Source organism: Kocuria sp. GQ42, assembly GCF_059758435.1.
In genome coordinates this window covers 56,767-162,514 of sequence record NZ_JCAXEN010000009.1, presented here as the reverse complement: position 1 = coordinate 162,514, position 105,748 = coordinate 56,767, and the positions used below count along the sequence as shown (strand labels likewise).

General features: G+C 72.6%; 94 protein-coding genes (1 of these 94 cut by a window edge). 59 read left to right on the top strand and 35 right to left on the bottom strand.

Annotation, left to right across the window (positions count from 1 at the left end):
• Positions 1-142: 142 nt before the first annotated feature.
• Positions 143-1,054: a phosphotransferase gene (locus AC6CH6_RS17265; RefSeq protein WP_498256054.1), complete on the top strand. Its 912-nt coding sequence runs from the start codon at positions 143-145 to the stop codon at positions 1,052-1,054.
• Positions 1,055-1,116: 62 nt separating this feature from the next.
• Here AC6CH6_RS17265 and AC6CH6_RS17260 read toward each other — a convergent pair whose 3' ends face one another.
• Positions 1,117-1,617 carry a DUF3237 domain-containing protein gene (locus AC6CH6_RS17260; RefSeq protein WP_498256053.1) on the bottom strand — a complete coding sequence of 167 codons (501 nt, stop codon included), beginning with the start codon at positions 1,615-1,617 and terminating at the stop codon, positions 1,117-1,119.
• A 206-nt stretch (positions 1,618-1,823) separates the two neighbouring features.
• Here AC6CH6_RS17260 and AC6CH6_RS17255 point away from each other — a divergent pair, with 206 nt between their 5' ends.
• Together AC6CH6_RS17255 and AC6CH6_RS17250 are read left to right on the top strand one after the other, a co-directional pair.
• On the top strand, positions 1,824-3,185 hold the full coding sequence (locus AC6CH6_RS17255; RefSeq protein ID WP_498256052.1) for an MFS transporter: 1,362 nt from the start codon (positions 1,824-1,826) through the stop codon (positions 3,183-3,185).
• 30 nt (positions 3,186-3,215) lie between these two features.
• The gene (locus tag AC6CH6_RS17250) at positions 3,216-4,148 is read left to right on the top strand and encodes a LysR substrate-binding domain-containing protein (RefSeq protein ID WP_165979664.1); all 933 of its coding nucleotides are present in this window, start codon (positions 3,216-3,218) and stop codon (positions 4,146-4,148) included.
• 19 nt (positions 4,149-4,167) lie between these two features.
• Here AC6CH6_RS17250 and AC6CH6_RS17245 read toward each other — a convergent pair whose 3' ends face one another.
• From AC6CH6_RS17245 to AC6CH6_RS17235, 3 genes are read right to left on the bottom strand one after another with little or no spacing between them, the layout of a single operon-like run.
• The gene (locus tag AC6CH6_RS17245) at positions 4,168-4,536 is read right to left on the bottom strand and encodes an Asp23/Gls24 family envelope stress response protein (protein ID WP_498256051.1); all 369 of its coding nucleotides are present in this window, start codon (positions 4,534-4,536) and stop codon (positions 4,168-4,170) included.
• Complete coding sequence (locus AC6CH6_RS17240) at positions 4,529-5,131, bottom strand: Asp23/Gls24 family envelope stress response protein (protein ID WP_133409786.1); 603 nt, start codon at positions 5,129-5,131, stop codon at positions 4,529-4,531. The genes AC6CH6_RS17245 and AC6CH6_RS17240 overlap by 8 nt, the downstream gene beginning before the upstream one ends.
• The gene (locus AC6CH6_RS17235; RefSeq protein ID WP_498256050.1) at positions 5,122-5,721 is read right to left on the bottom strand and encodes an RNA polymerase sigma factor; all 600 of its coding nucleotides are present in this window, start codon (positions 5,719-5,721) and stop codon (positions 5,122-5,124) included. Before AC6CH6_RS17235 ends, AC6CH6_RS17240 begins: the two co-directional genes overlap by 10 nt.
• Before the next feature lie 405 nt (positions 5,722-6,126).
• Between AC6CH6_RS17235 and AC6CH6_RS17230 the strand changes: the two genes are divergently transcribed.
• From AC6CH6_RS17230 to AC6CH6_RS17195, 8 genes are all read left to right on the top strand, one after another.
• Positions 6,127-6,684: an Asp23/Gls24 family envelope stress response protein gene (locus AC6CH6_RS17230; RefSeq protein WP_368795419.1), complete on the top strand. Its 558-nt coding sequence runs from the start codon at positions 6,127-6,129 to the stop codon at positions 6,682-6,684.
• A gap of 212 nt (positions 6,685-6,896) precedes the next feature.
• Positions 6,897-7,073 carry a hypothetical protein gene (locus tag AC6CH6_RS17225; RefSeq protein WP_017834465.1) on the top strand — a complete coding sequence of 59 codons (177 nt, stop codon included), beginning with the start codon at positions 6,897-6,899 and terminating at the stop codon, positions 7,071-7,073.
• A 3-nt stretch (positions 7,074-7,076) separates the two neighbouring features.
• Positions 7,077-7,520: an Asp23/Gls24 family envelope stress response protein gene (locus tag AC6CH6_RS17220; protein ID WP_498256049.1), complete on the top strand. Its 444-nt coding sequence runs from the start codon at positions 7,077-7,079 to the stop codon at positions 7,518-7,520.
• Entirely contained in the window at positions 7,517-8,083 is a 567-nt protein-coding gene (locus AC6CH6_RS17215) for a DUF6286 domain-containing protein (protein WP_498256048.1), read from the top strand. The genes AC6CH6_RS17220 and AC6CH6_RS17215 overlap by 4 nt, the downstream gene beginning before the upstream one ends.
• A 3-nt stretch (positions 8,084-8,086) precedes the next feature.
• A complete protein-coding gene (locus AC6CH6_RS17210) occupies positions 8,087-8,725 on the top strand; it encodes a hypothetical protein (protein WP_498256047.1) in 639 nt (212 codons plus the stop codon).
• A gap of 253 nt (positions 8,726-8,978) precedes the next feature.
• Positions 8,979-9,494 (top strand): excalibur calcium-binding domain-containing protein, encoded by a 516-nt coding sequence (locus AC6CH6_RS17205; RefSeq protein ID WP_498256046.1) that lies wholly within the window; start codon positions 8,979-8,981, stop codon positions 9,492-9,494.
• A gap of 28 nt (positions 9,495-9,522) precedes the next feature.
• Positions 9,523-10,209, top strand: coding sequence for a class F sortase (locus tag AC6CH6_RS17200; RefSeq protein WP_498256045.1), 687 nt, complete (start codon positions 9,523-9,525; stop codon positions 10,207-10,209).
• A gap of 194 nt (positions 10,210-10,403) precedes the next feature.
• Positions 10,404-10,973 (top strand): hypothetical protein, encoded by a 570-nt coding sequence (locus tag AC6CH6_RS17195; RefSeq protein ID WP_498256044.1) that lies wholly within the window; start codon positions 10,404-10,406, stop codon positions 10,971-10,973.
• A 100-nt stretch (positions 10,974-11,073) separates the two neighbouring features.
• Here AC6CH6_RS17195 and AC6CH6_RS17190 read toward each other — a convergent pair whose 3' ends face one another.
• Positions 11,074-12,279, bottom strand: coding sequence for an MFS transporter (locus AC6CH6_RS17190; protein WP_498256043.1), 1,206 nt, complete (start codon positions 12,277-12,279; stop codon positions 11,074-11,076).
• A 120-nt stretch (positions 12,280-12,399) separates the two neighbouring features.
• A complete protein-coding gene (locus tag AC6CH6_RS17185) occupies positions 12,400-13,902 on the bottom strand; it encodes a GntP family permease (protein ID WP_136341132.1) in 1,503 nt (500 codons plus the stop codon).
• 188 nt (positions 13,903-14,090) lie between these two features.
• Here AC6CH6_RS17185 and AC6CH6_RS17180 point away from each other — a divergent pair, with 188 nt between their 5' ends.
• Positions 14,091-14,852 (top strand): FadR/GntR family transcriptional regulator, encoded by a 762-nt coding sequence (locus AC6CH6_RS17180; RefSeq protein ID WP_498256042.1) that lies wholly within the window; start codon positions 14,091-14,093, stop codon positions 14,850-14,852.
• Between the two features lies 1 nt (position 14,853).
• Positions 14,854-15,630, top strand: coding sequence for an SDR family NAD(P)-dependent oxidoreductase (locus tag AC6CH6_RS17175; protein WP_136341134.1), 777 nt, complete (start codon positions 14,854-14,856; stop codon positions 15,628-15,630).
• A 69-nt stretch (positions 15,631-15,699) separates the two neighbouring features.
• On the opposite strand, the gene AC6CH6_RS17170 is transcribed toward AC6CH6_RS17175, so the two are convergent.
• The 3 genes from AC6CH6_RS17170 to AC6CH6_RS17160 all read right to left on the bottom strand — a co-directional run bounded on the left by AC6CH6_RS17170 (position 15,700) and on the right by AC6CH6_RS17160 (position 18,798).
• A complete protein-coding gene (locus AC6CH6_RS17170) occupies positions 15,700-17,115 on the bottom strand; it encodes an alpha/beta hydrolase family protein (protein WP_498256041.1) in 1,416 nt (471 codons plus the stop codon).
• Positions 17,116-17,225: 110 nt separating this feature from the next.
• Complete coding sequence (locus tag AC6CH6_RS17165; protein WP_498256040.1) at positions 17,226-17,702, bottom strand: MarR family winged helix-turn-helix transcriptional regulator; 477 nt, start codon at positions 17,700-17,702, stop codon at positions 17,226-17,228.
• Positions 17,703-17,814: 112 nt separating this feature from the next.
• Entirely contained in the window at positions 17,815-18,798 is a 984-nt protein-coding gene (locus AC6CH6_RS17160; RefSeq protein ID WP_498256039.1) for an aldo/keto reductase, read from the bottom strand.
• Between the two features lie 190 nt (positions 18,799-18,988).
• Between AC6CH6_RS17160 and AC6CH6_RS17155 the strand changes: the two genes are divergently transcribed.
• The 8 genes from AC6CH6_RS17155 (at position 18,989) to AC6CH6_RS17120 (ending at position 29,294) form a co-directional block, all read left to right on the top strand.
• Complete coding sequence (locus tag AC6CH6_RS17155; RefSeq protein WP_498256038.1) at positions 18,989-20,029, top strand: LacI family DNA-binding transcriptional regulator; 1,041 nt, start codon at positions 18,989-18,991, stop codon at positions 20,027-20,029.
• Positions 20,030-20,199: 170 nt separating this feature from the next.
• On the top strand, positions 20,200-21,888 hold the full coding sequence (gene araB / locus AC6CH6_RS17150) for a ribulokinase (RefSeq protein WP_109221455.1): 1,689 nt from the start codon (positions 20,200-20,202) through the stop codon (positions 21,886-21,888).
• Positions 21,885-22,637, top strand: coding sequence for an L-ribulose-5-phosphate 4-epimerase (locus tag AC6CH6_RS17145; protein ID WP_498256037.1), 753 nt, complete (start codon positions 21,885-21,887; stop codon positions 22,635-22,637). Before araB ends, AC6CH6_RS17145 begins: the two co-directional genes overlap by 4 nt.
• Positions 22,612-24,126, top strand: coding sequence for an L-arabinose isomerase (gene araA / locus AC6CH6_RS17140; protein ID WP_498256036.1), 1,515 nt, complete (start codon positions 22,612-22,614; stop codon positions 24,124-24,126). Before AC6CH6_RS17145 ends, araA begins: the two co-directional genes overlap by 26 nt.
• Before the next feature lie 137 nt (positions 24,127-24,263).
• Positions 24,264-25,382: a multiple monosaccharide ABC transporter substrate-binding protein gene (gene chvE / locus AC6CH6_RS17135; protein ID WP_498256035.1), complete on the top strand. Its 1,119-nt coding sequence runs from the start codon at positions 24,264-24,266 to the stop codon at positions 25,380-25,382.
• Between the two features lie 82 nt (positions 25,383-25,464).
• Positions 25,465-26,994: a multiple monosaccharide ABC transporter ATP-binding protein gene (gene mmsA / locus AC6CH6_RS17130; RefSeq protein ID WP_498256034.1), complete on the top strand. Its 1,530-nt coding sequence runs from the start codon at positions 25,465-25,467 to the stop codon at positions 26,992-26,994.
• 93 nt (positions 26,995-27,087) lie between these two features.
• Complete coding sequence (gene mmsB / locus AC6CH6_RS17125) at positions 27,088-28,251, top strand: multiple monosaccharide ABC transporter permease (RefSeq protein WP_031283073.1); 1,164 nt, start codon at positions 27,088-27,090, stop codon at positions 28,249-28,251.
• Complete coding sequence (locus tag AC6CH6_RS17120) at positions 28,248-29,294, top strand: aldose epimerase family protein (RefSeq protein ID WP_498256033.1); 1,047 nt, start codon at positions 28,248-28,250, stop codon at positions 29,292-29,294. Before mmsB ends, AC6CH6_RS17120 begins: the two co-directional genes overlap by 4 nt.
• A 212-nt stretch (positions 29,295-29,506) precedes the next feature.
• Here the strand turns inward: AC6CH6_RS17120 and AC6CH6_RS17115 are convergent, their stop codons facing one another.
• The 4 genes from AC6CH6_RS17115 to AC6CH6_RS17100 all read right to left on the bottom strand — a co-directional run bounded on the left by AC6CH6_RS17115 (position 29,507) and on the right by AC6CH6_RS17100 (position 33,859).
• Positions 29,507-30,355: a formate/nitrite transporter family protein gene (locus AC6CH6_RS17115; protein ID WP_133409804.1), complete on the bottom strand. Its 849-nt coding sequence runs from the start codon at positions 30,353-30,355 to the stop codon at positions 29,507-29,509.
• Positions 30,356-30,534: 179 nt separating this feature from the next.
• A complete protein-coding gene (locus AC6CH6_RS17110) occupies positions 30,535-31,476 on the bottom strand; it encodes a sugar phosphate isomerase/epimerase family protein (RefSeq protein ID WP_498256032.1) in 942 nt (313 codons plus the stop codon).
• Positions 31,477-31,565: 89 nt separating this feature from the next.
• Positions 31,566-32,342, bottom strand: a complete 777-nt coding sequence (locus tag AC6CH6_RS17105) for an SDR family NAD(P)-dependent oxidoreductase (protein WP_498256031.1) — start codon at positions 32,340-32,342, stop codon at positions 31,566-31,568.
• 92 nt (positions 32,343-32,434) lie between these two features.
• On the bottom strand, positions 32,435-33,859 hold the full coding sequence (locus AC6CH6_RS17100; protein WP_419967359.1) for a GntT/GntP/DsdX family permease: 1,425 nt from the start codon (positions 33,857-33,859) through the stop codon (positions 32,435-32,437).
• 206 nt (positions 33,860-34,065) lie between these two features.
• On the opposite strand from AC6CH6_RS17100, the gene AC6CH6_RS17095 reads away from it, so the two are divergent.
• From AC6CH6_RS17095 to AC6CH6_RS17075, 5 genes are all read left to right on the top strand, one after another.
• Positions 34,066-34,779, top strand: a complete 714-nt coding sequence (locus AC6CH6_RS17095; protein ID WP_017833597.1) for a GntR family transcriptional regulator — start codon at positions 34,066-34,068, stop codon at positions 34,777-34,779.
• A 177-nt stretch (positions 34,780-34,956) separates the two neighbouring features.
• On the top strand, positions 34,957-35,952 hold the full coding sequence (locus AC6CH6_RS17090) for a 3-hydroxyacyl-CoA dehydrogenase family protein (RefSeq protein ID WP_368812242.1): 996 nt from the start codon (positions 34,957-34,959) through the stop codon (positions 35,950-35,952).
• A gap of 94 nt (positions 35,953-36,046) precedes the next feature.
• A complete protein-coding gene (locus tag AC6CH6_RS17085) occupies positions 36,047-37,798 on the top strand; it encodes a dihydroxyacetone kinase family protein (protein ID WP_498256030.1) in 1,752 nt (583 codons plus the stop codon).
• Positions 37,799-37,807: 9 nt separating this feature from the next.
• On the top strand, positions 37,808-38,557 hold the full coding sequence (locus tag AC6CH6_RS17080; protein ID WP_498256029.1) for a triose-phosphate isomerase: 750 nt from the start codon (positions 37,808-37,810) through the stop codon (positions 38,555-38,557).
• A 57-nt stretch (positions 38,558-38,614) separates the two neighbouring features.
• The gene (locus AC6CH6_RS17075; RefSeq protein ID WP_368812245.1) at positions 38,615-39,079 is read left to right on the top strand and encodes a ribose-5-phosphate isomerase; all 465 of its coding nucleotides are present in this window, start codon (positions 38,615-38,617) and stop codon (positions 39,077-39,079) included.
• Positions 39,080-39,161: 82 nt separating this feature from the next.
• Here AC6CH6_RS17075 and AC6CH6_RS17070 read toward each other — a convergent pair whose 3' ends face one another.
• The gene (locus tag AC6CH6_RS17070) at positions 39,162-40,028 is read right to left on the bottom strand and encodes an alpha/beta fold hydrolase (RefSeq protein ID WP_498256028.1); all 867 of its coding nucleotides are present in this window, start codon (positions 40,026-40,028) and stop codon (positions 39,162-39,164) included.
• 134 nt (positions 40,029-40,162) lie between these two features.
• Here AC6CH6_RS17070 and rocD point away from each other — a divergent pair, with 134 nt between their 5' ends.
• On the top strand, positions 40,163-41,428 hold the full coding sequence (gene rocD / locus AC6CH6_RS17065) for an ornithine--oxo-acid transaminase (protein WP_498256027.1): 1,266 nt from the start codon (positions 40,163-40,165) through the stop codon (positions 41,426-41,428).
• A 6-nt stretch (positions 41,429-41,434) separates the two neighbouring features.
• On the opposite strand, the gene AC6CH6_RS17060 is transcribed toward rocD, so the two are convergent.
• Both AC6CH6_RS17060 and AC6CH6_RS17055 read right to left on the bottom strand, forming a co-directional pair.
• Positions 41,435-41,956 (bottom strand): glutathione peroxidase, encoded by a 522-nt coding sequence (locus AC6CH6_RS17060; protein ID WP_368812248.1) that lies wholly within the window; start codon positions 41,954-41,956, stop codon positions 41,435-41,437.
• A 166-nt stretch (positions 41,957-42,122) separates the two neighbouring features.
• Entirely contained in the window at positions 42,123-42,845 is a 723-nt protein-coding gene (locus tag AC6CH6_RS17055) for a UTRA domain-containing protein (protein ID WP_419967352.1), read from the bottom strand.
• A gap of 148 nt (positions 42,846-42,993) precedes the next feature.
• Here AC6CH6_RS17055 and AC6CH6_RS17050 point away from each other — a divergent pair, with 148 nt between their 5' ends.
• The 12 genes from AC6CH6_RS17050 (at position 42,994) to AC6CH6_RS16995 (ending at position 55,828) form a co-directional block, all read left to right on the top strand.
• On the top strand, positions 42,994-44,328 hold the full coding sequence (locus tag AC6CH6_RS17050; protein ID WP_498256026.1) for an ABC transporter substrate-binding protein: 1,335 nt from the start codon (positions 42,994-42,996) through the stop codon (positions 44,326-44,328).
• Positions 44,329-44,382: 54 nt separating this feature from the next.
• Positions 44,383-45,360 (top strand): carbohydrate ABC transporter permease, encoded by a 978-nt coding sequence (locus tag AC6CH6_RS17045; protein ID WP_498256025.1) that lies wholly within the window; start codon positions 44,383-44,385, stop codon positions 45,358-45,360.
• A gap of 1 nt (position 45,361) precedes the next feature.
• Complete coding sequence (locus tag AC6CH6_RS17040) at positions 45,362-46,216, top strand: carbohydrate ABC transporter permease (RefSeq protein ID WP_035923527.1); 855 nt, start codon at positions 45,362-45,364, stop codon at positions 46,214-46,216.
• 52 nt (positions 46,217-46,268) lie between these two features.
• Positions 46,269-47,057 carry a glucosamine-6-phosphate deaminase gene (nagB, locus tag AC6CH6_RS17035; protein WP_498256024.1) on the top strand — a complete coding sequence of 263 codons (789 nt, stop codon included), beginning with the start codon at positions 46,269-46,271 and terminating at the stop codon, positions 47,055-47,057.
• Positions 47,054-48,040 carry a family 43 glycosylhydrolase gene (locus tag AC6CH6_RS17030; protein WP_498256023.1) on the top strand — a complete coding sequence of 329 codons (987 nt, stop codon included), beginning with the start codon at positions 47,054-47,056 and terminating at the stop codon, positions 48,038-48,040. Before nagB ends, AC6CH6_RS17030 begins: the two co-directional genes overlap by 4 nt.
• Positions 48,037-48,924: an endonuclease/exonuclease/phosphatase family protein gene (locus AC6CH6_RS17025; protein WP_498256022.1), complete on the top strand. Its 888-nt coding sequence runs from the start codon at positions 48,037-48,039 to the stop codon at positions 48,922-48,924. Before AC6CH6_RS17030 ends, AC6CH6_RS17025 begins: the two co-directional genes overlap by 4 nt.
• Positions 48,925-48,971: 47 nt before the next feature.
• Positions 48,972-50,201, top strand: a complete 1,230-nt coding sequence (gene nagA / locus AC6CH6_RS17020) for an N-acetylglucosamine-6-phosphate deacetylase (RefSeq protein ID WP_498256021.1) — start codon at positions 48,972-48,974, stop codon at positions 50,199-50,201.
• Positions 50,202-50,328: 127 nt separating this feature from the next.
• Positions 50,329-51,114: a VOC family protein gene (locus tag AC6CH6_RS17015; RefSeq protein ID WP_095650207.1), complete on the top strand. Its 786-nt coding sequence runs from the start codon at positions 50,329-50,331 to the stop codon at positions 51,112-51,114.
• Positions 51,115-51,249: 135 nt separating this feature from the next.
• Positions 51,250-52,956 carry a carbon starvation CstA family protein gene (locus AC6CH6_RS17010; protein ID WP_498256020.1) on the top strand — a complete coding sequence of 569 codons (1,707 nt, stop codon included), beginning with the start codon at positions 51,250-51,252 and terminating at the stop codon, positions 52,954-52,956.
• Positions 52,957-52,960: 4 nt separating this feature from the next.
• Positions 52,961-53,236, top strand: a complete 276-nt coding sequence (locus tag AC6CH6_RS17005) for a cory-CC-star protein (protein WP_052132674.1) — start codon at positions 52,961-52,963, stop codon at positions 53,234-53,236.
• Positions 53,227-54,252 (top strand): ArsA family ATPase, encoded by a 1,026-nt coding sequence (locus AC6CH6_RS17000; protein WP_498256019.1) that lies wholly within the window; start codon positions 53,227-53,229, stop codon positions 54,250-54,252. Before AC6CH6_RS17005 ends, AC6CH6_RS17000 begins: the two co-directional genes overlap by 10 nt.
• A 13-nt stretch (positions 54,253-54,265) precedes the next feature.
• Positions 54,266-55,828: a molybdopterin-dependent oxidoreductase gene (locus AC6CH6_RS16995; RefSeq protein WP_498256018.1), complete on the top strand. Its 1,563-nt coding sequence runs from the start codon at positions 54,266-54,268 to the stop codon at positions 55,826-55,828.
• A 147-nt stretch (positions 55,829-55,975) separates the two neighbouring features.
• Here the strand turns inward: AC6CH6_RS16995 and AC6CH6_RS16990 are convergent, their stop codons facing one another.
• The 3 genes from AC6CH6_RS16990 to AC6CH6_RS16980 form a co-directional block, all read right to left on the bottom strand.
• A complete protein-coding gene (locus tag AC6CH6_RS16990; RefSeq protein ID WP_498256017.1) occupies positions 55,976-57,802 on the bottom strand; it encodes a glycoside hydrolase family 13 protein in 1,827 nt (608 codons plus the stop codon).
• 166 nt (positions 57,803-57,968) lie between these two features.
• Complete coding sequence (locus AC6CH6_RS16985) at positions 57,969-59,018, bottom strand: LacI family DNA-binding transcriptional regulator (protein WP_498256016.1); 1,050 nt, start codon at positions 59,016-59,018, stop codon at positions 57,969-57,971.
• Complete coding sequence (locus AC6CH6_RS16980) at positions 58,979-60,706, bottom strand: glycoside hydrolase family 13 protein (RefSeq protein WP_498256015.1); 1,728 nt, start codon at positions 60,704-60,706, stop codon at positions 58,979-58,981. Before AC6CH6_RS16980 ends, AC6CH6_RS16985 begins: the two co-directional genes overlap by 40 nt.
• A gap of 237 nt (positions 60,707-60,943) precedes the next feature.
• Here AC6CH6_RS16980 and AC6CH6_RS16975 point away from each other — a divergent pair, with 237 nt between their 5' ends.
• The 4 genes from AC6CH6_RS16975 to AC6CH6_RS16960 all read left to right on the top strand — a co-directional run bounded on the left by AC6CH6_RS16975 (position 60,944) and on the right by AC6CH6_RS16960 (position 65,949).
• Entirely contained in the window at positions 60,944-62,176 is a 1,233-nt protein-coding gene (locus AC6CH6_RS16975; RefSeq protein ID WP_368795382.1) for a sugar ABC transporter substrate-binding protein, read from the top strand.
• A complete protein-coding gene (locus AC6CH6_RS16970) occupies positions 62,173-63,804 on the top strand; it encodes an ABC transporter permease subunit (protein ID WP_498256014.1) in 1,632 nt (543 codons plus the stop codon). Before AC6CH6_RS16975 ends, AC6CH6_RS16970 begins: the two co-directional genes overlap by 4 nt.
• A gap of 1 nt (position 63,805) precedes the next feature.
• Complete coding sequence (locus AC6CH6_RS16965; protein WP_498256013.1) at positions 63,806-64,828, top strand: sugar ABC transporter permease; 1,023 nt, start codon at positions 63,806-63,808, stop codon at positions 64,826-64,828.
• Between the two features lie 104 nt (positions 64,829-64,932).
• The gene (locus tag AC6CH6_RS16960) at positions 64,933-65,949 is read left to right on the top strand and encodes a magnesium and cobalt transport protein CorA (RefSeq protein ID WP_368795379.1); all 1,017 of its coding nucleotides are present in this window, start codon (positions 64,933-64,935) and stop codon (positions 65,947-65,949) included.
• Between the two features lie 55 nt (positions 65,950-66,004).
• On the opposite strand, the gene AC6CH6_RS16955 is transcribed toward AC6CH6_RS16960, so the two are convergent.
• A complete protein-coding gene (locus tag AC6CH6_RS16955; RefSeq protein ID WP_207307577.1) occupies positions 66,005-66,814 on the bottom strand; it encodes an ABC transporter permease in 810 nt (269 codons plus the stop codon).
• Entirely contained in the window at positions 66,811-67,860 is a 1,050-nt protein-coding gene (locus AC6CH6_RS16950) for an ABC transporter ATP-binding protein (protein WP_498256012.1), read from the bottom strand. Before AC6CH6_RS16950 ends, AC6CH6_RS16955 begins: the two co-directional genes overlap by 4 nt.
• A 62-nt stretch (positions 67,861-67,922) precedes the next feature.
• Here AC6CH6_RS16950 and AC6CH6_RS16945 point away from each other — a divergent pair, with 62 nt between their 5' ends.
• Complete coding sequence (locus AC6CH6_RS16945; RefSeq protein ID WP_498256011.1) at positions 67,923-68,939, top strand: helix-turn-helix transcriptional regulator; 1,017 nt, start codon at positions 67,923-67,925, stop codon at positions 68,937-68,939.
• A 10-nt stretch (positions 68,940-68,949) separates the two neighbouring features.
• A complete protein-coding gene (locus tag AC6CH6_RS16940) occupies positions 68,950-70,263 on the top strand; it encodes an MFS transporter (protein ID WP_498256010.1) in 1,314 nt (437 codons plus the stop codon).
• 146 nt (positions 70,264-70,409) lie between these two features.
• On the opposite strand, the gene AC6CH6_RS16935 is transcribed toward AC6CH6_RS16940, so the two are convergent.
• The gene (locus tag AC6CH6_RS16935) at positions 70,410-71,852 is read right to left on the bottom strand and encodes a YfcC family protein (RefSeq protein WP_498256009.1); all 1,443 of its coding nucleotides are present in this window, start codon (positions 71,850-71,852) and stop codon (positions 70,410-70,412) included.
• A gap of 316 nt (positions 71,853-72,168) precedes the next feature.
• On the opposite strand from AC6CH6_RS16935, the gene AC6CH6_RS16930 reads away from it, so the two are divergent.
• The 3 genes from AC6CH6_RS16930 (at position 72,169) to AC6CH6_RS16920 (ending at position 76,019) form a co-directional block, all read left to right on the top strand.
• On the top strand, positions 72,169-73,803 hold the full coding sequence (locus AC6CH6_RS16930) for an ATP-binding cassette domain-containing protein (protein WP_498256008.1): 1,635 nt from the start codon (positions 72,169-72,171) through the stop codon (positions 73,801-73,803).
• 205 nt (positions 73,804-74,008) lie between these two features.
• Positions 74,009-74,704 carry a ferritin family protein gene (locus AC6CH6_RS16925; RefSeq protein WP_498256007.1) on the top strand — a complete coding sequence of 232 codons (696 nt, stop codon included), beginning with the start codon at positions 74,009-74,011 and terminating at the stop codon, positions 74,702-74,704.
• A gap of 199 nt (positions 74,705-74,903) precedes the next feature.
• A complete protein-coding gene (locus tag AC6CH6_RS16920) occupies positions 74,904-76,019 on the top strand; it encodes an NAD(P)-dependent alcohol dehydrogenase (protein ID WP_498256006.1) in 1,116 nt (371 codons plus the stop codon).
• Between the two features lie 49 nt (positions 76,020-76,068).
• Here the strand turns inward: AC6CH6_RS16920 and AC6CH6_RS16915 are convergent, their stop codons facing one another.
• Positions 76,069-76,743: an SDR family NAD(P)-dependent oxidoreductase gene (locus AC6CH6_RS16915; protein WP_498256005.1), complete on the bottom strand. Its 675-nt coding sequence runs from the start codon at positions 76,741-76,743 to the stop codon at positions 76,069-76,071.
• Between the two features lie 220 nt (positions 76,744-76,963).
• On the opposite strand from AC6CH6_RS16915, the gene AC6CH6_RS16910 reads away from it, so the two are divergent.
• Positions 76,964-77,890 carry a hypothetical protein gene (locus tag AC6CH6_RS16910; protein ID WP_498256004.1) on the top strand — a complete coding sequence of 309 codons (927 nt, stop codon included), beginning with the start codon at positions 76,964-76,966 and terminating at the stop codon, positions 77,888-77,890.
• A 150-nt stretch (positions 77,891-78,040) separates the two neighbouring features.
• Here AC6CH6_RS16910 and AC6CH6_RS16905 read toward each other — a convergent pair whose 3' ends face one another.
• The 5 genes from AC6CH6_RS16905 to AC6CH6_RS16885 form a co-directional block, all read right to left on the bottom strand.
• The gene (locus tag AC6CH6_RS16905; RefSeq protein ID WP_498256003.1) at positions 78,041-79,672 is read right to left on the bottom strand and encodes an AMP-binding protein; all 1,632 of its coding nucleotides are present in this window, start codon (positions 79,670-79,672) and stop codon (positions 78,041-78,043) included.
• A gap of 96 nt (positions 79,673-79,768) precedes the next feature.
• A complete protein-coding gene (locus tag AC6CH6_RS16900; protein ID WP_498256057.1) occupies positions 79,769-80,614 on the bottom strand; it encodes an IclR family transcriptional regulator in 846 nt (281 codons plus the stop codon).
• Positions 80,615-80,750: 136 nt separating this feature from the next.
• On the bottom strand, positions 80,751-82,700 hold the full coding sequence (locus AC6CH6_RS16895) for a BCCT family transporter (protein ID WP_498256002.1): 1,950 nt from the start codon (positions 82,698-82,700) through the stop codon (positions 80,751-80,753).
• Positions 82,690-83,889 carry an aromatic ring-hydroxylating oxygenase subunit alpha gene (locus tag AC6CH6_RS16890; RefSeq protein ID WP_498256001.1) on the bottom strand — a complete coding sequence of 400 codons (1,200 nt, stop codon included), beginning with the start codon at positions 83,887-83,889 and terminating at the stop codon, positions 82,690-82,692. The genes AC6CH6_RS16895 and AC6CH6_RS16890 overlap by 11 nt, the downstream gene beginning before the upstream one ends.
• Positions 83,890-83,966: 77 nt before the next feature.
• Complete coding sequence (locus AC6CH6_RS16885; RefSeq protein ID WP_498256000.1) at positions 83,967-85,157, bottom strand: NAD(P)/FAD-dependent oxidoreductase; 1,191 nt, start codon at positions 85,155-85,157, stop codon at positions 83,967-83,969.
• A 351-nt stretch (positions 85,158-85,508) separates the two neighbouring features.
• Between AC6CH6_RS16885 and AC6CH6_RS16880 the strand changes: the two genes are divergently transcribed.
• From AC6CH6_RS16880 to AC6CH6_RS16865, 4 genes are all read left to right on the top strand, one after another.
• Positions 85,509-85,871, top strand: coding sequence for a bifunctional 3-phenylpropionate/cinnamic acid dioxygenase ferredoxin subunit (locus AC6CH6_RS16880; RefSeq protein WP_498255999.1), 363 nt, complete (start codon positions 85,509-85,511; stop codon positions 85,869-85,871).
• Positions 85,872-85,919: 48 nt separating this feature from the next.
• Positions 85,920-88,388: a GcvT family protein gene (locus AC6CH6_RS16875; protein WP_498255998.1), complete on the top strand. Its 2,469-nt coding sequence runs from the start codon at positions 85,920-85,922 to the stop codon at positions 88,386-88,388.
• A 132-nt stretch (positions 88,389-88,520) separates the two neighbouring features.
• A complete protein-coding gene (locus AC6CH6_RS16870) occupies positions 88,521-89,684 on the top strand; it encodes an S-(hydroxymethyl)mycothiol dehydrogenase (protein ID WP_498255997.1) in 1,164 nt (387 codons plus the stop codon).
• On the top strand, positions 89,681-90,361 hold the full coding sequence (locus tag AC6CH6_RS16865) for an MBL fold metallo-hydrolase (RefSeq protein WP_498255996.1): 681 nt from the start codon (positions 89,681-89,683) through the stop codon (positions 90,359-90,361). Before AC6CH6_RS16870 ends, AC6CH6_RS16865 begins: the two co-directional genes overlap by 4 nt.
• Positions 90,362-90,455: 94 nt before the next feature.
• Here the strand turns inward: AC6CH6_RS16865 and purU are convergent, their stop codons facing one another.
• The 7 genes from purU to glyA are packed head-to-tail and all read right to left on the bottom strand — an operon-like array spanning position 90,456 to position 99,165.
• The gene (purU, locus tag AC6CH6_RS16860; RefSeq protein ID WP_368797632.1) at positions 90,456-91,328 is read right to left on the bottom strand and encodes a formyltetrahydrofolate deformylase; all 873 of its coding nucleotides are present in this window, start codon (positions 91,326-91,328) and stop codon (positions 90,456-90,458) included.
• Positions 91,329-91,350: 22 nt separating this feature from the next.
• Positions 91,351-92,754 carry an L-serine ammonia-lyase gene (locus AC6CH6_RS16855; protein ID WP_498255995.1) on the bottom strand — a complete coding sequence of 468 codons (1,404 nt, stop codon included), beginning with the start codon at positions 92,752-92,754 and terminating at the stop codon, positions 91,351-91,353.
• On the bottom strand, positions 92,754-93,431 hold the full coding sequence (locus AC6CH6_RS16850; RefSeq protein WP_498255994.1) for a sarcosine oxidase subunit gamma: 678 nt from the start codon (positions 93,429-93,431) through the stop codon (positions 92,754-92,756). Before AC6CH6_RS16850 ends, AC6CH6_RS16855 begins: the two co-directional genes overlap by 1 nt.
• Positions 93,424-96,339 carry a sarcosine oxidase subunit alpha family protein gene (locus AC6CH6_RS16845; RefSeq protein ID WP_498255993.1) on the bottom strand — a complete coding sequence of 972 codons (2,916 nt, stop codon included), beginning with the start codon at positions 96,337-96,339 and terminating at the stop codon, positions 93,424-93,426. Before AC6CH6_RS16845 ends, AC6CH6_RS16850 begins: the two co-directional genes overlap by 8 nt.
• The gene (locus AC6CH6_RS16840; protein ID WP_017833539.1) at positions 96,336-96,623 is read right to left on the bottom strand and encodes a sarcosine oxidase subunit delta; all 288 of its coding nucleotides are present in this window, start codon (positions 96,621-96,623) and stop codon (positions 96,336-96,338) included. The genes AC6CH6_RS16845 and AC6CH6_RS16840 overlap by 4 nt, the downstream gene beginning before the upstream one ends.
• Positions 96,624-96,637: 14 nt before the next feature.
• Complete coding sequence (locus tag AC6CH6_RS16835) at positions 96,638-97,855, bottom strand: sarcosine oxidase subunit beta family protein (protein ID WP_498255992.1); 1,218 nt, start codon at positions 97,853-97,855, stop codon at positions 96,638-96,640.
• A complete protein-coding gene (gene glyA, locus AC6CH6_RS16830; protein ID WP_498255991.1) occupies positions 97,855-99,165 on the bottom strand; it encodes a serine hydroxymethyltransferase in 1,311 nt (436 codons plus the stop codon). Before glyA ends, AC6CH6_RS16835 begins: the two co-directional genes overlap by 1 nt.
• A 151-nt stretch (positions 99,166-99,316) precedes the next feature.
• Here glyA and AC6CH6_RS16825 point away from each other — a divergent pair, with 151 nt between their 5' ends.
• From AC6CH6_RS16825 to AC6CH6_RS16800, 6 genes are all read left to right on the top strand, one after another.
• A complete protein-coding gene (locus tag AC6CH6_RS16825; RefSeq protein ID WP_109221424.1) occupies positions 99,317-99,976 on the top strand; it encodes a GntR family transcriptional regulator in 660 nt (219 codons plus the stop codon).
• Between the two features lie 199 nt (positions 99,977-100,175).
• Positions 100,176-101,513, top strand: coding sequence for an MFS transporter (locus AC6CH6_RS16820; protein WP_498255990.1), 1,338 nt, complete (start codon positions 100,176-100,178; stop codon positions 101,511-101,513).
• An 88-nt stretch (positions 101,514-101,601) separates the two neighbouring features.
• The gene (locus AC6CH6_RS16815; protein WP_498255989.1) at positions 101,602-102,861 is read left to right on the top strand and encodes a M24 family metallopeptidase; all 1,260 of its coding nucleotides are present in this window, start codon (positions 101,602-101,604) and stop codon (positions 102,859-102,861) included.
• 118 nt (positions 102,862-102,979) lie between these two features.
• Positions 102,980-103,756 carry a creatininase gene (locus AC6CH6_RS16810; protein WP_126346647.1) on the top strand — a complete coding sequence of 259 codons (777 nt, stop codon included), beginning with the start codon at positions 102,980-102,982 and terminating at the stop codon, positions 103,754-103,756.
• Positions 103,757-103,763: 7 nt separating this feature from the next.
• Entirely contained in the window at positions 103,764-105,509 is a 1,746-nt protein-coding gene (locus AC6CH6_RS16805) for a BCCT family transporter (protein WP_498255988.1), read from the top strand.
• A 168-nt stretch (positions 105,510-105,677) separates the two neighbouring features.
• Positions 105,678-105,748: the start of an IclR family transcriptional regulator gene (locus tag AC6CH6_RS16800; protein WP_133409862.1), read on the top strand. 760 nt of this gene lie beyond the right edge of the window; only the first 71 of its 831 coding nucleotides appear in the window; its start codon is at positions 105,678-105,680; its stop codon lies beyond the right edge, outside the window.

The window sequence follows — 105,748 nt, the reverse complement described above, 5'->3', positions numbered from 1 at the left end:
TCCCGGCGTCGACCTGACATCGCCACCCGGCTCCGGCCGGGTGGCGATGTCTTTTTCTGCCGGACCCCCGCACCGGGTCCCGGGGCCGGCAGTCCGGATCGGGGTGCGCCCGAGCCGACGCAGCCGGGAGGAGGGGCGGACGATGCCCGAGGTCGAGGTGCAGCCGACGGCCGCCCAGGTGCGCCGCCTGCTGGAGGCGCAGCTGCCGCGGGAGCTCCGCGGACTCCTGGACCTGACGCCGACCCCGGTGGCGCAGGGCTGGGACAACGTGCTGTTCCGGCTCGGTCCCGCCCACGCGGTGCGCCTGCCGGTGCGCCGCGCCGCCGTCCCGTGCCTCCTCCACGAGGTGCGGTGGACGGCCGTGGCCGGCGCACCGCTGGCCGCGCTGGGGATCGCCGTGCCCCGGCCGGTGTTCCGCGGCGGCCCCGGCGCCGGGTACCCGTGGCCCTGGGCGGTGGTCCGGTGGATCGAGGGCGAGGCCGTCGCGACCCTGCCGGTCGCCCGGCGCGGGCGGCTCGCGGAGGACCTGGCCCGGGCCCTGTCCTCGCTGCACCGGCCGGCACCAGGGGAGGCCCCGCGCAATCCCTTCCGGGGCGTCCCGCTCGACGCGCGGCTCCGCGCGGCGCCCCCGTCCTGGCCGGCCGCGGCCGCGGTGCTCGGGGCGCGGCGCACCGAGCGGCTCCGCGGCGTCGTCGACGACGGCCTGCGCGCCGCCCCGTGGTCACGGCCGGCGGTCTGGCTGCACGGGGATCCGCACCCCTGGAACCTCGTGCACCGGGACGGGCGGCTGGCCGGTCTCGTCGACTTCGGGGACGTCTGCGCCGGGGACCCCGCGTCCGACCTCGCAGGCGCGTGGCTGGCCTTCGACGCGGACCAGCGCTCCGGGTTCCGCGCCGTCGTCGACAGCACCGGCCGGTACGACGACGACGTGTGGCGCCGCGCCGCCGCCTGGGCCGCCCTGTACGTCGCGGCGCTGGCGGCGAACCCCGGCGCCGGCCCGGACTTCGGTCCCGTGCTCCGGCACGCGGCCGCGCAGCTGGAACCGGTCTCCTGAAACTCATCGGATCGGCCGGAAGGGCGTGCGGCCGCGATGGGCCCCGACCTCCGGGACGAGGTTCACTCCAGCACGAAGATGTCGAGCTCCACCCGGTCCGGGTGGCGCCGCCCGGTGCCCACGAGGATGCGCCCGGCCAGCCACGACCAGGTGGGCCCGGACGAGATCATCCGGGGGCTGCACCGGAAGTAGACCCGCTCCGGCTCCACCGGCTCGCCGCGGACCAGCCGCGCGATGTCCTCGGCGGACCCGGCGCGGATCCCGAAGTTCGTGACGTAGACGTGCTCGCCCTCGTCGGTCGTGATCGCGTACTTGGCCTCCAGCTCGGTGACCGTCTCGGAGACCAGCAGCTGGTAGTCCGCGCCCACGGGCTCCACCCGGCCGCGCAGCTGCGGTCCGTCCACCCGTCCGCCCGTGATCGGGATGATCCGGCGCACCCCCTGCGGAGTGGGGCCGATCTCCGTGGGAGCCCCCACGGTCACCGAGATCGTGGCCAGGAAGGTCATGGCGGGAGCGGCTGCCGGGGTCGTGCCGGGGGCTGCGGTCGCGGAGGGTGAGCTCATGGGGACGACCCTACGGGTGAAGCCGGTCGCTGGGGATGGCTGATTTTCCGCCATGGCAGGCCGGAAAAAACGTGTTGACCGTCACATCCGACGGCTCGAAGGATGGGGAGCGGTCGAGCTGCCCATCCCTCCGTCCGTGAGCGAGGACCCGGCGCCGAGACCGCCCTGGTCGGTTCGCCGGCCGTCGTCGCCGAGATGGAGGAGCCATGTCCTATTCCGCCGGGCAGAGCACCGATGCCGTGCCCACCACCGTGCCCGCCCGCACGACCCCCACCCGCACGGTCCCCGCTGCGCCGCCGGACGCCCGACGGCGCCGCAAGGACCTGGTCGCGGTGAACCTGGGCAATGCGCTGGAGTGGTTCGACTGGAACATCTACGCGATCTTCGCGCCGTTCTTCGCCGCCCAGTTCTTCCGCAGCGACAACCCGGTCTCGGCGCTGCTGGCCACGCTGGCCGTGTTCGCGGTCGGGTTCCTGATGCGCCCGGTGGGCGGATGGGTGTTCGGCCGGCTCGCCGACCGCAGGGGGCGCCGGTTCAGCCTGGTCCTGGCCATCCTGCTGGCGGCCCTCGGCAGCCTGGTCATCGCGGTCACGCCGACCTTCGACACGCTCGGAGTGTTCGCCTCCGTGATCCTCCTGCTCGCACGGCTGGTGCAGGGTCTCTCCCACGGCGGGGAGACCGGCAGCGCGTTCACCTACCTCGGGGAGATCGCCCCGGCGGACCGCCGGGGACTGTGGACGAGCAGCCCGTGGATCGGCGTGGGTGTGGGGACGATGCTCGCCACCGGGCTCGGCGCCGTGCTGACCGCCGTGATCAGCGAGGAGGACATGTACGCCTGGGGCTGGCGCATTCCCTTCGCCGTCGGCGCGGTACTGGGCGTCTACGCGCTCTACATCCGCCGCACCATGACGGAGTCCGACGTCTACGAGCAGGAGAACGAGGCCGGCCCGACCCACGCGGCCTCGCTCCGGCAGGTCCTCCGGGAGCTCGCCGCCGAGCGCGGGAGCGCACTGCGGATCGTGGGACTGACCATCAGCGGCGTGGTCGCCTTCTACACGTGGTTCATCTTCGCCCCCGGCTACGCCATCCGGGAGTACGGGATGTCGCCGTCCGCGGCGCTCGCCACCGGTCTGGCGGGCCAGGCCGTGTTCCTGCTCGCCGTCCCGCTCATGGGCCGGGCCTCGGACCGGTGGGGACGCCGCCCGGTGCTGCTGGTCTTCAGCGTGGGGTTCGCCGTCCTGGCCTTCCCGATGGAGGCGATCCTGGGCGCCCGGCCGCTGACGCTGTTCGTCACCATGGCCCTGGGCTCGCTCCTGCTGGCGGCCAACTGCGCCCCCCTGGGCGCGGTGTTCACCGAGCTGGTGCCCACCCGCCTGCGGGCGACCATCATCGGGATGGCCTACGCGACCTCGGGCGCGATCTTCGGCGGCACCGCCCCCTACCTCAACACCTGGCTTGCCACCCAGGGGCGGCACGACCTCTTCGTGGGCTACATGATCCTGCTGTGCCTCATCAGCACCGTGGTCATCGTCCGGATGCCCGAGACCCGCGGCATCCCCCTGCGCTGAGCACGGCTCCCGTGGTCCATGATGGGCAGCATGGCCTCCATCACCCTGCGACAGCTGCAGTACTTCTGCGCGGTGGCCGCCCAGGGCAGCATCAGCGCGGCGGCCCAGCAGGAGCTCGTCTCGCGCTCCGCGATCTCCTCCGCCCTGGACGAGCTCGAGCGCTCCCTGCAGGCGACCCTGTGCACCCGCACCAAGGCCCAGGGCATCGAGCTCACCGCCGCGGGGCGGTACGTCTTCGACCGGGCGCTGTCCGTGCTGCACGAGGTGGAGGAGCTCCAGGGCTCCGCGGACCGCACCGAGCTGGCCGGCGGCCTGGCGGTGGGGTGCTTCCCCTCCCTGGCGCCCACGCTCCTGCCGGCCCTGATCGAGCACTTCAGCGAGCACCATCCCAAGGTGCGGCTGGAACTGGTGACCGCGGACCGCGAGAGCATGGTCGCCCAGGCCCTGGCGGGGGACCTCGACCTGCTGCTCGCCTACAACCTGCACCATGACCGGCGCCTGCGCACGGTGACGCTCTACGACACGGTGATGTACCTGGTGCTCTCCCCGGACCACCGCCTGGCCGGCCGCCCGGTGGTCGACGCGCAGGACCTGGAGGGCGAGCCGATGATCCTCCTGGACGTGGCCCCGAGCGTCGACGACATCCTCGGGTACTTCACCCGGCAGGGCATCACACCGGACATCGTCCTGCGCACTGCCCACTACGAGCTGATCCGTTCGCTGGTGGCGCGGGGGGTGGGGTGCTCTGTGTTCATCCAGCATCCCCGCAACAACCTCAGCTACGAGGGGCGCCCCCTGGTGGCGCGTCCGCTCTCGCCGAGGCCGCACTCCCAGCGGGCGGTCGCGGCATGGCCCGCGGGCCGGGCGCTCTCCGCCCGCGCCCGGCGTTTCGTCGAGGTGGCGCAGGAAGGCGCGGCGGTCAGTGCTCCGCCGCAGCTGTACCCGCCGGGTCCCGAGTCCTGAGGCCGTTCCGGGTGGGGGCTCAGTCGCCGATCGTGAGCACGGAGACCGTCACCGAGGTGCAGGTGAGGCCCAGGGCGGACAGGGTCGCGGCCACGGCGCGCTGCACGTCCTCGGCCACGGAGCGCAGGCGGTGGCTCGGGGCGGTGGCGATGTCCACGGACACGGCCGCCGTGGTCCCGGCCAGGTCCAGCTCCAGGCCCTGACCGCCGAGCAGGGCGTCGCGTCCCAGCAGGGCGCCGCCCCACTGGCCCACGCGGCCGAGCAGCGACGGCTCGAGCCGGACCACGCCCGGCACGGCGAGCACGGCCTGGGTGAGGGCGGCGGTGACGGCCTCGGCGTCCGGGTCCGCCCCGGTGGGCAGGGTGTGCGGGCTGTCGATGTCAGGCATCGTAGACGTCCTCCACAACGATGTTCACGGCCCCGGGGTCCACGGACACGTGACGGCTCAGGACCGCGATGACGCGATCGCGGATGTCGGCGCTGACCCGCGGCACCGTGACGGTGTGCGAGATGGCGATGCGGCACGTCACGGCGTCGAGGACGGGCGCCTCGGGGTCGTAGCCCAGCTGGCCGTCGAGCCGCCGTCGCGGGGTGATGTCGATGCGCCGGGCGCGGACGCCCGGCACGGAGTCGGCCGCGAGCCGGACCAGGCTCACGAGCGCCTGCTCGCTGACGAGCACGGGGCCGATCTCGGTGACGGTGGCAGGAATGCGCCGGCCGCGGCGCACCTCCGCGCGCGCCACGGCGAGGACGTTCTCCCGCACCCGGGCACGGGGCCTGAGGCTCTCGTCCGGGTCCGTGCCCGCCGTCTCCTCCAGGGAGCGGTGGCGGGCGGTGACCGAGCGCAGGGTCTGCAGGCTCGCGCGGGCGGCCCGGCACTGGTCGCACGTGAGCTCGTGGGCGTCCGGCGGGCGGTCGATGTTCTGCCACACCTCGTCGATGCTGCGCCCGCACCCCAGGCGGGGGTGCTCGTCTATCGCCATGACATCATCCCCTTCGCCAGTTCTGCTCGTGCTCGGGCCAGGCGCCCCCGGACCGTCGACTCGGAGATGGACAGCGCCTGGGCGATCTCGCGGTAGGGGCGCTCCTGGATCTCCCGCATCAACCAGCAGGCGCGCAACGAGGGTGGCAGCTGGTGCACCAGCTGGGTGAGCTCGTCGAGCTGGTGCTGGGTCTCGGTCACGGCGGCCGGGTCGGAGGGCGACCGTGGACCCACTGTGTCATGCACGGCCGTGGATTCGGGGATTTCCTGGGGCGCCCACGGGTCCGTTTCGCGGCTGCCGGCGCGCTGCAGCAGGTCCAGGCAGCGGCGCGAGGCGATGCGGTACAGCCATCCGCCGAACGCCCCGTTGGTGGTCAGCGTGGGCAGGGCCCGCCAGGCCCGGATCAGGGTGTCCTGGACGATGTCCTCGGCGTCCTGCCGGTTGCCCACCATGTTGTAGGCGTACCGGTAGAGCCTGCCCTCGTAGCTGACGACCAGCTGCTCGAACGCGTCGACGTCCCCGTCCTGTGCCCGGGCGACGAGGGTGTCCTCGTCCAGCGCCACCGCTCCGTGCGGTTGCCCCGGGTCCACGTCGTCCACCTGCAGGTCTGCCTCTCGTCGTCGGTGCCGCCCGCGTGCCGCTCCTCGGGCGGGGTCGCCCGGTCGTGCGGCCACCCTGCGCGGTGCCGTCGGAGGACTGCACCCGGGCACGCCGTCCCGAAGTGCGGAAGCGTGCCCGGACCAGCATGCACGTCTTCGCAGAATTTAGCTAGACGATCTAGCGACAATGGGATTGGATGAGGGGCGGTCGTGGCCGGCATCCGTCGATCCGACCACTGGGTGTGATGCAGATCACGGCGAACGGGCGTGACGAACGGCGAGGACGGCCGGTCTTACCTGTACCGGCACCGATGACCGCCCCCGCACCGGGGGACGTCGGCAGGCCGACCCGAGCACGACCAGTCCACCCGTCTTCCACGACCGAGGAGAAGCACCATGGCCCAGAACACCTCCGTTCCCCGTCCCGGCGAGAACACCTCGACCCAGTCCGGGACGAGCATCCCCCGCACCGGCGAGGAGCGCGCCCGCGACGAGGCCCGGGAGGCCCCGACCACGCTGGAGCCCCGCCGTCCGGTGGGCCCACTGCAGTCGGACCGCGGCAACACGACCCTGGAGGACACCGTCGTGGCCAAGATCGCCGGCATGGCCGCCCGCGAGGTCCCCGGCGTCTACGCCATGGGCAACGCCGCCCGCCGGGCGTTCAACGCGATCAGCGACCGCATCCCCAACTCCCAGACCAACGTCTCCGGCGGCATCAGCGTGGAGAAGGGCGAGCGGCAGACGGCCATCGACGTGACCGTGGTCGTCGACTACGGCGCCTCCGTGGTGGAGGTCGGCAACGGCATCCGCCGCAACGTGATCCAGGCGGTCGAGCAGACCACCGGGCTCGAGGTCGTCGAGGTCAACGTCAACGTCTCCGACGTCCACCTCCCCGAGGAGGACGGCGCCGGTCGCGGCGTCCCCGCCGGCTCCTCGGCCGGCGAGCTGGAGTAGCGTCCCCGCCCGCGCGCCCCGGTGCCCGGACCGTCCGGTCCCGGGCCGGGGCGCGCGGGCCCACCGACTCCCGTCCGTCGTCCGCCGCCCCTCGGCGGGCGGCGGACGGGGCCACACAGGGGCTGCCCCGGACGAGCACCGCGTGCCGCCGGACCCGCCGCTCCCCGCCCGCGGCACCTCCCTTCCCCGATGTCCCGTGAAAGGACCTCATCGTGTCTGTTTCCCGTACCGCCCTCTTCGTGGGCCTGCTGCTGGGACTGGTCGTCGCCTTCGGCACCTTCACCCAGTTCCTGCTCGTGGTGCTCTTCGGCGCCGCCGGGCTCCTGATCGGCCGTGTGCTCGAGGGCAAGCTCGACCTGTCCGAGCTCGTCGGCCGCGGCCGGAGGTGACCGGTGACCACCATCGTCCGTTCTGACGCCCCGGCGGCACGGTCCGCGGGCGGCGCCGCCGAGCGCGTCCCGGCGCAGGGCCCGGCCCTCGCCGAGCGCGGCACCCTGACCGTGCCCTCGTCCGTGGTCGCCAAGATCGCGGCGCAGGCCGCCTGGGAGCTGGACGCCGTCGGCGCCGCCTCCGGTGGTGTGCTCGGCCTCGGCGCGCGCCGCGACTTCGAGCGGCGGCCCACGGCCGACGCCCGCATCTACGGCCGGGCCGCCGTGATCGAGCTCGACCTCGGGGTCGCCTACCCCACCCCGCTGCGGCGGACCGCGGACCGGATCCGAGCGCACGTCACCGCCCGAGTCCGCGACCTGACCGGTCTGGACGTGGAGCAGGTGGACGTGAAGATCTCCTGGCTGCACCCGGCCGGAGCCGGCGGTACGAGAGGAGCACTGCTGTGAGCACCCCGTCCTTCCCGCCCCTGCGCCGACGCCCGGCCCGGGTCGTCCCCTCCGTGCTGGTGGGCCTGCTCGGGCTGACCGCCGCGGGCCTGCTCGCCTGGGCCGCGGTCCTGCGCTTCACCCAGGGCTCCTGGCCCGAGCCGGTCGCCACCGGCGCCCCGGCCGTCCTCGAGACCCCGGTCACCGATCCGGGGGTGCTCGCCGCCGGCATCGTCCTCACCGTGCTGGGTCTCGTCCTGCTGCTGTGCGGGCTCGTCCCCGGCCGGTACCGCGCCGCCCGGGTGCAGGTGCCCCCGCAGCTCTACGGCGGCTCCGAGGAGACGGTGCTCACCCACCGCGGTCTCGGCCGGCTGCTGGAGGCCCGCACCGCCCGGGTCGACGGCGTGGGCCGCGTCCGGGCCGAGGTGGGCGAGCGCCGCGTCCGCCTGCACGTGGACACCCCGCTGCGCGAGACCGGGGCCCTGGCGCCCCGGGTGCGCACGGTCGCCGAGGACGCCTTCGTCCGCCTGCCGCTGGCCACCGCCCCGCAGGTGTCCGTGTCCGTCACCGAGAAGAGGAGCTGACCGATGCGCACCGTCTCCGGAACCCGCAACCGCAGTCTGCTCACCGTCCTGGGGCTGGTCCTGACCCTCGCCGGGGTCTGGCTCGTGCTCCTCGCCACGGGCACGGCCGCACGCCTCCAGGGTGTGGGCGCCCTGGCCCCCGCCGAGGGCGCCGCCGTGGGGGATCTCCTCGGCCCGGTCGACCAGGTCCTCCTGCCCGTGGGGATCGCCCTGATCGTCCTCGTCGGGCTGGTCGCCCTGTGGTGGCTGGCCCACCAGGTCCCCACCAGGGACCGGCCCGTGGACTACCGGCTCCAGGACGATGACGACCACGGCGTGGTCAGCATCGCGCCGTCCGTCATCGCCGCCGCGGTCCAGGCGCAGTGCGAGGAGCTGCCCGACGTCAAGCGGGCCACCGTGGAGCTGGCCGGCTCCGCCCGCGACCCCGAGCTGCTCCTCGACCTGACCCTGACCCCGGGCGCGTCCGTCGACCGGGTGCTGGAGCAGGTCTACGGGACGGTGGTGCTCGACGTGGCCGTCGCCCTCGAGGTGGAGCTCGCCCACGTGGCCGTCCGCCTGGACGTGGCCCGTGCGGCCCCCCGCGACACCCAGGTGGCCGTGCAGGGCACGCGTCCCCGCGCGGAGAAGACCGCGGCGCACTAGGCGTCCGGTCGCAGCGGCGCTGTCCCGGACCGGGGGGATGGGGGCGGCGCCGCGGACCGCCGGCTCCGCCCCGCGAACCGCGTCATGAAACGCACACGATGCGTTCCGATGCGCCCGGTCGCGCCGGACGTGCGGGCGATCCGGCCCGTCGGGCCCCGCCCGGGCTTCCATCACGAAACGGCACGTGACGTTGCAGTGGTGAACCTCCTACGATGCGCTTGCACATCAGCACTCCCAGAAGCGAGGGAACACCATGAACAACAGTGCAGCGGGCGTGGCGGCGGCGGCGATCGGGCTCGTGGTCCTGACGGCAGGACCGGCGACGGCCGCGCCCGGTGACGCGATGGTCTTCACCGACTGCGCCACGGCCGCCGGGTACGGCGTCCACAACATCCCGGTGGGCTCCGTCAGCTACAGCACGAGCCTCGTCGACGACGACGGCGACGGCGTCGTGTGCGAGAGCGCCGAGTGGTCCTACGACCCCACCCGCATCCCCGTGGAGAACGCATCGGGGGGCTGGAGCCACACCGTCATCGACTGGGTCCCCGGCGCCGGTCCCGGGCCGGACGCCCAGCCCGGCGAGGTGCCCGGGGAAGTGGCCGGGGAGGACCCGTACACCCAGGTGGACGAGGTGCCCGTGGGCGGCGCCGACACGGGTGCCGCCGTGGACGCCGGTTCCGGCGCCCCGGTCCTCGCCGGCGGTCTGACCCTGGTCGCGGCGGCGGCCGCCGCGGTGGCGGTGCGCCGGCGCGGTGCCGGCCGGGCCTAGGCCGGGCCGAGCGGAGGGGCCGGTCTCCATGGCGGATCCGACCGTCGGCCGCCGCAGGGACCGCCTGGTCCCTGCGGCGGTCGTCCTCCTGCTGCTCAGCGGCTGCTCGGACGGGTCCCCCGGGCAGTCCGCTGCCCCGTCGTCATCGGCGGTGTCCGCCGCGCCGGCGCGGACGCCGGTGCCGGGTGCGACGGCCGCGCCCACCACACCGGCTCCCGCACCGTCCGCCGCCCCGGCGCCCGAGGCGCTGCCGCCGGTGCTGCCGGAGTCCGCGCCCGTGGCGGTGCGGATCCCCGCGGTGGGAGCCGAGTCGGAGCTGCTGCACCTGGGCCTGAGCCCGGACGGATCGCTGGAGGTGCCGCCCACCCACCCCGGGGCCCCGGCCTCCTGGTACACGTCCTCGCCCACACCGGGGGAGCGGGGGCCGGCCGTCCTGCTCGGCCACGTCAACGCGACCGACGGCGGGCCCGGTGTCTTCGCGGGACTGCGCGGACTCGCCCCCGGCGACACCGTGGAGATCGCGCGGGCGGACGGCAGCACGGCGGTGTTCGTCGTCGACCGCGGGGAGCAGCACGCCAAGGACGCCTTTCCCACGCGCGCCGTCTACGGCAACACGGCCGGAGCGGAGCTGCGCCTGATCACGTGCGACGGCTACGACCCCGCCACCGGCCTGTTCGACGACAACTACGTGGTCTATGCGACCCTCGCCACCTGACCCCTCCCTCCTCCCGCGAGATGGCACCTGCCGGCGACCGGGGGCGCCGCCGTCGCCGACACCGGTGATCTCGCGGACCCAGGCCCGGGGTGTGGGACACGCCTCGTCCTGAAGACGGAGGTGCGATCGCACACCACGGGGGAGGATGGAAGAGCGCATCCTGTGCCGTTGCCGTTCCACCGAAGGAGATCCTCATGAGCAACCCCTATCCCCAGCAGCCCGAGGGCGCCCGCGGCGGCCCGCCGCAGTACCAGGCCGGCGGCGACCAGTACGGAGCCCACCAGGGCGGGCACCCCGGCGCAGCGCCCCCCGAGGTCAAGCGGCTCCTGACCCTGACCCTCGTCTCCGCGGCCGTCTACCTCCTCAACGACATCGTGGGGATCATCGCCGCGACCACCGCGGACACCACCGAGATGTACCGGGAGATGGGCCTGTCCGCCGACCAGATCGCGGCGGCCGACCAGGCCTCGGGCATCGGGCAGATCACCGGCATCGTGATGCTGGTGATCGCCCTGGGCCTGTACGCCCTCGTCTACGTGTTCCTGAAGAAGGGCAGGAACTGGGCCCGCGTCCTGGGCATCGTCCTGTCCATCCTCAGCGTGGTCGGGACGCTGATCGGCCTCCTCGGCGCGATGGCCTACGGCGGGCTGGGAGTCGTCCTGCTCGCCCTCGGGCTGGTGCTGGTCGTGGTGAACGTCCTGTGGCTGGTCACCGCGTTCAAGGCCCCGGTCAAGGAGTGGTTCGCCCCGCGCCGCATGGTCTGATCCGCTCCGGCGTCCCTCGGGCGCACGGCCGTCCCCACCGGAACGCCGCCCGGCCCCCGTGGCCGGGCGGCGTTCCGCCGTGGCTGGCGGGCCGGACCGCTCAGCGGCCCGGTCCGATGACGCGGTCGCGGCCGGCGAAGAGGGCCACGACGCACAGCACCGCCATGAGGCCCGCCATGAGCAGCAGCGGCGGCTCCCACCGTTCTCCGGCGTCGTAGAGGGCGCCGAAGACGGCGGGGGCGATCGCGGCCAGCGCGTAGCCCACGGACTGGGCCATCCCGGACAGGGCCGCCGCCTGGCGGTGGTCGGTGGACCGGAGGCTGAACAGGGACAGCGCGACGACGATGAGGCTGCCGCAGCCGATCGACCCGAGCACGATCCACAGCAGCGTCAGCTCCGGCGCGGCGGCCAGCCCCGCGAAGGTGGCCAGGGCCAGGGCGCTGCCCGCGAAGGCCACGGGTCGCTGGTCGCTCAGCCGGTGCATGAGCGCCCCGGTGCCCAGGCTGGCGCCCATCCCGATCAGCAGGAACAGCGCCATGTGCGTGCCCGCGGCGGTCGCCGAGACGCCGTGGCTGCGCTCGATGCTCGGCAGCCACGCCATGAGCACGTAGAACGCCACCGACTGCAGGCCCATGAACAGGGTGACCTGCCAGCCCAGCGCCGACCGCCACGGGGACCGGTAGGGGCCCGGCTCCGCCGCGGGGGCCTCCGGCCCGGAGTTCCCGGTCCGCAGCCCGGGCGAGAGCACCACCAGCGCCACGACGGCCGGCACCGCCCACACCGCCAGGGCCAGGCGCCAGCCCGCCGGCCCGGCGTGGGCGATCGGGACCACCAGCGCCGAGCCGGCCGCGGCCACCGCGCCCTGGATCGACGTGTACACGCCGGTCACCTGGCTCACGCGCAGCGGGAACTCCCGCTTCACCAGCGAGGGCAGCAGCACGTTGAGGAACGCGATGCCGATGCCGATCACCGCCGTGCCCACCCACACGGCGCCCTCCACCGGGGCGGAACGGCCGGCGATCCCGGCCGCGAGCAGCAGCAGCGACAGCCACAGGGCCCGGTCCAGGCCCGTCCGGGCGGCCACCGCCGGGGCCACGGGGGAGAACAGGGCGAACATGGCCAGCGGCAGCCCGGTCAGCAGCCCGGCCTGACCCGCCGAGATGCCGAGGTCGCGGCTGATCTCCTCGAGCAGCGGGCCCACGGTCACGAAGCCGACGCGCAGGTTGACCGCGATCAGCACCACGCCGAGGAAGCCGAAGCCGAGGCGGGCCCGCCGGCCCGTGGCCGATGACGCGTTGGTGAGCACGGCACACCCTTTCAGGAGGCGGGAGGGAGGATCTCCGGACAGCGTAGACGGGGCAGCGCGCCCCGGCGCGCCGCCCCGTCCCGACCGGTTCTGTCCGGTCCTGCCGTCGTCCTGCCGCGGTCAGCCCAGGATGAGGTTGAGGACGAACAGCAGCGGGATGGACCCGGCCCAGACGGCGGTGGTGATCCCGGACCAGCCCTTCAGCGCGTCCGTGCCCTCCAGCCCGGTGAAGCGGGTGACCACCCAGAAGTAGGAGTCGTTGAAATAGCTGAACACCATGGAGCCCGCCGTGCAGGCCACGGCGGCGACGACGGGGTCGATGCCCAGGGTGGTCACCAGCGGCGCCGAGACGGAGGCCGCGGTGATCATGGCCACCGTGCCGGAGCCCTGGGCGATGCGCACGAGGGTGGCGATGAGGAACGGCACGAGGAACGCGGGCAGCGGGGTGGAGGCGATGGCCTCGGCCAGGGCGTCGCCCACGCCGGAGCTGCGGAGCACCTGCCCCAGCGCGCCGCCGGCGCCCGTGATGAGCAGGATCAGACCGGCCGAGGCCGCGGCCTCGGCGAACCAGCCGTGCGCCTTGTTCCGGGGCGTCCACCGGGGCAGGAGCACGTAGAGGGCCAGGACCATGCCGATGATCAGCGCGACCACCGGGTTGCCGATGAAGGCGAACGGGACCGCCCAGGCAGAGGGCTCGTACCCGTCGCCGCCCACGACCCCCTGGGCGTTCTGGTCGATCGCGCCGGTGACCGTGTTGAGGATGATCAGCAGCAGCGGGATGACCAGCGGCAGGGATCCGACGAACGCGCCGATCCGGTGCGGCTCGGCGCCGGCCGGCGGCTCGCCGAGGTCGTGGGACGGCTCCGCGGCGGGCGCCTGGGCAGCCTCGTCGTCGAGACCGTCCCGGGGACCCTCCTCCAGGTCCGTGCTCCCGACATGGGAGCTGCCCCCGACGCCGGCCGTGGCAACGGTGCCGTAGACGGCCTCGCGCACGTGCTCCTCGATCTTGGGCTCGAGCTGGGGGCCGATCCACTTGGCGTAGAAGACCACGACGGGCAGCAGGAGCACGGTGAAGGCCAGGCCGACGAGGATGATCGCTCCGATGTCCGCGCCGAGGATGCCGGCCACGGCCAGGGGGCCCGGGGTGGGCGGCACGAGGTGGTGGGTGAGCGTCATGCCGCAGCCCAGCGCCAGGGCAAGGGTCACGTAGCCGGCGCGCTTCACCCGGGCGATGGACCGGGCGAGCGGGTTCATGATCACGTAGCCGGAGTCGCAGAACACGGGGATCGAGACCAGGGCGCCCACGCTGCCCATCGCCCACGGCTCGCGGCCGTGGCCGAAGACGCGGAGGAACGCGAGCGCGAGCGCGTTGGCGGCCCCCGAGACCTCAAGGATCTTGCCGATGCCCACGCCGAGGCCGATCACGATGCCGATCGAGGCCAGGGTGTTGCCGAAGCCGGTGGTGATGGCCGAGACGATGTCGAGCACCGGCTGGCCCGCGACCAGGCCGGTGACGAGGGCGGCGATGAGCAGCGCCACGAACGCGTCCAGGCGCGTGCGCAGCACCAGGACGATGATGGTGGCGATGCCCAGCACGAGTGCCAGGAGTAGTTGCAGATCCACGGTGATCGGCTCCTCGGGGACGTGGGACGACCGGGCTGCTGCCCGGGCGCGGGAATTGACGAGATCGGCGCTCCATGTGAGGCTAGTCACACATATGACGTCTGACAAGAGGCAGGTACGCGCCGTGAACCCCGATCCCGACGTGCGCACCGCTCCCCCCGCGAGGGCCGCAGCGCAACGGCGAGCCGATGGCTAGGAAGTCGCTGGTCGAGGCCGTCGTCGAGGACCTGCTCGAGCGCATCCTCGAGGGCGAGGTGGCCCCGCACGAGGCCCTGCCCCCCGAGGCCGAGATCGCCCGGGAGTCCGACGTCAGCCGGCTCACCGTGCGCGAGGCCCTCAAGGCGCTCCAGGCGCAGAACATCGTCTACGTGCGGCGCGGCCTCGGGACCTACGTGAACCCGCCCGACGCGTGGACCGGTCTCGAGGCGATCCTGAAGGCCGCCTCCCGGGGGGCGACCTCCCACCAGGTGGCGCTGCGGCTGCTGGAGGTGCGGCGCATGGTGGAGACCGGCTCCGCGGAGCTGGCCGCCGTGCACGTCACCCCGGAGGACCTCGCCGCGATGGAGACCGCGGTCCGGGACCTCGAGCGCGCGCACGAGGCGCAGGACCTGGACGCGGTCACCCGTGCCGACATGGCCTTCCACGACGTGGTGCTCCGGGCCTCGGGCAATCCGTTCGTGCCCGTCCTGCTGGCCCAGCTCTCCCAGCTGCTCTACGCCGAGCGGCGGGCGACCTCCGCCTTCCCCGAGGTGCAGCAGCACGCCATCGAGCACCACCGGCTCGTCCTGGAGGCCATCGGCACCCGCGACCCCGAGACGGCGCGCAAGGCCATGGAGGCCCACATCGACCAGACCTACGCCGACTACGAGCACTACATCGGCCGCGGGGCCGCACCCGGCGGTCCCGACCCGGCAACCGGACCCTTTCCCCACAGCACAGGAGACGACTGACATGACCGAGACCATCGCCTTCCCCGCCGAGCGCACCGCCGTGCTCACCGGCGCCGCCTCCCCGCGCGGCATCGGCCGCGCCGCCGCCGACCTGCTCGCGAGCCAGGGCTGGAACGTCGCCGTCCTCGACATCGACGGCGAGGCCGCCGCGGAGGCCGCCCAGGACATCGCCGGACGGCACGGGGTGCAGGCCCTCGGGCTGCGCACGGACGTGTCCGACCAGGCCTCCGTGGACGAGTCCGTCGCACGGGTCGAGGCGGAGCTCCCGCCGATCGTGGCCCTCGTCAACCTCGCGGGCATCAGCTCGCCCACGGAGTTCATGCAGGAGACCCGGGAGGCCTGGGACCGGGTCTTCGCCATCAACATGACCGGCACGTTCATGGTGACCCAGCGCGTGCTGGCCGGGATGATCGAGCGCAAGGTCGGCCGCGTGGTCAGCGTCTCCTCGATCTCCGCCCAGCGCGGCGGCGGGACCTACTCCAAGGTGGCCTACAGCGCGTCCAAGGCCGCGATCATCGGCTTCACCCGGGCCGTGGCGCGCGAGATGGGCGAGCACGGGATCACCGTGAACTGCATCGCCCCCGGCCCCGTGGACACCGACATCATGGGCGGCACGCTGAGCGACGAGCGCAAGGCGGACATGTCCAAGGACATCCTGGTGGGCCGTGTGGGCACCGTGCGGGACATGGCGGCCCTGCTCGCGTTCCTCGTGGGACAGGACGCCGGATTCATCACCGCGGCGACATACGACATCAACGGGGGGCTGCAGATCTCCTAGCCGGACCGCTGACACCGGGCGGGAACCCTGGGGATCCCGCCCGGTGCCCGCATCCTGCAGGGCCCCGGATCAGGGTGCGGCGTACCAGGTGCGGTCGCCGACGAACTCGTCCGGTCGGTGGTCGACGAAGGCGGCGCCGTCGAGGCCGAGGGACTCGGCGCTGCGCTGGAGCGAGGAGGTCCTGGCGAGGGATCCCCAGCGGCCCGTCTCCAGGCGCTCGTCCATGGCCTCGACGGCGGCGACGTTCTCGGCGACGGTGAAAGAGCAGTGCCCCTCCCGGTCCACGAAGGCCTGCCGGAACAGCGGCTGTTCGCCGGCCCGGCGGACCGTCTCGGCGTACTCCTCCTGGTACTCGACCGGGGCCAGCAGATCGACCAGCGTGTGGGTGGCCAGGACGGGGACCTGCAGCTCGCCGGTGGGCGTCGAGGTCCGCAGCATCCACTCCAGGCCGTCCTCGTCCGGGGTGATGTCGGCGCTTCGGCTCAGCGTCCCGAGGTCCGCGGCGAGATCGAGGCCCGCGAGCCGGTACAGGTGCCGGACCTGGTGGCGCTGGTCGGAGGAGCGCAGCAGCCGGGCGTAGTCGACCCCGGCGGTCCAGCCGCTGTCGCCGCCGGCGGCCGCGACGATGGTGTGGCGGCGCTCGATGACGGTCGGCAGGGTCTGCAGCACCAGCTCGGCCTGGGCGGCCGCCAGTGCCTCGGGGTCCTCGGCGTCCACGCCGTCCAGTTCCGTGGGGGTGTGCAGCAGGGCCGCCACCAGGGCGATGCGGGCCCGGCCCTCCGCGGAGCCGCGGGCCTCGTCCAGGGCATCGCGCAGCGCGGCGATCGTCGCGTCGGACTGGCCGGGGGCGGTGAAGCCGGTCAGCTGCACGTCCTGACCCGGCAGCAGCAGCTCCGCCGCGGCGTGGGCGGCGTCCAGCTGGTAGTTGTTCAGGGCCACACCGCCGCCCACCAGCCCGCAGGTGCTGACGGCGCCGTCGATGCCGGCCCCCGGCACCTCCGCCATCAGACTCGTGACGAGCCCGCCCATGGAGCGGCCCATGGCGATGACCCGGTCGGCCTCGCCGAAGCGCTGCTCGAAGGCCGCGAGGGTGTCCAGCTGGTCCTGGACGGCCGTCTCCAGGGCCCATCCGGTCGCGGCGTAGGACGACGACGCGACGGCGTAGCCGCGGCGGATCAGTTCCTGCGCCGTCGGGTCGAACCCGGCGTCCCACGCGGGGTTGGCGGGCCCGGGGCGGAAGCCGTGGGCGAACAGGACCACCTTGCCGTTCCAGTCCGCCGGCACCTCCGCCCGCCAGGCGGCACCGTTGTCCAGGGTTCCGGTGGCCACGGCCGGGGCCGCCGGGGCGGCCGTGCCGGGGGAGGCGGCGACGGAGGCGCCTGGGGTGGCCACGGCGGGGGGGATGCCGGCAGTGGTGGCGAGGGCGGTGGCCAGGGCGGCCGCCGGGACGAGGGCGGTGCGACGGAACCGGGGGGAGCGGGCCACGAGATACCTCCAGAAGTGAACAGTTCAGTTAGTGAACTGATCCTGCGCCCGCCGGCCGGGTGTGTCAAGGGTCACAGTCGACGGGGTGGCCGTGCGCTTCCCTCCGGGCGTCAGAAGGCGACCTGTCGCAGCAGGCGTGCCAGGTCCTCCCGGTCCTGGGGCCTGAGGTTCCCGAGCGACCTCTCGGCGGCGAGGTCCACCGCCGCCTTGGCGCTGGCGTAGAGCTCCCGCCCCGCACCGGTGGGGGCCACGATCTTGGAGCGGCGATCCCGGGGGTCGGCCTGCCGCTCCACCAGGCCGCGCTGCTCCAGCTCGTCGAGGAGGGCCACGGTCTGGCTGGGCTTCATCCGCAGCAGCTCGCCGAGCTCCCGCTGCGTCGGCCCCGTGCCGCTGCAGGCCGCCGCCAGGAGGGAGTAGCTGCGGACCTTCAGTCCGAGCGGGGCGAGCCCCTGGTTGGCCGTCGACGAGCCCAGCGCCGCCGCCCGGGCCATGAGGAAGATCGGCTCCGAGGCCAGGTCGATCTCCGTCAGTCGTGCGAGACCGTCGGGTGCGGGGCCGGGGTGGTCCGCGGCGGGGCTGGGGGACATCGGGGCGGCTCGCTTTCACGGGTGGATCCGGACCATCCTACGAGCTGGAGCCGCCCCGGGCGGCACCGCTCCGGCACCTCCCGGCGCTCTTCCGGGGAGGTGCCGGAGGGGCTCACCAGCGGGGGTGGATGTCCGCCCGGAAGTACGCGTCGTAGATCCTGCGGACCCTGGCGTCGATCTCCCGGCCCAGGTCCCCGGTGTCCGCCGCCGAGGCATTGCCGCGGACCTGTTCCACGCTGCGCGCCCCGGGGATCACGGTGCTGACGCCGTCCTGGGCGATGATCCACGCGATCGCGGCCTGCGCCGTGGTCACCCCGTCCGGGAGCAGCCCGGCGAACTCGCGGACGGCCTCGAGGCCGCGCTGGAAGTCCACCCCGGAGAACGTCTCGCCGACGTCGAAGGCCTCGCCGCCGCGGTTGTAGTTGCGGTGGTCGTCGGCCGCGAACCGGGTGTCCGCCGTGTACTTCCCGGACAGCAGCCCCGAGGCCAGCGGCACCCGGGCGATGATCCCCACCCCGGCCTCCTTCGCCGCCGGCAGCACGGCGTCTAGCGGCTTGAGCCGGAAGGCGTTGAGGATGATCTGGACGGTGGCGGTGCTCCCGCGGGCGATGGCCGCGAGCGCCTCGTCGGTGCGCTCCACGCTGACGCCGTAGTGGCGGATCGCGCCCTCCTGGACCAGGGTGTCCAGGGCGTCGTAGACCTCCTGGTCGCTGTAGACCGGCGTGGGCGGGCAGTGCAGCTGGACCAGGTCGAGGGTGTCGGTGCCCAGGTTCCGGCGCGAGCGGTCCACCCACTGCCGGAAGTTCGCGAGGGTGTAGTTCTCCGGGACCTGGTCCGCGCGGCGGCCCATCTTCGTGGCCACGGTGATGTCCAGGTCGGGGCGCTCGCGCAGGAACGCGCCGATGGTCTGCTCGCTGCGGCCGTCGCCGTAGACGTCGGCGGTGTCGAAGAACGTGACCCCCGACTCCACGGCGGCCTCCAGGACGGCGGTGGCCTCGGCGGGGTCGACGTCCCCCCAGTCCGCGCCCAGCTGCCACGTGCCCAGGCCCACGGTGGAGACCTTCCGTCCGGTCCTGCCGAGTGTGCGTTGCTCCATGCGTAGAATCCCGTTCCGCGATCGGTGGAGGGTCTCCCGGGTGTCCGGGGGACGGCGGCCCAGGTTCCGGGGGCGCCGGGGACCACCATGCGGTGCGACGTGTCCGCCGCGCAAGCACCGGGGGGAGGGACATCCCTCCCGGGGACCCCTCCACTGGGTCCGTCCGGTGCCGTGCAGTACCGTTCTGGCCATGACCGTCGAGGGTGGTGCGAACTCCGCACGGCCTCCGCGCGCCCCCAACATCCGGGACGTGGCCCGCGCGGCCGGGGTCTCCCACCAGACGGTCTCCCGGGTGATCAACGGGCACCCCGCGCTGCGCGACTCGACCCGGCAGAGGGTGTTGCAGGCCATGGAGGAGCTGCGCTTCCGGCCCAACCGGGCCGCCCGCGCCCTGGTCACGAGCGAGTCGAGGACCATCGGCGCCCTCGTCTCCTCGGGCGCCGAGTACGGCCCGTCGGCCAGCCTCCGGGCGGTCGAGACGGCGGCCGACGAGGCCGGCTACGTCGTGGACACCGCCCACATCGACCACGCGGACCGCGCCTCCATCGAGTCCGCCCTGGACCGGATGGTCGGCCACGCGGTGGAGGGGCTGGTGATCCTCGCGCCGCAGTCGCGCACGCTGGAGGTGATCGAGCAGCTGTCCATCCGGATCCCGTTCGTCACCGTGCACTCCCTGCACAGCGAGGACCACCGGATGTCGGTCGACCAGCTGGCCGGGGCCCGGCTGGCCACCCGTCACCTGCTGGAGCTGGGGCACCACCGCGTGGTCCACGTCCCCGGCCCCGAGGGGTGGGTCGAGACGGACGCGCGCCGCCAGGGCTACCGCGAGGAGATGACCGCCTGGGGGTTCGAGCCCGTAGTGGTCCCCGCCGGGGCGTGGACCGCGGACTCCGGCTACCGTGCGGGGCTCGGACTGCGCGAGAGCCGGGGGTTCAGCGCGGTCTTCTGCGGCAACGACCACATCGCGCTCGGCCTCGTGCACGCGTTCGCCGAGGCCGGGCTGGACGTGCCCGGAGACGTCAGCGTGGTGGGCTTCGACGACGTCCCGGAGGCCGCGCACTTCCTGCCGCCGCTGACCACGGTGCGCCAGGACTTCCCCGAGCTGGGCCGGCGCTGCATGGCCGTGCTGCTCGCGGAGCTGCGGGGGGAGCAGCCGGTCCGGCCGGGGGACGTGGAGCCCGTGCTCGTGGTCCGCGAGTCCACGGCCGCGCCCGCCTCCGACCAGGGCTGATGGACCCCGGCCACGCCGTTACCAAACTGTTATCAAGTGATGTGGGACACGTGCTTCCACGCTGCGGTAGGTTGGCCCGAACATCAGATGTGACCGTTCACATTCCGAGGTGGGCCGGCCGGCGGCCGCCCCTTTCGGAACGTGCGGCTCGAACGACAACGAGGTCCTCCGTGAGCCAGCCCAGCCCAGATCCCACGTACGTCATCGGCGTCGACTACGGCACCCTGTCGGGGCGGGCCGTCGTCGTGCGGGTGCACGACGGCGCCGAGATGGGCTCCGCGGTGCACGAGTACGAGCACGGCGTGATGGACACCGTGCTCGCCGCCACGGGGGAGGCCCTGCCGCCCGAGTGGGCGCTCCAGGTCCCCGCCGACTACGTGGACGTCCTGCGGCACGCGGTGCCCGCCGCCGTCCGCGCCGCCGGCGTGGACCCGAGCGCCGTGGTGGGCGTGGGCACCGACTTCACCGCGTGCACCATGGTCCCCGTCCGGGCCGACGGCACGCCCCTCAACGAGCTGCCCGGCCTGGCGGGCCGCCCGCACGCCTACGTGAAGCTGTGGCGCCACCACGCCGCGCAGGGCCAGGCGGACCGCATCAACGATCTCGCGGCCCGGCGCGGAGAGCGCTGGCTGGCCCGCTACGGCGGTCTCATCTCGAGCGAGTGGGAGTTCGCCAAGGGCCTGCAGCTGCTCGAGGAGGACCCCGAGCTGTACCACCTCATGGACCACTGGGTGGAGGCCGCCGACTGGATCGTCTGGCAGCTGACGGGCAGCTACGTGCGCAACGCGTGCTCCGCCGGGTACAAGGGCATCCTGCAGGACGGCGAGTACCCCGACCGCGAGTTCCTCGGCGCCCTGAACCCCGGGTTCGCCGGCTTCGCGCAGGACAAGGTCGACCACCCGATCGGGGCCCTCGGCACCGCCGCGGGCACGCTCAGCGCGCAGGCCGCGGAGTGGACGGGCCTGCCCGCCGGCATCGCCGTGGCGGTGGGCAACGTCGACGCGCACGTGAGCGCCCCCGCCGCCCGGGCGACCGCGCCGGGTCAGATGGTGGCGATCATGGGCACCTCCACCTGCCACGTCATGAGCTCCGACACCCTGCGCGAGGTCCCCGGGATGTGCGGCGTGGTGGACGGCGGGATCATCGACGGGCTCTACGGCTACGAGGCCGGGCAGTCCGGGGTGGGCGACATCTTCGGCTGGTTCACGGCCCACTTCGTGCCGGGGCGGCTCCAGGAGGAGGCCGCCGAGCGCGGGCTGAGCGTGCACGAGCTGCTCACCGAGCAGGCGAGCCGCGAACCGGTGGGCGCGCACGGGCTCCTGGCCCTGGACTGGCAGTCCGGCAACCGGTCCGTGCTCGTGGACCACGAGCTCTCCGGGCTGCTCGTCGGCCTCACCCTGGCCACCCGCCCGCACGAGGTCTACCGCGCCCTGCTGGAGGCCACCGCCTTCGGAACCCGCACGATCGTCGAGGCCTTCGCCGCCTCCGGGATCCCCGTCACCGAGTTCGTGGCGGCCGGCGGGCTGATCAAGAACGCGTTCCTCATGCAGATCTACGCCGACGTGCTCGGCATGCCGATCTCGGTGATCGGCAGCGACCAGGGCCCGGCCCTGGGCTCCGCCATCCACGCGGCCGTGGCCGCCGGTGCCTACCCGGACGTCCGGACGGCCGCCGCGGCGATGGGCCGGCTCGAGCGCAACGCCTACACCCCGAACCCCGCGCACACGGAGGCCTACTCCGTCCTCTACGAGGACTACACCGCGCTGCACGACCACTTCGGCCGCGGCGGCAGCGACGTCATGCGCCGGCTCAAGGCGCTCCGGCGCAACGCCCGTTCCACCCAGGAGGTCTCCGCGTGAACGCCCTGACGCCCGAGCTCGACGAGCGGATCGCCCGCGTGCGGCGCGAGGTCGCGGACCTGCACGCCGAACTGGTCCGCTACGGGCTGGTGGTCTGGACGGCGGGCAACGTGTCCGGGCGGGTCCCCGGCACGGACCTCTTCGTCATCAAGCCCAGCGGGGTGAGCTACGACGACCTCGGCCCGGACAACCAGATCCTGTGCGACCTGGACGGCCGGCCGGTCCCCGGCACCCCCGGCGCGGAGCGCTCGCCGTCCAGCGACACCGCCGCCCACGCCTACGTCTACCGGCACATGCCGGAGGTCGGGGGAGTGGTCCACACCCACTCCCCCTACGCCACGGCCTGGGCGGCCCGCGGCGAGGCCATCCCCTGCGTCCTGACGGCCATGGCGGACGAGTTCGGCGGGGAGATCCCCGTGGGGCCCTTCGCGATCATCGGCGACGACTCGATCGGCCGCGGCATCGTGGAGACCCTCTCCGGCCACCGCTCCCGCGCGGTCCTCATGCTCAGCCACGGACCGTTCACCATCGGCAAGGACGCCCGGGACGCCGTCAAGGCCGCGGCCATGCTCGAGGACGTGGCCCGCACCGTGCACCTCTCCCGCCAGCTGGGCGAGCCGCTGCCCATCGACCCCGCGCACGTCGACTCCCTGTTCGACCGCTACCAGAACGTCTACGGCCAGCAGCCCGCGGCCGTCCCCACCACCCCAGGAGCGCTCACCCGTGAATCCTCTGCCCACCGCCCTTGACCACTACGAGGTCTGGTTCCTCACCGGCAGCCAGGACCTCTACGGCGAGGACACCCTGCGCCAGGTGGCCGAGCAGTCCCGCGAGATCGTCCGCGTGCTGGGCGAGGCCGGGCTGCCCGTCGAGGTGGTCTGGAAGCCCACGCTGAAGGACGCGGACTCGATCCGCCGCACGGCCCTCGAGCTCAACGCCGCGGACGGCGTGATCGGGGCGATCGCCTGGATGCACACCTTCAGCCCCGCCAAGATGTGGATCACCGGCCTCGACGCGCTGCGCAAGCCGCTGCTCCACCTGCACACCCAGATCAACGTCGAGCTGCCGTGGGGCGAGATCGACTTCGACTTCATGAACCTCAACCAGGCCGCGCACGGCGACCGCGAGTTCGGCTACATCCAGACCCGGCTCGACGTCCCGCGCAAGACCGTGGTGGGCCACGTCTCGACCCCCGGCGTCACCGCGCAGATCGCCTCCTGGCAGCGCGCGTGCGCCGGCCGCGCGGCGGTCCAGGGGCTCAGGGTGGCCCGGTTCGGCGACAACATGCGCAACGTCGCCGTGACCGAGGGCGACAAGACGGAGGCCGAGCTGCAGTTCGGGGTCTCCGTGAACACCTGGGGCGTCAACGACCTCGTGGCCGTGGTGGACGCCCAGTCCGAGGACCGCGTGGACGAGCTCGTCGCCGAGTACGAGGAGCTCTACGACGTGGCCCCCGAGCTGCGCCGCGGCGGCGAGCGCCACGAGTCCCTGCGCTACGGGGCCCGGCAGGAGCTCGGGATGCTCCAGTTCCTGGAGGAGGGCGGCTTCGGCGCCTTCACCACGAACTTCGAGGACCTCGGCGGGCTGCGCCAGCTGCCGGGCCTCGCCGTGCAGCGGCTCATGGCCCGCGGCTACGGGTTCGGGGCGGAGGGCGACTGGAAGACGGCCCTGCTGGTGCGGGCGGCCAAGGTCATGGGCGCCGGGCTGCCCGGGGGCGCGTCCCTCATGGAGGACTACACGTACCACCTGGTGCCGGGGGAGGAGAAGATCCTCGGCGCCCACATGCTGGAGGTCTGCCCGAGCCTCACCACGGCGCGCCCCTCCCTCGAGGTGCACCCGCTGGGCATCGGCGGACGCGAGGACCCCGTGCGCCTGGTCTTCGACACCGACGCCGGCCCCGGCGTGGTCGTGGCGATGTCCGACATGCGGGACCGCTTCCGGCTCACCGCCAACACCGTGGACGTCGTGCCCCCGGACGCCCCGCTCCCGAACCTGCCGGTGGCCCGGGCCGTCTGGCGGCCGCAGCCCGACCTCGCGATCTCGGCCGCGGCCTGGCTCACGGCCGGCGCCGCCCACCACACGGTCCTCAGCACCGCGGTGGGCGCCGACGTGATCCGGGACTTCGCCGACATGACCCGGACCGAGCTGCTCGTCATCGACGACACCACCACCCTGCGGGAGTTCCAGCGCGAGGTGCGGTGGAACGCGGCCTACTACCGGCTCGCCCAGAAGCTCTGAGCGGGACGACCGGGACGGCCGGAACGACCATGATGACCAGGACCCCTGACGACCACCACGAGATCTCACCAGCACCGACCTCGCTCGAACACTCCCACCACCGGGCAGTGCGGCCCGGACCGACGAAAGGCACGACCATGACCCCGAAGATCGACCTGAAGAAGACCCTCACCGGGGTGACCGCCCTGACCCTCGCGCTGGGCCTCACGGCCTGCGGCGGCAACCGCGGCGGCGGCGCGGAGGCGGGCTCCAACGAGGGCGCCAAGATCGGCGTGGCGATGCCCACGCAGCAGTCCGAGCGCTGGATCGCCGACGGCGAGAACGTCAAGGCGCAGCTCGAGGAGCTCGGCTACGAGGTGGACCTCCAGTACGCCAACGACGACATCCCCACCCAGATCTCCCAGATCGAGAACATGATCAACGGCGGGGCCAAGGCCCTGGTGATCGCCTCGATCGACGGCACCACGCTGACCAGCGTGCTCGACACGGCCGAGACCCAGGAGATCCCCGTGATCGCCTACGACCGCCTCATCAACGAGTCGGACACCGTGGACTACTACACCACCTTCGACAACTACGAGGTGGGCGTGCAGCAGGGCACGTCGCTGCTCACCGGCCTCGGGGTCCTCGACGAGAACGGCGAGCCCACCGGCGAGAAGGGCCCCTTCAACGTGGAGCTCTTCGCCGGCAGCCCCGACGACAACAACGCGACCTTCTTCTGGGACGGCGCGATGGACACCCTCCAGCCCTACCTGGACGACGGCACGCTCAACGTCCCCAGCGGCCAGACGGAGTTCGAGCAGGCCGCCATCCTGCGCTGGCTGCCGGACACCGCCCAGGACCGGATGGAGGACCTCATCACGGTGGGCGGCGGCGACCAGCTCGACGGCGTGCTCTCCCCGTACGACGGCCTCTCGATCGGCATCATCTCCGCGCTGCGCTCCGGCGGCTACTCCCAGGCCGAGCTGCCCGTGGTGACCGGCCAGGACGCCGAGGTCGGCTCCGTGAAGTCCATCGTCAACGACGAGCAGTACTCCACGATCTTCAAGGACGTCCGCGAGCTCGGCGAGCGCGCGGTGCTCATGGTGGACTCCCTGATGCAGGGCGAGGAGCCCGAGGTCAACGACGAGGAGACCTACGACAACGGCGTGAAGGTGGTCCCCGCCTACCTGCTCGAGTCGCAGATCGTCACGAAGGACAACTACCAGGAAGTCCTCGTGGACAGCGGCTACTACGAGGCGTCCGAGCTCGAGTGAGCGCGACCGGCCGGGCGGCCCTCCGCCGCCCGGCCGGTCCGTCCCGTCCACCCACCCACCAGCTCGAGACGAGGAGGCCCGCATGAGCGAGCACGTTCTGGAGATGCGCCGGATCAGCAAGTCCTTCCCCGGCGTCAAGGCGCTGCAGGACGTCACCCTGGCCGTCGCCCGCGGCGAGGTCCACGCGATCTGCGGGGAGAACGGCGCCGGCAAGTCCACCCTCATGAAGGTCCTGTCCGGCGTGTACCCGCACGGCACCTACGAGGGGGACATCGTCCTGGAGGGCGAGACCGTCTCCTTCCGGGACATCAAGGACAGCGAGCGCAGCGGGGTGGTCATCATCCACCAGGAGCTGGCCCTGTCCCCGTTCCTGTCCGTCGCGGAGAACATCTTCCTCGGCAACGAGCGCGCCACCCGCGGGTTCATCAACTGGAACGAGACCAACGCCAGGGCCGCCGACCTGCTCCGGCGCGTGGGCCTCGACGTGAACCCCAGCGTCCCGGCCGGGGACATCGGGGTGGGCAAGCAGCAGCTCGTGGAGATCGCGAAGGCGCTCTCCAAGGACGTGAAGCTGCTCATCCTCGACGAGCCCACGGCCGCCCTCAACGACGAGGACTCCGCGCACCTGCTGGGCCTGGTCCGCGGGCTGCGCGAGGACGGGATCACCTGCATCATCATCAGCCACAAGCTCAACGAGATCCGGGCGATCGCCGACTCCGTGACGATCCTGCGCGACGGGCAGACCATCGAGACCCTCAGCCTGCACGACGGGTCGGTCACCGAGGACCGGATCATCAAGGGCATGGTGGGCCGTGAGCTGACGAACCGCTACCCCGAGCGGGTCCCCGACATCGGCGCGGAGGTGCTCCGCGTCGAGGACTGGACCGTGCACCACCCCCGGGAGCACTCGCGGGTGGTGGTGGACAACGCGCACCTGTCCGTGCGGGCGGGCGAGATCGTGGGCATCGCCGGGCTGATGGGCGCCGGGCGCACGGAGCTGGCCATGAGCATCTTCGGGCGCAGCTACGGGGCCGACATCACCGGGCGGATGTACAAGAACGGCGAGGAGATCACGGCGCGGACCGTCAGCGAGGCGATCCGGCACGGCATCGCCTACGCCACGGAGGACCGCAAGCGCTACGGGCTCAACCTCATCGACGACATCAAGCGGAACATCTCCTCGGCGGCGCTGGGCAAGCTCACGTCCGCGGGCTGGGTCGACGGCGGGCGCGAGACGCTCGTGGCGCAGGACTACCGCACCAGCATGAACATCAAGGCGCCCTCGGTGTCCTCGATCACCGGCAAGCTCTCCGGCGGCAACCAGCAGAAGGTCGTCCTGTCCAAGTGGATGTTCGCCGACCCCGACGTGCTCATCCTCGACGAGCCCACCCGCGGCATCGACGTGGGGGCGAAGTACGAGATCTACACGATCATCAACAGGCTGGCCGCGCAGGGGAAGGCGGTGCTGGTCATCTCCTCCGAGCTGCCGGAGCTGCTGGGGATCTGCGACCGGATCTACACGCTCGCCGAGGGCCGGATCACCGCCGAGGTGCCCATCGCCGAGGCCACCCCCGAACGACTCATGCAGCACATGACCAAGGAAAAGGACTGACCCATGGCTTCCACCCTCGTCGACGAGGACCGGGCTCTCGACAGCCGGGGCCCGCAGAAGGCCTCCACCGTGGCCGGCGCCGGCCGGTTCCTCATGAGCAGGCTCCGCCAGATCGGCATCTTCCTGGCCCTGCTGGTGATCGTGACGCTGTTCCAGGCCCTGACCGGCGGCGCGCTGCTGCAGCCGGACAACGTCTACAACATCATCGTCCAGAACAGCTACATCCTGCTGCTGGCGATCGGCATGGTCATGATCATCGTGGCCGGGCACATCGACCTCTCGGTCGGCTCGGTGGCCGCGTTCGTGGGCGCCATGTCCGGGATCATGATCCGGGACTGGAGCCTGCCGTGGTGGGTGGCCCTCGTCGCCGCCCTCGCGGTCGGCGCGCTCGTGGGCGCCTGGCAGGGCTTCTGGGTGGCCTACATCGGGATCCCCGCCTTCATCGTGACCCTCGCCGGCATGCTCGTCTTCCGCGGGCTGACACAGATCGTGCTCGAGAACCAGCGGATCACCGGCTTCCCGCCGGAGTACCGCCAGCTCGGCGGCGGCTCCCTCTTCCCCGGGCTGTTCCCGCCGGCGACCAACATCCTGGACTGGACCACGGTGGGCATCGGCCTGATCGCCACGGCCATGCTCGTGCTGAGCCAGCTCCGGGGCCGGGCCAACCGGGCGAAGCTCCACCTCGAGGACGAGCCGCGCGCCTGGTTCCTCACGCGGCTGGTCTTCGGCGTCGTCGTCATCCTCGCGCTCACCTTCCTGCTGGCCAGCTCGCGCGGCGGGACGCCGATCGTGCTCGTGGTCCTCGGCGTGCTGGTGGTCGCCTACAGCGCCGTCATGAACCGGACCGTGTTCGGCCGCCACGTGTACGCCCGCGGCGGCAACCTCCAGGCGGCCCAGCTGTCCGGTGTGAACACCAAGCGCGTCGACTTCCTGCTCTTCGTCAACATGGGCGTGCTGGCCGCGCTGGCCGGGCTGGTGTTCACCGGCCGGCTCAACTCCGCCGGGCCGGGCGCCGGAAACCTGTTCGAGCTGGACGCGATCGCCGCGGCCTTCATCGGCGGCGCCGCCGTGACCGGTGGCGTGGGCACCATCATCGGCGCCATCACCGGCGGTCTGATCATGGGCGTGCTCAACAACGGCATGTCCCTCATGGGCGTGGGCATCGACTACCAGCAGTTCATCAAGGGCCTGGTGCTGCTGCTGGCGGTCGGGTTCGACGTGTTCAACAAGCGCCGCGCCTCGAACGCGCTCAAATGACCGCGCCCGCCCCGCGGTCCTTCGGGACGCTGCCCGACGGGCGGGAGGTCACCGCGCACACCCTCACCGCCCCGGGCGGGCTGAGCCTGCGCGTGCTCGACCTCGGCGCCGCGGTCCAGGCACTGCACCTGCCCGGCCCGGCCGGGGGCCCCGGCACCAACGTGGTGCTGGGGCACCCGGACGCCGCCGGCTGCGCGGCACCCCCGGAGGCCTTCCTGGGGGCGGTGGTCGGCCGCTGCGCCAACCGGATCGCCGGGGCCCGCTTCGACCTCGACGGAACCACCGTGGAACTGGCGGCCAACGAGGGCGGCAACACCCTGCACGGCGGCCCCGACGGCTTCCACCGCCGCACCTGGCGGACGGTCTCCGCCAGCCGCGACGTCCTGGTGCTGGAGCTGGTCAGCCCGGACGGGGACCAGGGCTTTCCCGGGGAACTCACCGTGCGCGCCACCTACACCGTGACCGGACGGACCGTGGCCCTGGACCTTCAGGCCCGCACCGACGCCCCGACCGTGGTCGGGCCCGCGAGCCACGTCTACCTCAACCTCGCCGGGGAGGGGTCGGGGACGGTCGACGATCACACGCTCACCGTCGAGGCCGACCGGTACCTGCCGGTCGGCCGGGACGGGCTGCCGCTGGGCGGCCTCGCCGCCGTGCGCGGGACGCCGCTGGACCTCACCGCCCCCGCCCGGCTCGGGGACCGGGTGCGGGCGGAGCACCCGCAGATCGCGGCCGTGGGCGGGATCGACCACTCCTTCCACCTGCGCGGCACCGGACTGCGCGCCGCCGCCCGGCTGGAGCACCCGGCGAGCGGGCGGTCCGTGGAGCTGTGGACCGACCAGCCGGCCCTGCAGGTGTACACGGGCAACGCCCTGGACGGCGCCATCACCGGCACCGGCGGGCGCGCCTATCCGCGGGGAGCGGGGATCGCCCTGGAGCCCCAGTACCACCCGGACTCGCCGAACCGGCCGGAGCTCTCCGACCCGGTGCTGCGCCCGGGGCAGACCTACCGCTCCCGCACCGAGTGGCGCTTCCGGTACTAGCGGCCGCCGGCCTTGTTCTCGCGCCGCTTCGCCATGATGCGGCCGAAGACCGCGGTGCCGACCATGAACAGGATCCTTCGCATGCTGGTGCTCCTTCTTCTCGCTGGGGTGGTGCTCGGATGACGTGCCCGGTCCACGCTACGGGGTGTCCCGGCAAAAGGTAAGTGAGCTGAAGAGTTTTCGGCCGAGAGCGAGCGCGCCGGGGCCCCGCGTCAGCGGGTGCGGGGGCGGTACCCGGCGTCGTCGTTGACGTACGCGTAGTAGAAGCCGATCAGGACCCCGCCGCCCAGGAAGTTGCCCAGGAGGGCGATCCCCACGTTGGCGCCCGCGGCCCCCACGTCGAGTCCGTCCTCCAGTCCCACCACGGTGAACAGGATCGTGTTGGCCACGGAGTGCTCGAGACCCAGGAACGCGAAGAGGAAGACGGCCACGATCATGATCAGGCTCTTCATCAGGTCGTCCTTCACCAGGCCGTTGTAGACGAGCAGCATCGCCAGGTTGATGAGGAAGTTGCACAGCACCGCGCGCAGGAACAGGTCCGTCCACCCGGTGGCGCCGCTGGTGACGAACTCGAGCTTGTGCGCCACGGCGGCCTCCATCTCCGCGTGCGCGGGCCCGTCCGTGATCGTGCTGAAGCGCAGCGCCACGGCCACGAGCAGCCCGCCCAGGAAGTTGCCCAGATAGCACAGCCCGAGCAGCCGCACCGCCTTGAACCACGAGGTGCGGCGGTAGTAGGCGCCGATGGAGACGATCATCATGTTGGACGTCAGGAGCTCGGACTTCGAGTAGTAGATGAAGACCAGCGCCCAGCCGAAGGTCACGGCGCCCAGCAGGCGCCCCAGGGGGCGCAGCGTCGCGTCCCCGGCGGGCACGGCGTCGAACGCGGCGACGACGGCGAAGTTCGCGGCGAACAGGACGCCGATGATCATCCCGGCCATCCCGGCGCGCTGCAGGTAGCGCCGCGCCAGCTCGCCGGACATGGTCGTCTTGGTCTCCAGCGCCGCGAGGACGGTGCTGATGAACTGCTTGCCCGGGAACAGCTGCTGCGGGTCGGAGGTCATGCTCGGCGCCCGTCTCCAGAGGTGGCCGTGGACCCGGGCGGCGTCCAGGAGCCGCCCGGTGGGACCATCCTAGGCGCGGGCCCGTGCCCCCGGTCCCGGGGACCCGGCGCCGCCACCGGCGTCGACGACGGAACGGCCCCGGTGCCGCACCGGAGCCGTTCCGTCCGTCCTGCCGGAGATCATGCCTCCGGGAGCTTGGCCGCGAGGATCCCCCGGATGTAGTCCCGGTTCATGGCCGTCACCGTGAGGCCGTCGCCGCCGTAGTGCTCCACGCACATGGGGCCGTCGAAGCCGGCCTCCAGGGCCATGCCGATGGCCTCGCGGTAGTCGATGAAGCCGAGGGCCAGCGGCGCCGGCGCCGAGGCGTAGGAACCGGTGGCGGGGTCGTGGTCCCGGAAGTAGTTCTTGAGCTGCCAGTAGTTGGTGTGGGGGAGCATCTTGGTCAGCATCTCCCGCCAGTCCTCGACCTCCCGGTGCAGGCGGACGATGTTGCCGATGTCGGGGCACAGCCCCACGTTGGGCAGGTCCACGGCGGTGACGAGCTGCACGGAGCTGTCGGCGGTGCCGAGGAAGGTGCCCTCGTACATCTCCAGCGACACGCTGACCCCCCGCTCCGCGGCGTACTCGCCCAGCTCGCGGAAGCGGGTGGCGGCCTTCTCCCGGTTCTCCGGGGTCTCCTCGTCCTCGGCGCCCTCCGCGAGCCAGAACCAGGTGGCCTGCTTCTGCGGCTCGGTGAACGGGTCGTGCAGCCCCAGGCACACCATGGGCACCTCGAGGTCCGCCGCGGCGTCGATGGTCCGCTTCGTGTAGGCCATGTTCTCCCGGGCCCGGTCCTCGTCCGGAGTGATCACGCTCTTGCGGGTCACGGCGATGTCGCTGAAGGCGAGGTCGTAGGAGCGGGCCGTCTCGAGCAGCCGGCGGCGGCCGTCGGTGTCGAGGTCGGCCGGCCGGACCCAAGAGTCGGTGAGGTCGACGTGGTCGAAGCCCGCGAGGCGGACCTCGCGCAGCGTCTGCTTCCAGGCCTCGGGGCCGGCGGTGGTGCGGTCGCGGCCGTCGGCGGTGGTGCCGGTGAAGTTCAGCAGGGCGGCGCCGATCGGCCAGGTCTCGGGGGTGTGCGGCATGGTTCTCTCCTTGTCGGGCGCCTCGTCGGGCGCCGTGCTGGGTGGTGTCCGGGGTGCGCGGTGGCACCGGTGCTCGGGGCGGCGCGGGCTCACACCATGTGCTTGCCGCCGTCGATGAAGTACGAGGCGCCGTTGACGAACCCGGCCTCGTGGCTGGTCAGGAAGGCGACGAGGGCGGCCACGTCGTCCGGCTGCCCGACGCGGCCGGCGGGGATGCCCGCGGACATGGCGGACTTGCGGTCCTCGGTGAGCGCGCCGCCCATGATGTCCGTGTCGATGGGACCCGGGACGAGCGCATTGCAGGTGATCCCGTGCGCTCCCAGTTCCCGGGCGCCGCCGCGGGTCAGCCCGAGGACCGCGGCCTTCGCCGCGGCGTACCCGGTCTTCGAGAACGTCCCGCCGCCGTCGTAGGCGGTGATCGAGGACGTGTTGACGATCCGGCCGCCGTGGCCGCCCTCGACCATGCGCCGGGCCGCCGCCTGCATCATGAGCAGCGTGCCCGTGGCGTTGACGTCCATGACCCGGGTCCAGACGTCCTTCGTGAGCTCGAAGAAGGAGTGGGGGCTGGCGATGCCGGCGAGGTTCACCTCGGCGAGCACGGGGGGCAGGTGGGCGTCGATCTCCTCGAACGCGGCGTCCACGGAGTCGGGGTCGGCGACGTCGACCGGGATGCCGCGCACCGGGGTCTTCGTCCCTCCGGCGAGCTCGGCGGCGAAGGAGCGGACGCCGTCGGCGTCGACGTCCAGCACCGCCAGGGCCCACCCCTCCCGCGCCAGGCGGCGGGCCACGTGGCGGCCGATGCCGCGCTCGGCCCCGGCGCCGGTGACGACCGCCGTCCGGTGTGCGGGGAACTGTCCGTCGGTCATGAGAACTCCTTCGGGGCGATCAAATGCGCGGCGATCAGGTGCGTGGCGATCAGGCGCGGGGTGGGGGGCGGGGCGTGGTGCCGGCGGCCGGCTCACGCGGTCAGGGCGTAGAGGACCCAGGCCAGGGCGAAGGCCATGAAGCCGATCGCGGTGCCGACCACCGACCAGGTCTTCAGCGTGGTCAGGGTGTCGAAGCCGCAGAACTTGCCGATGAGCCAGAAGCCCGAGTCGTTGACGTGCGAGAAGGTGATGGAGCCCGCCGCGATGCCGACGACGATGGCGGCCAGCCCGACGCCGGACAGGCCCAGCTCCGCGACGGCGGGCGCCATGATGGAGCCCGCCGTGGTCGCAGCCACGGTGGCCGAGCCCTGGGCCACGCGGAAGGCGATCGCCACGAGGAAGCCGGCCAGGATCACCGGGAGTCCCATCGCGTCCAGGCCGCCGGCGATGGTGCCGCCGATCCCGGTCTCCGTGAGCACCCGGCCGAAGGCGCCGCCGGCTCCCGTGATGAGGATGATCGAGCAGACCGGGGCGAGGGCGTGGTCGACCAGGTCCTCCAGGGCGCCGCCGATCGAGCCGCGGCCGCGCCGCGGCCGCAGGTACAGCAGGTACATCGCGAACAGCGTGGCGATCAGCAGCGCGATCGGGGTGTTGCCGATGAGCCGGGACAGCCGGAACAGGACGTTGTCCTCGCCCACGGACCCGCTGGCCTCCAGCGTGGTGAACAGCGTGTTGAAGAAGATGAGCACGAGCGGCAGCAGCAGGACGAAGATGATCGTCCAGAAGCCGGGCCGGGGCATGTCGTCCTCGAGCTCCACCTCGCCCAGGAGGTTCGGCACGGGCATGTCCGGGTAGCGCTTGGCGATGACCAGGCTGAGCCGGTAGCCGGCGAGGTACCACGTGGGCAGGCCGACCAGGAGCGAGACGAGCACGACCATCCCGACGTCGGCGCCCATCACCGTGGCGGCGGCGGTGGGGCCCGGGTGCGGCGGGGTGAGGGCGTGCATCATCAGGAAGGCGCCGATGGAGGGCAGCACGTAGAGCATGAAGGAACCGCCCAGGCGGCGCGCCACCGTGTAGATGATCGGCAGCATCACGATGAAGCCCGCGTCGAGGAAGATCGGGAACGCGTAGAAGAGGGAGGCGACGGCCAGGGCGAGCGGGGCCCGCTTCTCCCCGAACCGCCGCAGCATCGCGTCGGCGAGCACCTGGGCGCCGCCCGAGACCTGGACCAGGCGGCCGAGCACCGCGCCGAAGCCCACGAGCAGGGCCACGTTGCCCACGGTGGTGCTGAACCCCGCGACCACGACGCCCACGACGTCGGCCACGCCGATGCCGGCGGCCAGCGCCGTGAGCAGGCTGATGATGATCAGGGCGAAGAACGCGTGGACGCGGAGCTTGATGATCAGGAAGAGCAGCGCGGCGATGGCCGCGACCGCGATGGCGAGCAGAGCCCACGTGGGCCTCTCCGCCAGGACGAGCGCGTCCGCCGTGGCGGCGGGAAGAAGGATGTGCATAGCTGAATCACCTTTGATCAGAACGCGGGCGAGCCACCCTGTGCTGTGGCGTGGACCACATTCGACGGGCCATTGGCCAATACCCTATAGGATATTGGTGAGCTGTCCAGTGGGTGGGGCGGCGGCAGGAGCGGTCCGGCCGCCCTCCGCGCCCGCGCCTGCGTGGGACAATGCCTGTTACGGCGGACGCGAGTGAGGAAATCGGCATGGACACGACTGTTCCGGGCGGGACGTGGGTGCAGCGCAGCATCCTCGCGGACCAGGTCTACAAGGAGATCCTCGCGCGCCTCATGGACGGTGACCTGAAGTCCGGGGACCCCATCAGCATCGACGGCACGGCGCGCGCGCTGGGCGTCTCGCCGACCCCGGTCCGGGAGGCCCTGGCGCGGCTGGAGTCCACGAACATGGTGGTCCGCGCCGCGCTGCGCGGCTACCGCGTGGCACCCCTGCTCACGCACGAGGAGCTGCTGGACCTCATGGACGCGCGCCTGCTCATCGAGCCGTACAACGCCGAACTGGCGTGCGGCCGCGCGGACGCGACCTTCCTGGAGTCCCTCGAGCGGTCCATCGACGACCTCCGGGAGGCGCCGAACGGGCCCCACTTCTCCGACTACCGCTCCTACTGGGAGGCGGACGAGCGCTTCCACCGGCTCATCGCGGAGCAGGCCGGCAACAAGTTCGTCCTCGGCGCCTACGAGTCCCTCGGCGGGCACGTGCACCGGTTCCGGCTCTTCAGCGGGCTGGGGGTGCAGGACGCGCGGAGCGCCATCGAGGAGCACGCGCGGATCCTCCAGGCGCTGCGCCGCGGCGACCCCGCGGCCGCGCGGATCGCCATGGCCGGGCACATCTGCGGCGTGCGGGAGCGGGCGATCCACGAGCACGAGAGCGCCGGCCAGGACGCCCGGAGCGAGAGCGCCTGAGGCCCCTCCCGCACCCCTCGACACCTCCCGGTGTGGTTGACACCACACTCCGGTCCGTGGATCCTATAGGAAACACGGCGAAGACCTGATCCGGTTCCCGCGGTCGCTCGCGACCCGCGCTCCGATGCCGCCGTGTCCCACAGACAGAACATGTGCACATCAGAGGAGATGGGGATCATGGCTCAGCGCTCGGTAGCAGTAGTCGGTTCGGGATACATGGGCGGGGGCATCGCCCAGGTGCTCGCCCTCGGCGGCGCGCGGGTCGCGCTCGCCGACATCTCGCAGGAGGTCGCCGAGAAGAACCTCGAGCGCCTGCTCGGGGAGGCGGAGCAGTTCGTCGCCGACGGGCTCTTCCCGGCGGACGCGGTCGAGCGCCTGCGGGAGAACCTGTGGGCCGCTCCCAGCATCGAGGAGGCCGTCGCGGACGCCTCCTACGTGGAGGAGGCCGTCCCGGAGATCCTCGACATCAAGCACGGCACCCTGCGCCGGATCAGCGACGCCGCTCCGGCGGACGCCGTGATCGGCTCCAACACCTCCACCATCTCCATCGCCCAGCTCGCCGAGGTCGTCGAGAACCCGGGCCGTTTCCTCGGGGTGCACTTCTCCAACCCCGCGCCGTTCATCCCCGGCGTCGAGGTCATCCCGCACGCGACCACCACGCCCGAGACGGTCGCGGCGGCCCAGGAGATCGTCGAGCTGACCGGCAAGAAGTCCGCCGTGGTCAAGGACGTCACCGGTTTCGTGCTCAACCGCCTGCAGTACGCCCTCTTCCACGAGGCCGCCCAGCTGGTCGAGGAGGGCATCGCCACCGCCGAGGACGTCGACACGCTGGTGCGCACCACCTTCGGCTTCCGGCTGCCGTTCTTCGGCCCCTTCGCGATCGCGGACATGGCCGGACTGGACGTCTACTCCTTCTGCTACGCCTCCCTGCAGACCTCCTTCCCCGAGCGCTTCGCCACGCCCAAGGCGCTCCAGGACCTCGTGGACGCCGGGAAGCTCGGCACCAAGTCCGGCGCCGGCTTCCTGCAGATCCCCGCCGAGCGCTCGAACGACCTCGTCGCGTACCGCAACAAGGCGTACGTGGCCATGGGGCAGCTCCTGAACGACCTGGGCCCCAGCCCGGTCGACGAGGAGACCGCCCAGCAGGGCGGCGCGTCCGCCCACGCCGGCTGAGCCGGCGCCACCGCACACCCCGCCGGCCGGAGCGGCGCTCGACGTCGATCGCCGCTCCGCCCGGCCACCCTCCGAGACCACCGAGGCTGGAACGATGACTTTTCTTGTGAACGATCCTGCGGAGTTCGCGTCCGACGCGCTGCGGGGATATGTGGCCGCCCATCCCGAGCACGTGGTGGCCGCCCACGGCGGGGTGGTGCGCGCCTCCGAGACGCCGGCGGGTCAGCCGGCGCTGGTGATCGGCGGGGGGTCGGGGCACTACCCGGCGTTCGCCGGGTGGATCGGGCCGGGGATGGGCCACGGCGCCCCGTGCGGCAACATCTTCTCCTCGCCCTCGGCCTCCCAGGTGTACTCCGTGGCGCGCTCGGCGGAGAACGGCGGGGGTGTGGTCCTGGGCTTCGGCAACTACGCCGGGGACGTGCTGCACTTCGGGCAGGCCGCGGAGAAGCTGCGCGCCGAGGGCGTGGACGTGCGGATCATCCGGGTGTCCGACGACATCGCCTCGGGCCCGGCCGAGGCCCACCGTGAGCGCCGCGGCATCGCCGGGGATCTGCCGGTGTTCAAGATCGCCGGGGCGGCGATCGAGGCCGGGGCGGACCTGGACGAGGCCGAGCGGGTGGCGTGGAAGGCCAACGACGCGACCCGGTCCTTCGGGGTGGCCTTCGAGGGCTGCACCCTGCCCGGTGCCGGGGAGGCGCTGTTCCACGTGCCGGCCGGGGAGATGGCGATCGGGCTCGGGATCCACGGCGAGCCCGGCGTGCGGGAGGTGCCGATGGGCACGGCCGACGAGGTCGCCGACCTGCTGCTGGACGGGGTGCTGGAGGAGGAGCCCGAGCGGACCGAGGGCGGCTACCAGGGGCGGGTGGCGGTGCTGGTCAACGGGCTGGGCACGGTCAAGTACGAGGAGCTGTTCGTGGTCTACGCCCGGGTGGCCGAGCGGCTGGCCGAGAAGGGACTCACCGTGGTGGCCCCGGAGGTCGGGGAGCACGTCACCAGCCTGGACATGGCAGGGTGCTCGCTGACCGTGGTGTTCCTCGACGAGGAGCTCGAGCGCTACTGGCTGGCCCCGGCCGACACCCCGGCGTTCCGCCGGGGTGCCCCGGACACGGCCGGCCGGCCGGCGCGGACCGGGGTGCACACCCCCGGCGCGGAGGAGGTGCCCGAGGCCACCGCGGAGTCCCAGGAGGCGGCCGAGCGGGTCGTGGCGGCCCTGGCGGTGCTGGAGGCGACCGCGGCCGAGCACGAGGAGCACTTCGGCAAGCTGGACGCCATCGCCGGCGACGGCGACCACGGCCAGGGCATGGCCTACGGGACCCGGGGCGCGCTGGCGGCCGCCCGGGACGCGGCCGCGGCCGGTGCCGGGGCGCGGACCGTGCTGCTGCGCGCCGGGGACGCCTGGGCCGAGGAGGCCGGCGGCACCTCCGGCGCCCTGTGGGGCGCGGCGCTGACCGCGGCCGGCGGGGTCTTCGACGACGCCGCCGGGGCCGGGTCGGACGAGGCGGTGGCCGCCCTGGTGGCCGGGATCGACGCGGTCGTCCGGCTGGGCGGGGCGGAGCCGGGGGACAAGACCATGGTCGACGCCGCCCTGCCGTTCCGCGAGGCGCTGCTGGCCGAGTTCGAGACCTCCTCCGACCTGGCGGGCGCCACGAAGAAGGCCGCCGCCGTGGCCCGGGAGGCCGCCGAGGCCACCGCGGACATCACCGCCCGCCGCGGGCGCTCGAAGGTGCTGGGCGACAAGAGCCTGGGCACCCCGGACCCCGGGGCGCTGTCCTTCTCCGTGCTCATGGACGCCCTGGGCGATCTCTTCGCCCAGATCCCGGACGCACACGGCCCGGACGCCCGGTAGGAGGCGGTCGTGACGGTGTGGATCGGCACGAGCTGGAAGATGAACAAGACCCTGGCCGAGGCCACGGACTGGGCCCGGGGCCTGGCCGGGGCCCTGGCCGGGCGGGACCTCGGGGACGTGCAGCCCTTCGTGATCCCGCCGGCCACGGCGATCGCCGCGGTGGCCCAGGTCCTGGCGGAGGAGCCCCGGGTGCTGGTGGGGGCGCAGAACGCGCACTGGGCCGAGGCCGGGGCCTGGACCGGGGAGGTCTCCGTGCCCCAGGTCGCCGACGCCGGAGCGCGGATCGTGGAGATCGGCCATTCCGAGCGCCGCGAGCACTTCGGCGAGACCGACGAGACCGTCCGCGCCAAGGTCGCCGCGACCCTCGCCCACGGGCTCGTCCCGCTGCTGTGCGTCGGGGAACCGGCGGAGGTGCAGGCCGCCGGCGGTTCCGGCGCGCACGTCCTCGGCCAGGTCGAGCGCGCCCTCGCCGGCCTCGAGGCCGAGCAGCTGTCCCGGGTGCTGATCGCCTACGAACCGATCTGGGCGATCGGCGAGCACGGCCGCCCGGCCACCGTCGCGGAGCTGGCCGAGCCCTTCGCCGCCCTGGGCGCCCACTGGGGGTCCCGGGTGCGCGGGCTGCTCTACGGCGGGTCGGTGAACCTGGACAACGCCGCGGACCTGCTCGGCATCGAGCACGTGGACGGCCTGTTCGTCGGCCGCACGGCCTGGCGGCTGGAGGGCTACCTGCGCCTGCTCGAGATCGCCGCGGAGCGCTGAGGCGGCCCGCGCGAGGACCATCAACGACGAGAACGACGACAAGGAAAAGGTGAAGTGATGAGCGAGAAGAAGCTGCGGATCGTGATCGGCGGCGACGACGCCGGGTTCGACTACAAGGAGGCCCTGCGCCGGGACCTCGAGGCCGACGACCGCGTGGAGAGCGTGGTCGACGTCGGGGTCTCGGAGACCGAGAACACCGACTACCCGCACGTGGCCGTCGAGGCCGCCCGGAAGGTCGCCTCCGGGGAGGCCGACCGTGCGCTGCTGATCTGCGGCACGGGTCTGGGCGTGGCGATCTCGGCGAACAAGGTCCCCGGGATCCGGGCGGTGACCGCCCACGACTCCTACTCGGTGGAGCGCTCGGTGCTCTCCAACAACGCCCAGGTGCTGTGCATGGGCCAGCGCGTCGTCGGCCTGGAGCTGGCCCGGCGCCTGGCCAAGGAGTGGCTGGGCTACACCTTCGACACCACCAGCGCCTCGGCGGCCAAGGTCGAGGCCATCACCGGCTACGAGAACGGCTGACGGCACCTCGGCACCGGCACCGCCGGGCCCCGGCACGGGACACCGTGCCGGGGCCCGGCGCGTGTCCGTCCCGGGGCCGCGACTACGTCCGCGCAGCACGCAGGTGCGCCAGGACGGCCGCCCCCACCTCCTCCGGCCGCTCCTCGGCGAGGAAGTGGCCCGCGTCCAGGGCCTGGCCCGTGGCCCGCGGGAACTGCCGCCGCCACAGCGCGAGCGGATCCTCCCGCGCGCCGACCCGTCCCCGGGCGCCCCACAGGACGAGGGCGGGCAGGTCCCGCTGCTCGTGCTCGTCCGCCTCGTCGATCTCCCGGTCCGGGCCGGCGGCCGCGCGGTAGTCGCGGCACCAGGCGTCGACCACGGCGGGATCCCGCGCCGCGTCCTCGTAGGCGGCGAGCGCCGCCGGGTCGAACGGGACCTGCGTGCCGCTGAGCCCCTGGAGCGTCCGGCGCACGAAGTACACGGGGTCGTGGCCGATCAGCGTCTGCGGCAGGCCCTCGCCCTGGGCGAGGAAGGCCCAGTGGTAGTACTGCAGGGCCATCCACGCGTCCATCGACCGCCACACCTCCAGGGTGGGCAGGATGTCCAGCAGGGCCACGGACGCCACGGCGCCGGGGGCGTCGAGCGCCATCCGGTGGGCGGTCCGGGCGCCGCGGTCGTGCCCGACGACGGAGAACCGCTCGTGGCCCAGCGCCCGCATGAGCTGCACCTGGTCGGCGGCCATCGCCCGGAAGGTGTGGTCCTCGCTGCTCGTGCGCGAGCCGCCGTAGCCGCGCAGGTCGGCGGCGACCACGGTGAACTCCTCGGCCAGCACGGGGGCGAGGTGGTGCCACATGGCGTGGGTCTGCGGGAAGCCGTGCAGCAGGAGCACGGGCGGGCCGTCGCCGCCCGTGCGGGCGTGGATCGTGCCGTCGGCCACGGGGACGTCGTGGGCGGTGAAGTCGGGGAACACGGTTCCTCCTGCAGGTCGGGGACGGGCCGCGCGGCGCGGGGCCGGGACTGTAATGCGGGCCCGGCGGCGTTGTACGTGATGGGCTGGACCGCACACGCTCCAGACAACACCAGCGAGGAACCGGGAGAAACCCCATGAACCACGCCCCGACGCAGTTCGTCGACCCCGCGGCCACCACCGGTCACGGCACGAGCACGCGGGAGCTCGTGGAGACCGCCGAGCGGTACACCGCGCGCACGTACTCCCCGCTGGACGTGGTGGCGGCCCGGGCCCGGGGCACCACCGTCACGGACGTGGAGGGCCGGGAGTACCTCGACTTCCTCGCCGGCTACTCGGCGCTGAACTTCGGCCACGGCCACCCGGCGGTCCTCGAGGCCGCCCGGACCCAGCTGGAGCGCGTGACGCTGACCAGCCGGGCCGTCCACAACGACCAGCTCGGCCCCTTCGCCCGGGACCTGTGCGAGCTGCTCGGCCAGGACATGATGCTGCCGATGAACACCGGCGCCGAGGCCGTGGAGTCGGCGATCAAGGTCGCCCGCAAGTGGGGCTACGAGCGCAAGGGGGTGGCCCCGGGCCGGGCGCAGATCGTGGTGGCGGCGGGGAACTTCCACGGCCGCACCACCACGGTCATCAGCTTCTCCGACGACGACGAGGCGCACCGCAACTACGGCCCCTACACGCCGGGCTTCGTGACCGTCCCGTTCGGGGACCTCGCCGCCCTCGAGGCGGCCGTCACCGAGGACACCGTCGCGGTGCTGCTGGAGCCCATCCAGGGCGAGGCCGGGGTGATCGTGCCGCCGCCGGGGTACCTGCAGGGCGTGCGCCGGTGCACGGCCGAGCGCGGCGTCCTGCTCGTCGCGGACGAGATCCAGTCCGGGCTGGGCCGCACCGGCCGGACGCTGGCGTGCGAGCACGAGGACGTGGAGGCGGACCTCTACCTGCTGGGCAAGGCCCTGGGCGGGGGAGTCCTGCCGGTGTCCGCGGTGGTGGGCCGGGCGGACGTGCTCTCGGTGCTGCGGCCCGGCCAGCACGGCAGCACGTTCGGCGGGAACCCGCTGGCCGGCGCCGTCGGCCGCGCCGTCGTCGCCCTCCTCGCCACCGGGGAGCCCCAGGAGCGGGCGCGGGTCATGGGGGAGAAGCTGCACGCCGGTCTGGCGGAGCTGGCGCCGCTGGGCCTGACCGAGGTGCGCGGGCGCGGGCTGTGGGCCGGGATCGACATCGATCCGCGGCTCGGCACCGGCCGGGAGTGCTGCGAGCGGCTGGTGGCCCACGGGATCCTCGCCAAGGACACCCACGGCTCCACCATCCGGCTGAGCCCGCCGCTGGTGATCACCGACCGGGAGCTGGAGCGGGGCCTGACCGCGCTCGCGGACGTGCTGCGGGAGATGGCCGGCCGCTGACCCGCCTCAGCCCGTCCCGGCGGACTCCGTCCCGGCGGGCGCCTCCCCGTGGGCCAGCGCCGACTCGATGCTGCCGGCGAGCTGCGCCGGCGAGGTCTTCGGGGCGAAGCGGCGGATCACCTGCCCGTCCCGGCCCACGAGGAACTTGGTGAAGTTCCACTTGATGGCGTCGCCCATGATCCCGCCCCGCTCCTCGCGCAGCCACGACCACAGGGGGTGGGCGCCGGGTCCGTTGACGTCGACCTTCTCGAACATCGGGAACGTGACGCCGTAGTTGCGGCTGCAGAAGTCGGCGATCTCCTCCTCGCTGCCCGGCTCCTGGTGCCCGAACTGGTTGCAGGGGAAGCCCAGGACCACGAGCCCGTCCTGCCGGAAGTCCCGCCACAGCTGCTCGAGGCCCTCGTACTGCGGCGTGAACCCGCACTCGCTCGCGGTGTTGACCACGAGCACCACCTTCCCGGCGTACTCGGACAGCGGCTGCTCGCGCCCGTCCAGGGTGGTGGCGGTGAAGTCGTGCAGCGTGGTCATGGGAGCCTCCGGAGCGGTCGGGGACGGCGGTCTGGTCCCATTCTGCCGCCCGGACCGCCCGCCCGGAGCACCCGCCCAGGACGCCGAGATTGCGGCTGACGGCTACGCAACCCCGCGCGGTGGCCGACAACCGCAATCTCGCGGGTCAGGGTTGCGGGCCCGCGGGTCAGTGCTGCGGACCCTTCATCCGGGCCAGGAAGCGGAACCGGTCCCCGCGGAACACCGAGCGGGTCCACTCCACGGGGGAGTCGTCCGCCGTGAACCCGAGCCGGTGGATCAGCAGCAGGGGAGCCCCCATCTCGATGCCCAGGAGCCGGACGTCGTCCGGGCCGGCGAGCCGGGTCTCCACGGTGTCCTCGGCCGCCACGATGTCGATGCCGTAGTCCTGGCGCAGCGCGGTGTACAGGGAGCCGGTCCGGTCCAGGTGCGCCGCCAGGCCGGGCAGCGCTCCGGCGAGCAGGGCGACCTCGTGGGCCAGCGGCTCGCCGTTGATGAGCCGGATCCGCTCCACCCGCGCGAGCTCGGCGCCGACGGGCACACGCAGCCGGGCCGCTGCGTCGTCGTCGGCGGCCGTGCGGCTCACGTCGAGGACCGTGGAGGAGCTCACCAGACCCTGGGCGTCGGCGTCGTCGCTGAACGAGGTGAGCTGGCGGACGTAGGTGAACCGCGGCGGGGCCACGAAGGTCCCCCGGCCCTGGGCCCGGCCCAGCACCCCTTCCGCCACGAGCTCGCCGATGGCCTGGCGGACCGTGGTCCGGGAGGTGGCGTACTGCTCGGCGAGCGCCCGTTCCGTGGGGATGAGCGTGCCGGGGGTCGCGTCCCGCACGAGCGCCCGGAGCTGTTCCTTGAGCAGGTAGTACTTGGGGACGGCCCGCGGCTCCGCGCTCATGGGGTCAGCATATCGACCGCACTGCCGGGGCCTGCGGGCCCCGGTTCCCGTCGTGTGAGCATTGACACAGAAATTGGTCTAGTCCAAGCTAGGGAAACGACAGCTGTGACGATCGCGAACACTGCGGCGGAAAGAAGGGGAACTGCTCATGAGTGCACGAACGAGGCGCCGGTCCCGGGCCGTGGTGCTGGGGACCGGCCTGTCGATGGCCATGGTGCTGGCCGCCTGCGGCGGCGGGGAGAGCGCGAGCGGCGGCGGGGAGGGCGACGGCGTGGTCGAGGTCTGGGCCCACAGCGGCCAGGCGGCCGAGGCCGAGGCGCTCGAGGCCCTCGTCGCCGAGTACAACGACTCGCAGGAGGACGTCAGCGTCGAGCTGACCCTCATCCCCGAGCCGGACTACACCAGCACCGTCCAGGCGACCGCCGCGGAGGACCTGCCCGACGTGATGGAGATGGACGCGCCGACGATGGCGTCCTTCGTCTACGACCGCAAGCTCGTGCCCCTCGACGACGTGGTGTCGCAGGAGACCCTCGAGAACCGGATCGAGGGCGTGCGGGAGAGCGGCACGTACCAGGACCAGACCTACGCCGTCGGCATGTTCGACGTCGGGCTCGGGCTGTGGGGCAACCAGCAGCTCCTCGACGCCGCGGGCGTGGACGCCCCGGCCACCGCCGACGAGGCGTGGACGGCGGAGGAGTTCGAGCAGAACCTGCAGAAGCTGGCGGAGGCCAGCCCGTCGGGCAACGCGATCGACCTGGGCGAGGCCAACGGCTTCGCCGCCGAGTGGGGCACCTTCACCACCTCCCCGGTCCTGTGGTCCAACGGCGGCACGCTCGTCCGGGACGGCGCGGCGGACGGTGTGCTCAACAGCGCCGAGAACGTGGAGGCCCTCGAGGAGTGGGCCTCGTGGAAGGAGCACACGGACCCGAACACCAGCGGCACCGCCTTCCCCGACGGGGACGTCGCCCTGACCTGGACGGGCAACTGGATGTACCCCACCTTCAGCGAAGCCCTCGGCGAGGACCTGGTCCTGATGCCCCTGCCCGACCTCGGCAACGGCACCAAGGCGGGCCACGGCTCCTGGCAGTGGGGCGTGACGCCGGCGGCCGGCGGCGACCAGGCCGCGGCCGGTGCCTTCCTCGACTTCCTGCACTCCGACGAGAGCATCGCCACGATGGTCGAGGCCAACGCGGCGGTGCCCGGCACCACGAGCGCCCTCGAGGGCAGCGAGCTCTACGGCGAGGGCGGCCCGCTGGAGCTGTTCGCGTCCAACCTGGCCTCGGCCTGCAGCTCGGAGGAGGTCACCCGGGAGTGCATCGCGGTGGCGCGGCCCATCACCCCGGGCTACCCCACGGTCACGAGCTCCTACGGCAGCGCCCTCGCGGCGATCTGGGGCGGGGCGGACCCGCAGGAGGAGCTCGACAGCGCGGCGCGGGCCATCGACGCCGACTTCGAGGACAACAACGGCTACCAGGACGAGTGACCGCCGCGGCGGGGCCGCCCAGCGGCCCCGCCGCGCACCTGCGAGGAGTGCACCATGACCACCACACCGGGCCTCGCGGCCCCCGCGTCCGCCCCGGCGGACGCGCCCGAGGCTCCACCGCCCCGCAGGGGGCTCCGGCGGGACGGACTCGCCGGGGTCCTCATGGCGGGTCCCGCCGTGCTGCTGCTCGTCCTGTTCGTCGCGGTCCCGTTCGTCGCGGCCATCGGCTTCTCCTTCCACAACGTCCGGCTCGGCGACCCGCGCGATCCCGTCTTCATGGGGCTGACCCAGTACGCCCGGATCTTCACCGACCCCGACGTGTCCAGCCGGTTCCTCAGCGCGCTGCTCCACAACCTCGTCTTCGCGGCCGTGGTGGTCCCGGTGCAGACCGCCCTCGCGCTCGCGCTGGCCCTGCTCGTGCAGAAGACCGTCCGGGGGATCGGGATCTTCCGGTCCGTCTTCTTCCTCCCCGTCGTCTTCCCCATCGCCCTGGTGGCCCTCATCTGGCGGCTGATCCTCGCCCGCGGCGACGACGGCCTCCTCAACTCCCTGCTCGGGTTCTTCTCGGGCGGCGCCTTCGGGGCCCAGGACTGGTTGGGCTCCGAGCTCACGGCGCTGGCCTCGGTCATCGTCCTGTCGATCTGGCAGGGCGTCGGCTTCCAGATGGTGATCCTGCTGGCGGCCCTGCAGCAGGTGCCCGCCGACCTCTACGAGGCCGCCCGCCTCGACCGGGCCGGTGCGTGGCAGCGCTTCGTGCACGTCACCCTGCCCGGGATCAACACCACCCTCGTCTTCGTGGCGCTCTACACGATGATCCTGTCGCTGCGCGTGTTCGACCAGATCTACGTGCTGGCCCGCTCCGGCGGGGGGCTCAACGAGGACGCCACCCGCACCGTGATGTACGAGGCGGTGACGTCCGCCTTCGACGAGAACAACATCGGGCGCGCGAGCGCCATCTCCGTGGTGTTCTTCGTGATCGTGGTGGTCCTGTCCCTCGTCCAGCGCCGCGCCACCCGCGAACGGGAGGACTGACATGACGCAGACCGGCTCCGCCGCCCGCCGCCGCAGGACGGACGTGCCCCGCTACGCGGTGCTCGTCGTCACGAGCCTCCTGTTCTTCGCCCCGGTCGCCTACATGGTGGCGGCCTCCCTGGCCCCCGCCTCCCGCACGCTCGCCGGCTTCGAGGTCTTCGACCCGCGCGAGTGGGGCCTGCACAACTACACCGGCGTGGCCTCGAGCCTGTCCTCGGACAGCACCGGCCACCTGTGGCGGTTCTTCTTCGTGTCCGTCACCGTCACGGTCTGCGTGGTGGGGCTCGGGCTGGTCGTGAACTCGATGGCGGCCTTCGCCCTGTCGCGGCTGACCTGGCGGGGCAGGAACCTGGTGCTCCTGGGCGTCCTGCTGCTGCTCATCGTCCCGTTCGAGGCCGTGGCCGTGCCCATGTTCTACCTCTACAACGACGCCCGGAACACCCTGTGGATCCAGATCGTCCCCTTCATCGGCAACGCCCTGTCGATCTTCCTCTTCTACTCGTTCTTCTCCGGCATCCCCCGCAGCATCGACGAGGCCGCCCGGATGGACGGCGCCGGGCCGCTGCGGGTGTTCTGGCAGATCATCGCGCCCATGAGCAAACCCGCGTACGCGTCGGTGGCGGTGCTGACCTTCCTGACCCAGTGGGGGGCGTTCCTGTGGCCGGTGCTGATGATCTCCGAGCCGAACCTGCGCCCCCTGCCCCTCCAGATCAGCGTCTTCGCGGGCCAGCTCCCTCCGGCGTGGGGCGAGGTCATGGCCTTCGGGGTGCTCCTGGTGGTGCCCGTGATCGTCGTGTTCCTCGTCTTCCAGCGCTGGTTCATCGAAGGCGTGGCGAGCTCCGCCGTCAAGGGCTGAGCCGGACCGCCCCGGCACCGCCCACCTCCACCCGTCGTCCGGAAGGACCCCCATGCAAGTGCTCGTCCTGCCCACGGCCGACGACGTCGACGCGCGCGCGGCGGACGTCGTCGCCGAGCAGGTCTCGCGCCGGCCGGACACCGTGCTGGGCGTGGCCACGGGCTCGTCCCCCCTGGGGGCCTACCGGGAGCTCGCCCGCCGCCAGGCCCACGGTCTGCTGGACCTCACGCGGCTCCGCTGCTTCGCCCTCGACGAGTACGTCGGGCTGCCCTCCGGACACCCGGCCGGCTACGCCGCCGTCCTGGAGCGCGAGCTCGCCCTGCCCTTCGGTCTGCCCCCTTCGCGGGTGCAGGTCCCGGACGGCTCCCGGGGGGACCTCGAAGCGGCCTGCCGCGACTACGAGGAGGCCGTGGCCCGCGCCGGCGGCATCGACCTCCAGATCCTGGGCATCGGCGCCAACGGCCACATCGGCTTCAACGAACCGGGGTCCTCGCTGTCCTCCCGCACCCGGGTCAAGGCACTGTCCGCGCGGACCCGTGCCGACAACGCCCGGTTCTTCGAGGCCCCCGACCACGTCCCCACTCACTGCGTGACCCAGGGGCTGGGCACGATCCTCGACGCCCGCCGGGTGCTGCTCGTCGCCCAGGGCGAGCGCAAGGCCGCCGCGGTGGCCGCAGCCGTGGAGGGGCCCGTGTCCGCGATGTGCCCGGCGTCCGTCCTGCAGTTCCACCGGGCGGTCACGGTCGTGGTGGACGAGGCGGCGGCGAGCCGGCTCGTCCTGACCGACTACTACCGGTTCGTGGCCGAGGCCGAGCACCGGCTGCCCCGGGAGGAGGGATGACGTTCCGCCTCGCGGACCACTGGGTCTGGGACAGCTGGCTGGCCGACGACGGACAGGACTACCACCTGTTCTTCCTGCGGGCCAGCCGCGCCCTGCGGGACCCCGACCGGCGTCACCGCCGGGCCTCGATCGGGCACGCCGTCTCGTCCGACCTGGAGAACTGGACCCTCCTGCCGGACGCCCTCGTGGCCGCCGACGAACCGTCGTGGGACGACATGGCGACCTGGACGGGCAGCACCGTCCAAGGCCACGACGGCCGCTGGCACCTCTTCTACACCGGTGTCAGCCGCGCCGAGGACGGGCTGCGGCAGCGCATCGGATCGGCCGTCTCGGACGACCTGATCAGCTGGGAGCGCACCGGTGCGGACCCGCTCGAGGCGGACCCCCGCTGGTACGAGAAGCTCGGGGAGGGCACCTGGCCGGACGAGGCGTGGCGGGACCCCTTCGTCTTCTACGACGACGACAGCCGGCAGTGGCAGATGCTCGTGACGGCACGGGCCGCCACGGGGGACCCGGACGCCCGCGGCGTGGTCGGCCACGCCGTGAGCGACGACCTGGAGCACTGGACGGTCCGCCCCCCGCTGACCGCGCCCGCCGGCTTCGGGGAGATGGAGGTCGTCCAGTCCCAGGTCGTGGACGGGACCGCAGTGCTCATCTTCTCCTGCCTCCCGCGGCTGGCGCCCGGCATCCCGTTCTCGGAGACGAGCACCGGGACCTGGATCGCTCCCGGCGCCGGCCGGCTCGGACCGTGGGAGCTCGAACGGAGCTCCAGCTTCTTCGTGCGCGGCGTCTACGCCGCCCAGCTGGTCCGCAGACGCGACGGCCAGTGGGTCGTCTTCGGCTTCCAGAACGGGGTGGACGGCGGCTTCGTCGGCGAGATCGCGAGCCCGGTGCCCCTGGCGGACCTGCTGACGGAGGGCCAGCTCTTCCCCGTCCACGAACGACCACCCATCCCCACCCCCTGCACAAGGAGCACCTCATGATGAAGAAGCTGATGGCCGTGGGATCCGCGGCCGCCCTGCTCGTGACCGCCGGCGCGCTCGGCGCGTCCCCCGCCGCGGCGGCCCCGGGCCACGGCCCGGACCGCAGCACCGACCTCCGCGTCATGTCCTTCAACATCCACCACGGCGCGGACGGGGACGACGTGCTGGACCTCGAGCGCACCGCCGCCGTGATCGAGGCGTCGGGCGCGGAGGTGATCGGGCTGCAGGAGGTCGACGACGCCTGGTCCTCGCGCAGCGACTTCGAGGACCAGGCGGCCCGCCTCGCGGAGCTCCTGGACATGCACTACGTCTACGGCGCGAACCTGGACGCAGCACCCGTCGAGGGGCGGACCGAGAACAGCCGGTACGGCAACGCGATCCTCAGCGAGCACCCGATCATCGACTCCGAGAACCACCTGCTGACCAGCATCGAGTACGCGGAGCAGCCCACCGAGCAGCGCGGGCTGCTGGAGGCGGTGATCAACGTGAAGGGTCACCACGTCGGGTTCTACAGCACCCACCTCGACCACCAGCGCGCCGAGCAGCGGGAGGTGCAGGCCCGGGAGATCCTGCAGATCACCGGCGAGAGCTCGCGTCCGGCGGTGGTCGTCGGGGACCTCAACGCCGAACCCGACGCCCCGGAGCTGCAGGGCTTGTTCAAGGTGTTCACGGACGTCTTCGCGGCCCTGGGCCAGGACGACGCCTACACCTTCGCCCCCGACGGCGCTCCGGTCGAGGACGCCGGCCTGCGGATCGACTACGTCCTCGTGTCCGAGGACGTGCGGCCGCGGGCCGCGCACGTGGTGCGCACCTCCGCGTCGGACCACCTGCCGATCGTCGCCGACCTCGCGATCCCGCGGTCCCCGAACGGGCTGGTCCGGTAGCCCCCTGCCGGTTCGACGTCCCGCACCACCGGAAGGAGGAGAGGCCCTTGGTCACCGAGGACTCCCCGCGCAGGACGGTCCTCTCGGGCCGCGTGCACACGGGGCACACCGAGCACCCGGACGGTCTCGTGGTCGTCGAGGGCGATCGCGTCGTCCACGCCGGGCCGCGGTCCGGCCACCCCGGAGGCGACCCGGGAGAGCACCACGTCGTGGGCCCCGGACAGATGGTGCTGCCGGGGCTCGTGGACGTGCACTGCCACGGTGGTTTCGGCGCGGACTTCTCCTCCTCGGCGGAGGAGGAGATCCGCGCCACCCTCGAGCACGTCCACCGCCAGGGCACCACGACGCTCGTGGCCAGCCTGGTCACGGCCTCACGGGAGGACCTGCTGGGCGCCGTGCCGCTGCTGGCGGCGCTCACCGGGGAGGGGCTGATCGCCGGGATCCACCTCGAGGGCCCGTTCCTGTCCACGGCCCGCTGCGGGGCGCAGGACCCCGCGTGGATGCTGGAACCGGACCTCGGGCTGGCCGCCGACCTCGTCGCCGCCGCGGCGGGGGCGCTCCGGACGATGACCTTCGCCCCGGAGCTGCCCGGCTCCCGGGGCCTGGCCGAGCTGCTCGTCGCCCACGGCGTGGTCCCCTCCCTCGGGCACACCGACGCGGACACCGCCACCGTCGACGACGCGCTGCGCCACCTGCAGGAGCTGCTCCGCGACGCCCCCGGGGGCGGCCCGCCCCGCTCGCCCACGGTGACGCACCTGTTCAACGCCATGCCCGCCATCCACCACCGGTCGCCCGGACCGGTGCCGGCCTGCCTGCGCGCCGCCGCGCAGGGCCGGGCCGTCGTCGAGCTCATCGCGGACGGCACCCACCTGGACCCCAGCATCGTGCGGTGGGCGTTCGAGCTGGCCGGCGCGGACAGCATCGCGCTGGTCACCGACGGGATGGCCGCGACCGGGCTGACGGACGGCACCTACACGCTCGGCGCGGCGGAGGTGCGGGTGCAGGACGGGGTGGCCTCCCTGGTCTCCAACGGCTCGATCGCGGGAGGCACGGCCACGATGCTGGAGGTCCTGCGCCGGACGGTCGCGGCGGGTGTCCCCCTCGGGGACGCGCTGCGCTCGGCCACCGTGGTCCCGGCCCGCGTCCTGGGCCTGACCGGGGAGGCCGGGAGCCTGGCGGCGGGTGCGCTCGCGGACCTCCTGGTCGTGGGGGAGGACCTCCGGCTGGAGGCCGTCATGCGCCGGGGCGAGTGGATCTCCGGGACCCCGCCCCACTGACCCTGCCCCGGCTGCGACCTCGCGGGCCAGGGGCGGGGCGCGGGCGCAGGTGGGTAACGATCCCCCGGGCGGCTCCTGTGGGCCGCGGGGGCGCGGCGTACCCTGGCCGTGTCGGAAGGAACCCGTCATGACACAGCGCAACGAAGCGTGGCCCGCCGGAACCCCCTGCTGGGCCGATCTGACCGCGTCCGATCCCGGCCGCACACAGGACTTCTACCGTGCGGTGCTCGGCTGGGAGTACGACGAGCCGCGGCCGGAGCACGGCGGGTACCGCAACGCCCTGGTCGGCGGGAGACCCGTGGCCGGGCTCTCCCCGGCCGCCCCGGACCTGACGGGCGTCCCGCACGTGTGGCAGGTCTACCTCGCCTCGGACCGGATCGACCTCTGCGCCGAGCGGGTCCTCGCCGCCGGCGGCACCCAGCTGATGGAGCCGGTGGAGGTGGGCGGGGCCGGCCGGATGGGCGTCTGGCAGGATCCCACCGGGGCGTCCTTCGGGATGTGGCAGGCCGGGGAGCACATCGGCTTCGCCGTGCTCGACGTGCCCGGCAGCGTCGCCTGGTGCGACCTCATGACCCCCGACCACCACACCGCCCGCGACTTCTACGCCCACGTCTTCGGCTACCACTACGAGGACATCGGCGAGGACGGCGTCGCCTACGCCACGTTCACGGTGCCGCACGGGGACCGCCCGGCCGGCGGCATCGGCGGGACCGACCCCGCGGCGGAGAACGCTCCCGCGGTCTGGTCGGTCTGCTTCCAGGTCGACGACGTCGACGCGGCCGTCCAGCGGGTGCGCGACGCCGGCGGAGCCGTCATGGAGGACCCCTTCGACTTCGCCTACGGGAGACTGGCGGTCGTGGCCGGCCCGGACCGGGAGTCCTTCGCGATCATGACCCCGGGGGAGCCGATGTAGGTCGTCGGCGCGCTCCGCTCCGCCCCCCTGCGGGGCCGTGGCGGAGCGTGCGCGAGCGGTCCGTGATCCCGGTCACCCGGCGGTAGCATGGTGACCCAGCGGACATCCACCCACCTCCCCAGAGATCGGAGCGACATGAACTCCATCGTCCTCGCCGTGGTCGGTGTGGCCATGATGATCGTCGGGTACCTCCTGTACTCGAAGTTCGTGGCCCGCCGGATCTACCAGCTCCAGGACTCCTTCGTCACCCCCGCCCACGAGCTCAGTGACGGCGTGGACTACGTGCCCACGAACAAGTACGTGCTGTGGGGCCACCACTTCACCTCCGTGGCCGGTGCGGCGCCCATCGTGGGCCCCGCGATCGCCGTCATCTGGGGCTGGGTGCCCGCCTTCCTCTGGGTGACCCTCGGCACCGTCTTCTTCGCCGGCGTGCACGACCTCGGCGCCCTGTGGGCGTCCAACCGGCACCGCGGCAAGTCCATCGGCTCGCTGTCCGGGCAGTACATCGGCCACCGCGGCCGCAACCTGTTCCTGGTCGTGATCTTCCTCGTGCTGCTCATGGTCAACGCCGCCTTCGCCGTGGTGATCTCCAACCTGCTGGTCGGCACCCCCACCTCGGTCATCCCCACGTGGGGCGCCATCGTGGTCGCGCTGCTCATCGGCCAGGCGGTCTACCGCTACAAGTGGAACCTCGCCGTCGTGTCCGTGGTCGGCGTCGTGGCCCTGTACTCCCTGATCCTGGTCGGCGACCGCTTCCCGGTGGTCCTGCCGGAGACGGTCCTGGGCCTGCCGGCCAACGCGTTCTGGATCGTGGTGCTCTTCGTCTACGCGGGCATCGCGTCCGTGCTGCCCGTGTGGATGCTGTTGCAGCCGCGCGACTACATCAACGGCCTCCAGCTGTTCATCGCCCTGGGCATCCTCTACGGCGCCGTCCTGATCTCCGCCCCGACCGTGGTGGCGCCCGCGTTCAACACCTCCGTGCCCGAGGGCACGCCCAGCATCGTGCCGCTGCTGTTCGTGACCATCGCCTGCGGAGCGATCTCCGGGTTCCACGGGATCGTGGCCTCGGGCACGTCCTCCAAGCAGCTGGACAAGGAGCCGGACGCCCGCTTCGTCGGCTACTTCGGCGCCGTGGGCGAGGGCCTGCTGGCACTGGGTGCGATCATCGCGACCACCGCCGGGTTCCGTACCCTCGCCGACTGGGAGGCCGTCTACAGCGCGTTCGGCCAGGGCGGCGTGGCCGCGTTCGTCCAGGGCGGTGCCTCGGTCGTCAACTCCGGGCTGGGCATCCCGCCGTCGCTGAGCGCGACCATCCTCGCCACGATGGCCGTCCTCTTCGCGGCCACCACGATGGACACCGGCATCCGCCTGCAGCGCTTCGTGGTGCAGGAGGCCGGGCACATCATGGGCGTCAGCATCGGCAAGGTGGTCTCCACCCTCATCGTCCTCGCGGTGGCCATGGGGCTGACCTTCAGCGCCGGCGCGGACGGCTCCGGCGGCATGCTGATCTGGCCGCTGTTCGGCACCACCAACCAGCTGCTGGCCGGCCTGACGCTGTCGATGATCGCGGTGATCCTGCTGCGCAAGGGCCGCCCGGTCCTGCCCGTGCTGGTGCCGCTGGTGTTCCTGCTGGTGATGTCCGTCTACGCGCTGATCGTGCAGCTGGGGCAGTTCTGGGCCGCCGAGAACTGGTTCCTGCTCGTGCTCGACGTGATCATCCTGATCGCGGCCCTGTGGGTCATCGTCGAGTCCGTGACCGCCATGAACGCGGCCCGGAAGAGCCCGCCCGAGCTGGACGAGGAGACCGTCAGCACCTCGCCCGGGGAGAACCGCTCCCTGTGAGCCGGTGAGGGCCCTCGACCGGCTGCGCTCCGTGCAGGCCCGCCTCGGTGCGGGCCTGCACGAGTTCTACGTGGCGCCCTACCGGCGCACCTTCGCCCGCGCCCAGCGCGACGAGGAGGACCTGTTCATGATGCTGGTCCTCTCCGAGGCCCTGGGCGTGCCCAACCCCGCCAGCTACTACACCGTGGAGCTGCTGCCCGTGGTCTACGACCGGTTCCACGACTGGCACCGGCGGATGGGCATGGAGCGCTCGCCCCTGGAGCACATCTCATGCTGCTAGAGCTCGCCGCCGCCCGCCGGGTCCTGTTCGTGGGCGGCAAGGGCGGCGTCGGCAAGACCGCCGTCGCCTCCGCCACCGCCCTCGCCCAGGCCCGCGCCGGCCGCCGGGTGCTCGTCGTCTCGACCGACCCCGCCCACAACCTCGGGCACCTGTGGGAGCTCCCGGTGGGGGACCGGATCACCCCGCTGGCCCGCGACCTCGGCGGCGGCGCCCTCGACGGCATCGAGGTGGACCCGGTCGCCACGACCGACGCCCACCTCGCCGCCGTGGGCGCCACCATCCGCCGGCTGATGCCCGAGCACCTCGCCGCCGAGGTCGACAAGCACATGGAGCTCGCCCGGGACTCGCCCGGCACCCACGAGTCGGCGGTGCTCGAGCGGATCGCGGAGCTCGTGGACACGGGCCTGGACGACTACGACCTCATCGTCTTCGACACCGCACCCTCCGGGCACACCGCCCGGCTCATGGCCCTGCCCGAGATCATGTCCGCCTGGACCGAGGGGCTGCTGCGGCGCCGCGGGAGGGCGGAGAAGTTCGGGGCCGCCCTGCGCGGTCTCGAGGACCGGGACGCCGCGGGCGAGAGCATCGTGGGCACCGGCCGGCCCCGGGACCCCCGCGAGGAGCGGGACCTCGAGATCCGGCGGATCCTGCTGCGCCGCCGCGAGCGCTTCGAGGCGCTGCGCGAGGTGCTGGTGGACGCCGAACGCTGCAGCTTCGTCATCGTCCTCGCGGCCGAGCGGCTGCCCGTCCTCGAGACCGTGGAGCTGCACGAGCAGCTGGTCCGCGCCGGCGTGCACGTGGGGGCCCTCGTGCTCAACAAGCGCTCCCCGGCGGACGCCGGGGACTTCCTCGCCGAGCGCCGCGCGCTGGAAGAGGTGCACGTCGCCACCCTGCGCGGCGCCCTCCCGGGCGTCCCGCTGCTGCAGGTCCCCCTGCTGCCGGGGGACGTCGTGGGCCAGGAGGCGCTCGAGCGGTTCGGGGACGCGCTCGCCCAGGCTGATCTCAGGGCCACGTGACACGCTGACGCGCATGACCTCCACCGCGGACCGTCCGGACACCGGGCGACGACGACGGGCCCCCGCCGACCTCGGCCCCTGGATCCTCGCGGGCGTCGCCGCGACCGCTCTCGCCGTGGGCCTGGCCGAGCTGCTCGCCTGGGTGACCGGGCCGGTCGGCGCGCCCCTCACGGCGGTGGGCGGGGTGATCGTGGACGCGGTCCCGGCGCCGGTCAAGGACGCGGCGATCGCCCTGTTCGGCACCGCGGACAAACTCGTGCTGCTGCTCGTCATGGCCGCCGGACTCGTGGCGGTCGGCACGGGCATCGGGGCGGCCCAGCGCGCCAACCCGCCGATGGGCACGGTGCTGCTCGGCGTGCTGGGGCTCCTCGGGCTGCTGGCCGTGCTGACGCGGGCGGGGCCGACCGTGGCGGACACGGTCCCCGTCGTCGTCGGCACGGGGGCAGGGGCGCTCTTCCTGACGGTGCTCACCCGCCGCACCGCTCCGTCCGCACAGCCCGGCGCCGCCCTCGACCGCCGCGGCTTCGTCCGGGTCTCCGCGGCCGCCGCCGTGCTGGGCGCCGCCGCCGGTGTCGCGGGACGCTGGGCGTCCGCGGCCGCGGCCCGGGCCCCCGCCGCCCGGGACCTCCTGCGGATTCCCGCCCCGGCCGTGCGGGACCCGGTCCCCGCCGGGGCCGACCTCGGCGTGGCGGACGTGGAGCCCTGGCTCACGCCCGCCGACGACTTCTACCGCATCGACACGGCCCTGTCCGTGCCGCGCATCGACGTGGACGCGTGGGAGCTGCGCCTCCACGGCATGGTGGAGCGCGAGCTGACGCTGCGCTTCGACGACCTCACGGCCCGGCCGCTCCTCGAGCGGATCGTGACGCTGGCGTGCGTGTCCAACCCCGTGGGCGGCGACCTCGTGGGCAACGCGGTGTGGACCGGCGTGCCGATCCGGGACCTGCTCGCCGAGGCCGGGCCCTCCGCCGAGGCGGACATGGTGCTCTCGACCTCCGAGGACGGGTTCACGGCGAGCACTCCGCTCGAGGCCCTGACCGACCCCGGCCGGGACGCCCTGCTCGCGGTGACCATGAACGGGGAGCCGCTGCCGTTCGAGCACGGGTACCCCGTGCGGATGGTCGTGCCGGGACTCTACGGCTACGTCTCGGCGACCAAGTGGGTCGTGGACCTCGAGGTCACCCGCTTCGACCGGGCGGAGGCGTACTGGACCTCGCGCGGCTGGACGGCCCGGGGGCCGATCAAGATGTCCTCCCGCATCGAGGTGCCGGCCGAGGGCGGGCGCACGGAGGCCGGGCCCGCGGTCCTCGCCGGCACGGCCTGGGCCCAGCACACCGGGATCGCCGCCGTGCAGGTCAGCGTGGACGAGGGGCCGTGGCAGGACGCCGAGCTGGGCTCCGTGGGCACGGACGACACCTGGCGGCAGTGGGTCCTGCGCACCGACCTCCCGGCCGGCCGGCACACCGCGCGCGTGCGGGCCGTGGACCGGGACGGGACCGTCCAGACCGCCGAGCAGGCCCCGCCCGCCCCGGACGGCGCCTCCGGGCGGCACGAGCGAACCTTCACCGTGGCCTGATCCGTGGCCTGATCCGTGGCCTGATCCGTGGCGTGCTGCCGCGGTGCTGCGCCTCTGCGGGCCGATGAGTCCGCCCGTTCGAAGCCGCTGGGGCGCCCCGCGCCGGAGGCACGTCTCGCCACCGGCACGGGCCGGGGATCGTGGGGTTCAGTCGAGCGGGGTGCAGCGCCACACGGAGAACGCCGGTCCAGCGCCGGGCAGGGTGATCATGGCATCGGTGTCCGCGTGCAGGTCCGGGGTGCCGGCGAGGCCGGTGAGGTGGGTGCCGACGGTCCGTGCGGGCAACCGGACAGGGGTGTGGCCGGCGCGTGCGGCGTGGACGAGCACGGTCTCACCGGGGGACTCCCGCAGGAAGGTGAAGGCGTCCTCCCCGACGGTGAGCCATCGCAGCCCACCGTGGCGGAGGGCCACGGACCGGTGGCGTGCGCCGAGAAGAGCTCGTGTGGTGGCGAGCCGCTCGTGGTCCCATCCGCTGGTGTCGCCCCAGGGGAAGGGGCGGCGACCGTCCTCGCCGTTCACGCCCTCCTGGCCGATCTCGTCCCCTGCCCAGAGCATGGGGATGCCGGGCATGGTGGCCAGCAGGCCGAACGCCACGGTCACCAGCCGCCGGTCGCCGAGCATGGTGCTGATCCGCATGGTGTCGTGGGAGCCGACCAGGTTGAGGGCGTGTGCGGTGGCCCGCCACGGGGCGGCAGCCGCGAAATCCCGCATCGAGCCGACCACGTCCGCTCCCGGAAGTCGCGGAACGGCCGTGAAAGGTCCCGGCTCGAACGGCACGGGGGAGGCCGGCTTCAACCACTGCCACACGGGGCGGGTGAATCCGGCGTAGTTCATGACGCTGTGCCAGCCATCGACCTGCAGGTCCTGGGATGCGTCATGGCTGTGCTCGGCCAGCAGCAGGGACCCCGGATCGGCCTCGGCCATCGTCCTGCGCAGCGTGGTCGAGACCGTGTGGTTGAGGTCGGTGGCACCGTGTCGTCCCGTCATGTTGGCGACGTCGATGCGCCATCCGTCCAGGGCGTGCGGTCCCAGCCAGCGGGCCACCACGGAGTCCGGACCCTCGTAGAGGCGTCGCCGCAGTTCGGGGTTGCTGTGGTCGAACTTGGGAAGCGACGCGTGCCCGAACCAGCACACGTACTCGTCGGGATGTTCGGTGAAGAGGAAGAAACCGGCTTCCGGGCTGCGCGGGTCCTCGATGGCGGTTCTGAACCATTCGTGGGCGTCGCCGCAGTGGTTCGTCGTGAGGTCCCCGAGCAGATGCATGCCCCGGGCATGCACGGCGTCCGACAGGCGGCTCAGGGCGGCGTCCCCGCCGAGCAGCGGATCGACGTGGTCGAAGCTGGACGCGTCATAGCGGTGGTTGGACCGCGCGGGGAACGTGGGAGTGAGATAGATCGTGTTCGCACCGAGGGAGGCGATGTGGTCCAGATGGGCGACGATCCCGTCGAGGTCCCCGCCGTAGTACTGGTAGGGCGTCTCCGGCCCGCGGCCGATGACCTCGCTGTCCCACTCCTCGGCGATCGCCCACTCGGGAGCCGGCCGGTCCGTGGACTTCGCGAACCGGTCGGGAAAGATCTGGTACAGGACCGCGTCACCGGCCCACCCGGGGGGCGGGGCGTGCGTGGTGATGCGGAAGTCGGAAGCATCGGTGACATCACGGGTGTGCAGACCCGTTCCGTTGAGCCACTGGTAGGCGTCAGGGCCCCCGTCGAGCAGCCAGCGGTAGTTCACCACCGGGTTCTCCACCCGGACGTCGGCCCGCAACCAGAACTCGTGGTCGTCCTGGCGGTCCGTTCTCGTCCCGATCAGGGCCTGTTCCCCGTCGATGCACACCCGCAGCAGGGCCTGGGTGACTCCGCTGGCCCGGGGGACCCGCAGGAACATCGCGACGGTCTCGCCCAGCTCCGGAAAGGGGTTCGACACGTACATCGCCGACCCGTCGTGGTGGGGCTGGTCCCAGAGCCGGCTCGTCATGGCTCTTCCGCAGTCGGTCCTCGTCCTGGTGGTCGGCCGTCCGGTGGTCATCCGTGCACTCTCCTGGGGTCTCGAGGTGTGAGGGGCGTGAGGGGTTCCGGTGGGTCGGGTGCAGCGGCCAGCGCCGGGCCGGGGAACGGGCGGCCGTGACGGCCGCCGGAGCAGCTCAGGCCGGGACCGGGCCGGTGGAGGAGCGGACGACGAAGTGGGCCGGGAAGAGCTCGTTCGACGGCTCGCCGGAGCCTCCGGCCAGGTGCTCGAGGAGCCGCTCCACAGCGCGGGTGCCCTGCTGCCGGGCGTGCTGGTCCAGGGTCGTCAGGCCGAAGGCCTCCCCGATGGGATGGGCGTCGACGCCGATGACGGACAGGTCCCCGGGCACGGTGAGGCCGAGGTCCCGCGCCGCCAGGATCGTCCCGGCCGCCATCTCGTCGGACGAGGCGAAGATGGCGGTCGGGCGGTCGGCGGGGTCAGCCAGGAGGTTCTTGGCCTGCTGGTACGCGTCGGTGAACGTGTAGTCCGCGACGAGCGACCACGAGGGTTCCACGGCCAGCCCGGCGTCCGCCATCGCCTGCTCCCAGCCGTCCCGGCGGTCGCTGGACATGGGGAAGTAGCGCCTGCCCTCCTCGGCCCCGCCGAGGTGCGCGATCCGCCGGTGGCCCAGCCCGATGAGGTGCTGCGTCGCGCGGCGCCCGACGTCGAGGTCGTCGATGCTGATGGTGGGCGCCCCCACCAGGGGGCCCCCGACCCCGACGAGGGGGATGCCGGCGGAGAACAGCTGCTCGGTCTCCGCCGGGTCCAGGTGCAGGGACACCGCCACGGCCGCGTCCAGCCGCTTGCGCAGCAGGAAGTCGGTCAGAACGGTCTCCCGATAGCGGTCCCCCTCGAAGTTGTAGAGGGTCAGGTCGTACCCGGCCTCCATGAGCGCGCCGGCCACTCCTTCGAGGACGGTGGAGAAGTACCACCGGTCGACGTGGGGGAGGACCACCCCGATGTTGCGGCTCCGGCCGCTCGCCAGGCTCGAGGCGTGGTAGGACACGACGAAGCCCAGCTCCTGCGCCGCCTCGCGGACCCGGGCCCGGGCGCGGGGCGAGACGTGCCCCTTGCCGCTGAGCGCGCGGGAGACGGTCGCGGTGGACACGCCCGCCCGCGCGGCGACGTCCTGGAGCCGGGGTGGGTTCATCGTCCGGTCGTCCCGGGGTCCTCCGTCTGCAGCCATGCGCACTCCTCCGGGTCCAGGATATGCGGCGCGGAGGCCGGGGACCCGCTGCGGAGCAGGACCGGCAGGTCCGGCAGCTCGACCGGGGCGGAGCCCGTGTTCAGCAGCACCAGGACGCCGTTGTTGACGAGCCCGAGACAGCCCGGGCCCGTGAGGTCCTCCGCCCACGCGAGCGAGCCCGAGCCGAGCCCGTGCTCGCGCCGCAGCGCCAGCGCGGAGCGGTAGAGGGACAGCGTGGACCCCGGGTTGTGGCGCTGCGCCTCGCGCGAGAGCTCCGCCCAGTCCGAGGGCTGCGGGAGCCAGGCCTCGCCCGTGGCGCTGTAGCCCAGGGACGCCCCGGTGCTGGTCCAGGGCAGCGGCACCCGGCAGCCGTCACGGCCGAGCCGGCTCCCGCCGGTCCGGTGGTAGGTCGGGTCCTGGCGGACGTCGTGGGGGAGGGTCGTGTGGTCCGGCAGGCCCAGCTCCTCCCCCTGGTACAGGTACACGCCGCCCGGCAGGCCGAGCATGAGCAGGGACGCGGCACGTGCCCGCCGCGTGCCCAGCACGTGGTCCGGCTGCTCGTCCTCGGGCCCGCGGCCGTCGCCCGGGCGCGGGGAGTCCGCGGTCAGCGCCAGGCGGGTCGGGTGCCGCACGACGTCGTGGTTGGACAGCACCCAGGTGGTGGGGGCCCCGACCGCGTCGAACGCCTCGAGGGAGGAGGTGATGATCCGGCGCAGCTCCGCGGCGTCCCACGGCGCCGCCAGGTAGGAGAAGTTGAACGTCTGGTGCATCTGGTCGGGGCGCACCCAGTCGGCCAGGCGGTCCAGCGGGTCCACGCTCGCCTCGGCGCAGAGGATCCGCTCGCCGTCGTACTCCGCGAGCACCTCGCGCCAGCGCCGGTAGATGTCGTGGATCTGCGGCTGCCCGAACATCGGGGCGTCGGTGAACGGGTAGCCCGGGATGCTCCCCCCGTCGGCCCGCCCGTCCCAGTCCGGGAGGCCCTCCGCCTTGATGAGCGCGTGCGCCACGTCCACCCGGAAGCCGGCGACACCGCGGTCGAGCCAGAAGCGCAGCACCCGCTCGAACTCCTGGCGGACCAGCTCGTTGTCCCAGTTGAAGTCGGGCTGCGACGAGTCGAACAGGTGCAGGTACCACTGGCCGGGCTGCCCGTCGGACTCGGTCACCCGGGTCCAGGCCGGGCCCCCGAAGTGGGACTGCCAGTTGTTGGGGGGCAGCTGCCCGGACGCGCCGCGGCCGTCCCGGAAGACGAACAGATCGCGCTCCGGGGCGCCGGGACCCGCCGCGAGGGCCTGCCGGAACAGGAGGTGCTCCTGCGAGCAGTGGTTGGGCACGAGGTCGATGATCACCCTGACGGACAGGGCGTCCGCGGCCGAGACCAGCGCGTCGAAGTCCGCGAGGGTGCCGAAGGCGGGGTCGACGTCGCAGTAGTCGCTCACGTCGTAGCCGCCGTCGAGCTGCGGGGAGGGATAGAAGGGGGAGAGCCAGATCGCGTCGATGTCCAGCTCCGCCAGCTGTCCCAGCTCGGCGGTGATGCCGGCGAGGTCGCCGACACCGTCCCCGTCGAGGTCCCGGAACGAGCGGGGATACACCTGGTAGATCACCGAGGAACGCCACCACTTCGGCTCCTGGTCGCGGTCGTGGACGGGTGTGAGGCGCAGGGACTGCAGCGCACCGTAGGTCGTGGACATGCGGTCCATCGTAGGGCGGATCACCCCGGACTGGAAGCGCTATCACACTGAACACCTTGACAAGGTTGTTGCCGCATCGGGTGTGGACAGGCTTAGTGGTAGCGCTTACAGTAGTGAGCCAGCTCACCTCCTGGGGTGAAGCCCCCCGGCAGCAGCAGCCCGACCGACCCGCACCACCCCCGCAGACCGACGGTCGTCGCGACCGCGCGACCACGGAAGACATCGAGGAACCCCACCATGAAACACATCCACCGGGCGGCCTGCGCCGTCGGTGCCGTGCTCCTGCTCGCCGGGTGCTCGTCGGCGCCCACGGCCGGGGTCGCCGGCCTGGCCGGCGGACCGGGCAGCATCAAGATCCAGGCCGGCACCGGCGAGATCCCGGTGCTGCAGGAGGTCGCCGAGGACTTCACCGCCGACACCGGGGTGGAGGTGGAGTTCGTCCAGCGCGAGGTCAACGCGCAGACGCTCTCCAACTTCATCTCGCAGTCCCCCACGGGGCAGGCCCCGGACATCCTCGTCTCGCCGCACGACAACCTCGGCCAGCTCGCCGCCAACGGCGTCGTCGCCCCCGTGGAGATGGGGGAGCGGGCGGCGGACTTCACCGAGAACGCCCGGGAGGCCGTGGTCTACAACGGCGTGAGCTACGGCGTGCCGTTCGCGATCGAGAACGTGGCCCTGCTGCGCAACAACGAGCTCACCACCGAGGACCCGGCGACCTTCGACGAGCTGCGGGCCGAGGGGCGCCGGATCATGGACGAACGCGACATCGAGTACCCGTTCACGGTCAGCCAGTCCCCGGAGACCGGCGACCCGTACCACCTGTACGCCCTGCAGACCTCGTTCGGAGCGGAGGTGTTCGAGCGCACCGAGGAGGGCGAGTACACGAGCGACCTCACCATGGGCGGCGAGGAGGGGCACCGGTTCGCCCGCTACCTGCAGGAGCTCGGAGCCTCCGGGGACCTGCGCACCTCCATGACCCCGGACATCGCCAAGGAGTCCTTCCTCAACGGCCAGTCCGCCTTCCACCTGGGCGGGCCGTGGGAGCTGGAGGACATCGAGGCCGCCGGCATGGACGTGAGCGTCCTGCCCGTGCCGCCGGCCGGGAACGAGGAGGCCCGCCCGTTCGTGGGCGTCCAGGCGTTCTTCGTCAACGCCAACGCACAGAACCCGATGGCGGCCCAGGACTTCGCCGCCAACTACCTGACCCGCCCCGAGACCCAGTCCGCCCTGTACGAGAGCACGGGCCGACCGCCGGCCAGCACGGTGGCGGTGGACCGCATGCAGGGTGACCCGCTGCGCTCCGCCTACGCGCAGATCGCCGAGACGGGCCTGCCCATGCCGGCCATCCCCGAGATGGGAGCGGTGTGGAGCTTCTGGGGCACCACGGAGAACGCCGTCGTGGACGGCCGCGGGGACCCCGTGGAGCTGTGGGACCGCATGATCGACAACATCGAAGGACAGATCTCATGAGCACGAGCACCACCGCACCGGGTGGGACCGCCGCCCCCGTGCAGACGCCAGGCGGCAACGGACTCGGCGAGCCCCTCGACCTCCGCCGGTCGCACTCCCGGGGATTCGGCCTGGGCTTCGTGGTCAAGCTGATCCTGATGGCCCTCATCAACGCCTTCGGCCTCTACGGCATCCTGGCGTCCTGGGCGGCGGGCAGCTGGGGCATCCTGGTGTTCCTCGTGGCGGCCCTCGTCGTCGCCGACCTCGTCTACTTCCTGCCCACCCGGAGGATCCTGCCCGCCAAGTACCTCTTCCCCGGCCTCATCTTCCTCCTCGTCTTCCAGATCTTCGTGCTGATCTACACGGCCGCCACGGCGTTCACGAACTACGGCGACGGCCACAACGCGTCCAAGGACGCGGCCATCACCCAGCTCACCACCACCTACGAGCAGCGGATCGAGGGCACCGACGCGTACCCCGTCACGGTGCTCGAGGGCGAGGACGGACTGGCCCTGGCCACGGTGCGCGACGGCCAGGTGCTCGTGGGAGCGGCGGACCAGCCGCTGGCCCCGCTGGACGGCGCGACCGCCGCCGACGGCCGGGTGGCCGAGGCGCCCGGCTACGAGGTCCTCGACTACGGGGGCGTCGTGGCGGCCGCCGGCGAGCTGGCGGACCTGCGAGTGCCCGTGGGCGAGCAGGAGGCCGAGGGCGTGCTGCGCACCGACGACGGCCGCACCGCCTACGCCTACGAGCCCACGCTCGTGCACGACGAGGCGGCCGACGCCATGGTCGCCGACGACGGCACCGTGTACGCGAACAACGGCGAGGGCGCGTTCGTGGGTCCCGACGGCGAGGCCCTGCGACCGGGCTGGAGGGTCTTCGTGGGCCTGGACAACTTCGGGGCGATCTTCGACCCGGAGGTCCTCGGCGGCCCGTTCGTCTCCGTGACCCTGTGGACCTTCGCCTTCGCGATCCTCTCGGTGGTGCTGACGTTCTTCCTCGGCCTGCTGCTGGCCATCCTGTTCAACGACGAGAAGCTGAGGTTCCGGAACGTCTACCGCGCCATCATCTTCCTGCCGTACGCGTTCCCGGCCTTCCTGTCCATCCTCATCTGGGCGGGCCTGCTCAACACGGACTTCGGCTTCGTCAACGAGGTCCTGCTGGGCGGCACGGCGGTCCCCTGGCTCGACAACGCCTGGATGGCCAAGCTCTCCGTGGTGCTGGTGAACCTCTGGCTCGGCTTCCCGTACATGTTCCTCGTGACCACCGGCGCCCTCCAGTCCATCCCGGGAGAGCTCTACGAGTCGGCCGAGATGGACGGCGCGGGGCCGGTGCGCCAGTTCCGGGCGATCACCCTGCCGATGCTGCTGGTCGCGGTGGGGCCGATGCTCATCGCGTCCTTCGCGATGAACTTCAACAACTTCAACGTGATCTACCTGCTCACCGGCGGGGGCCCCCAGGACCTGGAGTCCACCACCGGGGTGGGTGCCACGGACATCCTCATCTCGTTCGTCTACAAGATCGCGTTCGCCGGCGGGAACAACGACTACGGTCTGGCCTCCGCCCTGTCCATCCTCATCTTCATCATGGTGGCCGTCATCTCCGCGCTGACGTTCCGCCGCAGCAAGGCTCTCGAGGAGATCAGCTGACATGTCCACTCCCACCGCACCCACTCCGGGCGACCGCCCCGGCTCCGACGGCACGGACCGCGCTCCCTGGGCCGCCGCCGCGGCCGCGCCGTCCGCCGGAACCTCGAACACCCTCCAGCCGACGGACACGCTGCGGCCCCCCGGCGCCGCGCCGGGGGCTCCCCGGCCCCGCAGGCGCCGCCGCTCCGCCCGCGGCGGGTGGAAGCACCTCGCCGCGCTCGCGGCGTGCGCCTTCGCCCTCTTCCCGCTGGTCTACGCCCTCTCGGCGTCCCTCTCGGCCTCCGGGTCCCTCCTGGGGTCCAACCAGCTGTTCTCGGACGTGACGGGCGCCAACTACACGAACCTGCTCAACGACCCGCAGAACCCGTACCTCACCTGGTTCGGGAACTCGCTGTTCGTCTCGGTCACCACGGCCGTGGGCACCGTGCTCATGGGCGCGGCCGCCGCCTACGCCTTCTCGCGGTTCCGCTTCCGCTCCCGCAAGGGCGGGCTGCTGGCCCTGCTCGTGATCCAGATGTTCCCGCAGCTGCTGGCCTTCGTGGCGATCTTCCTGCTGCTCTTCGCGATCTCCGAGGTCTACCCGTTCATGGGGCTGAACTCCCGGCTCGGACTGGTGGCCGTGTACCTGGGCGGGGCGCTGGGGGCCAACACGTTCCTGATGTACGGCTTCTTCAACACCATCCCCAAGGACCTCGACGAGGCCGCGAGCATCGACGGCGCCTCGCACGCCCAGATCTACTGGACGATGATCCTGCCGCTGGTCACCCCGATCCTCGTGGTGGTCGGGATGCTGTCCTTCATCACGTCCTTCTCGGACTTCCTGCTGGCCCAGATCGTGCTCCAGGACCCGGGCCAGTACACGCTGGCCGTGGGGCTCTACCAGTTCGTCGCCGTGCAGTTCGGGGAGAACTGGGGCGTGTTCACCGCCGGGGCGATCCTGGCGGCCATCCCGGTCGTCGCGATGTTCCTGTTCCTCCAGCGCTTCATCGTCTCCGGGCTCACCGGCGGCGCCGTGAAGGGCTGACCGCCCGCCCGGCACCTGCGCCGGACCCACCGGTCCGGCGCGGGGGACGGGTCCTGTCATGATGGGGCGGGACGGGCGACGGGCAGAACGGGAGGTGGCACGCGGTGACGCTGGTGGACAACGTGGTGTACGTGGAGGGCCGGCGCACGTCGACCCCGGAGGACCTCGACGAGACCTACGCGGCGCTGCGCGGGCGCGGCGGGATGGCCTGGATCGGTCTCTACCGCCCCGAGCCGGCCGAGGTGCAGTCCGTGGCCGCGGAGTTCCGGCTGCACGACCTCGCGGTGGAGGACGCCCTGAAGGGCCACCAGCGCGCCAAGCTGGAGCGCTTCGGGGACACCCTCTTCGTGGTGCTGCGCCCGGCCCGCTACCTGGACGACGTGGAGAAGGTCGAGTTCGGGGAGCTGCACGTGTTCGTGGGCCGCGACTTCGTGGTCACGGTCCGCCACGCCGAGTCCCCCGACCTGGCCGCGGTCCGGCGCCGGCTGGAGGCCGCGCCGGAGCTGCTGGGCACGGGCCCGCAGGCGGTGCTGTACGGGATCCTCGACGAGGTGGTCGACGGCTACGCCCCCGTGGTCGCGGGGCTCGAGAACGACATCGACGAGATCGAGGACGAGATCTTCGGCGCGGACCGGGACGTCTCCCGCCGCGTCTACGAGCTCTCCCGGGAGGTCATCGAGTTCCAGCGCGCCGTCCACCCGCTGGTGGCCATGCTGGAGGCCCTGCAGCACGGGGCGGAGAAGTACGGGCTCGACCTCGAGCTGCAGCAGCGGCTGCGGGACGTGCAGGACCACGCCATCCGGGTGGCCGAGCGCGCGGACGCGTTCCGGGTGCTCCTGCAGAACGCCCTCACGGTGCACGCGACCCTGGTGGGGCAGCGGCAGAACGACGAGATGCAGCGGCTCACCGAGTCGGCCCTGGCGCAGAGCGAGGAGGTCAAGCGGATCTCCTCCTGGGCCGCGATCCTCTTCGCCCCGACCCTGGTGGGCACGGTGTACGGGATGAACTTCGAGCACATGCCCGAGCTCGCGTGGCCGCTGGGCTACCCGCTCGCGCTGCTGGCCATGCTGGGCATGGGGGTGGCCCTCTACGGGGTGTTCAAGTGGAAGCGGTGGCTCTGAGCGGCACCGGGAGACCTCCGCGGCGACCCTCCCTGCGACCTTCCCGGTGGGCCGCTCAGATGCTGTTGCGCATCGCCCGGATCCCCACGGTCAGGCCCAGGGCGGCCAGCACGACCGCCGCGAGGGCGCCGGCGGCCACGGCCGGATCACCGAACTGGCCGTTGAACAGGGCCCGCTCGGCGTCGACCATGTAGGTGAGCGGGTTGAACCGCGAGAGCACCTGCATCCACCCCGGACCGGCCTCGAGCGGCAGGAGCATCCCGGAGAGCAGCATGAGCGGGAACAGCAGCCCCTGCTGCACGGTCCAAAACATCCAGTCCCGGTTCCGGGAGACGATGGCCAGGGCGTAGCTCAGCGCCCCGAGCCCCACCCCGAAGACCGCGAGGATCGCCAGGCCCACCACCATGCCGGGCAGGGACGGGCGGAAGCCGAAGAACGCGGCCACCCCGGAGAGCACCAGCGCCTGCAGGACCAGCGGCACCATCTCCTTGCACGCGCGCCCCACCATGAGCGCGGAGCGGGTCACCGGCGCCACGAGCATCCGCTCGTGCGCCCCGGACTGGATCTCGAACAGCAGGTTCGAGCCGGTCATCGCGGTGCCGAACAGCGCGATCATCACCACGATGCCCGGCACGAACCACTGGAACGCCTGGTCGAGGGGCCGCCCGGTCATCCCGCCCAGGAGCGGGCCGAAGAAGGCCAGGAACATCAGCGGCTGCATGAGCGAGAACACCAGGCTGAAGGGGTCCCGGACCACGGGCCGGAGCTCGCGGACGAAGACGCTGACGGAGTCGTGCAGGATCCCGGCCGGGCGGGCCCGGTCGGTGCCGCCGGGGGACTCGCGGGTGGTCGGAACGGCGGTCATCGGGGTGCTCCCACGCTCGTGGCCTCGGCGGCCGGGTCGGTCTCGGACGCGTCGGCCCGCTCCTCGCGCAGGCTCCGGCCGGTGAGCCGGAGGAAGACGTCGTCGAGGGTCGGGCGGGTCAGCTCGGCGGTCCGCACGGCGTGGCCGGCCCGGTCGAGCTCGCGCAGCAGGGCGGGCAGCACGCGCTCGCCGTGCTCGACCGCGACGACCACGCGGGTGCCCTCCCCGGCGGGGACCGCCTCCGGCTCGGCGCCGCCGGCCGCCGCCGCGGCGGCCGCGCGCCGGACGGCCGCCGCGGCGGCGGGCGGGTCGGCGTCCAGGGTGAGGGCGATCCGGTCGCCGGCCAGGTCCCTCTTGAGCCGGGACGCGGTGTCGTCGGCGATGATCCGTCCCCGGTCCACGACCATGACCCGCTCGGCGAACTGGTCGGCCTCGTCGAGGTAGTGGGTGGTGAGGAACAGCGTGGTCCCGTAGCGGCGGCGCAGCTCGAGGATGTGCTCCCACAGGTGCGCGCGGGACTGGGGGTCCAGGCCGGTCGTGGGCTCGTCGAGGAAGAGCAGCTGGGGGCCGGGGATCAGTCCCAGGGCGATGTCCACGCGGCGGCGCTGGCCGCCGGAGAGCTTCATCGTGGGCCGGCGGACGAGGTCGCCGAGGCCGAGGGCCTCCACGAGCTCGTCCGCGCGGCGCCGCGTCTCCGCCCGGCTCAGCCCGTACAGGGCGCCCTGGCTGAGCAGCTCGTCGCGGACCCGCTGGTACTGCCCGGCCCCGTTCTTCTGCCCGATGTAGCCGATGCGGGCGCGCACCTCGGCCGGCTGCCGGGCGACGTCGAACCCGCACACGGTGGCGGTGCCGCCGGTGGGCCGCAGCAGCGTGGTGAGCATGCGCAGCGAGGTCGACTTGCCCGCGCCGTTGGGCCCGAGGAACGCGGTCAGCGTGCCGGGCGCCACGTCCATGGTCAGGTCGGCCACCGCTTCGACGGTCCGGCCGCCGGGCCCGCGGAAGCTCTTGCTCAGCCCGCGGGCGCTGATGATGGGTGGGGTGCTCATGGGTCCACGGTAGAGCGCATTCAGGCCACCAGCTGTCCGCAGGGGGGCGTAGATTGCGGGTCATGTCCGATCCGACGTCGCGGGTGCTCCGGCTGCTGTCCCTGCTGCAGACCCACCGCTACTGGTCCGGGCCCGAGCTCGCCGAGCGGCTGACGGTCTCCGAGCGGACGCTGCGCCGGGACATCGACCGGCTGCGCGAGCTCGGCTACGAGGTCACGGCCCGCCCCGGCACGGCGGGCGGGTACCAGCTCGCCGGCGGCACCAGCATCCCGCCGCTGCTGCTCGACGACGACGAGGCCGTGGCCATCGCCGTGGGGCTGCGCACCGCCGCGGTGCACGGCGTCGGCGACGGCGAGCAGACGTCGCTGAGCGCCCTGGCCAAGGTCCAGCAGGTGCTGCCGCGGCACCTGCGCCGCCGGGTCGCCGCGCTGCAGGCGCACACCGTCCCGGTGGCCCGCACGGACGCGCACGTGGCCACCGAGGTCCTCGCCCAGCTCGCCCTCGCCTGCCGTGACCACGAGCGGGTGCGCTTCCGCTACGTGGACCGGCAGGGCCGGGAGAGCGCCCGGCTGGTCGAGCCGCACTCGCTGGTCCCGCGGGACCGGTGGTGGTACCTCGTGGCCTGGGACGCCGACCGCGCCGACTGGCGCACGTTCCGCATCGACCGGCTGCGGAAGCTGGCGGGCACCGCCGTGCGCGTCGCGCCGCGGGAGCTGCCCGCCGCGGACGCCGCCGAGTTCGTCCTGGCCGCCCACGGCGCGGCCGCCGCGCGGCACGAGCTGACGGTGCGGATGACCGTGGGCCTGGAGCGGGTCCGGGAGCACTTCGGGCCGTGGGCGGCCACGGCGGTGCAGGGTCCCGGGGACACCGTCGACTGGACCGTCACGGGCGGCTCGGTCCCGGAGCTGCTGATGGCGCTGCCCTGGATCCCGGCGGACGTGCCGTGGCGGCTGCTGTGCTCGGACGAGGTGGCCGAGGCCGTGCGCGGGTTCCGGGACCGCCTCGGCGACGCCCTGGACGGCCCGTCGCTCCCGGCCTCCAGCGGGCCGGGGGCGGAGGCGGGGGAACCCAGCCCTTAGAGTCGTGGACGTGACCGTCCAGACCACCGCCCTCGACCCCGCGCGGGTCCGGCGCGCCCGGATCGCGGTGTCCGCGTTCTTCCTCACCAACGGCGCCCTCTACGCCAACCTGCTGCCGCGCCTGCCGGAGGTCAAGGACGCGTTCGGGCTCTCCAACACCCTCTACGGCCTGCTGGTCGTGGCGTTCCCGCTCGGGGCGATCCTCGTGGGCGCCCTCCCCGCCCGGGCGATCCGCCGCTTCGGCTCCGGCCGGGTGGCAGCCTTGGGCACCGTCCTGCTCTCCGTGTGCCTCGCGGCCGCCGGGGCCGGGGCGGGCCTGGGCGCCGGCACGGGGCTGGGCGCGGCGGTGTTCCTCGCGGCGATGTTCCTGGGCGGCGCCCTGGACGCCCACGTGGACACCGCCCAGAACGCCCAGGGGATGGAGGTCCAGCGCGCCCGCGGCCGCTCGATCATCAACTCCCTGCACGCCCTGTGGAGCCTGGGCGCCGTGGTCGGCGGGCTCATGGGCACCGCGGCGCTCGCCCTCGGCGTGCCCCTGGGGTGGCACCTGCCGGCGAGCGGGCTCGTGTGGAGCGCGGTCGCCCTCGTGGCGCTGCGCGCCGCGCTGAGCCCGGCCGAGGGGCAGGAGCTGCGCACGGTCCGCTCGGACGACCCGCCGCCGGAGGACCCGCTGCCGGACGGCACGTCGAGGACGGACCCGGGCACCACCGGCTCCCGGCCGGACCCCGGCTCCGGGCCCGCCGGGACGGGGCGGCGGTCGGCGGGGCGCATCGTCGTCGTCAGCCTCCTGCCCGTGGCCGTGATCGCGATGGCCGGGGTGATGGTCGAGGACGCCGGGCAGAACTGGTCGGCCGTGTACCTGAACGCCGAGCTGGGCGCCCCGCTGGCCACCGCGGGGCTCGGACTCGTGGCGCTCATGGCGGCGCAGTTCGTGGGCCGGATGCTCGGCGACCCTATGACCGACCGCTGGGGCCGGGCAGCGGTGGTCCGCGCCGGTGCCGCCCTCAGCGCGGCCGGGATGCTGCTCGTGGTCCTCGCCCCGGCGCCGGGCCCGGCCGTCGCGGGTTTCGCGCTGGCCGGTTTCGGCTGCGCCACGCTCGTGCCCGCGGCCTTCCACGCCGCCGACGACATCCCCGGGCTGCGGACCGGGACGGGCCTGGCCCTGGTCAGCTGGCTGATGCGGATCAGCTTCCTCGGCCTGTCCCCGGCCGTCGGGGTGCTCTCCGACGCCGTGGGGCTGCGGGCGGCGCTGCTCGTGGTCCCGGTCTTCGCGCTCGTCGCGGCCCTGATGGCCGGCGTCCTCCGGGAGCGCCGGACCCCCTGACCTGGGCCCCACACCCCCGCACCCAGCGCGCTCCGAGCGCCGAGTCCCCCGTGTGGTCACAGTTCCCCCGGATCGGTCGGGGGGAACTGCGAGCACACGGGGGACTCGACGGGGTCGGCTGGTGGGGAGCAGGGCAGGGAAGTGTGTCAGCCGTTCCACTGGGTCAGCTGCGCGAAGACCAGGAACAGCGCGCTCAGCACCACCCAGATGCCGAACAGCGGGAGGAAGAACCGGACCCACTTCTCCCACCGCACGCCGCCGATCGCGAGGGCGGCCATGAAGTACCCGGAGGTGGGGTAGAGGATGTTGGACGGACCGTCGCCCAGCTGGTAGGCGAGCACGGACGTCTGGCGGGTGACGCCGACCAGGTCGGCCAGCGGCGCCATGATCGGCATGGTGACCACGGCCTGGCCGCTGCCCGAGGGGACCACGAAGTTGAACAGGGTCTGCACCGCGAACATGCCCAGTGCCGCGAGCGCGGCGGGCAGCGCGTCCACGGCGTTGCCGAGGGCGTGGACGACGGTGTCCAGGATGTTGCCGTCCTCCAGCACCACGGCGACGGAGCGGGCGACGCCCACGATGATCGCGCCCTCGAGCACGTCCCGCATGCCCTCGGTGAAGGCGGCGCAGACCTCGTTGACGGACAGGCCCGCCACGAGCCCGACGACGACCGACAGGACGATGAACATCCCGGCCATCTCGAGGAAGAACCAGCCCTGGGTGAGCACGCCCCACACCAGCACGCCGACGATCGGCGCGGCGGTGAGCAGCGCGGCGCCCTGCCGCCGGGTGAGGACGAGGCGCTCGCCGGAGTGCCCGTCGGCGTAGAGCCGGCGCTTCTCCGCCTCGGCCGGCTCGTCGTGCAGCAGGCCCCGCTCCGGGGAGCGGCTGATCCTCCGGGCGTAGCGCATGACGTACACGGAGCCGGTGACGACCAGGGCCAGGAGCACGAGGAGACGGAGACCGAGTCCGGAGAAGGGCTCCAGACCCGCGATCTGCTGGCCCAGCCCCGTGTTGATGGGGTTGAGGACGCCCGCCGTGAAGCCGGCGGTGGTGCCCACGAGGGCGACGGCGACGGCGGTCAGGGAGTCGTAGCCGAGGGCGATCATGACCGGCAGGATCACCGGGATGTAGACGAGGGCGAGCTCCTGGGTGCCGATCAGCGAGGCGATCACGGCGAAGGCGGTGATGAGCACGGGGATCAGCAGCGTCCGCCGGGACGCGAAGCGCCGGCTGGTGCGGTCGAGGGCTGCCTCGATGATGCCCGTGCGCCGGAGGACCATGAACGTCCCGCCGATGACGAACGTGAAGAACACGACCTCCGAGGCGTCGACGAGCCCCCGCGGGATCGCGGTGACGAAGTCGACGAGGGAGGTCGGCGAGGACTCGACGGCGCCGTAGCTGGACGGGTCGATCATCTCGCGGTCGTCCGGTCCGAGGACGCGTTCGTACCGGCTGGCCGGCACGAGGTAGGTGGCCAGGGCGGCGAGTCCGGACAGGACGAAGAGCACCACGTACACGTGGGGCATCCGGAACCGCGGGCGGTCGCCGGCCGGTCGCCGGTCGAGCGGGGTGGTTGTGGTGGCCATGGGAGTTCCTTCGGTGGCGCGGGAGGAGGGCGACAGCCACGGTATGGAACCCGCGTTTCATCGACGACGCCACAAGATGTCGGAATCGTTTAATGCAACTCGATTCATGCTGGAACGATCGTTTCATCCGGGCGGGGCACCCCGGAGGTTGCTCACCCCGGCTATCCTGGGGCGACCATGTTCCACCACTTCTTCCTCTGACGGGTTCCGGATCCCGCCGCGCGTCCGCCGCGGCGGTCCGTCGTCCTGCCCACCCGTCCCCTCGTCAGGAGCCCCGGCCGTCCGGCCGCGCGCGGCTCCGCCCACCGGAGGAAGCATGTCCGCCGTTCCCGTCCACCGTCCCGCCGTGCCCGCGGGCGAGCACGCCCAGCTGACCGCCACCGGGATCCGCCTGGTCCGCGGCTCCCGCACCGTCCTGGACGGGCTCGACCTCACGATCACCCCCACCACCCGCCTCGGCGTGGTGGGGGAGAACGGCCGCGGCAAGACCTCGCTGCTGGAGGTGCTCTCGGGCGCCCTCCTCCCGGACGCCGGCACCGTCCGGCGCTCCGGCACGCTCGCCGTGGTCGATCAGGAGCTGCCCGTGCCGCCCGAGGGCACCGTGGGGGACCTCCTGGATCTCGAGCTCACCGCCGAGCACACCGCGGTGGCGCAGGTCGAGGCCGCCGCCCGGGCCCTCGCCGCGGACCGGCCGGACGCCCCGGAGCAGTACGCGCAGGCGCTGGCGGTCGCCCAGGCCCTCGACGCCTGGGACGCCGACCGGCGGGTGGATCTCGCCCTGCAGGCCCTGCACGCCGTGTCCGACCGCTCCCGGGTGCTGGGCACCCTCTCGGTGGGCCAGCGCTACCGGGTGCGCCTGGCCTGTCTGCTCGGCACCGTCCACGACCTCCTGCTGCTGGACGAGCCCACCAACCACCTCGACGCCGCGGGGCTGGCCCACCTGGGGGCGGCGCTGCGGGAGTTCCGCGGCGGCGTGGTCCTGGTCAGCCACGACCGGCGGCTGCTGGGCCAGGTCGTGGACACCGTCCTGGACCTGGACCCCAGCCGGGACGGACGCCCGCGGTGGTACGGCGGAGGGGTGGCGGGCTGGCGCGCCGGCCGGACCACCGAGCGCTCGCGGTGGATCCACGACCACCGGGAGCAGCAGGCCGAGCACGCCCGGCTGGCCGGGAACCTCCAGCGCGCCCGCTCCCGCCTGGTCGACGGATGGCGCCCGGACAAGGGCACCGGCAAGCACACCCGCGCCACCCGCGCGCCGGGGCTCGTCCGCTCGGTGCACCGCCGGCAGGAGGACCTCGAGCGGCACCGCGTGGACGTCCCGGAGCCCCCGCTGGAGCTGTCGGTGCCGGAGCTGCCGGCGCTGCCCGGCGTCGAGCTGGTGCGCGCCGAGGGCGTCGCGGTCACGGGCCGGCTGCTCCGGCCCGTCGACGTGGTGCTGGGGTCCGGGGAGCGGCTGGTCGTCGCAGGCCCCAACGGGGCGGGCAAGTCCACCCTGCTGCAGGTGCTCGCCGGTGCGCTGGCTCCCGACGCGGGGCGGCGCATCGCCGCCCCCGGGGCGCGGATCGGCCACCTGCTGCAGGACGGAGTCCGGCACGGGGCGCGCTCGGCCCAGGAGGTCTACGAGCAGGAGCTCGTCCGGCTCGTGCTCGCGGACCGGCTGGCCGAGCACGAGGTGGCCCCCCTGGAGTCCCTGGGGCTGCTGGCGGCGCGGGACCGCGGACGCCCCGTGGCGGAGCTGTCGGCCGGACAGCGGAGGCGCCTCGAGCTGGCCGTGGTGCTGGCGTCCCGGCCGCACGTGCTGCTGCTGGACGAACCGACCAACCACCTCTCGATCGCCCTCGTGGACGAGCTCACCGAGGCCCTCGCCGCCACGGCCGCGGCCGTGGTGCTGACCACCCACGACCGGCAGCTCCTGCGGGACACGAAGGGCTGGCCGCGGCTGACGCTCTGACGGCCCCGCTGTGGGCGGGAGCAGGACGGGGGCCGGCCCCGGACCGCGGAGCAGAGGGTCGGTCCGACGCCGTCACAGAGGGGCGCGGCGGCGTCACACCTCTTGATCCCGCATACCCCCTGGGGTATGTTGTGATCGGCGTCACCGCAGACCGACGAGCCGAGCGACCCCGCCGGGCCGCTCCTCCCAGGATGGAGAACGGATCATGCACCAGAGACTGATCGTCCCGGCCGCCGCGGTGCTCCTCGTGACGGCCGTCAGCGCCTGCACTCCGCAGGCTTCCCCGCCGACCGGGGACGGCACCGTCCCGACGCCGAGCCCGTCGAGCTCGGCGACGACGAGCCCCGCGTCGCCGGGCCCGACCGCGACGGGCCCGGCGACGCAGCCCGGAACGGCGCCCGCCTCGGGCGCTGCCGGCGCGGTCCCCTCGGTGTCGATGCCCCCGGCCCCGGCCGACCCGCTGGCCGCGGCCGCGTGGGAGGCCCTGATGTCCCCCGAGGGCGAGTACGCCGCCTCGGCGCAGTACCGGGCGGTCGTCGACGAGTTCGGCCCCGTCGAGCCGTACGCGAGCATCCAGGCCGCCGAGGAGCAGCACGTCGACGCCCTGACCCGCCAGCTGGAGCGGCTCGGTGTCACGGTCCCGCCGAACCCCTACACCGGGCGGATCCCCGCGCCCACGGACCTCGAGGCCGCTGCCACCGCCTGGGCGGCCTGGGAGACCGAGAATATCGCGCTCTACGACCGGCTGCTGGAGGAGGTCCGCGGGGACGAACCCCTGACCCGCGTCTTCACCAACCTGCGCAGCGCCTCCCAGGAGATCCACCTGCCGACGTTCGAGGCCGCGGCGGCCAACGGGGGCCGGCTCACCCCGGAGCAGATGAGGGAGCTGGGCCACCGCTGACCCGGCGCACCTCCCGCGAGAGGGGCGCGCCGTGGCCGCCCGCGGGCCGTCCGCCGTCTCCGGCGCGCGGATCGGCTCCGGCCGCGTCGTCCTGTCCGGTCGGGACCGACCCGCCCCGGGAAGCCGCGCCCGCCCCTAGACTGCCGAGCAGGGGTCGCGTGAGCCGCGTCACCGCACCGGGAGTGCCGAGGAGGACACCATGAGGATCCGCGCCGCCGTCGTCGAGGGGATCGGGGCCCCGTTCGAGCTGGAGGACGTCGAGCTCGCCGAGCCCGGCCGCGGGGAGGCGCTGGTCCGCATCGTCGCGACCGGGGTCTGCCACACCGACGCCATCACCCGTGCGGGCGACATGCCGCTGCCGCTGCCGGGGATCCTGGGCCACGAGGGCGCGGGGATCGTGGAGCGGGTCGGCGAGGGCGTCAGCGCCGTCGTGCCCGGCGACCGGGTCGTCATCGGGTGGCCCTCGTGCGGAGCGTGCCGCAACTGCCTGGACGGGCAGCCCCGCTACTGCGCCCGGACCGGAGAGGCTCTCGTCTCGGGCCGCCGCTTCCGGGGCGAGGACGCAGGGACCTCGGCCTACACGCGGGCGGACGGCTCGGAGGTCTCCGGGCACTTCTTCGGCCAGTCGTCCTTCGCGACCCACTCGATCGTCCTCGCCGACGCCCTCGTGAAGGCGCCCGACGACGTGCCGCTCGAGCTGCTCGGACCCCTGGCCTGCGGGCTGGGCACGGGCGCCGGCGCGGTGCTCAACGAGGCCCGCCCGGAGCCGGGCTCGTCCCTGGTGGTCTTCGGCGCCGGGGCCGTGGGACTGGCCGCGATCATGGCCGCCCGCTGCACCGCCGCCACCACGGTCGTCGCCGTGGACCTGCACGACTCCCGGCTCGAGCTGGCCACCCGCTACGGGGCCACCCACGTCATCAACTCCCGGGACACGGACGTGGTCGCGGAGGTCGCCCGGATCACGGGCGGCACCGCCGACTACGCCTTCGAGTGCACCGGGGTGGTCCCCGTCGTGGAGCAGGCCGCGGACTGCGTGGGCATGCTGGGCACGCTCGTGCTCATCGGCGGCGCGCCCGCCCAGGCGCGCTTCAGCCTCGACCACATGCACGCGCTGTGGGGCAAGCGGATCGTCGGGGTCCTGGGCGGCGGCAGCCGCAGCGGAAAGTTCATCCCCGCCCTGATCGACCTCCACCGGCAGGGGCGGTTCCCCTTCGACGAGCTGGTGCGCTTCTACGAGCTCGACGAGATCGAACAGGCCCTCGCCGACAGCGGCTCCGGGGACGTGGTCAAGCCCGTCATCCGCATGCCCCGGTGACACGGCGCCCCACCGCCGCGGCGGGTCCGGCGGGCACGGGCACCCCGGTTCAGTCGATCCGCAGCTCGTGGACGCCGCGCTCGAGGCCGCGCTCCACCGCGGCGATGACGTCGTCCACGTTGTGCCCCGGCGGCAGTCGGGGCGGCAGGCCGGTCAGCGCCCGGTCCACGAGCCCGGTGTCCATGTGCGGCAGCCGGGCGTCCATCACCGCGATCCGACGACGGCGCAGCTCCCGCCGCAGCGACCCCAGCCACGAGGCCATGGCCGCCTTGCTGGCGGCGTAGCCGGCCATCCCGGCCAGCGGCAGCTCCGCGACCACCCCGGTGAGCACCGCGATCGCGCCGCCGTCCGCGACGTGGGGCAGGGCCGCCCGGATGACGGCCATGGGGCCGAGGGCATTGACCTCGAACAGCTCCTCCACGACGGCCTCGTCCTCGTCGGCCGCGGGGCCGAACGCGGCGACCCCGGTGGCGATCACCACGGCGTCGAGCCCGCCGAGCTCCTCGGCCGCGCGGCGCACCACCTCCGCCGCCTCGTCGTGGTCCACGAGGTCGAGGGCGTGGGCCGCGTGCAGGCCGAGCCCGCGCCGCAGCTCCTCCGCGGCGGAGGCGGAGCGACCCGTCACCACGATGTCGGTGGTGCGCTCGCTCAGCCGTTCGCACAGCCGCCGTCCGAGGACGCCGGTCGCTCCCACCACGAGGATCCTCGCGCCGTTCAGGTCCATGGCCCCACTCCTGTCCCCGGTGCGGCCCCGGAGCGGGCCGTGCCCCGAGCGTACCCAGGCTCTCCGACAGCGCCCAGGAATCTGCGATCCCACAACGATCGCCGGGTGCCCGCCGTCCGCCGTTGCCGACCGCGAACCGGGCGGCGTAGCCTGCAGTCCTCGGAGCCGGGCCGGGCGCACGCCCGGGGCGCTGGTGCTCCGCGATCGGGGGGCCGTCCACATGTCACCGACCACGTCACGATCGACCCGGGCGCTGGGCGCGGCCGCCGCGGCCCTGCTCCTCCTGGTCTCCTGCGGCACCCCGTCCGGCGGAGACCCCTCCGCCGAGGGCACGGGTCCCGCCGCGTCGCCGGCCGCCACGGCGGCGGAGTCCTCCTCGGCGCCGGCCCCGGGGTCGAGCGCGCCGGACCCCGGGGCCACGACCACGGCCCCGGCCTCGGACCCGGCTGCGAGCGGGACCGCCGACCCGGCCCCGAGCCCGTCCGCCGACTCCGGCGCGGGGCCGACGGGCACCCCCACCGCCGGCCCCACGGCGAGCCCCGACCCGGGCCCCACCGTGGACCCGGGTCCTGCTCCCGCCGAGCTCGTGACCTACTCCGGCACGGCCGCCGACGCCGCCTTCGCCTTCGAGCTGCCCGCGACGTGGAGCGTGGACGGGGACTTCTCGGACGTCGGCGGCACGGTGACGGTGCTCGGGCCGGACGGCGCTCCCGTCGGCCACCTGTCGGTCCTCATCGCCTGGGGCGCCGAGTGCGGCCCCAACTGCTCGATGCCGCCGGTGACCCACCTCGGGGACGTCCCGGGGAGCGTGCCCCTGTCCAGCAGCGGGGAGTTCGTGGTGCGCTCCGTGGCCATGGACCTGACGTCCGCGCCCGAACTGCGCAACGCGTACGGCTGGCCGGACGCCGTGCGACTCGTGACCTCGCTGACCGATGCGGACGCCCCTCCGCCCACCACGATGCTGCCGCACGTCCTGTACGGCCTGGGGCTGGTCGAGACCGGGGTGGTCGCGCCCAACGGCATCACCTACCGGACGGTGATCTTCAGCTCGATCCACGACTTCCCCACGCTCGAGGCCGCCCGGGAGTACGCCGGATCGGAGCAGCACCGGCAGGTCGAGGCGATGATCGCCTCCTTCCGCGCGTAGCCGCGAACCCCGGCCGCCCCCAGCGCCCGAACACATCGGCCCCCCTGAGCGGTCGGCAGATGTGCGGAGGTCTCGTCGGGGAACCGGGGAACCGGGGAACCGGGGAACCGGGGAGGTCGCGGAGGGGGAGGGACGGAGGCTGGCGCGGTGTCAGGACCGGAGGTCCAGCATCCGCACGGACTCCTCCCGCATCTCGACCTTCCGGACCTTGCCCGTGACGGTCATGGGGAACTCGTCGGCCACGTGGACGTAGCGCGGGATCTTGTAGCGGGCGATCCGGCCGTCGCAGAAGGAGCGCAGAGACTCGGCGGTGAGGGGCTCCGCGCCGTCGCGCAGCCGCAGCCATGCCATGACCTCCTCGCCGTACACGGGGTCGGGCACGCCGATGACCTGGGCGTCGAGGACGTCGGGGTGGGTGAGGAGGAACTCCTCGACCTCCCGGGGGTAGATGTTCTCCCCGCCGCGGATGACCATGTCCTTGATCCGGCCCGTGATCTGCACGTACCCGTCCTCGTCCATGGCGCCGAGGTCCCCGGTGTGCATCCACCCGTCGTGGTCGATGGCCTCCGCCGTCCGCTCCGGCTCGTTCCAGTAGCCCTTCATCACGCTGTAGCCACGGGTGCAGAACTCCCCGGCGGTCCCGCGCGGGACGGTCCCGCCGCTCAGGGGATCGATGATCTTGACCTCCAGGTGCGGCCCCACCCGGCCCACCGTGGCGGTGCGGCGCTCGAACGAGTCGTCCCGCCGGGTCTGGGTGGACACGGGCGAGGTCTCCGTCATGCCGTAGCAGATGCTCACCTCCCGCATGTTCATCCGCTCGATCACCGCGCGCATCGTGGGCGCCGGGCAGGTGGAGCCCGCCATGACGCCGGTGCGCAGGCTCGAGAGGTCGAACGCGTCGAGGGTCCCGAGGCCGAGCTCGGCGATGAACATCGTGGGCACGCCGTAGAGGCTCGTGCAGGACTCGCGCTCCACCGCGCGCAGCGCCGACTCCGGGGTGAACGCCGGCGCGGGGAGCACCGCGCAGGAGCCGTGGGTGGTGCACGCCAGGTTGCCGATGACCATGCCGAAGCAGTGGTACAGGGGCACCGGGATGCACACCCGGTCGGTCTCGGTGTAGCCCAGGAGCTCGCCGATGAAGTACCCGTTGTTGAGGATGTTGCGGTGGCTCAGCGTCGCGCCCTTGGGGAAGCCCGTGGTGCCGGAGGTGTACTGGATGTTGATCGGGTCCTCGGGGTCCAGGCCGGCGGCGATCCCCGCCAGCAGGGCCTCGTCGACCTCGGCGGAGGCCGGCTCGTCCCACCCGGCGGTGCCCATGACCACGACCCGGCGCAGGTCGGGGCACCCGTCGCGCACCTCGTCCAGCATCCCCGGGTAGTCGGAGCTCCTGAACCGGGGGTGCGTCACCACGGTGCTGGTCCCGGACTGCCGCAGGACGTAGGCCAGCTCGTGGGAGCGGTAGGCCGGGTTGATGTTGACGAGGACCGCCCCGAGCTCGGCGGTGGCGTACTGCACGAGCGTCCACTGCCACGTGTTCGGCCCCCAGATCCCGACCCGGTCCCCGGTCCGCACGCCGAGCCGGTGCAGCCCGGTGGCCAGCGCGCGGACGTCGTGGTGGAACTGCGCGTAGCTCCAGCGCCGGCCGGCGCCCACGTCCACGAGGGCCTCCTGCTCGGGGCAGCGCGCCACGGTCCCCGCGAGGTTCTGGGGGATCGTCTGCCGCAGCAGCGGCGGCTCGGTCTCCCCGGCGTCGTAGGACAGGTCGGCGTTCGGCGCTTCCACGGGCGGTCTCCCAGCTCGGTTAATCCATATTAACCAACGCTCGCCAATGTACGTGACGTGGACCACAGGGACCAGGACGTCGCGGCGCGGGTCCTGCTACGCGGAGTCGTCGAGGGGGGCGTACCCCATGCGCCGGCTGACCCGCAGGCCGGCCTCCTTGAGGTCCTCGACCAGGTCGGCCATGTGCTGCTCCGTGAACCGGAACGCCGGTCCCGAGACGCTGATCGAGGCGATGACCGTGCCGAGATGGTCCCGCACGGGCACGGCGACGGAGTTCAGCCCGATCTCGAACTCCTCGCACACGGTGGCGTAGCCCCGGGCGACCACGTCGATCAGCTGTCGCTCCAGCTGCTCCTTCGACGTGATCGTGCGCGCGGTGAGGGCCGGCATGCCCTGGTCGCGGAGGACGTGGGCCCTCTCGTCGGACGGCAGCCCCGCCAGCAGCACCTTCCCGCTGGCGGTGGCGTGCAGGGGGGTCAGGCTCCCGATCCAGTCGTGGGTCGCGACCGAGGAGGGGCCCATCTCCTGGTCCACGTTGACGGCGTGGCCCTCCCGCAGGACCGCCAGGTTGACCGTCTCGGAGTGGGTCCGGGCCAGGCCGCGGACCTCGTCGCGCGCCTCGGCCACCACGCTCAGCCGGCCGGGGATCGCGTGCGCCAGCCGAAGGATGCCGAACCCGAGCTGATACGGGCTCCCGTCGCTCGGGTGGTGCACGAGGCCCCGGGACTCCAGGGCGCCGAGCAGCCGTGAGGCAGTGGACTTGTGCACGCCCAGCTCCGCAGCCACCTCGGTCACCGTGGAACCACCGGTCCGGGCGAGGACCTCGAGCACCGTGATGGCCCGGTCCACGGACTGCACGCCCCCCGGGGTGACCCCGTCCGTGCCGGGCTGCTCCTTGGCGGCGTCGGGGGCGGTCGGGGGTCTGGGGCCGGGGGAGGACATGACTCCATGGTAGTCAATCGTCATCGTCGCGCTCCGTCCGCCCCGTCCGCTCCACCCCGGCCCGCCGGGGTGGAGCGGGCCGGGTGCCCGGAAGCGTGCCGTGCGGGCCGGGCGCGTCCCGGACCGTCCCGCGGCGTCATGGGCGGGCCGCCTTCTTCTTCCGGACCTGGCCGTTCTCCTGGCCCTTCACCCGGGCGTAGATCGGCTGCCCGGCGGCCGTGGCGTCCACGGCCTGGATCTGGCCCGTGGGCGGGTCCGCGCTCTCCTGGGTGACCAGGGTGAACTTCTGGTGCCCGTACTCGTCCACGGCGGTGCGGATGGCGCGGCGCACCACGGAGTCGGACAGCCGCTGGCGCAGCCACATCGGATCGGCGCGCAGGTCGCGGGTCAGGGCGATGCACAGGACGCACATCACGAGGACGAACGGCAGCGCGGCGACGATGGTGAGCCGCTGCAGACCTCCCAGCGCCTCCGCGGGGGTGTCCCCGCCGGCCAGGAGCATGACGGCCGCGACCGCCCCCATCAGCACGCCCCAGAAGATCACGACGGGCTTCGACGGCTCGAGGCTCCCGCGGGAGCTGAGCGAGCCCATCACGATGGACGCCGAGTCGGCGCCCGTGACGAAGAAGATGGCGGTGAGCACCATGGCCAGCACCGCCAGGCCGATGGTCAGCGCCTGCGGAGTGCCGAGGTTGTTGAACATGTCGTAGATCGCGCCGTCGAAGGAGATGGTGGGGACGCCGTCGACGACCGTGGCGATCCCGTCGCCGGGGTCGGGGGTCGCGTTCGCCGTCCGCTGGATGTGGATGGCGCTCCCGCCGAAGACGGCGAACCACAGCAGGGACACCAGGGAGGGCACCAGCAGCACGCCGGTGACGAACTGGCGGATGGTGCGACCGCGGCTGATACGAGCGATGAACATGCCCACGAACGGTGTCCAGGAGATCCACCAGGCCCAGTAGAAGATCGTCCAGCTGGACAGCCACGCGCGCATGTCCTCGCCGCCGGAGGCCTCGGTGCGGGCGGCCATCTCCGGCAGCTGCTGGAGGTAGGAGCCGATCGCGTTGGGGATGAGGTTGAGGATGAACAGGGTGGGCCCCACGACGAAGACGATGAGGGCCATGACCACCGCGAGCACCATGTTGGTGTTGGCCAGGAACTGGATGCCGCGCTCGATGCCCGACACCGCCGAGGCCACGAAACAGAAGGTGAGCACCGCGATGATCAGCACGAGCATCGGGGTGGCCACCTCGCCCACCACGCCGTTGAACTGCAGACCGCTGCCGATCTGGAGCGCGCCCAGCCCGAGCGAGGCCGCGGAGCCGAAGAGCGTGGCGAAGATGGCCAGGATGTTGATGATCTTGCCGCCGGCGCCGTCGACCGCCCGCCGCCCGAACAGGGACACGAACGCCTCGGAGAGCAGGTTCTTGCGGCCCAGCCGGAAGGTGCCGTAGGCGATGGCGATGCCGAGCACCGCGTACATGGCCCAGGGGTGCAGCGTCCAGTGGAACAGCGACGTGGCCATGGCCGTCTCGACGGCTTCGGCCGTGCCGGCGTCGACCGTGGCCGGCGGCGGGGAGATGTAGTAGTAGAGGGGCTCGGCGACGCCGTAGAACATCAGGCCGATGCCCATGCCGCACGCGAACATCATGGAGATCCACGAGACGGTCCTGAACTCCGGTCGTTCGCCGTCCTTGCCCAGCGGGATGTTGCCGAACCGGCCCAGGGCCAGCCACAGGACGTAGGCGACGAACAGGGAGGACAGCAGCACGAAGATCCACCCGGTGTTCTCCAGGACCCACCCCAGCGCCGCGGTCGAGACGGTGGACAGGTTCTCCGTGCCGACGAAGCCCCAGACCACGAAGGCGACGACCAGGGCGCCGGTCACACCGAAGATCACCTTGTCCAGGCCCCGGGGTTCTCCCTGGAGCGCGCTGCGCCGTTCCTGGACCCCCTCCCTGAGCTCGCCGAGGATCTGGGTCTCCTCGGCCTCCGCCTCGTGGAGGTGCGTCGTGTCGTCGACGGGACAGGCCGGCGGGGCTTCCGCGTCCGACGACGGGCTCGGTGACGGATTCTCAGTGCTCATCGTGATCCCCTCCCGGGAAGAGGTGCTGCGGCCCGGTCCCGGAGGGCCGGCGTGGCCCCGTCCCGACGACGTCGCCGACCTTGTCGGTGATCCAGTCGTGGAAGGCGCCGATGTGGTGCTCGGAGGGGACGAGGACCCCGCCCTTGGCATAGATCTTGGAGCCCATGGCGGGCTGGCAGCGTTCGCAGGCGTCGAAGTCCTGCTGGTTGACGCGGTGGAAGAGCTCCACGGAGGCGTTGACGTCCTTTCCGGAGTCCACGACCGAGGGCAGGTAGAGCCAGTCGCACTCCACGACGGTGTGGTCCGGAGCCAGCGGGAACATGCGGTGGATGATGACGTGGTCGGGGACGAGGTTGACGAACACGGTGGGCTTGACGGTGATGGCGTAGTAGCGGCGGTCGTGGTCGTCGTCGACGCCGGGCAGCTTGTCCAGGCCCTCGGAGCCGTCGATGGTGAAGCCCTGCACACCGTCGCCGAACTCCGCGCCGTGGCCGACGAAGTACTGGGCGGCGAGGCCGTCGGCGAACTCGGGCAGCACCTCGGTGAGTTCGGGGTGGATGGTGGCGCAGTGGTAGCACTCCATGAAGTTCTCGATGATGAGCTTCCAGTTGGCCTTCACGTCGTAGATGATCCGCCGGCCCAGGGAGAGGTTGGCGATGTCGTAGCCCTCGATGGCCTGGGTGTCCCCGAGGCGCTCCTGGATGTCGCCCATGACGTCCTCCTCGAAGGACGGGGGGTTGTCGGCCAGGCAGACCCAGACGTAGCCGAGGTACTCGCGGACCGGGATGGTGACCAGGCCGTACTCCTGGCGGTCGATGTCGGGCATCTTGGTGAGGTTGGGGGCGGCGATGAGCTTGCCGTCGAAGTCGTAGGTCCAGGCGTGGTAGGGGCACTGGAAGGAGCGCGCGGCCTCGCCGGCGTCCTCCATGCACAGCTTCACCCCGCGGTGGCGGCAGATGTTGTAGAACGCCCGGATGCCGTGCTTCCGGTTGCGGGTGATGATGATGGACTCCCGGCCGACCTGGACGGTGCGGAAGGCTCCGGGCTTGTCCAGGTCGGCGGCGCGCACGGCGCAGAACCACATCTGCTCGAAGATGCGCTCCTGCTCGGCGCGGAAGACTGCCTCGTCCACGTAGGTGGAGCCGGGCAGGGTGGAGATCAGGGACTCCGAGACAACGTTGATCGACAACACGAACTCCTGGGGTCGGACAGTGCGCAGAGCGCGGGGTGGGAAAGGGAGGAGGGGCGGCAGGGTGGCGTGGGCGCTCAGGCCGCGAGCGACTGGACCGCGGCGACGGCGAGCTTCTCGAGGGTCTTGCGCCAGCGGCAGAAGAGCCTCGTCTGGTTCCAGGCGAGCACGGCGACCGGCTCGTCCCCGGCGTAGTAGACGGCCAGCAGGGAGTCCTGGTCCGGGCCGCCGTGCTCGTAGGCCACGCGGTCGGCGCGAGAGGCGTCGCCGGCGAACTGCAGGCGGGTGCCGTACTGGTCGGACCAGAAGTACGGGGGCTTGACGGCGGGCAGCCCGGCCGGGTCGGCGCCCAGCAGGGCGCCCACCGCCACCGCCGGGCGCTCGGCGGCCCCGGTCCAGTGCTCCACCCGGTGGTGGCGGCCGGTGCCCGGTTCCCACCACGCGGCGCAGTCCCCGACGGCGACGACCCCGGGGATGCTGGTGGCCCCGACGGCGTCGCAGAGCACGCCGTTGCCCAGCTCGATCCCGGAGCCCTCCAGCCAAGCGGTGTTCGGCGCCGCGCCGATGCCCACGACCACCACGTCGGCGGGCAGCACCCGGCCGCCGGCCAGGCGCACCGCGCTGACCGACCCGCCGGTGAACTCGAAGTCCTCGATGTCGACGCCGCAGATCAGCTCCACGCCGGCGCGTTCGTGCAGCCCGGCGACCACCCCGCCCAGCTCGGTGCCCAGCGGACCGCACAGGGGGGTGGGGGACTTCTCCAGCACCGTGACGTCCAGACCGAGGGCGTGGGCGGTGGAGGCGACCTCCGCGCCGATGAAGCCGGCGCCCACGACCACGAGCCGCCGCCCGGCAGCCAGCAGCCCCCGGAGCCTCTGCGCGTCGGCGAGGGTGCGCAGGCTCACCACGTTCGTGCTCCCGGCGAGCTGCGGCAGCGACCGGGGCGAGGCGCCGGTGGCGATCACCAGGCCGTCGGCGCGCACCGACCGCCCGTCCTCCAGGTGCACCAGACGGGTGGTCGCGTCGAAGGACACCGCCCGGGTCCCGAGGATCCACTCGGCCTCCAGGGCCTCGTCGTCGGTCTCCAGGGCCAGGTCCTCGAGCTCGATCCGGCCGGCGAGGAAGTCCTTGGACAGCGGTGGGCGGTCGTAGGGGCGCTGGGGATCATCACCGATGATCACCAGTCGTCCGGCGAACCCGAGGCTCCGGGCGGCCCGGGCGGCCGACAGGCCCGCCAGCGACGCTCCGACAATGACGAGGGACTCCATGAGGGACCCCTTTCAAATCTTCGTCCTGAATGACCCGGAGCAACGGCGGGGAGGTCCGGGGGTCGGACGTCCTGTGCGCTTCGTGCAACACGGCTCACAATGTGAGAATCAGCGTGAACCTCGTCACCGGCCCCGTCAAGGGGTCCGGCGAATTCGACCCGGGGAATTTACATTGCGTCCCCGTGCGGCTCGGCGCGGGTTCCGGGTGGGCCCCGGCTCTTGACAGGGTTCGGTGCGAGTCCTCACGATGTTGCACATTGCAACACTTGTTGCTCATCGTGAGGCAGTGCGGTCGAGGTGGCAACGCTCGGCACAGCAGGCCCGAGCCACCTCAGGAAAGGATCCGCTCCGATGCACCAGGCCTGCCCCCTCAAGGACCTCGCCCCCGGTGACGCCCTGCGCCTCGACACCGTCCCGCCCATCGCCGTCTTCCACACGGAGGAGGGCGACCTGTTCGCCATCGACGACACCTGCACCCACCAGGACGCCTCGCTCGCCGACGGCTGGGTGGAGGGGTGCGAGGTGGAGTGCCCGCTGCACGCGTCCAAGTTCGACCTGCGCACCGGCGCGGTGGACGCCCCTCCGGCCAAGCTGCCGGTGCGGGCCCACGCGGTGAGCGTCGTGGACGGCATCATCATGGTCGAGGAGTCGTCCGAGGCACCGAACCTGCCGCCCGGTCTCACCGTCAACGGCCACGAGTCCCGGTCGAGCTGAACCCGACCGAGCCCCCGCACGACATCCGCAGGTCAGGAGAACCGCCCCATGAGCACCACCCCTCGCGTCGTCATCATCGGAGCCGGCATCGTCGGCACGAACCTCGCCGACGAGCTCGTCCAGCGCGGCTGGACGGACGTCACCGTCCTCGAGCAGGGCCCGCTGCCCCTTCCCGGGGGCTCGACGTCGCACGCGCCCGGACTCGTCTACCAGACGAACCCGTCACGGACGATGACCCACTTCGCGCGGTACACCGTCGAGAAGCTCGTCTCCCTGGGCTGCTTCAACCAGGTCGGCGGCCTCGAGGTGGCCACCACCCCGCAGCGGCTGGAGGAGCTCAAGCGCAAGGTGGGCTACGCGGCCTCCTGGGGGATCGAGGGCCGGCTGCTCACCCCCGAGGAGGTGCTCGCGCAGCATCCTCTCGTCAATCCCGAGATGGTGCTGGGCGGCTATCACGTGCCGACGGACGGGCTCGCCCTGGCGGCCAAGGCGGTGCAGGTGCTCATCGAGCACACCACCCGCGCCGGCGTGACCTACTGCGCGGAGACGACCGTCACCGGCATCGAGCGGTCGAACGGCCGCGTGACCGGCGTGACCACGTCCGACGGAACCGTGCCGGCGGACATCGTCGTCTCCTGCGCCGGATTCTGGGGGCCCGCGATCGGCGAGATGGCCGGCATGCCGTGCCCCATCCAGCCGCTGGCCCACCAGTACGTCTTCACCTCCGCGGTCCCGGAGCTGGTCGGCAAGCACGACGCCCCGAACGGCGCGACCCTGCCGATCCTCCGGCACCAGGACGCGGACCTCTACTACCGGGAGTGGGGGGACCGGATCGGCATCGGCTCCTACGCCCACCGCCCGATGCCGGTGGATCTGACCGACCTGCCGCACTACGCGCCCCGCGACATTGCCCACGACCGGATGCCCTCCCGCCTGGACTTCACGCCCGAGGACTTCACCGAGCAGTGGGCCGAGAGCCGGCGCTTCCTCCCGAGCCTGCGCGGCAGCGAGGTGGCCGAGGGCTTCAACGGGATCTTCTCCTTCACCCCGGACGGTGGCCCGCTCATCGGCGAGTCCCCGGACCTCGCCGGGTTCTGGGTGGCGGAGGCCGTGTGGGTCACCCACTCCTCGGGCGTGGCCAAGGCCATGGCCGAGCTGCTGGTGGACGGCACCCCGGAGACGGACCTGCACGGCTGCGAGGCCACCAGGTTCGACGACGTGCAGCTCTCCCCGGAGTACGTCGAGGAGACGGGCAAGCAGAACTTCGTGGAGATCTACGACGTCCTCCACCCCCTCCAGCCCCGGGAGTCGCCGCGCAACCTGCGGGTCAGCCCGTTCTATCCCCGGGAGCTGGAGCTCGGCGCGTTCTTCCTGGAGAGCCACGGTTGGGAGCGCCCGCACTGGTACGAGTCCAACGCCGCGCTCCTGGAGCAGCTGCCCGAGGAGTGGCGCGAGCCGGAGCGCGAGCCGTGGGCGGCCCGGTTCCACTCGCCGATCGCGGCGGTCGAGGCCTGGAGGACCCGCACCGCCGTGGCGATGTACGACATGACCCCGCTCAAGCGCGTGACGGTCGAAGGACCGGGGGCCGGCGCCCTGCTGCAGCGGCTCACCACCGGCAACGTCCTGCGCAAGCCGGGCGCCGTGACGTACTGCCTCCTGCTGGACGAGAAGGCCGGGATCCGCAGCGACATCACCGTGGCCCGGCTCGGCGAGAACCTGTTCCAGGCCGGCATCAACAGCAGCGTGGACGTGGCGTACCTGTCCGCCGAGGCGACCCGGCAGAGCGCCGCGGACCCCACCGCCTGGGCCCTGGTCCGGGACACCACCGCCGAGACGTGCTGCATCGGGCTGTGGGGACCGAAGGCCCGGGAGGTCATGGCGAAGGTCTCCCACGACGACCTGTCCAACGACGGCCTGAAGTACTTCCGCACCAAGCAGATCCGGGTGGGCGGCCTGCGGGTCACCGCCATGCGCCTCTCCTACGTGGGCGAGCTCGGCTGGGAGCTGTACACCACCGCCGACCAGGGACTGCGGCTGTGGGACCTGCTGCACGAGGCGGGCCAGGAGTTCGGCATCGTCCCCGCGGGGCGCGCCGCCTTCAACAGCCTGCGCGTGGAGAAGGGCTACCGCTCCTGGGGCACCGACATGACCACGGAGCACACCGCCCTGGAGGCAGGACTGGACTTCGCCGTCAAGAAGGACAAGGGCGAGTTCGTGGGTTCGGAGGCCGTGGCCTCCGACGGCCAGGTGCGGCGCCGGCTGCGCTGCCTGACGGTCGACGACGGGCGCTCCGTGGTCATGGGCAAGGAGCCCGTGTACGTGGACGGCGCCGCCGCCGGCTACGTCACCAGCGCCGTCTTCGGCCACACCGTGGGACGCCCGGTCGCCTATGCCTGGCTCCCGCCGGAGCTCTCCGAGGGGGACGGCGTCGAGATCGAGTACCTCGGCGAGCGCGTCCCCGCCACGGTCAGCGCCGAGCCGCTCGTGGACCCCGGCATGGAGCGCATCCGCGGCTGAGGCCCCTGCCGCCGCGGCCGGGGCGTGCGCCGCTCCGGCCGCGGCTCTTCGTCCCGGCCTCGGGACCCCCAGTACGACTTCTGCGATCGAGCACCGTTCCCGGTGCCGACGACGACGAAAGGCAGTTCCAGCATGCACAAGGTCAAGGGCGTGGTGTCCAAGGGCAAGAACCAGCCGGTGAGTGTGGAGACCATCCTGGTGCCGGACCCCGGACCGGGGGAGGCGCTGGTGGACGTGCTCACCTGCGGGGTGTGCCAGACCGACCACCACTACGTCGAGGGCGGGGTGGGCGACGACTTCCCGTTCCTGCTCGGCCACGAGTCCTCGGGCGTGGTGTCCGCGGTCGGGGAGGGGGTGACGGAGGTCGCCGTCGGTGACCACGTGATCCTGAACTGGCGGGCGGTGTGCGGCGAGTGCCGGGCCTGCCGCAGGGGCGAGCCCTGGTACTGCTTCGCCACCCACAACGCCACCCAGAAGATGACGCTCGAGGACGGCACCCCGCTGACCCCGGCCCTGGGCATCGGATCGTTCGCCGAGAAGACCCTGGTGGCCGCCGGGCAGTGCACCAAGATCGAGGCAGACCTCGAACCGCACCAGTACGCGGCCGTCGGGCTGCTCGGATGCGGCGTGATGGCCGGCATCGGCGCGGTGCTCAACACCGGCGCCGTCCGGCGCGGGGAGTCCGTGGCCGTGATCGGCTGCGGTGGGGTCGGGGCGGCCGCGATCGCCGGTGCCGCACTGGCCGGGGCCACCACGATCGTGGCCGTGGACCTCGACGACGAGAAGCTGGCCACCGCGGAGAAGTTCGGCGCCACCCACGTGGTCAACTCGAAGGAGCAGGACCCCGTGGCGGCGATCCGGGCGCTCACGGGCGGGAACGGCGCCGACCTGGTGATCGACGCGGTGGGCATCGCCCCCACCTTCAAGCAGGCGTTCGAGGCCCGTGACCTGGCCGGCCGGATGGTGCTGGTCGGGGTGCCCGCCCCCGGCACCACGTGGGAGATCCCGCTGGACGAGGTCTTCGGCCGCGGCGGGTCCATCAAGTCCGCCTGGTACGGCGACACCCTCCCCTCCCGGGACTTCCCGATGCTGGTGGACCAGTACCGGCTCGGCCGGTTGGACCTCGACGGGTTCGTCACCGAGCGCATCGGCCTGGACGACGTCGAGGAGGCCTTCGCGAAGATGAAGGCCGGCACCGTCCTGCGCTCCGTCGTCGAGCTGGACCGCTCGGCGACCGGCGCGGAGGAGCGCGGCGCGGAGACCGGCGCGGCAGCCCCGGCCGGAGCGGCCCGATGACCGCGCGGCAGGATGTGGGGCGGCGCACGGACGCCACGGGCCGGGTCCGGGTGGAGCACCTGGTGACCTCGGGGACGTTCTCCCTGGACGGGGGCACCTGGGAGGTCGAGAACAACGTGTGGATCGTGGGCGACGACGAGCAGTGCGTGGTCATCGACCCGGCCCACGCCCCGGAGCAGGTCGTGGACGCCGTGGGCGGCCGGGCAGTGGCCGCCATCCTGCTCACCCACGGCCACGACGACCACATCCGCGCCGTCGTCGAGGGCGCCGAGCAGCTGCGGGCACCGGTGTACCTGCACCCGGACGACACGATGCTCTGGGAGCAGGTCCATCCCGCCCGCCGCTTCGACCGCATCATCCGCGACGGTGACGTCTACTCGGTGGGCGGGGTGCGCCTCACCGCGCTGCACACCCCGGGTCACTCGCCGGGCTCGGTGTGCTTCTGGGCACCGGACCTGGGCGAGGGCGGGGTGCTGTTCTCCGGGGACACCCTGTTCCAGGGCGGTCCCGGCGCCACGGGCCGGTCCTGGTCGGACTTCCCCACGATCGTCGACTCCATCCGCGAGCGGCTGCTCACCCTGCCGGGGACCACGGAGGTGCTCACCGGCCACGGGGACACCACCACGATCGGCACGGAGGCCCCCCACCTGCAGGAGTGGATCGACCGCGGCCACTGAGCCGGCAGCCGGGCGGCCCGGGTGACGTCCCGGAGCACCTACGACAGAGCGCCGCCCCCGGGGACCCCCGGGGGCGGCGCTCCGTCGTGCGTGCTCAGCGCAGGACGACCGTGCGGTTGCCGTGCAGGATGACCCGGCCCTCGCAGTGCCACTTCACCGCGTTGGACAGGGCCTTGCACTCGGTGTCCCGGCCCGCCGCCACGAGGTCCTCCGGGCCGTAGGTGTGGTCCACGTCCACGAGCTGCTGGGCGATGATCGGACCCTCGTCCAGCTCGGCGTTGACGTAGTGCGCCGTGGCGCCCACGGTCTTCACCCCGCGGTCGTAGGCCTGGTGGTACGGCTTGGCCCCCTTGAAGCTGGGCAGGAACGAGTGGTGGATGTTGATCACCCGTCCCTCCATCCGGGTGGCCAGCGAGTCGCTGAGCACCTGCATGTAGCGCGCCAGGACCACGAGGTCCACCTCGAAGCGGTCCACGAGCTCCAGCAGGCGGGCCTCCGCCTGGGGCTTGGTGTCCCGGGTGACGGGCACGTGGTAGAACGGGATGCCGTGCCACTCGACGAGGCGCTGGTGGTCCCGGTGGTTGGAGACCACCGCGACGATGTCCACGGGCAGGTCCCCGGTCCGGGCGCGGAAGAGCAGGTCGTTGAGGCAGTGGCCGAACTTGGAGACCATCACCAGCACGCGCCGCTTCGCCCCGTGCTCGCTGAGCTCCCAGCGCATGTCGAAGCGCTCGGCCACCGGGGCCAGGTCCGTCCGGAGGGCCTCGGGGTCGAGGCCGTCGCCCGTGGCCGAGGCGACGTGCACGCGCATGAAGAAGTGGCCGAGCCGCCGGTCGTCGAACTGGGTGAGCTCGACGATGTTGCAGCCGTGCTCCAGGAGCACACCGCTGACGGCGTGCACGATCCCCGGTCTCTCGGGGCAGTCGAGGGTCAGCACCAGCTCCGTCGTGGCAGGGGCCGTGGACACGGCCTGCGGCTGCGTGAGCTGCTCAGCATTCGATGACGTTGACGGCCAGTCCACCACGGGAGGTCTCCTTGTACTTGATCTTCATGTCGTTGCCGGTCTCGCGCATGGTCTTGATGACCTGGTCGAGCGAGACCGTGTGCTCGCCGTCGCCCTGGAGGGCGAGACGCGCGGCGTTGATGGCCTTGACGGAGGCGATCGCGTTGCGCTCGATGCACGGGATCTGCACGAGCCCGCCCACCGGATCGCAGGTCAGCCCGAGGTTGTGCTCCATGCCGACCTCGGCGGCGTTCTCGACCTGCTCCGGGGTGCCGCCCAGCACCGCGCACAGGCCCGCGGCGGCCATCGAGCAGGCCGAGCCCACCTCGCCCTGGCAGCCCATCTCCGCGCCGGAGATGGAGGCGTTCTCCTTGATGAGGATGCCGACGGCGGCCGCCGTCAGCAAGAACTCCACCACCCCGTCCTCGTCCGCCCCGGCGATGAACCGGGCGTAGTAGTGCAGCACGGCGGGGATGATGCCCGCCGCCCCGTTGGTCGGGGCGGTGACGATCCGCCCGCCGGAGGCGTTCTCCTCGTTGACCGCCAGGGCGTAGAGGTTGATCCACTCCATGGCCTGCAGCGGATCGGACGCCGGCTGGACGGCACACGCCTCGGCGGCGGCCTCGGCCTCCCGGAGCCGGGCCCGCAGGCCCGGTGCCCGGCGGCGGACCTTCAGCCCACCGGGCAGCCGTGCCTCCGTGCGGGTGCACCCGTTCTCCACGCACTCCTGCATGACGCCCCAGATGTGCAGCAGGCTCGACCGGAGCTGCTCCTCGCTGCGCCAGGACAGCTCGTTGGCGAGCATGATCCCGGCGATCGACGTCTGCTCGCGCCGGCAGTGCTCCAGGAGCTGCCGGCCGCTGGTGAACGGGTACGGCACCTCCGTGGTGTCCTGGACGACGCGGTCCGCCCCGGACGCGTCACCGTCCACCACGAACCCGCCGCCCACCGAGTAGTAGGTGCGCTCCCGCACCGGCTCGCCGTCCGCCCCGTACGCGTGGAACGTCATGCCGTTGGGGTGCGCCGGCAACGACTTGCGCCGGTGCATCACGACATCCCCGGCCCGGTCGAAGGGGATCGGGCGGACGCCTGCCAGGCACAGCTGACCGCGGTCCGTGCTCGCCTGCACCTGCGCGTCGGCGGTGTCGGTGTCCACGGTCTCCGGGTCCTCGCCCTGCAGCCCCAGGATCACGGCCTTGTCCGAGCCGTGACCGTGCCCGGTCGCGCCCAGGGAGCCGAACAGCTCGGCCCGGACCCGGGAGACCGCGTCGAGGAGACCGTCACCGGCCAGCCCCTCCGTGAACAGCCGGGCGGCGCGCATCGGGCCCACCGTGTGGGACGAGGAGGGCCCGATGCCGACGGAGAACAGGTCCAGGACGGACAGGGCCATCAGGGCACCTCGGGTGAGGCGAACTCCGTCATGGCGTCCAGCAGCCACCGTGCGGTGTACTCGGCGAAGGAGGCCCGCGGCATGATTCGCCAGGTCAGCTCCGCGGTCCGCCACAGCAGCACCTGCACCGGGCCCAGGGTCGTTGCCACGGCGGTGCCGACCGCGAAGGCCCGCGGGTGCAGGTCCAGGTGGCAGCTCTTCTCGAGCACGGCCCGGGCCGAGGGCCCGGACAGCTCGAGCGTGGTGCGGTTGGCGGACAGGTCCACGGCCTGACCGGGCTCGGTGCCGAGGGCCCGGGCCAGCCCGGCGGCGGTGCCGGCGTCGTCGGTGCCCGCCGCTCGGAGGTCGCTCCCCGCAGGGCCGATCTCCGCGGGCCCCACGCCCTCGGGGCCGACGAGCAGGAACTCGTCGGGCCCGATCCACAGGATCGCCGTGGCCCCGGCGGTGCCGGTGACCCGGCCGTGGCCGGTCGGCAGGGGCATCCCGGCCGCGGCGGCGACCGACTCGGCGGCCGGGGTGCCGGGCGCCACCCGGATCCCGACCATGGTCAGGAACGGGATCTCGCGCAGGGCCACGCCCCGCTCACCCGTCACGGTCTGCTCGTGCATCTGCAGCGCGAGGTGGGCGAGGGGACTGCGGCGCAGGGCGGTGGTGTCGGTCAGGAGCTGCTCAGCCATCACGGCGGTTCCCTTCGGGGTCGTAGAGCACGGGTTCTGCGATGACGACGTCCACGAGCCGGCCGTCGAGCGGGGCCTGGAGCGTCTCACCGATGCGGTTGCGGCCGTTCTCCACCAGGGCGAGCCCGAAGGTCCGGTCCAGGGCGGCGCTGCGGTAGCTGGAGGTGACGTGGCCGACCATGGGCACGGGGGCGACCTCCGGGGTGATGGGGGTGCCGTGGTCCACCAGCTGGGCACCCTCCGGCAGCCGGAACGTCCGGTCCACCGGCAGGACCGCGACCAGCTGCTTGCGGTCCGGGCTGGTGGCGGACGGGCGGTCGTAGGAGCGCCTGCCGATGAAGTCCTTGGTCTTGGACACCACCCAGTCCATCCCCAGGTCCTGCGGGGTGACGGTGCCGTCGGTGTCCTGGCCCACGATGGGGAAGGCCTTCTCCGCGCGCAGCACGTGCATGGTCTCGGTGCCGTAGGGGGTGATGCCGAACTCGGCGCCGGCCTCCGCGACGGCCTCCCAGACCGGCAGGCCGTACCAGGAGGAGACGTTGATCTCGAAGGCCAGCTCCCCGGAGAAGGAGATCCGGCAGATCCGTGCGGGCACCCCGGAGGCCAGGACGGTCTCGCGGAAGGCCATGAACGGGAACGCTTCGTTGGACAGGTCCAGCTCGGGGGCGAGCTTCTCGACGACGGCCCGGGACTTCGGGCCCACGACGGCGACGGTGGTGTACTGCTCCGTGACCGAGGTGAAGGTGACGTCGAGCTCCGGCCACTCGGTCTGGGACCACTCCTCGAGCCAGTCCAGGACCTTGGCCGCGCCACCGGTGGTGGTGGTCATGAAGTACCGGTCCTCGTCCAGGCGCAGGGTCACGCCGTCGTCGAAGACCATCCCGTCGGGGGTGCACATGACCCCGTACCGGCCCATGCCGGGCTTGAGCTTCTTGAAGGCGTTGGTGTAGACGCGGTTGAGGAACTCCCCGGCGTCCTTGCCCCGGATCTCGATCTTGCCCAGGGTGGTGGCGTCCATGAACCCCACGGACCCGCGCACGGCCGCGCACTCGCGCAGCACCGCCGTGTCCATGTCCTCTCCGGCCTGCGGGTAGTACCAGGGCCGCTTCCACTGCCCGACGTCCTCGAACAGGGCCCCGTGGGCCACGTGCCAGGGGTGGACCGAGGTCAGCCGCGCCGGGTCGAACAGGTGGCCGAGCCGTCGTCCGGCCAGGGCCGTGAAGGCCACCGGGGTGTAGGGGGCGCGGTAGGTGGTGGTGCCGATCCCGCCGACGTCGGTGCTGTTCAGCGCCGCGGCGATGACGCCGATGGCGTTGACCCCGGAGGTCTTGCCCTGGTCGTTGGCGGTCGAGATGGAGGTGTAGCGCTTGACGTGCTCCACGGACCGCATGCCGGCGCCGGTGGAGCGCAGCACGTCCGCGACCGTCTGGTCGCGCTGGAAGTCGACGAAGTGGCGGGTCCAGTCGGCGGACGCGCCCTCGGGCCCGGGCACCAGCCACAGCGGGCGGACGGGCGAGGACTCGACGCTCTCCGCGTGCGGGGTCTCGGGCTGGGTCTCGAAGCCGGCCCGGCCGGCGGCCTCGGCCCCGGCGAGGGCACCCTCGGTGAGGCACCACGCCAGGTCGGTGGTGCCGTTGACCGAGCCCGCAGTGTGCTGGTCCCGCACGGGGGCGCCCGGGACAAACGCCGCGAGGCGCTCGTCCCAGGTCAGCTTCCCCTGCCGCTGGCTGTGCAGGTGGACCACCGGGGTCCACCCGCCCGAGACGGCGAGCAGATCCGTGTCCACGGTGGTGGTGGGGCCGGTCAGCGCGCCGGACCCATCGATCCCGCCGATCGTCACGGCGCTGATCCGCCCGTGCTCGCCGTCGCCGGCGGTGTCCACCACGGCGCTGCCGGCGAACAGGCGAACCCCGGTGCTCGCGGCGATGTCGGCGGCCCGGCCGTGGAGCTCCGGGCGGGAGTCGACCACGGCCGCGACACGGACCCCGGCGGCGGCGAGGTCGGCCACGAGGTCGTAGGCGGAGTCGTTCGTGGTGGCCACGACCACCGACGTGCCGGCGGCGACCGCGTAGCGGTTGAGGTAGGTGCGCACCGATCCGGCGAGCATGATGCCGGGGCGGTCGTTGTTGGCGAAGACGACCGGCCGCTCGTGCGCGCCGGTGGCGAGCACGATCTGCTGCGCCCGCACGTGCCAGATCCGCTCCCGCGACACGCCGGGACCCGGGGCCTCGGCGAGGTGGCCGGTGCGCCGCTGGACGGCGACGACGTAGTTGGCGTCGTAGTTGCCGAACGCCGTGGTGCGGTGCAGGACCGTGACCTCGGGCTCGGCCTCCAGGGCGGTGAGGGTGCGGGCGACCCAGTCGCGGGCGGGCAGGCCGTCGACGACGTCGTCGCGGCCCGACAGCAGGGAGCCTCCGGCCTCCGGCTGCTCGTCCATGAGGATGACCCGGGCCCCTGACTTCGCGGCCTCGCGGGCCGCGGCCAGCCCGGCGGGGCCGGCGCCGACGACGAGGACGTCGGTGTGCACGTGCTTGTGGTCGTAGACGGCCTCGTCCTTGCGGGGGTCGAGCTGTCCGAGACCGCGCAGGTAGGACGCCTGCAGACCGTCGGTCAGCTCGACCGTGGTGGCCGGGAGCATGGATTCGTCGACGTCGGCCTCCGTGCGCGCGGCGACCTTGACCAGGGCGTTGGGCTCCTCCACCCCGGCGGACACGATCCCGCGCGGACGGCCCAGGTACATCGAGTCGCCGCAGTGGATGCGCCCGGCGGCGAGCAGGGCCGAGGCCAGGGTGTCACCGGCGTACCCGGTGTGCTCCTGCCCGTCGACGGTGAAGCGCACCGGCGTGGTGCGGTCGATGCTGCCGGGCGCACTCTGCTGCGCCGGCAGGCGGTGGGTCTGCGCGCTCACTTGACGCCTCCGATCTCGGGCTTGGGCTCGTCGATCCTGTAGACGGCCTTGATGTCGTAGGTCACGGTGTCGCGGACGACGTTGAACCAGCGGCGGCAGCCGACGGCGTGGGCCCACCGTTCCGCGATCAGACCCTTGGGGTTGTTGCGGTAGAAGAGGTACTCCGCCCACTCCTTGTCGGAGAGCCGGCTGGGGTCCTCGGGGTAGGGCACGTGCGCCTCCCCGCCGTACTGGTACTCGGTCTCGTCGCGCGGCCCGCAGTTGGGGCACTCGATCAGCAGCATGGTGTTCCGGCCTCCTAGTGGGCCACGGCGGCGGCGCCGTGCTCGTCGATGAGGACCCCGGTCTCGAACCGCTCCAGGGCGAAGGGCTCGTTGAGGGGGTGGGGCTCGTCGTGGGCGATGGTGTGGGCGAAGGAGTAGCCGGCGCCGGGGGTTCCCTTGAACCCGCCGGTTCCCCAGCCGCAGTTGACGTACATCTGGTCCACGGGCGTCTTGGAGACGATCGGGGAGGCGTCCAGGGTGACGTCGACGATGCCGCCCCACGTGCGCAGGACGTGGGCGCGGGCGAAGATCGGGAAGAGCTCCACCGCTGCCGCCATCTGCTCCTCGATGACGTGGAAGGCGCCGCGCTGGCCGTAGCCGTTGTAGGCGTCCACGCCGGCGCCCATGACCAGCTCGCCCTTGTGGGCCTGGGAGACGTAGACGTGCACGTGGTTGGACATCACCACGGTCGGGTGCACGGGCTCGTGCAGCTCCGAGACCAGGGCCTGCAGCGGGTGGGACTGGATCGGCAGCCGGAACCCGGCGAGCTCCGCCAGGACCGAGGAGTGCCCGGCCCCGCAGAGCCCGACCTTGCCGGCGTTGATGCGCCCGCGGCTGGTCTCGACCCCCACCACCCGGTCGCCGTCCTTGACGAAGCCGGTGACCTCGCAGTTCTGGATGATGTCCACGCCCATCTCGTCGCACTTGCGGGCGAAGGCCCAGGCCACGTGGTCGTGCTTGGCGATGCCCGCGCGCGGCTGGTAGGTCGCCCCCATCACCGGATAGCGGATGTCGTCCCCGATGTTGATGATCGGGCACAGCTCCTTGACCTGCTCCGGGCTGATCCACTCCGCGTCGATGCCGTTGAGCTTGTTCGCGTTGACCCGGCGCATCGACTCGCGGACGTCCCCCAGGGTGTGCGCCAGGTTCATCACGCCGCGCTGGGAGAACAGGAAGTCGTACTCCAGCTCCTCGGGCAGGATCTCCCAGAGCTTCAGGGAGTGCTCGTACATCGCCGCGGACTCGTCCCACAGGTAGTTGGAGCGGATGATCGTGGTGTTGCGCGCCATGTTCCCGCCGGCCAGCCAGCCCCGCTCCAGCACGGCGATGTTGGTCATGCCGTGGTTCTTGGCCAGGTAGTAGGCGGTCGCCAGCCCGTGTCCGCCGCCGCCGACGATCACGGCGTCGTAGGAGGACTTCGGGTCCGGGTTGCGCCACAGGAAGTCCGGGTGCTCCGGCAGCAGGTCGGCCATCAGAAGGCTCCGTTCAGGACGGGGGCGGAGAGGTTCGGGTAGAGCGGGAACCGCTCGGCCAGGGCGGTCACGCGATCGCGCAGCTGCTCGACGAGCTCGTCGGTCAGCTCCTGGATCAGCGCCTGGGCGATGATGTCGGCCACCTCCGTGAACTCCTCGGCCCCGAAGCCGCGGGTTGCCAGGGCCGGGGTGCCGATCCGCAGACCGGAGGAGACCATCGGCGGGCGGGGGTCGAAGGGCACGGCGTTGCGGTTGACCGTGATCCCGATGCGGTGCAGTCGGTCCTCGCCCTGCTGCCCGTCGAGCTCGGAGTTCCGCAGGTCCACCAGCACCAGGTGCACGTCGGTGCCGCCGCTGACCAGGTTGATCCCGGTGGCCATGACGTCCGGGGACAGCAGCCGGGTGGCCAGGATCTTCGCGCCCTCCAGGGTGCGCACCTGGCGGTCGGTGAACTCCTCGGCCGCGGCGTGCCTGAAGGCCACGGCCTTGGCCGCGATCACGTGCTCCAGGGGTCCGCCCTGCTGACCGGGGAAGACCGCGGAGTTGATCTTCTTCGCGTGCTCCTGCTTGCACAGGATCACTCCGCCGCGCGGGCCGCCGAGCGTCTTGTGCGTGGTGGAGGTCACCACGTCGGCGTGGGGCACCGGGTTGGGGTGCAGTCCGGCGGCGACGAGCCCGGCGAAGTGCGCCATGTCGACCATCAGGTACGCCCCGACCTCGTCGGCGATCGCACGGAACGCGGCGAAGTCCAGCTGCCTCGTGTAGGCGGACCAGCCGGCGATGATGAGCTGCGGGCGGTGCTCCCGGGCGAGCCGGGCGACCTCGTCCATGTCGACCCGGTGGTCGTCCTCGGAGACCCCGTAGGCGGCGACCTGGTAGAGCTTGCCGGAGAAGTTGAGCTTCATCCCGTGCGTCAGGTGCCCGCCGTGGGCGAGGTCCAGGCCCAGGATGGTGTCGCCGGGCTGGAGCAGCGCGGACATGGCCGCGGCGTTGGCCTGGGCCCCGGAGTGCGGCTGGACGTTGGCGTGCTCGGCGCCGAACAGGGCCTTGAGGCGGTCGATCGCGAGCTGCTCGATCACGTCCACGTGCTCGCAGCCGCCGTAGTAGCGCCGGCCGGGGTAGCCCTCGGCGTACTTGTTCGTGAGCACCGAGCCCTGGGCCTCCATGACCGCCGTGGGCGCGAAGTTCTCGGAGGCGATCATCTCCAGCGTGGACTGCTGGCGCCGCAGCTCGGCGTCGACGGCCGCGGCGACCTCGGGGTCGCTCTCGGCCAGCGGCTGGTACAGGGGGTGGTCCTCGTGCACGGTCATGTGCCCTCCTGGGAAGTCTTCTGTGTGCAACTGATATATCAGTTGTTCAGGCCTAGTATGTGACGAGGGGCACGGCGGGTCAAGCATGACTTCCCGTCCCGTCGTCATCCGGCGCTCCCGCCCCGTCACACACGCCGCAGGAAGGGCCCGCATGCTGCAGCACACCGACGAGACCGCGGCGGGCGGCCGGTCCCTGGCCGACCAGGCCTTCCTCCGGCTGCAGGACCGGCTGATCCTGCTCGACATCCCGCCCGGCAGCCCGCTCAACGAGGCCCGCCTGAGCGAGGACCTGGGCGTGGGTCGCACTCCGCTGCGCGAGGCGCTCAAGCGGCTGGAGTCCGAGCACCTCGTGGTGACCTATCCGCGCCGGGGGACGTTCGCGACCACGGTGGACATCACGGCCCTGTCCGAGATCTCCCAGGTGCGCGAGGTGCTGGAGCCGCTGGCGGCCCGTCTGGCCGCCGGGCGGCGCGGGGGTGCCGCCCGCGAACGGCTGGAGCGGCTGCGGGAGCAGCTCGAGGAGCCGGCCGCCGAGGACCGCGAGGACACCCTGCGCTGGGACGTGGCCATCCACCGGGCCGTGTACGCCGCCGCCGGCAACGCGCACCTGGAGACGACCCTGACGCGCTACGGCAACCTGGCCACCCGCATCTGGTGCGTGGCCGCCGACCGGATCCCGCAGCTGCAGGAGCACATCTCCGTGCACGCGGCCCTGCTCACCGCGGTGCTGGAGGGCAGGGGCGACGAGGCCGCCACGATCATGCTCGAGCACATCCGCGACTTCGAGGAGCAGGTGCGGCGGGTCCTTTGAGCGGCCTTTTGTTGCGCTGATCACAACTCCGATGCGTCATCCCGGCATCACGGTCGGCTGGATGTCTCCCTGTGTGACCGGGTTTAACCCCGCGGTGACACGATTTAACGTCACGGCCATTGACGGTGAGCTGAATCACTCCCTACATTGAGGCAACGCTGTTGCAAGAAATGCAACACATCATCCTCGGGAGATGCTCATGTCCCACCCCTCCGACGGCAGTGCGACCACGACGGCGCCGACGACCTCCCCGGTCACCGGGGCCCCTGATCCCGCGGTCCGGCGCCTCGTGGTGGCGGCCAGCTTCATCGGCAACTTCGTCGAGTGGTTCGACTACGCGATCTACGGGTACCTGGCCGCCACCATCGCGGTGGTGTTCTTCCCCGAGTCCGATCCGCAGACGGCCCTGCTGGCGACCTTTGCCCTGTTCGCCATCTCGTTCTTCGTCCGCCCGTTCGGTGGCTTCGTCTGGGGGCACCTCGGCGACAAGCTCGGCCGGCGCACGGCGCTCTCCCTGTCCATCCTCATCATGTCGGTCTCCACGTTCTGCATCGCCCTGATCCCGGGCTACGACTCCATCGGGATCTTCGCACCGGTGCTGCTGCTCGTGGTGCGCATCGTGCAGGGGTTCTCCGCGGCCGGGGAGTACGCCGGGGCCTCGGCGTTCCTCGTCGAGTACGCCCCGGACCGCCGGCGCGGGGTATACGCCGCCGTGGTGCCCGCGAGCACGGCCACCGGCCTGCTCTTCGGCTCACTGTTCGTCGCCGGCCTGACCGCGGTGCTCTCCGACGACCAGCTGACCAGCTGGGGCTGGCGCATCCCCTTCCTGCTCGCAGCGCCCATGGGCCTGATCGGCCGCTACATCCGCACGAAGCTCGAGGACACCCCGGCGTTCCAGGAGCTCGCCGCGGAGGACGAGGTCATCAAGGCCCCGGTCCGGGACATGTTCCGCAACCACTGGGGCGCCCTGCTGCGCGCGGTCGGCGCGGTGCTGCTCAACGCCGTGGGCTTCTACATCCTGCTCAGCTACATGCCGACCTACCTCTCCGAGGAGATCGGTCTCGGGAGGACCGAGTCCTTCCTGGCCACCTCGCTGGCGCTGCTCTCCTACGTCGGCTTCATCTTCCTCACCGGCCTGGCCTCCGACCGGTTCGGCCGCAAGCGGATGCTCATGGCCGCGTCCGTGAGCTTCATCGTCCTGACGCTGCCGGCGTTCATGGTGCTGGAGTCGGGGTCGTTCGTGGCCGTGCTGGCGGTCCAGGTGCTGCTGGGGGCGATGCTGACCCTCAACGACGGGACGCTGCCCAGCTTCCTGGCCGAGCTGTTCCCCACCCGCATCCGCTACACCGGCTTCGCCGTGAGCTTCAACCTCGCCAATGCCGTCTTCGGCGGTACGGCACCCTTCATGGCCACGCTGCTGATCTCCGCCTTCGCCACGAACCTCGCACCGGCCTGGTACCTGATGGCCGCCGCGGCGGTGTCCTTCGTCGCCGTCGCCCTCTCCCGCGAGACCTGCGGCAAGCCCCTGGAGCGCTGACGCTCCTCCACGACCACCCTTCCCGGTCGGCGCCACCCCGGCGCTGATCATCCCACACCGCACCAGCACCACCCACGAAAGGACGACCATGACCACCTCGCCCATCACCGCCCCCGCCGCCTCCGTCGCCGAGCTCGAGCGCCTGAAGACCCTGCACAACGGGCAGAAGGAGCAGCTGACCTTCTCCGACGCCGAGTTCGAGCGCCGGCTGGACGGCCTGCGGCGGATCATGGCGGAGCAGCAGCTCGACGCCGTCATCCTCACCAGCTACCACGGCATCAAGTACTACTCGGACTTCCTCTACACCACGTTCGGACGCAACTACGCCCTGGTCGTCACCGCCGACGACTCCGTCACGGTCACCGCCAACATCGACGCCGGCATGCCGTGGCGCACCAGCTACGGCGACAACATCGTCTACACCGACTGGCGGCGCGACAACTTCTACTACGGCCTCCAGGAGGCCCTGCGCCGGCGCGGTGTGCAGGCCCGGCGGATCGGCGTCGAGGACGACGCCCTGCCGCTGCTGACCCGCCGGCGCATCCAGGCCGCGTTCGAGGGCGCCGAGCTCACCGACGTCTCCCAGGACGCCATGCGCCAGCGCATGCTCAAGTCCGCCGAGGAGATCGAGGTCATCAAGCACGGCGCCCGCATCGGCGACCTCGGCGGCGAGGCCATCCGTGCCGCGATCCGCGAGGGCATCACCGAGTACGAGGTCGCGCTCATCGGCACCGAGGCGATGGTCCACGAGATCGCCCGCACGTTCCCGCACCGCGAGGTCCGCGACACCTGGGTGTGGTTCCAGTCCGGGATCAACACCGACGGCGCCCACAACTGGGCCACCACCCGCAAGCTCCGGCGCGGGGACATCCTGTCCCTGAACTGCTTCCCGATGACGTCGGGCTACTACACCGCCCTGGAGCGCACCCTGTTCCTGGGCGAGCCGTACGCGCGCTCGCGCGAGCTGTGGGAGATCAACGTCGAGGTCCACGAGCGCGGCCTCGAGCTGATCAAGCCCGGGGCGGTCTGCAAGGACATCGCCGCCGAGCTCAACGAGATCTACATCTCCCACGGCCTGCTCGCCAACCGCACCTTCGGCTACGGCCACTCCTTCGGCGTGCTCAGCCACTACTACGGCCGCGAGGCCGGCCTGGAGCTGCGCGAGGACATCGACACGGTGCTGGAGCCGGGCATGGTCGTGTCCATGGAGCCGATGATCACGGTCCCGGAGGGCGAGCCGGGCGCCGGGGGCTACCGCGAGCACGACATCCTCGTCGTCGGCGAGGACGGCGCGGAGAACATCACCAGGTTCCCGTACGGCCCCGAGCACAACATCGTGTCCGCCTAGGCACGGAACGACGACGACGGCGGCGGCGCCCCGGTGCGCCGCCGCCGTCCCCCCGGCAGCTCCTCTGCCGCAGCCGCACCCCGCGGCACCGCCACATCCACTGCACGGAAGGACCACGGTGGTCACCACCCGTTCGCTCGAAGACCTCGACGCCCACAGCTACCAGGAGTACGTGGCCACCGGTCAGGGGCTGGTGCTCATCCCCACCGGGGCCACGGAGCAGCACGGGCCGCACATGCCGCTGGGCGTGGACGCCATGCTCTCCCGCGCCATCTCCCTGGCGGCGGCGGAGGACCTCGACGCCCTGGTGGCGCCGGCCTTCTGCTACGGCTACAAGTCCCAGCCCCGCTCCGGGGGCGGCAACCACCGCGCCGGCACCACCAGTCTCTCGGCCCAGGCCCTCATCGCACAGACGAAGGACGTGGTGCTGGAGTTCTTCCGCCACGGCGTCCGCCGGATCGCGGTGGTCAACGGCCACTTCGAGAACTACCAGTTCCTCTACGAAGGACTCGACCTCGCGGTGCGCGAGGCCCGGGCCGGAGGCCTCGACGACAGCCGGGCCCTGCTGCTCTCGTACTGGGACTTCGTCGACGAGCAGACCCTGGCGGCCGTCTTCCCCGACGGCTTCCTCGGCTGGGACATCGAGCACGGAGGCGTCCTCGAGACCTCGCTGATGCTCCACCTGCACCCGGAGAAGGTCGACATGTCCCGGGCCCCCGACCATCCCCCCGCTGACCTGGCCCCCTACGACGTTTTCCCCGAGGACCCCGCTCGCACCCCGAGCTCCGGGTGCCTCTCCTCTCCAGCAGGCGCGACCGCCCAGCGCGGCGAGCTGCTGCTCTCCACCGTCCGCACCGGCATCGTCCGGGCGGTCACCAGCGAGTTCGGGAAGTGAGAAACACATGAAGAAGTCACACGCCTCCGCGGCGGCCGCCACCGAGGCCGTGACCGTGCCGCGGTTCCGGGGACGGCACCTGCCCGCCCTGGACCGGCTCGTCATCACGGTCCTCCCGCCCCTGCTCATCATCGCCGTGCTGGTGGTGGTGACCATGGACCCGGGCGGCGCCGCCGAGGCCATCTCCACGGCGCGCACCTTCGTGACCGGGAACTTCACGTGGCTGTTCATCCTGTACTCGCTCGTGGCGGTCGCCGTCTGCGTGTGGCTGGTCGTCAGCCGCGTCGGCTCGATCCGCCTCGGCGGCCCGGACGCCCGCCCGGAGCACGGCAAGTTCGCCTGGTACTCGATGCTCTTCGCCTGCGGACAGGGCATCGGCCTCATCTTCTGGTCGGTCGCCGAGCCCATCCTGCTCCGGGACGACAACCCCGTCGTGCCCGCGGGGCAGGACGGGGCGGCCGAGGGTGCCATGGTGTGGTCCTACTTCCACTGGGGCCTGACGGCCTGGGCCATGTACTGCGTGGTGGCCGTCTGCCTCGCCTACTCCCACCACAACCTCGGCAAGACCCTCACCTTCCGCGAGGCCACGGTCGACATCCTGCCGAAGTGGTCGCAGCGCGGGGCCGGCGTGGTCGTGGAGCTGCTGGCCATCATCGCCACCGTCCTGGGCCTGGCCACGTCCTTCGGCTTCGCCGCCATGCAGTTCAGCTCGGGGCTCGCGTCCTTCACGGGGCTCTCGCCGAGCTCGGGCGTCTGGCTGCTGGTGATCCTGGGCCTGGGCGGGCTCACCGCCGTCTCCGCGTTCTTCGGCATCAACAAGGGCATGAAGCGGATCAGCGAGCTCAACTCGGTGCTGAGCATCGTCCTGCTCGTGGCCGTGTTCGTCTTCGGCCCCACGATCTTCCTCATCTCCAACATCACGCAGACCTTCGGCTCCTTCTTCACCAACTTCCTCCCGATGAGCTTCTGGACCGACGCGGGGACCGCGGGCCAGGACATCGCCACCTGGCAGGACAGCTGGAACGGCTGGTGGACCGTGTTCATCTGGTGCTGGGTCATCGCCTTCAGCCCGTTCGTCGCCGGCTTCATCGCCCGCATCTCCCGGGGGCGCACCATCCGTGAGTTCGTCATCGGCGTCACGGTGGTCCCCTCCCTGATCGTGATGGCGTGGATCGGCGTGATCGGCTCGGCGGCGCTGCACTACGACGACCGCAGCGACCGCGGCATCTCCGCGGCGGTCGCGGCGGACACGTCCAGCGGGCTGTTCGTCATGCTGGAGTCCGTGCCCGTCGTCGGCTCGCTGCTGCTCGTGGTCGCCACCGTGCTCGTCGCCACCTACTACGTCACCTCCCTGGACTCCGGCGCCCACGCCCTGGCCGAGTTCGTCTCCGCGCCGCGCAGGGCCGGGCCCCTCTTCCGCGTGGTGCTCGTGGCCAGCATCGCCGCCGTGGCGGTCACGCTGCTCACGCTCGGCGGCACCGCGGTGGTGGACACGGTGCAGACCGGCACCATCATCGGGGCCTTCCCGTTCTCCTTCGTCATCCTGTTGATGATCGCGAACCTGGTCCGGCGGCTGCTCACCCGCACCCCGGAGACCGAGCGCCTGGAGCGCGAGGTCAACGACCCCTCGCCGGACGCGGCCGACGGCGAGGACGCCACGGTGGTGGAGCGGGCGGTCCCGCAGCCCCCGGCCCGGCCGGCCGCGGTGCCCGCCGGACGGGAGCCGGTCCCGGACGCGCTCGCGCGGCCGTGATCCCCGCCCACGGGACGGTGGTCCTGACCGCGGTCGCGGCGTGCCCACCGTCCCGTGGCGCGAGCGCCGTCGCACGGCCTCCGGGCGGCGGGGCCGCGACACACGGCCCCGCCGCCGGAACGGCCGTGCACGGCCGACCCGCCCCCGTGCAGGAGAATGGAGAGTCCTATGACTGAATCACCGGCCAGCGCCTCCTCGAGCGAAGCCCGCGCGGCGTCCGTCGTCTCCCACGCCCTGCG

What these genes read in the sequence shown, in the direction of transcription:
- AC6CH6_RS17265 (WP_498256054.1), top strand. Translation starts at nt 143, where the DNA reads ATGCCCGAGGTCGAGGTGCAGCCGACGGCCGCCCAGGTGCGCCGCCTG.
- AC6CH6_RS17260 (WP_498256053.1), bottom strand. Translation starts at nt 1,617, where the DNA reads ATGAGCTCACCCTCCGCGACCGCAGCCCCCGGCACGACCCCGGCAGCC.
- AC6CH6_RS17255 (WP_498256052.1), top strand. Translation starts at nt 1,824, where the DNA reads ATGTCCTATTCCGCCGGGCAGAGCACCGATGCCGTGCCCACCACCGTG.
- AC6CH6_RS17250 (WP_165979664.1), top strand. Translation starts at nt 3,216, where the DNA reads ATGGCCTCCATCACCCTGCGACAGCTGCAGTACTTCTGCGCGGTGGCC.
- AC6CH6_RS17245 (WP_498256051.1), bottom strand. Translation starts at nt 4,536, where the DNA reads ATGCCTGACATCGACAGCCCGCACACCCTGCCCACCGGGGCGGACCCG.
- AC6CH6_RS17240 (WP_133409786.1), bottom strand. Translation starts at nt 5,131, where the DNA reads ATGGCGATAGACGAGCACCCCCGCCTGGGGTGCGGGCGCAGCATCGAC.
- AC6CH6_RS17230 (WP_368795419.1), top strand. Translation starts at nt 6,127, where the DNA reads ATGGCCCAGAACACCTCCGTTCCCCGTCCCGGCGAGAACACCTCGACC.
- AC6CH6_RS17210 (WP_498256047.1), top strand. Translation starts at nt 8,087, where the DNA reads ATGCGCACCGTCTCCGGAACCCGCAACCGCAGTCTGCTCACCGTCCTG.
- AC6CH6_RS17205 (WP_498256046.1), top strand. Translation starts at nt 8,979, where the DNA reads ATGAACAACAGTGCAGCGGGCGTGGCGGCGGCGGCGATCGGGCTCGTG.
- AC6CH6_RS17200 (WP_498256045.1), top strand. Translation starts at nt 9,523, where the DNA reads ATGGCGGATCCGACCGTCGGCCGCCGCAGGGACCGCCTGGTCCCTGCG.
- AC6CH6_RS17195 (WP_498256044.1), top strand. Translation starts at nt 10,404, where the DNA reads ATGAGCAACCCCTATCCCCAGCAGCCCGAGGGCGCCCGCGGCGGCCCG.
- AC6CH6_RS17180 (WP_498256042.1), top strand. Translation starts at nt 14,091, where the DNA reads ATGGCTAGGAAGTCGCTGGTCGAGGCCGTCGTCGAGGACCTGCTCGAG.
- AC6CH6_RS17175 (WP_136341134.1), top strand. Translation starts at nt 14,854, where the DNA reads ATGACCGAGACCATCGCCTTCCCCGCCGAGCGCACCGCCGTGCTCACC.
- AC6CH6_RS17165 (WP_498256040.1), bottom strand. Translation starts at nt 17,702, where the DNA reads ATGTCCCCCAGCCCCGCCGCGGACCACCCCGGCCCCGCACCCGACGGT.
- AC6CH6_RS17160 (WP_498256039.1), bottom strand. Translation starts at nt 18,798, where the DNA reads ATGGAGCAACGCACACTCGGCAGGACCGGACGGAAGGTCTCCACCGTG.
- AC6CH6_RS17155 (WP_498256038.1), top strand. Translation starts at nt 18,989, where the DNA reads ATGACCGTCGAGGGTGGTGCGAACTCCGCACGGCCTCCGCGCGCCCCC.
- chvE (WP_498256035.1), top strand. Translation starts at nt 24,264, where the DNA reads ATGACCCCGAAGATCGACCTGAAGAAGACCCTCACCGGGGTGACCGCC.
- mmsA (WP_498256034.1), top strand. Translation starts at nt 25,465, where the DNA reads ATGAGCGAGCACGTTCTGGAGATGCGCCGGATCAGCAAGTCCTTCCCC.
- mmsB (WP_031283073.1), top strand. Translation starts at nt 27,088, where the DNA reads ATGAGCAGGCTCCGCCAGATCGGCATCTTCCTGGCCCTGCTGGTGATC.
- AC6CH6_RS17120 (WP_498256033.1), top strand. Translation starts at nt 28,248, where the DNA reads ATGACCGCGCCCGCCCCGCGGTCCTTCGGGACGCTGCCCGACGGGCGG.
- AC6CH6_RS17115 (WP_133409804.1), bottom strand. Translation starts at nt 30,355, where the DNA reads ATGACCTCCGACCCGCAGCAGCTGTTCCCGGGCAAGCAGTTCATCAGC.
- AC6CH6_RS17110 (WP_498256032.1), bottom strand. Translation starts at nt 31,476, where the DNA reads ATGCCGCACACCCCCGAGACCTGGCCGATCGGCGCCGCCCTGCTGAAC.
- AC6CH6_RS17105 (WP_498256031.1), bottom strand. Translation starts at nt 32,342, where the DNA reads ATGACCGACGGACAGTTCCCCGCACACCGGACGGCGGTCGTCACCGGC.
- AC6CH6_RS17100 (WP_419967359.1), bottom strand. Translation starts at nt 33,859, where the DNA reads ATGCACATCCTTCTTCCCGCCGCCACGGCGGACGCGCTCGTCCTGGCG.
- AC6CH6_RS17095 (WP_017833597.1), top strand. Translation starts at nt 34,066, where the DNA reads ATGGACACGACTGTTCCGGGCGGGACGTGGGTGCAGCGCAGCATCCTC.
- AC6CH6_RS17090 (WP_368812242.1), top strand. Translation starts at nt 34,957, where the DNA reads ATGGCTCAGCGCTCGGTAGCAGTAGTCGGTTCGGGATACATGGGCGGG.
- AC6CH6_RS17085 (WP_498256030.1), top strand. Translation starts at nt 36,047, where the DNA reads ATGACTTTTCTTGTGAACGATCCTGCGGAGTTCGCGTCCGACGCGCTG.
- AC6CH6_RS17075 (WP_368812245.1), top strand. Translation starts at nt 38,615, where the DNA reads ATGAGCGAGAAGAAGCTGCGGATCGTGATCGGCGGCGACGACGCCGGG.
- rocD (WP_498256027.1), top strand. Translation starts at nt 40,163, where the DNA reads ATGAACCACGCCCCGACGCAGTTCGTCGACCCCGCGGCCACCACCGGT.
- AC6CH6_RS17060 (WP_368812248.1), bottom strand. Translation starts at nt 41,956, where the DNA reads ATGACCACGCTGCACGACTTCACCGCCACCACCCTGGACGGGCGCGAG.
- AC6CH6_RS17055 (WP_419967352.1), bottom strand. Translation starts at nt 42,845, where the DNA reads ATGAGCGCGGAGCCGCGGGCCGTCCCCAAGTACTACCTGCTCAAGGAA.
- AC6CH6_RS17050 (WP_498256026.1), top strand. Translation starts at nt 42,994, where the DNA reads ATGAGTGCACGAACGAGGCGCCGGTCCCGGGCCGTGGTGCTGGGGACC.
- AC6CH6_RS17045 (WP_498256025.1), top strand. Translation starts at nt 44,383, where the DNA reads ATGACCACCACACCGGGCCTCGCGGCCCCCGCGTCCGCCCCGGCGGAC.
- AC6CH6_RS17040 (WP_035923527.1), top strand. Translation starts at nt 45,362, where the DNA reads ATGACGCAGACCGGCTCCGCCGCCCGCCGCCGCAGGACGGACGTGCCC.
- nagB (WP_498256024.1), top strand. Translation starts at nt 46,269, where the DNA reads ATGCAAGTGCTCGTCCTGCCCACGGCCGACGACGTCGACGCGCGCGCG.
- AC6CH6_RS17030 (WP_498256023.1), top strand. Translation starts at nt 47,054, where the DNA reads ATGACGTTCCGCCTCGCGGACCACTGGGTCTGGGACAGCTGGCTGGCC.
- AC6CH6_RS17025 (WP_498256022.1), top strand. Translation starts at nt 48,037, where the DNA reads ATGATGAAGAAGCTGATGGCCGTGGGATCCGCGGCCGCCCTGCTCGTG.
- AC6CH6_RS17015 (WP_095650207.1), top strand. Translation starts at nt 50,329, where the DNA reads ATGACACAGCGCAACGAAGCGTGGCCCGCCGGAACCCCCTGCTGGGCC.
- AC6CH6_RS17010 (WP_498256020.1), top strand. Translation starts at nt 51,250, where the DNA reads ATGAACTCCATCGTCCTCGCCGTGGTCGGTGTGGCCATGATGATCGTC.
- AC6CH6_RS17000 (WP_498256019.1), top strand. Translation starts at nt 53,227, where the DNA reads ATGCTGCTAGAGCTCGCCGCCGCCCGCCGGGTCCTGTTCGTGGGCGGC.
- AC6CH6_RS16995 (WP_498256018.1), top strand. Translation starts at nt 54,266, where the DNA reads ATGACCTCCACCGCGGACCGTCCGGACACCGGGCGACGACGACGGGCC.
- AC6CH6_RS16990 (WP_498256017.1), bottom strand. Translation starts at nt 57,802, where the DNA reads ATGACGAGCCGGCTCTGGGACCAGCCCCACCACGACGGGTCGGCGATG.
- AC6CH6_RS16985 (WP_498256016.1), bottom strand. Translation starts at nt 59,018, where the DNA reads ATGGCTGCAGACGGAGGACCCCGGGACGACCGGACGATGAACCCACCC.
- AC6CH6_RS16980 (WP_498256015.1), bottom strand. Translation starts at nt 60,706, where the DNA reads ATGTCCACGACCTACGGTGCGCTGCAGTCCCTGCGCCTCACACCCGTC.
- AC6CH6_RS16975 (WP_368795382.1), top strand. Translation starts at nt 60,944, where the DNA reads ATGAAACACATCCACCGGGCGGCCTGCGCCGTCGGTGCCGTGCTCCTG.
- AC6CH6_RS16970 (WP_498256014.1), top strand. Translation starts at nt 62,173, where the DNA reads ATGAGCACGAGCACCACCGCACCGGGTGGGACCGCCGCCCCCGTGCAG.
- AC6CH6_RS16965 (WP_498256013.1), top strand. Translation starts at nt 63,806, where the DNA reads ATGTCCACTCCCACCGCACCCACTCCGGGCGACCGCCCCGGCTCCGAC.
- AC6CH6_RS16955 (WP_207307577.1), bottom strand. Translation starts at nt 66,814, where the DNA reads ATGACCGCCGTTCCGACCACCCGCGAGTCCCCCGGCGGCACCGACCGG.
- AC6CH6_RS16950 (WP_498256012.1), bottom strand. Translation starts at nt 67,860, where the DNA reads ATGAGCACCCCACCCATCATCAGCGCCCGCGGGCTGAGCAAGAGCTTC.
- AC6CH6_RS16945 (WP_498256011.1), top strand. Translation starts at nt 67,923, where the DNA reads ATGTCCGATCCGACGTCGCGGGTGCTCCGGCTGCTGTCCCTGCTGCAG.
- AC6CH6_RS16935 (WP_498256009.1), bottom strand. Translation starts at nt 71,852, where the DNA reads ATGGCCACCACAACCACCCCGCTCGACCGGCGACCGGCCGGCGACCGC.
- AC6CH6_RS16930 (WP_498256008.1), top strand. Translation starts at nt 72,169, where the DNA reads ATGTCCGCCGTTCCCGTCCACCGTCCCGCCGTGCCCGCGGGCGAGCAC.
- AC6CH6_RS16925 (WP_498256007.1), top strand. Translation starts at nt 74,009, where the DNA reads ATGCACCAGAGACTGATCGTCCCGGCCGCCGCGGTGCTCCTCGTGACG.
- AC6CH6_RS16920 (WP_498256006.1), top strand. Translation starts at nt 74,904, where the DNA reads ATGAGGATCCGCGCCGCCGTCGTCGAGGGGATCGGGGCCCCGTTCGAG.
- AC6CH6_RS16915 (WP_498256005.1), bottom strand. Translation starts at nt 76,743, where the DNA reads ATGGACCTGAACGGCGCGAGGATCCTCGTGGTGGGAGCGACCGGCGTC.
- AC6CH6_RS16910 (WP_498256004.1), top strand. Translation starts at nt 76,964, where the DNA reads ATGTCACCGACCACGTCACGATCGACCCGGGCGCTGGGCGCGGCCGCC.
- AC6CH6_RS16900 (WP_498256057.1), bottom strand. Translation starts at nt 80,614, where the DNA reads ATGTCCTCCCCCGGCCCCAGACCCCCGACCGCCCCCGACGCCGCCAAG.
- AC6CH6_RS16895 (WP_498256002.1), bottom strand. Translation starts at nt 82,700, where the DNA reads ATGAGCACTGAGAATCCGTCACCGAGCCCGTCGTCGGACGCGGAAGCC.
- AC6CH6_RS16885 (WP_498256000.1), bottom strand. Translation starts at nt 85,157, where the DNA reads ATGGAGTCCCTCGTCATTGTCGGAGCGTCGCTGGCGGGCCTGTCGGCC.
- AC6CH6_RS16880 (WP_498255999.1), top strand. Translation starts at nt 85,509, where the DNA reads ATGCACCAGGCCTGCCCCCTCAAGGACCTCGCCCCCGGTGACGCCCTG.
- AC6CH6_RS16875 (WP_498255998.1), top strand. Translation starts at nt 85,920, where the DNA reads ATGAGCACCACCCCTCGCGTCGTCATCATCGGAGCCGGCATCGTCGGC.
- AC6CH6_RS16870 (WP_498255997.1), top strand. Translation starts at nt 88,521, where the DNA reads ATGCACAAGGTCAAGGGCGTGGTGTCCAAGGGCAAGAACCAGCCGGTG.
- AC6CH6_RS16865 (WP_498255996.1), top strand. Translation starts at nt 89,681, where the DNA reads ATGACCGCGCGGCAGGATGTGGGGCGGCGCACGGACGCCACGGGCCGG.
- AC6CH6_RS16855 (WP_498255995.1), bottom strand. Translation starts at nt 92,754, where the DNA reads ATGGCCCTGTCCGTCCTGGACCTGTTCTCCGTCGGCATCGGGCCCTCC.
- AC6CH6_RS16850 (WP_498255994.1), bottom strand. Translation starts at nt 93,431, where the DNA reads ATGGCTGAGCAGCTCCTGACCGACACCACCGCCCTGCGCCGCAGTCCC.
- AC6CH6_RS16840 (WP_017833539.1), bottom strand. Translation starts at nt 96,623, where the DNA reads ATGCTGCTGATCGAGTGCCCCAACTGCGGGCCGCGCGACGAGACCGAG.
- AC6CH6_RS16835 (WP_498255992.1), bottom strand. Translation starts at nt 97,855, where the DNA reads ATGGCCGACCTGCTGCCGGAGCACCCGGACTTCCTGTGGCGCAACCCG.
- glyA (WP_498255991.1), bottom strand. Translation starts at nt 99,165, where the DNA reads ATGACCGTGCACGAGGACCACCCCCTGTACCAGCCGCTGGCCGAGAGC.
- AC6CH6_RS16825 (WP_109221424.1), top strand. Translation starts at nt 99,317, where the DNA reads ATGCTGCAGCACACCGACGAGACCGCGGCGGGCGGCCGGTCCCTGGCC.
- AC6CH6_RS16820 (WP_498255990.1), top strand. Translation starts at nt 100,176, where the DNA reads ATGTCCCACCCCTCCGACGGCAGTGCGACCACGACGGCGCCGACGACC.
- AC6CH6_RS16815 (WP_498255989.1), top strand. Translation starts at nt 101,602, where the DNA reads ATGACCACCTCGCCCATCACCGCCCCCGCCGCCTCCGTCGCCGAGCTC.
- AC6CH6_RS16805 (WP_498255988.1), top strand. Translation starts at nt 103,764, where the DNA reads ATGAAGAAGTCACACGCCTCCGCGGCGGCCGCCACCGAGGCCGTGACC.